The sequence below is a fragment of the Thiofaba sp. EF100 genome (assembly GCF_039822285.1).
GTDB lineage: Bacteria > Pseudomonadota > Gammaproteobacteria > Halothiobacillales > Halothiobacillaceae > Thiofaba.
The window spans coordinates 1-112,998 of the sequence record NZ_JBAJEY010000003.1 but is presented as its reverse complement, the minus strand read 5'-3'; the positions used below and the strand labels follow the sequence as shown (position 1 = coordinate 112,998).

The 112,998-nt window shown below is 65.6% G+C and carries 105 protein-coding genes and 4 tRNA genes (1 of these 109 only partly in view); 83 read left to right on the top strand and 26 right to left on the bottom strand.

Features of this window, described 5'->3' with window-relative positions; translation table 11 throughout:
- Window positions 1-176, top strand: the 3' end of a protein-coding gene (lolD, locus tag V6D91_RS07290; protein WP_347319115.1) for a lipoprotein-releasing ABC transporter ATP-binding protein LolD. It extends 511 nt beyond the left edge of the window; 176 of the gene's 687 nt are visible here — the last part of the coding sequence; its start codon lies beyond the left edge, outside the window; it ends in the stop codon at window positions 174-176.
- 224 nt (window positions 177-400) lie between these two features.
- On the opposite strand, the gene V6D91_RS07285 is transcribed toward lolD, so the two are convergent.
- The 3 genes from V6D91_RS07285 to uvrB all read right to left on the bottom strand — a co-directional run bounded on the left by V6D91_RS07285 (window position 401) and on the right by uvrB (window position 4,398).
- A complete protein-coding gene (locus V6D91_RS07285) occupies window positions 401-1,207 on the bottom strand; it encodes a rhodanese-like domain-containing protein (protein WP_347319113.1) in 807 nt (268 codons plus the stop codon).
- Between the two features lie 225 nt (window positions 1,208-1,432).
- Window positions 1,433-2,083 carry a DUF2062 domain-containing protein gene (locus tag V6D91_RS07280; protein ID WP_347319111.1) on the bottom strand — a complete coding sequence of 217 codons (651 nt, stop codon included), beginning with the start codon at window positions 2,081-2,083 and terminating at the stop codon, window positions 1,433-1,435.
- 269 nt (window positions 2,084-2,352) lie between these two features.
- Window positions 2,353-4,398: an excinuclease ABC subunit UvrB gene (uvrB, locus tag V6D91_RS07275; RefSeq protein ID WP_347319109.1), complete on the bottom strand. Its 2,046-nt coding sequence runs from the start codon at window positions 4,396-4,398 to the stop codon at window positions 2,353-2,355.
- A gap of 89 nt (window positions 4,399-4,487) precedes the next feature.
- Between uvrB and V6D91_RS07270 the strand changes: the two genes are divergently transcribed.
- The 3 genes from V6D91_RS07270 to V6D91_RS07260 all read left to right on the top strand — a co-directional run bounded on the left by V6D91_RS07270 (window position 4,488) and on the right by V6D91_RS07260 (window position 5,887).
- Window positions 4,488-5,669, top strand: coding sequence for a pyridoxal phosphate-dependent aminotransferase (locus V6D91_RS07270; protein ID WP_347319107.1), 1,182 nt, complete (start codon window positions 4,488-4,490; stop codon window positions 5,667-5,669).
- A gap of 56 nt (window positions 5,670-5,725) precedes the next feature.
- Window positions 5,726-5,800: transfer RNA gene (locus V6D91_RS07265), tRNA-Asn, on the top strand.
- Between the two features lie 10 nt (window positions 5,801-5,810).
- Window positions 5,811-5,887 (top strand) — tRNA-Arg (locus tag V6D91_RS07260).
- Between the two features lie 305 nt (window positions 5,888-6,192).
- Here V6D91_RS07260 and V6D91_RS07255 read toward each other — a convergent pair.
- Genes V6D91_RS07255 through V6D91_RS07245 form a run of 3 tightly spaced genes read right to left on the bottom strand, consistent with a single transcriptional unit; the run spans window position 6,193 to window position 10,526 of the window.
- A complete protein-coding gene (locus V6D91_RS07255; protein WP_347319105.1) occupies window positions 6,193-7,386 on the bottom strand; it encodes an HlyD family efflux transporter periplasmic adaptor subunit in 1,194 nt (397 codons plus the stop codon).
- A 45-nt stretch (window positions 7,387-7,431) separates the two neighbouring features.
- Entirely contained in the window at window positions 7,432-9,801 is a 2,370-nt protein-coding gene (locus V6D91_RS07250; protein WP_347319104.1) for an ABC transporter permease, read from the bottom strand.
- A gap of 2 nt (window positions 9,802-9,803) precedes the next feature.
- The gene (locus tag V6D91_RS07245; RefSeq protein WP_347319102.1) at window positions 9,804-10,526 is read right to left on the bottom strand and encodes an ABC transporter ATP-binding protein; all 723 of its coding nucleotides are present in this window, start codon (window positions 10,524-10,526) and stop codon (window positions 9,804-9,806) included.
- A gap of 147 nt (window positions 10,527-10,673) precedes the next feature.
- On the opposite strand from V6D91_RS07245, the gene V6D91_RS07240 reads away from it, so the two are divergent.
- On the top strand, window positions 10,674-12,494 hold the full coding sequence (locus tag V6D91_RS07240) for a putative nucleotidyltransferase substrate binding domain-containing protein (protein ID WP_347319100.1): 1,821 nt from the start codon (window positions 10,674-10,676) through the stop codon (window positions 12,492-12,494).
- 64 nt (window positions 12,495-12,558) lie between these two features.
- A complete protein-coding gene (locus V6D91_RS07235) occupies window positions 12,559-14,589 on the top strand; it encodes a heavy metal translocating P-type ATPase (RefSeq protein WP_347319098.1) in 2,031 nt (676 codons plus the stop codon).
- Between the two features lie 734 nt (window positions 14,590-15,323).
- On the opposite strand, the gene V6D91_RS07230 is transcribed toward V6D91_RS07235, so the two are convergent.
- Genes V6D91_RS07230 through V6D91_RS07215 form a run of 4 tightly spaced genes read right to left on the bottom strand, consistent with a single transcriptional unit; the run spans window position 15,324 to window position 20,004 of the window.
- Window positions 15,324-16,343, bottom strand: coding sequence for a ribonuclease Z (locus V6D91_RS07230; RefSeq protein WP_347319096.1), 1,020 nt, complete (start codon window positions 16,341-16,343; stop codon window positions 15,324-15,326).
- Window positions 16,340-18,124, bottom strand: a complete 1,785-nt coding sequence (locus V6D91_RS07225; protein ID WP_347319094.1) for an adenosylcobalamin-dependent ribonucleoside-diphosphate reductase — start codon at window positions 18,122-18,124, stop codon at window positions 16,340-16,342. Before V6D91_RS07225 ends, V6D91_RS07230 begins: the two co-directional genes overlap by 4 nt.
- A gap of 4 nt (window positions 18,125-18,128) precedes the next feature.
- Window positions 18,129-19,559 (bottom strand): RtcB family protein, encoded by a 1,431-nt coding sequence (locus tag V6D91_RS07220; RefSeq protein ID WP_347319092.1) that lies wholly within the window; start codon window positions 19,557-19,559, stop codon window positions 18,129-18,131.
- A 22-nt stretch (window positions 19,560-19,581) separates the two neighbouring features.
- Window positions 19,582-20,004 carry an archease gene (locus V6D91_RS07215; RefSeq protein WP_347319091.1) on the bottom strand — a complete coding sequence of 141 codons (423 nt, stop codon included), beginning with the start codon at window positions 20,002-20,004 and terminating at the stop codon, window positions 19,582-19,584.
- Between the two features lie 155 nt (window positions 20,005-20,159).
- On the opposite strand from V6D91_RS07215, the gene V6D91_RS07210 reads away from it, so the two are divergent.
- Complete coding sequence (locus V6D91_RS07210) at window positions 20,160-20,717, top strand: HPF/RaiA family ribosome-associated protein (RefSeq protein ID WP_347319090.1); 558 nt, start codon at window positions 20,160-20,162, stop codon at window positions 20,715-20,717.
- Here V6D91_RS07210 and V6D91_RS07205 read toward each other — a convergent pair.
- A complete protein-coding gene (locus V6D91_RS07205; RefSeq protein WP_347319088.1) occupies window positions 20,705-20,995 on the bottom strand; it encodes a DUF504 domain-containing protein in 291 nt (96 codons plus the stop codon). The genes V6D91_RS07210 and V6D91_RS07205 overlap by 13 nt on opposite strands.
- A 34-nt stretch (window positions 20,996-21,029) precedes the next feature.
- Here V6D91_RS07205 and V6D91_RS07200 point away from each other — a divergent pair, with 34 nt between their 5' ends.
- Window positions 21,030-21,647, top strand: a complete 618-nt coding sequence (locus V6D91_RS07200; RefSeq protein ID WP_347319085.1) for a phosphoribosyltransferase — start codon at window positions 21,030-21,032, stop codon at window positions 21,645-21,647.
- Window positions 21,648-21,686: 39 nt separating this feature from the next.
- On the opposite strand, the gene V6D91_RS07195 is transcribed toward V6D91_RS07200, so the two are convergent.
- The 3 genes from V6D91_RS07195 to V6D91_RS07185 form a co-directional block, all read right to left on the bottom strand.
- Window positions 21,687-21,959: a type II toxin-antitoxin system RelE/ParE family toxin gene (locus tag V6D91_RS07195; RefSeq protein ID WP_347319083.1), complete on the bottom strand. Its 273-nt coding sequence runs from the start codon at window positions 21,957-21,959 to the stop codon at window positions 21,687-21,689.
- Entirely contained in the window at window positions 21,943-22,167 is a 225-nt protein-coding gene (locus V6D91_RS07190) for a DUF6290 family protein (RefSeq protein ID WP_347319081.1), read from the bottom strand. The genes V6D91_RS07195 and V6D91_RS07190 overlap by 17 nt, the downstream gene beginning before the upstream one ends.
- A 105-nt stretch (window positions 22,168-22,272) precedes the next feature.
- On the bottom strand, window positions 22,273-23,838 hold the full coding sequence (locus V6D91_RS07185; protein WP_347319080.1) for an AAA family ATPase: 1,566 nt from the start codon (window positions 23,836-23,838) through the stop codon (window positions 22,273-22,275).
- Between the two features lie 63 nt (window positions 23,839-23,901).
- On the opposite strand from V6D91_RS07185, the gene mrcB reads away from it, so the two are divergent.
- From mrcB to V6D91_RS07165, 4 genes are all read left to right on the top strand, one after another.
- Complete coding sequence (mrcB, locus tag V6D91_RS07180; RefSeq protein ID WP_347319079.1) at window positions 23,902-26,232, top strand: penicillin-binding protein 1B; 2,331 nt, start codon at window positions 23,902-23,904, stop codon at window positions 26,230-26,232.
- Window positions 26,229-26,864 (top strand): tetratricopeptide repeat protein, encoded by a 636-nt coding sequence (locus V6D91_RS07175; protein WP_347319077.1) that lies wholly within the window; start codon window positions 26,229-26,231, stop codon window positions 26,862-26,864. The genes mrcB and V6D91_RS07175 overlap by 4 nt, the downstream gene beginning before the upstream one ends.
- A gap of 7 nt (window positions 26,865-26,871) precedes the next feature.
- Window positions 26,872-28,788 carry an ATP-dependent DNA helicase gene (locus tag V6D91_RS07170; RefSeq protein WP_347319075.1) on the top strand — a complete coding sequence of 639 codons (1,917 nt, stop codon included), beginning with the start codon at window positions 26,872-26,874 and terminating at the stop codon, window positions 28,786-28,788.
- 97 nt (window positions 28,789-28,885) lie between these two features.
- The gene (locus tag V6D91_RS07165) at window positions 28,886-29,383 is read left to right on the top strand and encodes a Dps family protein (RefSeq protein WP_347319073.1); all 498 of its coding nucleotides are present in this window, start codon (window positions 28,886-28,888) and stop codon (window positions 29,381-29,383) included.
- Between the two features lie 4 nt (window positions 29,384-29,387).
- On the opposite strand, the gene V6D91_RS07160 is transcribed toward V6D91_RS07165, so the two are convergent.
- The gene (locus V6D91_RS07160) at window positions 29,388-30,566 is read right to left on the bottom strand and encodes a glycosyltransferase (protein WP_347319071.1); all 1,179 of its coding nucleotides are present in this window, start codon (window positions 30,564-30,566) and stop codon (window positions 29,388-29,390) included.
- Window positions 30,567-30,664: 98 nt separating this feature from the next.
- Between V6D91_RS07160 and V6D91_RS07155 the strand changes: the two genes are divergently transcribed.
- The gene (locus tag V6D91_RS07155) at window positions 30,665-31,657 is read left to right on the top strand and encodes a zinc-binding dehydrogenase (RefSeq protein ID WP_347319069.1); all 993 of its coding nucleotides are present in this window, start codon (window positions 30,665-30,667) and stop codon (window positions 31,655-31,657) included.
- Window positions 31,658-31,694: 37 nt separating this feature from the next.
- On the opposite strand, the gene V6D91_RS07150 is transcribed toward V6D91_RS07155, so the two are convergent.
- From V6D91_RS07150 to V6D91_RS07140, 3 genes are all read right to left on the bottom strand, one after another.
- A complete protein-coding gene (locus tag V6D91_RS07150) occupies window positions 31,695-32,057 on the bottom strand; it encodes a PilZ domain-containing protein (protein WP_347319068.1) in 363 nt (120 codons plus the stop codon).
- Between the two features lie 2 nt (window positions 32,058-32,059).
- Complete coding sequence (locus V6D91_RS07145) at window positions 32,060-33,922, bottom strand: DUF1631 family protein (RefSeq protein WP_347319066.1); 1,863 nt, start codon at window positions 33,920-33,922, stop codon at window positions 32,060-32,062.
- A gap of 80 nt (window positions 33,923-34,002) precedes the next feature.
- Window positions 34,003-35,973 (bottom strand): monovalent cation:proton antiporter-2 (CPA2) family protein, encoded by a 1,971-nt coding sequence (locus V6D91_RS07140; protein WP_347319064.1) that lies wholly within the window; start codon window positions 35,971-35,973, stop codon window positions 34,003-34,005.
- A 110-nt stretch (window positions 35,974-36,083) separates the two neighbouring features.
- Between V6D91_RS07140 and trpS the strand changes: the two genes are divergently transcribed.
- From trpS to V6D91_RS06980, 32 genes are all read left to right on the top strand, one after another.
- On the top strand, window positions 36,084-37,097 hold the full coding sequence (trpS, locus tag V6D91_RS07135; protein ID WP_347319062.1) for a tryptophan--tRNA ligase: 1,014 nt from the start codon (window positions 36,084-36,086) through the stop codon (window positions 37,095-37,097).
- A complete protein-coding gene (locus V6D91_RS07130; protein WP_347319060.1) occupies window positions 37,094-37,927 on the top strand; it encodes an NAD(P)H-hydrate dehydratase in 834 nt (277 codons plus the stop codon). The genes trpS and V6D91_RS07130 overlap by 4 nt, the downstream gene beginning before the upstream one ends.
- Window positions 37,921-38,406, top strand: a complete 486-nt coding sequence (gene tsaE, locus V6D91_RS07125) for a tRNA (adenosine(37)-N6)-threonylcarbamoyltransferase complex ATPase subunit type 1 TsaE (protein ID WP_347319058.1) — start codon at window positions 37,921-37,923, stop codon at window positions 38,404-38,406. Before V6D91_RS07130 ends, tsaE begins: the two co-directional genes overlap by 7 nt.
- Before the next feature lie 67 nt (window positions 38,407-38,473).
- On the top strand, window positions 38,474-39,733 hold the full coding sequence (locus tag V6D91_RS07120) for an N-acetylmuramoyl-L-alanine amidase (RefSeq protein ID WP_347319056.1): 1,260 nt from the start codon (window positions 38,474-38,476) through the stop codon (window positions 39,731-39,733).
- Between the two features lie 262 nt (window positions 39,734-39,995).
- A complete protein-coding gene (gene mutL / locus V6D91_RS07115) occupies window positions 39,996-41,828 on the top strand; it encodes a DNA mismatch repair endonuclease MutL (protein ID WP_347319054.1) in 1,833 nt (610 codons plus the stop codon).
- Between the two features lie 37 nt (window positions 41,829-41,865).
- A complete protein-coding gene (locus tag V6D91_RS07110) occupies window positions 41,866-42,144 on the top strand; it encodes a type II toxin-antitoxin system RelE/ParE family toxin (protein ID WP_347319052.1) in 279 nt (92 codons plus the stop codon).
- An 11-nt stretch (window positions 42,145-42,155) separates the two neighbouring features.
- Entirely contained in the window at window positions 42,156-42,464 is a 309-nt protein-coding gene (locus V6D91_RS07105) for a HigA family addiction module antitoxin (protein WP_347319051.1), read from the top strand.
- 20 nt (window positions 42,465-42,484) lie between these two features.
- Window positions 42,485-43,426, top strand: a complete 942-nt coding sequence (gene miaA / locus V6D91_RS07100) for a tRNA (adenosine(37)-N6)-dimethylallyltransferase MiaA (protein ID WP_347319050.1) — start codon at window positions 42,485-42,487, stop codon at window positions 43,424-43,426.
- Between the two features lie 31 nt (window positions 43,427-43,457).
- Window positions 43,458-43,730: an RNA chaperone Hfq gene (gene hfq, locus V6D91_RS07095; protein ID WP_347319048.1), complete on the top strand. Its 273-nt coding sequence runs from the start codon at window positions 43,458-43,460 to the stop codon at window positions 43,728-43,730.
- A 7-nt stretch (window positions 43,731-43,737) separates the two neighbouring features.
- The gene (gene hflX, locus V6D91_RS07090) at window positions 43,738-45,039 is read left to right on the top strand and encodes a ribosome rescue GTPase HflX (protein ID WP_347319046.1); all 1,302 of its coding nucleotides are present in this window, start codon (window positions 43,738-43,740) and stop codon (window positions 45,037-45,039) included.
- Window positions 45,040-45,115: 76 nt separating this feature from the next.
- Window positions 45,116-46,237 carry an FtsH protease activity modulator HflK gene (gene hflK / locus V6D91_RS07085; protein WP_347319044.1) on the top strand — a complete coding sequence of 374 codons (1,122 nt, stop codon included), beginning with the start codon at window positions 45,116-45,118 and terminating at the stop codon, window positions 46,235-46,237.
- The gene (gene hflC, locus V6D91_RS07080; RefSeq protein WP_347319043.1) at window positions 46,237-47,112 is read left to right on the top strand and encodes a protease modulator HflC; all 876 of its coding nucleotides are present in this window, start codon (window positions 46,237-46,239) and stop codon (window positions 47,110-47,112) included. The genes hflK and hflC overlap by 1 nt, the downstream gene beginning before the upstream one ends.
- Before the next feature lie 8 nt (window positions 47,113-47,120).
- Complete coding sequence (locus V6D91_RS07075; protein WP_347319041.1) at window positions 47,121-47,309, top strand: DUF2065 family protein; 189 nt, start codon at window positions 47,121-47,123, stop codon at window positions 47,307-47,309.
- A 7-nt stretch (window positions 47,310-47,316) separates the two neighbouring features.
- The gene (locus V6D91_RS07070) at window positions 47,317-48,528 is read left to right on the top strand and encodes an ATP phosphoribosyltransferase regulatory subunit (protein ID WP_347319039.1); all 1,212 of its coding nucleotides are present in this window, start codon (window positions 47,317-47,319) and stop codon (window positions 48,526-48,528) included.
- A 12-nt stretch (window positions 48,529-48,540) separates the two neighbouring features.
- On the top strand, window positions 48,541-49,860 hold the full coding sequence (locus tag V6D91_RS07065; RefSeq protein WP_347319037.1) for an adenylosuccinate synthase: 1,320 nt from the start codon (window positions 48,541-48,543) through the stop codon (window positions 49,858-49,860).
- Between the two features lie 203 nt (window positions 49,861-50,063).
- Window positions 50,064-52,478, top strand: coding sequence for a ribonuclease R (gene rnr / locus V6D91_RS07060; RefSeq protein WP_347319035.1), 2,415 nt, complete (start codon window positions 50,064-50,066; stop codon window positions 52,476-52,478).
- Entirely contained in the window at window positions 52,475-53,314 is an 840-nt protein-coding gene (gene rlmB, locus V6D91_RS07055) for a 23S rRNA (guanosine(2251)-2'-O)-methyltransferase RlmB (RefSeq protein ID WP_347319033.1), read from the top strand. Before rnr ends, rlmB begins: the two co-directional genes overlap by 4 nt.
- A gap of 134 nt (window positions 53,315-53,448) precedes the next feature.
- The gene (gene rpsF / locus V6D91_RS07050) at window positions 53,449-53,814 is read left to right on the top strand and encodes a 30S ribosomal protein S6 (RefSeq protein WP_347319031.1); all 366 of its coding nucleotides are present in this window, start codon (window positions 53,449-53,451) and stop codon (window positions 53,812-53,814) included.
- Between the two features lie 21 nt (window positions 53,815-53,835).
- Window positions 53,836-54,060, top strand: a complete 225-nt coding sequence (rpsR, locus tag V6D91_RS07045) for a 30S ribosomal protein S18 (protein ID WP_347319030.1) — start codon at window positions 53,836-53,838, stop codon at window positions 54,058-54,060.
- Window positions 54,061-54,074: 14 nt separating this feature from the next.
- Window positions 54,075-54,524, top strand: coding sequence for a 50S ribosomal protein L9 (gene rplI / locus V6D91_RS07040; RefSeq protein ID WP_347319029.1), 450 nt, complete (start codon window positions 54,075-54,077; stop codon window positions 54,522-54,524).
- A 137-nt stretch (window positions 54,525-54,661) separates the two neighbouring features.
- Window positions 54,662-55,156: a CvpA family protein gene (locus V6D91_RS07035; protein WP_347319027.1), complete on the top strand. Its 495-nt coding sequence runs from the start codon at window positions 54,662-54,664 to the stop codon at window positions 55,154-55,156.
- Window positions 55,157-55,164: 8 nt separating this feature from the next.
- The gene (gene purF / locus V6D91_RS07030) at window positions 55,165-56,685 is read left to right on the top strand and encodes an amidophosphoribosyltransferase (RefSeq protein ID WP_347319026.1); all 1,521 of its coding nucleotides are present in this window, start codon (window positions 55,165-55,167) and stop codon (window positions 56,683-56,685) included.
- A 4-nt stretch (window positions 56,686-56,689) separates the two neighbouring features.
- Window positions 56,690-57,310, top strand: a complete 621-nt coding sequence (locus V6D91_RS07025; protein WP_347319025.1) for a L,D-transpeptidase — start codon at window positions 56,690-56,692, stop codon at window positions 57,308-57,310.
- A 218-nt stretch (window positions 57,311-57,528) separates the two neighbouring features.
- Window positions 57,529-58,722: an O-succinylhomoserine sulfhydrylase gene (locus V6D91_RS07020; RefSeq protein WP_347319024.1), complete on the top strand. Its 1,194-nt coding sequence runs from the start codon at window positions 57,529-57,531 to the stop codon at window positions 58,720-58,722.
- A complete protein-coding gene (locus tag V6D91_RS07015) occupies window positions 58,706-59,191 on the top strand; it encodes a cupin domain-containing protein (RefSeq protein WP_347319022.1) in 486 nt (161 codons plus the stop codon). Before V6D91_RS07020 ends, V6D91_RS07015 begins: the two co-directional genes overlap by 17 nt.
- Before the next feature lie 34 nt (window positions 59,192-59,225).
- The gene (locus V6D91_RS07010; RefSeq protein ID WP_347319021.1) at window positions 59,226-59,585 is read left to right on the top strand and encodes a YchJ family metal-binding protein; all 360 of its coding nucleotides are present in this window, start codon (window positions 59,226-59,228) and stop codon (window positions 59,583-59,585) included.
- On the top strand, window positions 59,582-60,844 hold the full coding sequence (locus tag V6D91_RS07005; RefSeq protein WP_347319020.1) for a DUF4147 domain-containing protein: 1,263 nt from the start codon (window positions 59,582-59,584) through the stop codon (window positions 60,842-60,844). The genes V6D91_RS07010 and V6D91_RS07005 overlap by 4 nt, the downstream gene beginning before the upstream one ends.
- A 10-nt stretch (window positions 60,845-60,854) precedes the next feature.
- Window positions 60,855-61,838, top strand: coding sequence for an arsenic resistance protein (locus V6D91_RS07000; RefSeq protein WP_347319018.1), 984 nt, complete (start codon window positions 60,855-60,857; stop codon window positions 61,836-61,838).
- 78 nt (window positions 61,839-61,916) lie between these two features.
- Window positions 61,917-63,344 (top strand): glutamate--tRNA ligase, encoded by a 1,428-nt coding sequence (gene gltX, locus V6D91_RS06995; RefSeq protein WP_347319016.1) that lies wholly within the window; start codon window positions 61,917-61,919, stop codon window positions 63,342-63,344.
- A 46-nt stretch (window positions 63,345-63,390) separates the two neighbouring features.
- Window positions 63,391-63,466, top strand: a tRNA-Ala gene (locus V6D91_RS06990).
- Between the two features lie 17 nt (window positions 63,467-63,483).
- Window positions 63,484-63,559: transfer RNA gene (locus V6D91_RS06985), tRNA-Ala, on the top strand.
- Window positions 63,560-63,663: 104 nt separating this feature from the next.
- Entirely contained in the window at window positions 63,664-63,855 is a 192-nt protein-coding gene (locus V6D91_RS06980) for a hypothetical protein (RefSeq protein ID WP_347319015.1), read from the top strand.
- A gap of 12 nt (window positions 63,856-63,867) precedes the next feature.
- Here V6D91_RS06980 and V6D91_RS06975 read toward each other — a convergent pair whose 3' ends face one another.
- The 3 genes from V6D91_RS06975 to flgA all read right to left on the bottom strand — a co-directional run bounded on the left by V6D91_RS06975 (window position 63,868) and on the right by flgA (window position 65,641).
- The gene (locus V6D91_RS06975; protein ID WP_347319014.1) at window positions 63,868-64,344 is read right to left on the bottom strand and encodes a hypothetical protein; all 477 of its coding nucleotides are present in this window, start codon (window positions 64,342-64,344) and stop codon (window positions 63,868-63,870) included.
- A complete protein-coding gene (gene flgM, locus V6D91_RS06970; protein WP_347319013.1) occupies window positions 64,344-64,652 on the bottom strand; it encodes a flagellar biosynthesis anti-sigma factor FlgM in 309 nt (102 codons plus the stop codon). Before flgM ends, V6D91_RS06975 begins: the two co-directional genes overlap by 1 nt.
- Window positions 64,653-64,915: 263 nt before the next feature.
- Window positions 64,916-65,641 (bottom strand): flagellar basal body P-ring formation chaperone FlgA, encoded by a 726-nt coding sequence (gene flgA, locus V6D91_RS06965; RefSeq protein ID WP_347319011.1) that lies wholly within the window; start codon window positions 65,639-65,641, stop codon window positions 64,916-64,918.
- A gap of 262 nt (window positions 65,642-65,903) precedes the next feature.
- Here flgA and V6D91_RS06960 point away from each other — a divergent pair, with 262 nt between their 5' ends.
- The 15 genes from V6D91_RS06960 (at window position 65,904) to V6D91_RS06890 (ending at window position 80,618) form a co-directional block, all read left to right on the top strand.
- The gene (locus V6D91_RS06960) at window positions 65,904-66,848 is read left to right on the top strand and encodes a chemotaxis protein CheV (protein ID WP_347319009.1); all 945 of its coding nucleotides are present in this window, start codon (window positions 65,904-65,906) and stop codon (window positions 66,846-66,848) included.
- A complete protein-coding gene (locus V6D91_RS06955; RefSeq protein WP_347319007.1) occupies window positions 66,848-67,699 on the top strand; it encodes a protein-glutamate O-methyltransferase CheR in 852 nt (283 codons plus the stop codon). The genes V6D91_RS06960 and V6D91_RS06955 overlap by 1 nt, the downstream gene beginning before the upstream one ends.
- A 74-nt stretch (window positions 67,700-67,773) precedes the next feature.
- Window positions 67,774-68,169: a flagellar basal body rod protein FlgB gene (gene flgB, locus V6D91_RS06950; protein WP_347319006.1), complete on the top strand. Its 396-nt coding sequence runs from the start codon at window positions 67,774-67,776 to the stop codon at window positions 68,167-68,169.
- Window positions 68,170-68,171: 2 nt separating this feature from the next.
- Entirely contained in the window at window positions 68,172-68,576 is a 405-nt protein-coding gene (flgC, locus tag V6D91_RS06945) for a flagellar basal body rod protein FlgC (protein WP_347319310.1), read from the top strand.
- A 12-nt stretch (window positions 68,577-68,588) separates the two neighbouring features.
- On the top strand, window positions 68,589-69,260 hold the full coding sequence (locus tag V6D91_RS06940) for a flagellar hook assembly protein FlgD (protein WP_347319004.1): 672 nt from the start codon (window positions 68,589-68,591) through the stop codon (window positions 69,258-69,260).
- A 13-nt stretch (window positions 69,261-69,273) separates the two neighbouring features.
- Window positions 69,274-70,554, top strand: coding sequence for a flagellar hook protein FlgE (gene flgE, locus V6D91_RS06935; RefSeq protein WP_347319002.1), 1,281 nt, complete (start codon window positions 69,274-69,276; stop codon window positions 70,552-70,554).
- 118 nt (window positions 70,555-70,672) lie between these two features.
- On the top strand, window positions 70,673-71,413 hold the full coding sequence (gene flgF / locus V6D91_RS06930; protein ID WP_347319001.1) for a flagellar basal-body rod protein FlgF: 741 nt from the start codon (window positions 70,673-70,675) through the stop codon (window positions 71,411-71,413).
- A 16-nt stretch (window positions 71,414-71,429) separates the two neighbouring features.
- A complete protein-coding gene (gene flgG, locus V6D91_RS06925; RefSeq protein ID WP_347319000.1) occupies window positions 71,430-72,224 on the top strand; it encodes a flagellar basal-body rod protein FlgG in 795 nt (264 codons plus the stop codon).
- 5 nt (window positions 72,225-72,229) lie between these two features.
- A complete protein-coding gene (gene flgH, locus V6D91_RS06920) occupies window positions 72,230-72,910 on the top strand; it encodes a flagellar basal body L-ring protein FlgH (RefSeq protein ID WP_347318999.1) in 681 nt (226 codons plus the stop codon).
- A gap of 17 nt (window positions 72,911-72,927) precedes the next feature.
- Window positions 72,928-74,046 carry a flagellar basal body P-ring protein FlgI gene (locus tag V6D91_RS06915; RefSeq protein WP_347318997.1) on the top strand — a complete coding sequence of 373 codons (1,119 nt, stop codon included), beginning with the start codon at window positions 72,928-72,930 and terminating at the stop codon, window positions 74,044-74,046.
- Between the two features lie 18 nt (window positions 74,047-74,064).
- Window positions 74,065-75,102, top strand: a complete 1,038-nt coding sequence (gene flgJ, locus V6D91_RS06910) for a flagellar assembly peptidoglycan hydrolase FlgJ (RefSeq protein WP_347318995.1) — start codon at window positions 74,065-74,067, stop codon at window positions 75,100-75,102.
- A gap of 66 nt (window positions 75,103-75,168) precedes the next feature.
- Window positions 75,169-76,851, top strand: a complete 1,683-nt coding sequence (gene flgK, locus V6D91_RS06905; protein ID WP_347318994.1) for a flagellar hook-associated protein FlgK — start codon at window positions 75,169-75,171, stop codon at window positions 76,849-76,851.
- A gap of 11 nt (window positions 76,852-76,862) precedes the next feature.
- The gene (gene flgL, locus V6D91_RS06900; protein ID WP_347318993.1) at window positions 76,863-77,747 is read left to right on the top strand and encodes a flagellar hook-associated protein FlgL; all 885 of its coding nucleotides are present in this window, start codon (window positions 76,863-76,865) and stop codon (window positions 77,745-77,747) included.
- Between the two features lie 76 nt (window positions 77,748-77,823).
- Complete coding sequence (rlmKL, locus tag V6D91_RS06895; protein WP_347318992.1) at window positions 77,824-80,040, top strand: bifunctional 23S rRNA (guanine(2069)-N(7))-methyltransferase RlmK/23S rRNA (guanine(2445)-N(2))-methyltransferase RlmL; 2,217 nt, start codon at window positions 77,824-77,826, stop codon at window positions 80,038-80,040.
- Between the two features lie 44 nt (window positions 80,041-80,084).
- Window positions 80,085-80,618: a C40 family peptidase gene (locus tag V6D91_RS06890; protein ID WP_347318990.1), complete on the top strand. Its 534-nt coding sequence runs from the start codon at window positions 80,085-80,087 to the stop codon at window positions 80,616-80,618.
- Here V6D91_RS06890 and xseA read toward each other — a convergent pair.
- Window positions 80,604-81,959, bottom strand: a complete 1,356-nt coding sequence (xseA, locus tag V6D91_RS06885) for an exodeoxyribonuclease VII large subunit (protein WP_347318989.1) — start codon at window positions 81,957-81,959, stop codon at window positions 80,604-80,606. The genes V6D91_RS06890 and xseA overlap by 15 nt on opposite strands.
- Window positions 81,960-82,181: 222 nt before the next feature.
- Window positions 82,182-82,508, bottom strand: a complete 327-nt coding sequence (locus tag V6D91_RS06880; RefSeq protein ID WP_347318987.1) for a hypothetical protein — start codon at window positions 82,506-82,508, stop codon at window positions 82,182-82,184.
- A 313-nt stretch (window positions 82,509-82,821) separates the two neighbouring features.
- Between V6D91_RS06880 and guaB the strand changes: the two genes are divergently transcribed.
- The 4 genes from guaB to tadA all read left to right on the top strand — a co-directional run bounded on the left by guaB (window position 82,822) and on the right by tadA (window position 90,018).
- The gene (gene guaB / locus V6D91_RS06875; RefSeq protein WP_347319309.1) at window positions 82,822-84,279 is read left to right on the top strand and encodes an IMP dehydrogenase; all 1,458 of its coding nucleotides are present in this window, start codon (window positions 82,822-82,824) and stop codon (window positions 84,277-84,279) included.
- A gap of 63 nt (window positions 84,280-84,342) precedes the next feature.
- The gene (guaA, locus tag V6D91_RS06870; protein ID WP_347318986.1) at window positions 84,343-85,920 is read left to right on the top strand and encodes a glutamine-hydrolyzing GMP synthase; all 1,578 of its coding nucleotides are present in this window, start codon (window positions 84,343-84,345) and stop codon (window positions 85,918-85,920) included.
- 362 nt (window positions 85,921-86,282) lie between these two features.
- On the top strand, window positions 86,283-89,549 hold the full coding sequence (locus V6D91_RS06865; protein ID WP_347318984.1) for an N-6 DNA methylase: 3,267 nt from the start codon (window positions 86,283-86,285) through the stop codon (window positions 89,547-89,549).
- A 1-nt stretch (window position 89,550) separates the two neighbouring features.
- The gene (gene tadA, locus V6D91_RS06860) at window positions 89,551-90,018 is read left to right on the top strand and encodes a tRNA adenosine(34) deaminase TadA (protein ID WP_347318983.1); all 468 of its coding nucleotides are present in this window, start codon (window positions 89,551-89,553) and stop codon (window positions 90,016-90,018) included.
- 78 nt (window positions 90,019-90,096) lie between these two features.
- Here the strand turns inward: tadA and pal are convergent, their stop codons facing one another.
- Window positions 90,097-90,609 carry a peptidoglycan-associated lipoprotein Pal gene (pal, locus tag V6D91_RS06855; RefSeq protein ID WP_347318981.1) on the bottom strand — a complete coding sequence of 171 codons (513 nt, stop codon included), beginning with the start codon at window positions 90,607-90,609 and terminating at the stop codon, window positions 90,097-90,099.
- A gap of 268 nt (window positions 90,610-90,877) precedes the next feature.
- Between pal and V6D91_RS06850 the strand changes: the two genes are divergently transcribed.
- From V6D91_RS06850 to queG, 6 genes are all read left to right on the top strand, one after another.
- Window positions 90,878-93,208 (top strand): DNA translocase FtsK 4TM domain-containing protein, encoded by a 2,331-nt coding sequence (locus tag V6D91_RS06850; protein ID WP_347319307.1) that lies wholly within the window; start codon window positions 90,878-90,880, stop codon window positions 93,206-93,208.
- A 64-nt stretch (window positions 93,209-93,272) separates the two neighbouring features.
- A complete protein-coding gene (lolA, locus tag V6D91_RS06845) occupies window positions 93,273-93,890 on the top strand; it encodes an outer membrane lipoprotein chaperone LolA (RefSeq protein WP_347318979.1) in 618 nt (205 codons plus the stop codon).
- Between the two features lie 3 nt (window positions 93,891-93,893).
- Window positions 93,894-95,228 (top strand): replication-associated recombination protein A, encoded by a 1,335-nt coding sequence (locus tag V6D91_RS06840; RefSeq protein WP_347318977.1) that lies wholly within the window; start codon window positions 93,894-93,896, stop codon window positions 95,226-95,228.
- On the top strand, window positions 95,225-95,647 hold the full coding sequence (locus V6D91_RS06835) for a hypothetical protein (protein WP_347318975.1): 423 nt from the start codon (window positions 95,225-95,227) through the stop codon (window positions 95,645-95,647). The genes V6D91_RS06840 and V6D91_RS06835 overlap by 4 nt, the downstream gene beginning before the upstream one ends.
- A 3-nt stretch (window positions 95,648-95,650) precedes the next feature.
- On the top strand, window positions 95,651-96,025 hold the full coding sequence (gene crcB, locus V6D91_RS06830) for a fluoride efflux transporter CrcB (RefSeq protein WP_347318973.1): 375 nt from the start codon (window positions 95,651-95,653) through the stop codon (window positions 96,023-96,025).
- Window positions 96,026-96,032: 7 nt separating this feature from the next.
- Window positions 96,033-97,091: a tRNA epoxyqueuosine(34) reductase QueG gene (gene queG / locus V6D91_RS06825; protein WP_347318971.1), complete on the top strand. Its 1,059-nt coding sequence runs from the start codon at window positions 96,033-96,035 to the stop codon at window positions 97,089-97,091.
- A 347-nt stretch (window positions 97,092-97,438) separates the two neighbouring features.
- Here the strand turns inward: queG and V6D91_RS06820 are convergent, their stop codons facing one another.
- Both V6D91_RS06820 and purB read right to left on the bottom strand, forming a co-directional pair.
- Entirely contained in the window at window positions 97,439-98,830 is a 1,392-nt protein-coding gene (locus V6D91_RS06820) for an HDOD domain-containing protein (protein WP_347318970.1), read from the bottom strand.
- Window positions 98,831-98,832: 2 nt separating this feature from the next.
- Window positions 98,833-100,206 carry an adenylosuccinate lyase gene (gene purB, locus V6D91_RS06815; RefSeq protein ID WP_347318969.1) on the bottom strand — a complete coding sequence of 458 codons (1,374 nt, stop codon included), beginning with the start codon at window positions 100,204-100,206 and terminating at the stop codon, window positions 98,833-98,835.
- 261 nt (window positions 100,207-100,467) lie between these two features.
- Here purB and rpsB point away from each other — a divergent pair, with 261 nt between their 5' ends.
- The 13 genes from rpsB (at window position 100,468) to lpxA (ending at window position 112,826) form a co-directional block, all read left to right on the top strand.
- Window positions 100,468-101,199, top strand: a complete 732-nt coding sequence (gene rpsB / locus V6D91_RS06810; RefSeq protein WP_347318968.1) for a 30S ribosomal protein S2 — start codon at window positions 100,468-100,470, stop codon at window positions 101,197-101,199.
- Window positions 101,200-101,283: 84 nt separating this feature from the next.
- Window positions 101,284-102,165: a translation elongation factor Ts gene (gene tsf, locus V6D91_RS06805; protein ID WP_347318966.1), complete on the top strand. Its 882-nt coding sequence runs from the start codon at window positions 101,284-101,286 to the stop codon at window positions 102,163-102,165.
- A gap of 61 nt (window positions 102,166-102,226) precedes the next feature.
- Window positions 102,227-102,961, top strand: a complete 735-nt coding sequence (gene pyrH, locus V6D91_RS06800) for a UMP kinase (RefSeq protein ID WP_347318963.1) — start codon at window positions 102,227-102,229, stop codon at window positions 102,959-102,961.
- Window positions 102,958-103,515: a ribosome recycling factor gene (frr, locus tag V6D91_RS06795; protein ID WP_347318961.1), complete on the top strand. Its 558-nt coding sequence runs from the start codon at window positions 102,958-102,960 to the stop codon at window positions 103,513-103,515. The genes pyrH and frr overlap by 4 nt, the downstream gene beginning before the upstream one ends.
- Before the next feature lie 22 nt (window positions 103,516-103,537).
- The gene (uppS, locus tag V6D91_RS06790; protein ID WP_347318959.1) at window positions 103,538-104,284 is read left to right on the top strand and encodes a polyprenyl diphosphate synthase; all 747 of its coding nucleotides are present in this window, start codon (window positions 103,538-103,540) and stop codon (window positions 104,282-104,284) included.
- Entirely contained in the window at window positions 104,277-105,089 is an 813-nt protein-coding gene (locus V6D91_RS06785) for a phosphatidate cytidylyltransferase (RefSeq protein WP_347318957.1), read from the top strand. The genes uppS and V6D91_RS06785 overlap by 8 nt, the downstream gene beginning before the upstream one ends.
- The gene (gene ispC / locus V6D91_RS06780; RefSeq protein WP_347318955.1) at window positions 105,082-106,281 is read left to right on the top strand and encodes a 1-deoxy-D-xylulose-5-phosphate reductoisomerase; all 1,200 of its coding nucleotides are present in this window, start codon (window positions 105,082-105,084) and stop codon (window positions 106,279-106,281) included. Before V6D91_RS06785 ends, ispC begins: the two co-directional genes overlap by 8 nt.
- Window positions 106,281-107,639, top strand: a complete 1,359-nt coding sequence (rseP, locus tag V6D91_RS06775) for an RIP metalloprotease RseP (RefSeq protein ID WP_347318953.1) — start codon at window positions 106,281-106,283, stop codon at window positions 107,637-107,639. Before ispC ends, rseP begins: the two co-directional genes overlap by 1 nt.
- A 45-nt stretch (window positions 107,640-107,684) precedes the next feature.
- Complete coding sequence (bamA, locus tag V6D91_RS06770; RefSeq protein ID WP_347318951.1) at window positions 107,685-110,000, top strand: outer membrane protein assembly factor BamA; 2,316 nt, start codon at window positions 107,685-107,687, stop codon at window positions 109,998-110,000.
- A gap of 37 nt (window positions 110,001-110,037) precedes the next feature.
- Window positions 110,038-110,544, top strand: a complete 507-nt coding sequence (locus V6D91_RS06765) for an OmpH family outer membrane protein (RefSeq protein WP_347318949.1) — start codon at window positions 110,038-110,040, stop codon at window positions 110,542-110,544.
- A gap of 36 nt (window positions 110,545-110,580) precedes the next feature.
- Window positions 110,581-111,606 carry a UDP-3-O-(3-hydroxymyristoyl)glucosamine N-acyltransferase gene (gene lpxD, locus V6D91_RS06760; RefSeq protein WP_347318948.1) on the top strand — a complete coding sequence of 342 codons (1,026 nt, stop codon included), beginning with the start codon at window positions 110,581-110,583 and terminating at the stop codon, window positions 111,604-111,606.
- Between the two features lie 3 nt (window positions 111,607-111,609).
- Window positions 111,610-112,062, top strand: coding sequence for a 3-hydroxyacyl-ACP dehydratase FabZ (fabZ, locus tag V6D91_RS06755; protein WP_347318946.1), 453 nt, complete (start codon window positions 111,610-111,612; stop codon window positions 112,060-112,062).
- Window positions 112,059-112,826, top strand: coding sequence for an acyl-ACP--UDP-N-acetylglucosamine O-acyltransferase (gene lpxA / locus V6D91_RS06750; RefSeq protein ID WP_347318944.1), 768 nt, complete (start codon window positions 112,059-112,061; stop codon window positions 112,824-112,826). Before fabZ ends, lpxA begins: the two co-directional genes overlap by 4 nt.
- Window positions 112,827-112,998 lie beyond the last annotated feature (172 nt).

Sequence of the window (112,998 nt, the reverse complement as noted above, 5' to 3'; positions counted from 1 at the left end):
ACGAGCCGACTGGCAACCTCGATTCCCGCAACGCGGGCGCCATGTTCGACCTGCTCATGGAGCTGAACGCCGAGCAGGGCACGGCCTTGGTGGTGGTGACTCACGATCTTGGCCTCGCCGGCCGTATGGACCGGGTGCTGCGCATGCGTGACGGGGCGCTGGAAGGCGAGGGCTGACGCCGCACGTCATCCATGCTGAGGTGCTGAGGAGGCCCGTCTTTCAGGCTGTTTCAAAACTCTTTGAAACAGCCTGGAAATGCGAGCCAGGGATGTCTCGCCCGAGACTCAATCACAGCAAGTGATTGAGTCTCGGAGCCCGTCGCGGGCGTGTGCCGCGACGAGGCGAGTTTCAAAAGGGCAGGACAGCCCTTTTGAAACAATCTGCTTCGGGCCGCGCCTGCTTATTTTTGCCGGATCATGGCGTAATACCCCACCATACCGTCCTTCATGAAGAAGTAGTCCTTCAGGCCCATGTCCTCGACGAGGTATTGCACGTTTTTGATCTGATGCCCGGCGGCATCGTAGATGAACGCCGTGTGACCTTTCTGCTTGGCCTCGTTGAGGATGGCCTTGAGCTTGGGAATGTCGAAGCCGGTGCGGATGTCGCGGGTGGCAAAGAGCGAGATGCCGTCGCTCTGGAAGGTATCGCGCAGGTCGATGATCGGGGCGGCGGGGTGAGCCCGGGCACGGTCGATGAATTCCTGCGGCTCGAGCAGATGGGCCTTGAATTTGTCCTCCGTGATCAGCGCCTTCGGGTCGAGTTCCGGCTTGTCCAGCAGCTGGGTCAGTTTCGGGTTGTTCTTGGCCCAGTCGAAGATGCCGCCGTCATAGGCTATGGCACGCTCCACCCCGGCCATCTGGCGGGCCTTGGTGGCCGCCTGGTAGGCCTTCTCGCAGGTATGGCCGTTGCAGTAGAAGACCATCGGTTTGCCGCTCTTCTGGTGCAGCGCCTTGACCTTCTCGGCGAAATCGGGCTGGGACACCGGGATGTTCTGGGCACCCTTGATGCGCATGATGTCGAATTCGAAGGGTGAGCGGACATCGATGATGGTGTACTGGTCGAATTTTGCCGTCAGCTCCCCCGTTTCGATCACCTGGACCTGGGGGTGGTTCTTGCGGAAGGGAAAGGGGTTGGCGTCATCGGCCAGGAGGGGCTGGGACGAACCGAGGACGAGGGCGAGCAGGATCAGGATAGTGCGCTTGAGCATGGGCGACTCCTTGGGGTTCCGGGCGGAGTTCTTTGGACGGGCCGAGCCTTCTCGTGGCATCGGCTGCAGTTCCATACGGCGTGGTGATGCCGGCCCCGGCGTGCACTTCATCCGAAAGCGCGGCGGGACAGTGTGATCTTACGCCTGCCGTGACCTCGCCCTGCCATGGAAATCCATGATGGAGGCATGGAATTCATTTCTTGGTGGGGGGGGCGGTGACCCGACTCAGCCTTGGGGGTCTTTCGGTCGGGGTGTCGCGGTGCGGCGGAATCCATTCCTGGATTCCACCCTTCGGGTGACGCTTCGCGTCCCAGCGCCGTTCCCAACAGCGCTGCTCAGGCCAGCCTGTGGCAGGCCGGGCTGGTAGACCCGCTGCCTGCGTTTCTTCAGGTGGAGGAGCAGGTGGATGCGCCAGAAACCCTGGATGCCGTAATAGCCCAAGATGGCGCTGATCATGGAAAGCATGAGGTGGCCGACCACGAGCGGCAGGCCAATGGAGGACAGGTTGTCCCACACCCAGCTCCATTCGAAGGGGGTGGGGAGGGCCTTGAATTCCCCCGGTACGACCAGGTGGCCCAGCCAATAGGCTGACAACTCGATCGGCACCATGGTCAGGGGATTGGTGAGGAAGACCATCAGCACCGCCAGCGGCAGGTTGCCTCGTAGCCAGATCGCCAGGGTCGCGGCGATCGGGCTCTGGAACGGGACGGGAAGAAAGGCGGCGAAGAGTCCCAGGCCGAAGGCGCGTGCCACCGAGGTGCGATTGAAGTGCCACAAATTCGGATCGTGCAGCAGATGGGCGAAACGATTGAGGAATTTGTGCTCCCGCAGGGTGTCCGGATGGGGCGCGATGCGGCGGAAAAGTTTCTTCGGCATGGGCAAGGGCGGCTCAGACGATCGGGTTCTTATACGCCTGCACGATGACGTGTGCAATCGCGGGGGCTGTAGGAGCGAAGCCCTCGTCGCGACGGGGCAGATGAAGATGGCCCCGGGGGCTGAATAACCGGGGGTTCATCGCCGCGGCACGCGGCTCCCACCGTCAAATTAAACGGGTGGAAGAGCGGCGCCTCCGCCGCCGATTGAGGCGTTGATCATCGGCCCGGGGGCGGGCCTCCTACAGACAACCATCCATGGCCCAAGCCCGCTTACGCGGGTATGGCGCTCGGCTCAGGGAAGCCGAAGGCGGCTTCGCGCAGGGCGGCGATTTCGTCCCGCAGGCGCGCGGCCTCCTCGAATTCCAGGTTGCGCGCGGCGGTGTACATGGCCTTTTCCAGCTGGGCGATCTTTTTCGTGGCCATCTCCGGGGAAAGATAGGCCACCTGGGGCTCGGCCACCTTGCGCTTGCCGGCCCCGGGGCGCGCGCCGGGGATGCGGTCGTAGCCCGCTTCGAGGATGTCCGCCACACTCTTGCGGATGCCTTGCGGGGTGATGCCGTGCACCTGGTTGAAGGTGATCTGCTTGGCGCGGCGGCGTTCGGTCTCCTCGATGGCCCGCTGCATCGAGCCGGTGATGGTGTCGGCGTAGAGGATGGCCTTGCCGTTCACGTTGCGTGCGGCGCGGCCGATGGTCTGGATCAGCGAGCGCTCGGAGCGCAAAAAGCCCTCCTTGTCGGCGTCGAGGATAGCCACCAGGGACACCTCGGGGATGTCCAGCCCCTCGCGCAAGAGGTTGATGCCGACCAGCACGTCGAAGGTGCCGAGGCGCAGGTCGCGGATGATCTCCACCCGCTCCACCGTGTCGATGTCCGAGTGCAGATAGCGCACCTTCACCCCGTGTTCGTGCAGGTACTCGGTCAGGTCTTCCGCCATCCTTTTCGTGAGGGTGGTGACCAGCACCCGCTCGCCCTTGGCGGCGCGCAGGTTGATCTCCGAGAGTACGTCGTCGACCTGGGTGGCGACCGGGCGCACCTCCAGCACCGGGTCGACCAGGCCGGTCGGGCGCACCACCTGCTCGACCACCTGGCCGCTGTGTTCAAGCTCGTAGTCGGCGGGGGTGGCGGAGATGTAGATGGTCTGCGGCATCATCCGCTCGAACTCGTCGAAGCGCAGCGGGCGGTTGTCCAGCGCGGAGGGCAGGCGGAAGCCGTAGTTGACCAGGTTTTCCTTGCGTGAGCGGTCCCCCTTGTACATGGCGCCGAGCTGCGGCACGGTCACGTGCGACTCGTCGATCACCAGCAGGGCATCCGGCGGCAGGTAGTCGTAGAGGCAGGGCGGCGGCTCGCCGGCGGCCCGTCCGGAGAGGTAGCGCGAGTAGTTCTCGATGCCATTGCAGTAGCCAAGCTCCGCCATCATCTCCAGGTCGTACTGGGTGCGCTGCTCCAGCCGTTGCGCCTCCACCAGCCGGTCGGAGGCGCGCAGCTCGGCCACACGTTCCTTCAGCTCCTCCTTGATCAGCTCCATCGCCTTGACGATCCGCTCCTTGGGGGTGACGAAGTGGGTGGAGGGATAGACCGTGTAGCGCGGCAGGCGGCGCAGCACCTCGCCGGTCAGCGGGTCGAACAGGGTGATCTGTTCAATCTCGTCATCGAACAGCTCCACCCTGACCGCTTCGCGGTCACTTTCCGCCGGGTGGATGTCGATGACGTCGCCGCGCACGCGGAAGGTTCCGCGGCGGAAGTCGATATCGTTGCGGGTGTACTGCATGTCGGAGAGGCGGCGCAGGATGGCGCGCTGGTCGATGCGGTCCCCCTTCGAGAGGTGCAGGATCATCTTCAGATAGGCCTCGGGATCGCCCAGGCCGTAGATGGAGGACACGGTGGCGACGATGATCACATCCCGCCGCTCGAACAGGGCCTTGGTGGCGGACAGGCGCATCTGTTCGATGTGCTCGTTCACCGATGAATCCTTCTCGATGTAGGTGTCCGAGGCGGGGACGTAGGCCTCCGGCTGGTAGTAGTCGAAGTAGGAGACGAAATACTCCACTGCATTGTGCGGGAAAAAGCCCTTCATCTCGCCGTAGAGCTGCGCGGCGAGGGTCTTGTTGTGCGCCAGGATCAGGGTGGGGCGCTGCACCCGCTGGATCACGTTGGCGATGGTGAAGGTCTTGCCCGAGCCGGTCACCCCGAGCAGGGTCTGGCCCGCGAGGCCTGCCTCGATGCCCTCCACCAGCTGGCGGATGGCCTCTGGTTGGTCGCCTGCCGGGGCGTAGTCGGATTCGAGTTGGAACACTTTTGATACATTGGCTTCGGACATGCGGGGCTGGCTTGCGGTAAAATGCGGGCAATTTTGTCGGGCATCATGCCCATCCTGTGAAGATTTTGCGAAAACTTGAGGCCTGCTCCTTGGACATCCAACTGTCGCATCGCGTTCAACGGGTCCGACCCTCGCCCACGCTCGCCGTCTCCGCCCTCGCGGCCAAGCTCAAGCTTGAGGGCCGCGACATCATCAGCCTGGGTACCGGCGAGCCGGATTTTGACACCCCCCGTCACATTCGTGACGCTGCCATCGAGGCGATCAACAAGGGCTTCACCCGCTACACCCAGGTGGACGGCATCCCCTCGCTGAAGAAGGCGATCATCGACAAGCTCGAACGCGACAACGGCCTGAGCTACGCGCCCAACCAGATCCTCGTCTCGGTGGGCGGCAAGCAGAGCTTCTACAACCTCGTCATGGCCCTCTTGGATGAGGGCGATGAGGTCATCATCCCCGCGCCGTATTGGGTGTCCTACCCGGACATGGTGCTTCTGGCCGACGGCCAGCCGGTCATCGTGGAGGCCGAGCAGGCGCAGGGCTTCAAGCTGACCCCCGAGCAGCTCGAGGCCGCCATCACCCCGCGTACCAAGCTGTTCGTGCTCAACAGCCCCTCCAACCCCACCGGCGTGGCCTACACCCGCAAGGATCTGGAGGCGCTGGGCGAGGTGCTGCGCCGTCATCCGCAGGTGCTGATCGCCACGGACGACATGTACGAGAAGATCCTCTGGGCCGAGGAGCCGTTCTGCAACATCGTCATGGCCTGCCCGGACCTGTATGAGCGCACCATCGTCCTCAATGGGGTATCGAAGGCCTACGCCATGACCGGCTGGCGCATTGGCTATGCCGCGGGCCCGGTCAAGCTCATCAACGCGATGGCCAACGTGCAGTCGCAGAGCACCTCCAACCCCACCTCCATCTCCCAGGTGGCGGCCGAGGCGGCCCTCAATGGCGGGGATGACTGCATCAAGCCCATGATCGAGGCGTTCAAGGCCCGCCACGACTTTGTCGTGGCCGCGCTCAATGCCATGCCGGGCGTGTCCTGTCTGCCGAGCCAGGGAGCCTTTTACGGCTTCCCGGACGTGAAGGCCGTCATCGCCCGCATGGGCCTGAAGGACGACGTCGAACTGTCCAACAAGCTCTTGTACGACGCAGGCGTGGCAGTCGTTCCGGGCTCTGCCTTTGGCGCGCCGGGGCACGTGCGCCTCTCTTACGCCACCTCCATGGAGCAGCTTCAGGAGGCCATGCGCCGCATAGCCAGGGCGCTGGCATAAAAAGCCGTTGACAGGGTGCGCAAACCCTCTATAATGCGCACCCACAACACAGCCACTCCCCTGTGGCGCAGCGGTAGCGCAGCGGACTGTTAATCCGTTGGTCGTTGGTTCGAATCCAACCGGGGGAGCCAGCAAAGTTTAGCGCCCGTAGCTCAGTTGGATAGAGTATCTGGCTACGAACCAGAGGGTCGGAGGTTCGAATCCTTCCGGGCGCGCCATACCCACAAAGGGCCCAGGTCGAAAGACCTGGGCCCTTTGTCTATTGGGGCTGTACGGTTGATCGCGGCGACACGCCGCTCCCACAACCTTACCTAGCCCGTAGGAGGCCCGCCCCCGGGCCGATGAATCAGCACCTCAATCGCGGCGGGGCGCCGCTCCCACAACCTTACCCAGCCCGTAGGAGGCCCGCCCCCGGGCCGATGATCAACACCTCAATCGGCGGCAAGGGCGTCGTTCCTGCGCAGGCGCTCAGAACGATGAAACAGGTTCATTCGATGGCCCTGTCCTTGTGCCCTGCGCGCCCCTAGCGTGGCCTGACCCGGACCCCGTCGCGGATCGTGTCGTCCGGATGGCTGATGACCTGCTCACCCGGTGCGAGACCCGAAACGACCTCGGCGGTGAGGCCAGCTCGCTGCCCGATTTCCACCGGGGTGAGCCGGGCGCGGCCATCCTGTACGACGAAGACCGCCCAGCCGCCGTTGCGGCGGAAGAGGGCGCTGGCGGGGATCTGGAGCACGTCGTCTCCCGCCCAGACCACAAAGCGGGCCTCGACCCGGTAGCCGTCGCCGAGCCTCTGCCACTGCTCGCGCGGCGAGACGAAGTCCGCGATGACGCGCACCCGCTGCTCCTCCACGCCGAGCGCCGAGACCTTGGTGTAGCCGAAGGGCTCGACCACGCGCACCACGCCTTCGAGCGTGCTCTCCCCGCCCCAGCGGTCGAACAGCACCCGGGTGCCGGGCGCGATCCTCACCGCCTGGGTGGAGAGGACCTCGACCTCGACCTCGAGCGCCTGCGGGTCGCCGATTTCGAGCAGCGTCTGACCGGCCTGCACCGGGCCCTCGCTCTCGCGCGCAACCTTCAGTACACGGGCCCCGACGGGGGCGCGCACGGAGAGTGTTTCTGCCGGTCCGCCGGCCTGCAGCCGCTCGGTCTGCTCCAGGGTGACGCGCGCCGTCTCCAGCTCGAAACGGGCCACGTTCACGGCATGCTCCGCCGCGAGTTTCGCCGCACGGGCTCGGTCCTGCTCCGTCCGGGCGCGGTCGAGGTCCTGCTGGGCGACGAATTGGTCCTTGCGCAGCCCGGCGACGCGGGCAAGCGTTTGTCCGGCCAGTTCGGCCTGGGCGGCGGCAGCGCGGGCGTTCTCGTGCGCGGCGGCAAGCCTCGCCTCGGCGGCCTGCACCTGGGCCAGGGCCTGGGCGCGGGAGCGCGGATCCAGCGCGGCGGAGCGTGCGGGCTCGATCACCACGAGTTCCTCGCCGGCACGCACCGCATCGCCCACCTTCCAGGTGATGCGCCGGGCATAGCCGCTCATGGGCGCTACGATGACGTAGCGCTCCATCACCCGGGTCTTGCCTTCCTCCTCCACCGTGACCTTGAGCGGTCCGCGAACGGCGCTCGCAAGTTCCACCGGGATAGGGCGGGGCATGAAGCCGAAGGCCAGCCCGCCGGCGACGGCGAGGGTGATGAGGATGATGCCGAGGCGTGAGCGAAGTTGCATGGATCGTTCGGACTCAGGAGCTTCGGAAAGAGTATGGGCTATGCATCATTCGCGTGTCTTCAACACCGCCACAAGGTCCAGCCTGCCGAGCTTGTGCCACAGGATCCAGCCCGACAGCAGCGCCGAGACGATCACGACGCTTGCCCCCAGGGCGTAGTTGCTCGGTGTCAGCAGCAGCGGCAGGCGGTAGAGATCGTTGGTGAAGGCCAGCACCAGGATACCGACCAGCCCCACCCCGAGCAGCATCCCGACCGGGATGGCCGCGAGCGTCAGCACGGCCAGCTCGCCGAGCAGGATGTAGGCGATCTCGCCACGGGTGAAGCCGAGCACGCGCAAGGAGGCCAGTTCGCGGCTGCGCTCGGAGAGGGCGATGGTCGCGCTGTTGTACACCACCCCGAAACCGATGGCGCCAGCAAGCAGGGTAGAGACCATGGTGTAGAACAGCACGAATTCGCCGATGGTGGCGTAGAAGCTCTTGACTGCCGAGGCATTGGCCACCATGCCCAGCACGCGGGGGCGCTCGTGCAGGCGGGCGTAGACCTCGTGCTCGAACCCCGGTTCGATGGCGAGATACGCGCCACTCACCACCGGCCCTTCCCGCAGCAGGGCGTTGAGGGAGTCCTGCTGCATGTAGGCCGACACGCCGAGGAACTGGCGGGTGATGCCGAGCACCGGCACCTCCAGCACCTTGCGGTCGCCCTCCAGCACCTCCACCGTGAGCATGTCGCCGGGCCTCACGTGCAGGATGCGGGAGGCCAGATGGTCGGTCAGCACGATGCCGCCGGGAGGAACCTCGACCGGCTCGAGCTTGCGATTGAGCGAGCGGTGCAGCACCCCCTCGGGCTGGATGCCGTACACCGCGGAACGATACTGGTGGTTCTGGAACCGCAGGATGGCCGGCACGTCCCGGAACCCCTCCACATGCGTCACCCCCGGCAGCGCTTCCAGCTCGTGCAGCGCGCGGCCGCTGGTGGGGTCGATGAAGGTCAGCGCCAGGTCCTCACGCGCGGCCTGGCGGAACTGGATGTCCACCATGAAGTCGATCGCATCCTTCTGGTAGTTGCCCACCATCATCAGTGCGCAGGCGAAGGCCAGACCGACCACGGTGAGGAGGGACTTCACCGGGCGGCGCTCGATATGCCGCAGGATCATGCGCGAGGGTGCGCCCATCCAGCGGGAGAACCCCAGCCTTTCCAAGGCCGTGGCGCGGTAGATCGCCGGGGTCTCCGGCAACATCCCCTGCGCCGGCGTCAGGCGCGTGGCCCGGAACACCGCGAACAGCGTGCCGCTGATGGCGGCGGCCGCACCGACGAACAGGGCAAAGAGCACGATCGCGGGGTTCAGGCGGTAATCCAGGTAGGGGAAGCGGAAGGTCGTTTCCTGATAGACCTGGGCGAGCCCCTGGCCGAACCAGGCGCCCAGGGCGGTCCCCGCCGTCACGCCGAGCAGGGTGATCAGCAGCACCAGCTTCACGTAGTGCCAGCCGATGGCAGGGTGGGTGTAGCCGAAGGCCTTGAGAATCGCGATCTGCTCGCGCTGCAGGCTGATGAGGCGCCCCAGCACCACGTTGAGCAGGAAGGCCGCCACGCCAAGGAAGATGGCCGGGAACACGGTGGCGGTGGTCCTCAGCTGGTTCAGCTCCTCGCCAAGGAATCGGTTCGAGAACTGGTCCTTGCGCGCATAAGCCCCGGTGCCGCCGTAGGCAGCGAGCACCGCATCAAGGCGGTCGATCACCTCCTGCGCCCGCGCCCCCGGGGAGAGCGTCAGCGCCAGGTTGTTGAAGGCGCCGTTCATGTCGTATGCGGCGGCCAGGGCGTGGCGTCCCATCCACAGCACGCCGTAGCGCTTGAAGTCCGGGAAGATGGCGCCCGGGGCGATCTGGTAGACGTACTCCGGTGACACCGCCACACCGACCACGGTCAGCACCTTGCGCTTGCCCTGAATGATGGCGGCCAGCCGGTCGCCGGGCTCGAAGCCGTGGGCGTCGGCGAAGGTGTCGGACAACACCACCTCGTCCTCGCTGCCGGGTTGCACCATGCGCCCGCGCTTGAGATGGAGGGCGTTGAGCGTCGGCTCGTCGCCATCAGGCACGGACAGCAGCAGGCCGGTGATGGGGTCGGAAAAACCTTCGACCTCCAGCTTCACCCCAGCCACCACCCGCGTCTCCAGCCGCTCCACCCCGGGCAGGGCGCGCAGCCGCTCCGCCAGCGACTCCGGCGCGCGCTTGAGCTGGGCGAATACCTCGGCGAAGCGGTATTCGCGATAAAACCGGTCCCGCGTGTCGACCAGCGAGTCGTAGGTCGAGAGCGACATCACCAACGTCGCCACCCCGCCCATGATCACCGCCGCAATCGCCAGCACCTGGCCGCGCATGTGCCACAGATCGCGCCAGAGCTTGATGTTGAGTGCGCGCATCCCTACCAGCTCAATTCACGGGCAGGCTTGCGCAGAGGATTGGCACGGACCTCCGCGATGCGGCCGTCGGAGAGGCGGATCACCCGGTCGGCCATGGCCGCAATCCCCGCGTTGTGGGTGATGAGCACGGTGAGTGTGCCAAGCTCGCGGTTCACCTTCTCCAGCGCCTCCAGCACCACCACCCCGGTGGCCGAGTCCAACGCCCCGGTCGGCTCGTCGCACAACAGCACGGAAGGGTTCTTGGCAATGGCGCGGGCAATGGCCACCCGCTGCTGCTCCCCGCCGGAGAGCTGGGCCGGGAAGTGGTCCAGCCGCTCACCCAGGCCCACCAGTTTCAGCGCCTCCTCGGGTGGCATGGGGGAGGGCGCAATCTCCGTCACCGCCGCCACGTTTTCGCGCACGGTGAGGCTGGGGATGAGGTTGTAGAACTGGAATACAAAGCCCACATGCTCGCGCCGAAAGCGCGTCAGCTCGGCTTCCGAAGCGCCGCTGAGCCGCTGGCCAAGGTAGAAGACCTCCCCGCTGCTGGGCGTATCCAGCCCACCGAGGATATTGAGCAGGGTCGATTTGCCGCTGCCCGAAGGCCCGAGCAGCACCACCAGCTCCCCGCGGAAAAGCTCCAGGTCAATCCCGCGCAAGGCCTGCACCTCCACCTCCCCCATGCGGTAGGTCTTGGTCAGGCCGCGGGCGATGAAGACAGGTTCGGTGGGGGGAGGGGCGTTCATGGGCGAAATCCTAGGCTTCTCCAAGCATAGGCCATCGTGCCATGACGGCACGCCCATGGGGGAAGGTTCGCCGATTGGGAGGGAATGAAGCGTGGCCATGCGCTTGAGGTTATGCTGTGGTTTGCATTCATTCGAGAGGCTGGAACCATGAACCTCCTCGATCCTTCGGTGCTTTCCACGATCCCGCCCTTCGACCGCTTGCCACAAGACTTGCGCGCGCGCGCGGCGGCGGCGCTGGATATTGTCTACGCCCCACGCGGCGAGCGGCTGGCCGAGGTGGGGGAGCAGGCCACGGGGCTGTGGATCATCGTCAAGGGCGTGGTACGGGAGCATCTGGATGGCGAGGGGGATGTCCTCCACGGTCCGGGCGAGGCCGTGGGGGCGTCCGGGCTGCTTGCGGGCACGCAGCCCGGCCTGCTTGTGGTGGAGGAGGAACTGATCGCCCACTGGTTGCCCGCGCACGTCTTCCATGCCCTGGGCGAGCAGTATCCGGCCTTCCTGAACTTCTACCGGGAGGATCTTGAGACCAAGCGCCGGGCCCGGGCCAAGGCCCATGCGCAGGGGGAGCTGACCCTGCTGCTGCACACCCGTCTGTCGGAGCTGGCGTTGCAGCCGCTGCCTCGCCTCCAAGCCCCCGTGACCCTGCGCGAGGCGGCCCGCGCCCTGCACACTGCGGGGGCGAAGGCGCTTCTGGTGGAGGATGAGGTCGCGGGCTTCGGTCTGCTGACCCAGAGCGATGTGGTCGCCGCGCTGGCGCAGGCCGACGATCCGGGGGCGCTGCTCGAGGCCCGGCGCCCCCTGGTGGCACTGGCGGCCTCGGACGACCTCTTTGCCGCCCTGCAGCGGATGCTGCGCCACCACATCAGCCAGCTGGTGGTCTGGCGGGCGGATGGCTCGGCGGGCCTTGTGCGGCAGAAGGACATCCTGAGCCTTGTGGCCAGCCATGCTCCGCTGCTGGACCGCGAGATCGAGCGCGCAAGCTGCATCGATGATCTTCAGGGGGTCGGTGAACATCTGGTCGAACTGGTGCGCGGCCTGCACGGGCGAGGGGTGCGGGCGCGGCATATCAGTGCCTGGGTGAGCGAGTTGAACGCCAAGCTGTACGCCAAGGTGTGGGGCTTGGTTGCCCCGCAGGGGCTACGGGATACGAGCTGCCTGTTCCTGATGGGCAGCGAGGGGCGGGGCGAGCAACTGTTGCGCACCGACCAGGACAACGGCCTGCTGCTGGCGGCGGGGGTCGATGAAGACATGGCCGGGGAGGCGGCCGAGCGGCTGGTGGAGGCCTTGGAGCGGCTCGGCCTGCCGCGTTGCCCGGGCGGGATCATGGCGAGCAACCCGCTCTGGCGGCGGCCGGTCGATGGCCTGACGGACATGATTCGCCAAGCCGTGGCGAAGCCCGAGGGTGAGGCCCTGCTGCGGCTGGCGATGCTGGCCGACGCGCGCGCCGTGGCGGGCCGGGGCGAGCTTGTGCAGGCGATGCGCGCCGAGTTGCATGCGCAGTTGGCCGCACATCCCACCGTGCTGGCGCGCATGGCGGCCCAGGTCTTGGCCTTCGAAACCCCGTTGGGTGTTTTCTCAGGCTTTGTGCTGGAGAAGGGGGAGCACCGCGGCGAGCTGGACCTGAAAAAGGGCGGCCTGTTCCCGATCATGCATGGCGTGCGGGTCTATGCCCTGGAGGTGGGCATCGATGAGACCAACACCTTCGAGCGGATCGAGCGCCTGCGCGAGCTGGGGCGTTTCGAGCCGGCCTTCGCCCGCGACCTTGCGGGGGCCTATGACTTCCTGCAGAGCCTGCGGCTTGCCGCCATGCTGGAGGACGTGAGCGCGGGACGGCCCGCCACCGACAGCCACATCGCCCCGCAGAGGCTCGACCACTTCGAGCGGGATCTTTTGCGCGATGCCCTGCGCACGGTGGAGCGCTTCAAGCGCCTGGTGCACCACCACTTCAAGCTGCATCTGCTGAGCTGAGGCGGACGGCGCGGGCCTTCCGCGTGGCCTATGCTCTGGGCATTCCCTCCTGGGAGGATCGTCCATGCACGCGCATGTCCATCCCCAGCATCATCACCATCATGCAGCCGCTCACGCTGGACATCATGCCCACGGGGTGGAGGACTTCCAGCGCAGGTTTTGGGTTTCCCTGGCGCTGACCCTGCCTATCCTCGCGCTTTCGGGCCCGTTCTGGCACCTGCTTGGACGCCCTCCCTTACTGGCCTTCGCGGGCGATCATCTGGCCCTGTTCGCTCTCGCCAGCATCGTCTATCTCTACGGCGGCTGGCCCTTTCTGAAGGGGCTGGTCGGGGAGATCGCCGGGCGCTTGCCGGGCATGATGACCCTGATCGGCGTCGCGATCACCACGGCCTGGCTCTACTCGACGGCGGTGGTGTTTGGCCTTCCGGGCATGGACTTCTACTGGGAACTCGCGACCCTGATCGACATCATGCTGCTCGGTCACTGGATCGAGATGCGCGCGGTGATGGGGGCCTCAAGCGCCTTGGAGGCGTTAGTACGGCTGCTGCCTGTCGAGGCCCATCGGCTGCGGGACGATGGTCAGATGGAGGAGGTGCCGCGGGGTGCATTGAGGCCAGGCGACCGCGTGCTGGTCCGCCCGGGGGAGCGGGTGCCCACGGACGGTGTGATCGTGAGCGGGCGCAGCAGTCTGGACGAGTCCATGCTCACCGGCGAGTCGCGGCCGGTGGAGCGGGGCGAGGGCGAGGCGGTCATCGGCGGCTCGGTCAACGGTGAGGGGGCGCTCACCCTGGAGATCCGCAAGACGGGGGGTGAGACCTACCTTGCCCAAGTGATGGACATGGTGCGCCGCGCCCAGGCGTCACGCTCGCGCAGCCAGGATCTGGCGAACCGGGCGGCCCTGTGGCTCACCATCATCGCGCTGGCGGGCGGCACTCTGACCCTGCTGGTCTGGGTCGTCCTCGGACGCGATCTGGCCTTCGCCATCGAGCGTGCGGTGACGGTCATGGTCATCACCTGCCCGCATGCCTTGGGCCTTGCGGTGCCTCTGGTGGTGGCGATGAGCACCAGCCTCGCCGCCAGTCAGGGGCTCTTGATCCGTGATCGGGCCGCCTTCGAGCGGGCGCGCAACCTCGGGGCCGTGGTGTTCGACAAGACCGGCACCCTGACCGAGGGCCGCTTCGGGGTCAGCGAGGTGGTTCCCCTGGGCGATCTGGACGAGGCGTCCTGCCTGCGTCTGGCGGCGGCGCTGGAGAGCCCCTCGGAGCATCCCATCGCCCGCGGCATCACTCGCGCCGCCAAGGACCGTGGCATGGAATGGCCGCAGGCGACCGGTTTCCGGAACCTCACCGGGCAGGGGGCCGAGGCCGTGGTGGAAGGTCACAAGGTGGCCGTGGTCGGCGCAGGTTACGTGCGCGAGGCTGGCATCGAGGTCCGTCATCCGCGTCTTGCGGAACTCGCTGGTCAGGGCCGGACGGTGGTGTTCCTGTTGATCGACGGACGCCTCCTTGCCGCCATCGCCCTCGCCGACGTGGTGCACCCCGAATCGCGTGAGGCGGTGGCCGCGCTCAAGCGCATGGGCATCCGCTGCATGATGCTGACCGGTGATTCCCGGACGGTGGCGGAGGAGGTGGCCGACGAACTGGGGTTGGACGAGTTCTTCGCCGAGGTGCTGCCCGGGCAGAAAGCGGCCAAGATCCGCGAGGTGCAGGCGCGCGGGCTGAGGGTGGCGATGGTGGGCGACGGGGTCAACGATGCGCCGGCGCTGGCCCAGGCTGATCTTGGCATCGCCGTGGGGGCGGGCGCCGACGTGGCCATCGAGTCGGCCGACATCGTGCTGGTGCGCAACGATCCTCGCGATGTGGTGGCCATCCTGGGGCTGGCCCGCGCCACCTACGCCAAAATGGCTCAGAACCTGTTGTGGGCCACGGGCTACAACGTGGTGGCCATGCCCCTCGCAGCAGGCGTAGCTGCGGCTTGGGGGCTGCTGCTGAGCCCGGCGGTGGGGGCGGTGCTGATGTCGCTGAGCACGGTGATTGTGGCGATCAATGCGCGGCTCCTTGGGCGTCGCGTGGCCGTGCTGCGCAGAGTGGCGTGAGTACGAGGGGGGGGGCCCTCACCCCCGGCCCTTGGTTTCCCCTCTCCGTCCTTTCCGGCCTCCATGCCGGAAGCCCCTTCGGGGTGCGGCCGTCGAGAGTTCCCGCAAGCGGGAGAGGGGGCGGCGGGGGTGAGGGAAAAATTCCCCCTCAAGGCCGCCGTGATGCCAGGTTGGGCAAGGGGGTGAACCGGCCAAGGAGGGCCGGTTCAGCTTTGCCGGGGCAGGATGCCCCGTCAAAGCGGCCCCCTTGAACGGCCTGGCAGCACGGGAACCCGAAGGGCGGCCTTGCGGGGGCGCGTTCTTTTCGCCCCGCATCGAACGCGAACAAGAAAAGGGGCTCGCCCGCCACAACGAGCGACTCGACGAAGTCCCAACCTTGGAGGCGGGCGAAACAGCCCTACAAGCCTATCCCCAAGCGGCTTTGAACAACCGTTGAAGTGGTTTTTCGCCCGCTTTGAAGCTTGTTTCTTCGAACATGCACCCGTGCAAGCGGGCGAGTTACTTTTCTTGCTCGTGCAAGAAAAGTAACCCAAAGAACACGCCCCCGCGGGGCCGGCCCTTCGGGCAAACCCTGGCCTGACCTGCTCCAGCCGGGCCGCCCTGACGTGACATCCTGTCACGACAGGGCTGAATGGGCCATCCTTGGCCCATTCACCCGGCTTCCGCAGGCCAGGCCAGGGCGGCCCCAAGGGGGAGCCCTCCCTTCGTTCCGCTCTGGAGTGTCCAGAAAACCTTCATTTCTCGAATCTCAAACGCCCCATCCCTACTTCCCCCGCGAATGCCCGCAGGGCCTCGCCCACCGGGTCTCCCCCCTGATCCTGGTAGCGCGGGGAGCAGTGAATGGGGTGCAGGCGCTTCACCCCGGCTGCGCGGCCAAGCTGTCCGGCCTGCATCCCGGTCAGGTGCTGCTTGTTCGCCGCGTGGCTGGCATCGGCGGCGGTGAAGGCCGCCTCGATGTACAGCTCGTCTGCGTCACGGGCCAGCTCGATGATGCGCGTGCGGTTTTCCGGTGTGTAGGCGCAGTCCACCACGTAGGCGGTCTTGGAGCCGGGGGTGACGTCGATGATGGCGTCGCGCAGGCGGCCAAGGGGGAGGGTGCGGCCGTCATCGAGCAGGATCGGGGTGTCATCCGGGGCGTCCTGAAGTACCGCTTGCTTGAGTCCCTTGAGCCACGGGCCGGTGGAGAGCCCAAGCTCGGCGAGGCGGTTCTTGCGCACGCTGATGTGGCGCTGCTCTTCGAGGGCGAAGGCAAGACAGGGGATGCCATGGTCGAGGAGGGTGGCGCGCACGCGGAACCCGGGGGCCTGCAGCAGCACGTTGCCGGGCAGCTCGACGGTCCCTTCGGCCTCGCGGGTGAAGTTGTGGCGGCATTCGAAGCGGGCTGCGCGTCCCCGCTCGCCTTCGTGCAGCTCGGTCACGACGAGGGTAAGACTCTCCACGTAGCCCGCTGCGAGGTTCCAGGTGTAGCCGCGCAGGCGGTGTTCCACCCGGTCGATGAAGCCTTCCGGCCCGTACAGGCGCAGGGTGACCGGCCGGCCGAGGCAGAGGCGCACCAGCCAGTCGAAGTCGTTGAAGTGGTCCATGTGGGTGTGGCTGACGAAGATGTCCGTCAGCCGCATGATCTTGCGCGGCGGCAGGTTGCGGATCGTGCCGAGGTCAAACAGTAGGGCGCGGCGGTCGAACAGGAAGTCGACGTACACCACCGGATCGCCGAAATGGCCGTTGACCAGATGCGTCTGGAACAGGGGCTTCACGCCGCAACGCACACGTCGCAGCGGTGGGGCAGGTCGTCTTCCGTGTGCACCGGGGTCAGGACGGCGCCGCGCAGCGGATTGGGGCGAAAGACGGTGCAGCCCTTGAGGCCCAGCGCATGGGCTTCTTCGTACAGGCGGGCGAAGGCCTCGAAGGGGAAGTCTTCCCTGACGTTGATGGTCTTGGAGATCGAGTGGTCGACGAAGGGCTGCAGCGCGGCCTGCATGCGCAGGTGATCCCGCGGGTCGACCGCCTCGGCCGTGACGAAGGTTGGCGGCAGGCCCTCATGGCCGAATTCGCGCCAGCGGATCAGCGCATCGTCCGTGACCGCGAAGCGGCGGGTCTCGTCGGGTCCCACGCGCACCTCGCGCTCGGCTTGCTCGGCAAAGATCGGCTCCAGCCCGCTGGAGATATTCCCAGCCAAGAGGCTGATGCTGCCGGCCGGGGCAATGGCCAGCAGGTGACTGTTGCGCAGGCCGTGGGCGGCGATCCCATCCCACACGTCCTCCGGCAGGCCGAGGATGAAGGGACGGGAGAGATAGGCCGCGCGTTCGAAGAAGGGGAAGGGCCCCTTTTCCCGGGCAAGCTCGATGGAGGCGCGGTAGGCAGCATCGCGTATCGTCTGCATGGCGACGGCTGCGTGCTGGCGGCCGGCCTCGCTGTCATAGCGTAGGCCGAGCATGACCAGGGCCGAACCGAGGCCGGTGATGCCAAGGCCGATGCGGCGGCTGCCTTGGGCCTGTTCGCGCTGCGCTTCGAGGGGATAACGGGAGAGGTCGATGACGTTGTCGAGCATGCGCACCGCCACCTGCGTCACCTGCGCCAGCTCGTCCAGGTCGAGATGGGCCCGTGCGGTGAAGGGCTGGCGCACGAATCGGGTGAGGTTGAGCGAACCGAGGTCGCAGGCGCCATAGGGGGGGAGCGGCACCTCGCCGCAGGGGTTGGTGGCACTGATCTGCTCGCGCCAGCCGAGGTTGTTGAGGGCGTTGATCCGGTCGATGAACAGTACGCCAGGTTCGGCGGTGTCATAGGCGGCGCGCATCAGACGCTGCCACAGGGCGCGGGCGGAAACCCGCTTGAGTACGCGGCAGGGCACGGGGCCTTGCGTGCCCGTCCAGCGGCGCAGGATCGTCTCGCCGGGGCCATCGGCGAGGGGGGCCGCCGGGAATACCAGCGCCCAGTCCGCGTCCGCCTCCACCGCGCGCAGGAAGTCGTCGCTCACCTGCACGGAGAGGTTGAAGTGGCGCAAGATGCCCGCGGCGCGCTTGGCGTCGATGAAGGCCTCGATGTCCGGGTGGTCACAACGCAGGGTGGCGATCATCGCCCCGCGCCGGGCGCCTTGAGAGAGCACGGTGGCGCACATGGAATCCCAGACGTGCATGAAGGAGAGCGGGCCCGTGGCGATGCCGGCCGCGCTGCGCGTCTGGCTGCCCATCGGGCGCAGGGTGGAGAAATCGTAGCCTACGCCGCCGCCCTGCTGCATGGTCAGCGCGCCTTCCTTGAGGGCCTGGAAGATGCTGTCCATGGAATCCTCGATCACGCCCATGACGAAGCAGTTGAACAGCGTGACCTTGCGCGCCGTGCCGGCCCCGGCCAGGATGCGGCCGCCGGGCAGGAAGCGGTAGTCCGCCAGGATGGCGCGGAAACGCGCCGCCCAGCCGTCACGGTCGTGCGCCTCGCAGCTTGCGAGGGCGGTCGCCACCCGGTTCCAGCTGTCTTCGATCGAGCGCTCGCCGGCCTGGCGGTATTTCACTTCCCATAGGGTACGGGCGAGGTCGTTCATGCCCTTAGCCCTTGATCACGATCATCGGCTCGACCTTGCAGACCAGGCGCGCAAGGCCGGCGTGATGGGCGGCCCAGACCACGTCCGTGACGTCCTTGTAGGCGCCCGGGGCCTCCTCGGCCACGCCGCGCAGGGAGGGGCTGCGCACCAGGATGCCGCGCGCGGCGAGTTCGTCCTCGACCTGGCGGCCGCGGAACGCGTGGGTGGCCTGATGGCGGCTCATGCTGCGCCCCGCACCGTGGCAGGCCGACCCCCAAGCCTTGCGCATGCCCTCCTCGGTGCCGGCGAGGATGTAGGAGGAGGTGCCCATGGTGCCACCGATCAGCACCGGCTGGCCATGCGGGCGCAGGGGGTCGGGCAGGGCCGGGTGGCCCGGGCCGAAGGCGCGCGTGGCACCCTTGCGGTGGACGTACAGCATGCGCTTCTGGCCGTTGACCATGTGCTCCTCCAGCTTGCAGGTGTTGTGCGAGACGTCGTAGAGCAGGTCGAGCCGGGCGCCGGGGAAAAATTGGGCGAATACCTCACGGGCGAGGTGGGTAAGGATCTGGCGGTTGGCCAGCGCGCAGTTGATCGCCGCGCGCATGGCGCCGAGGTAGCGCTGGCCGACATCCGACTTGATGGGTGCGCAGGCGAGTTCGCGGTCCGGCAGCACGATGCCGTAGCCCTGCGCGGCCAGGGCCATGCTCTTGAGGAATTCGCTGCCGATCTGGTGGCCCAGCCCGCGCGATCCACAGTGGATGCTGACCTTGATGTCGTCCACGCGGATGCCGAAGGCGGCGGCGAGGGTCTCGTCGTAGATCTCCGTGACGTGCTGCACCTCAAGGTAGTGGTTGCCTGAGCCGAGGGTGCCCATCTCGTCGCGCTGGCGCTTCTTTGCCTGCGCCGAGACTTGTTCGGGGTCGGCACCGGACATCTGGCCCATCTCCTCGATGTGGGCGAGGTCCTCCGGCACACCGTAGCCCCGCTCCAGCGCCCAGCGCGCGCCGCCGCGCAGCATGGCGTCCATCCCGGCATCGTTCAGGTGGATGGCGCCGGTACTGCCCACGCCAGCCGGGATGCGGTAGAACAGGGCGTCGGCCAGGTCCTTCTGGCGTGCGCGGATGTCTTGCGGATGGAGGCCGGTGTGCAGGGTGCGCACCCCGCAGGAGATGTCGAAGCCGACCCCGCCGGCGGAGATGATGCCGCCCTGCTCGGGGTCGAAGGCCGCCACTCCGCCGATCGGGAAGCCATAACCCCAGTGGGCGTCCGGCATGGCATAGGCCGCCTCGACGATGCCGGGCAGGGTGGCGACGTTGGAGAGCTGCTCGTACACCTTGTCGTCCATGGCACGGATCAGGGCCTCGCTGGCGTAGATGACGCCGGGTACGCGCATGGACCCCGTCCGCGGGATGCGCCAGGTGTAGTGGTCCACCTTCTCGAATTTGCCGATGTCCATGGTGCCCCTCACAAGCGAATGGTCAGACATCCACCACGCATTGAGCGAGCCATTGCCCGTTCTCCTCGCGTACCGCGAGTTCGGTCAGGGTGGCCCCCTTCACCTCCACCACCGGCTGGTGTCGCGCACGGTCCAACGGCTCGCCCCAGGCCGTGGCATGCAGCCGACCATCCTGGATCTCGACCTCGAAGCGGCCAAAGAGCATGTGGCGGGTGGCCATGGTGTAGACCAGGGCGTTGATCCAGTCGTAGAACAGGTAGTCGAGGTCGGCCCCCTCAAGATCGACCGTAACCCTCTCCCTGGACTCGACCGCCCGGGGGTCGACGATGAGCGCGGTCAGCGCGAGCGCCGCCTGGGCAAAAGCCTCGGCCGCCGTCGGCCCCAGTCCACGCACGCCGATGTCGGCGACATGCTCGAAATGTTCCCAGTGTCCGCGCGTGTCCATCGTGGCTCCAGCATGGTTCTTCTCGAGTATGGCTTACGGATGACAAGGCGCAAGGCGGCAACTGAACTTGGCTTCCGCCGTGCCCGGTGCTATTAATTCAACCAAGGATTCATCAAAGGCTTCGCCCGGACATCGGGCATGACGAGGAGACGACCATGCAGCTTCCCCTGCAAATTACCTTTCGCGACATCCCGCCTTCAGAAGCCATTGAAGCCGCCATCCGCGAAAAGGCGCAGAAGCTCGAGCGTTACTTCGATCGCATCACCAGTTGCCGCGTGATCGTCGAGGCTCCGCACAAGCACCATCACAAGGGCAAGCTCTACGAGGTGACCATCGACATCACCATCCCGGGTCACGAGATCGTGGTCAGCCGCGACAACCACGACAAGCACGCGCATGAGGATATCTATGTCTCCATCCGCGATGCCTTCGCGGCCGCCCAGCGGCAGCTGGAGGCCTACGTGGGAAAGATGAGGGGTGAGGTGAAGACCCATGAGATGCCCGCTCATGGCCGCGTGATCGAGATCACTCCCGATCACGGCACCATCCTCACCCCCGACGGGCGCGAAGTCTATTTCCACCCCAACAGCCTGCTGAACGAAGAGTTCGAGGACTTGGAGAAGGGCGCTGAGGTGCGCTTCGCCGAGGAGGAGGGCGACAAGGGGCCGAAGGCGACCACCGTGCACGTGATCGGCAAGCATCACATCGAGTGAGTGGTGTCAGGCCTGGGTGTGGGAGGTGATGGGCGCTGCCAGATCAGTTCCCCATCCCGCCAGACCTCCCGAATGCGATGCAGGGGAACCTCGTGGGGTTCCCCTTTTTCGTCCCACAGGATCACGGAAAAATGCTCGCCTTCGCGCAAAAAGGGCTCGCGCAGATCGCCGTGGACCAGGCCGCCCGCCAGCCGGTCGATGTAGCCCAGCCGGAAACGGGCCGCACCGAAGGCCGGATCCCAATGGATCCGATTCAGCAGCTCGTGGATCGGCATCATCGCTCACCTCCCGTCGTTGCGGAGAATGCATCCCATGAACGTTGAACTGGTCAGCTGGGCGTCCTTCCACCGGCTTGCCCGCGAACTTGCCCTGCGCATCCGCGCCTCCAACTTCCAACCCGACATGATCGTCGCCATCGCACGCGGGGGCGTGGTGCCCGCCCGGGTGTTGTGCGACTACCTCGACGTCATGGACCTGGCCTGCGTCCGCATCGAGCATTACCGTGCCCGCCACAAGGCGCCAGAGGCGCGGGTCAAGCACCCCTTGAGCATCCCCATCGACGGTCGACGCATCCTAGTGGTGGATGACGTCAGCGACACCGGCGATAGTTTCATCGCCGCGCTGAATCATCTGCGCGAAAAAGGCCAGCCCGCCGAGGTGCGTACCTGTGCCCTGCAGCACAAGATCGTCTCCAAGTTCGTGCCCGACTACTACGCGCGGGAGATTACCGAGTGGCGTTGGGTGACCTATCCCTGGGCCGCGATCGAGGACCTCGGGGAGCTGATCGAGGATGGCGGGCTGCTGGAGGCGAGTGTGGCACAGATCGGAGAGGCCTTGCGCGAGCGGCATGGTATCGAACCGTCGCAGGAGCAGATTGAGGATGCCCTGGCGGCCTTGAATCTGAAGCAGGGTGTGGATTCGTGGAGATAGGAGGGGAAGGCTAGCTGAGATCGTGGGTAGGCCGTGCCATCAACGCTGGTATACATTCCTGCGGTTGCCGATGCGCACGATGAGGATACGTAAAACGTCATCTTCGATGTTGGCGATGATGCGCCAGTCACCCACGCGGTACTTCCAGAAGGCTCCCAGCTTGGAGCCCTTGAGGGCCTCACCGATGCTGCGCGGGTCATCAAGCTTGGCAACTCGTTCACGCAAAAAAGTAGTGATGCGCTTGGCAACCGTCTTGTCCAGCGCGGCCAAGTCCTTCTTGGCCTTGTCGTCGACCTCAATCCGCCAAACCAAGATCGCGTTCCACTTCTTCCAGCGTGTAGGTGCGGCTATGGCCTGCACGAATGTCGCTCAGGCGTTGCTCGGCAAGATGCAAATCTTCAAGGTCATCCAAGTACTCAAGGATGGCCTCACGGGCATGGAAAGTCTTCGTGCGTCCCGTGGCCTTGGCCAGGGCCTCGAGGCGCGCCTCCACCTCGGGAGGAAGTCGGATGGCAAGCATGTTCAGGCTCCTGATCTTGCGATGCCAAACGAATATAGCATGGCCCCCAATCGCCAGGTTTGCCCTCAGGGGGGCATGCGAAGGCATGCCACCTCTGCCGTGGCGTTAGCCCATCCCAAGGACAGGCAGCATTTCCGCAATTTGCCCCTCCGCCGGCGCATCGCAACGCATCGGTAGGGCGAGGCGCTTTTCCCCGTCGTCCAGGGGCTCGGCACGTTGTTGCTGGGCGGTGAGGACCTCCAGCGTGGCCTCGGACGGGTCGCCGCCGGCACGGGTGCGGGCGAGCAGGCGTTGGCGCAGGGTGTCCTCGGGGCAGTGCATGGCGAGGATGTGGAAGGGCGCGCCTAGCCTTTCGGCCAGTGCGCGGGCGGCCTGGCGTGGAGCGGCCGCAAGGTAGGTGGCGTCGAGGATGACGCCAAAGCCGGCCTGGATGACCTCTTCGGCCAGAGCCAGCAGGCGGGTGTAGGTCTGTTCGGTCGCCTGCGGGCTGTAGCGCCCGGCGAAGAGCCCCTCCTCGCCGCGCTCCGGGAAGAGGCGCTGGCGTTCGATGTCGGAGCGGATGCGGATCAGGCCCCTGCTCTCAGCCAGGATCAGGGCGGCGTGACTTTTGCCGCTCCCGGAATAGCCGTGGGTGATGAGAAGCTGTGGTTGGCCGGGCTGGGTGTAGCGCTCGGCCAGGTCGACGTAGCGTGCATAGCGGGTTCGGGCCTCCATGATCTGCTCCGGCGTGCCGCCGAAGGCGACGCCGAGCAGGGCGACTTTGGCGCGGACCATGGCGCGGTAAGTCTGGTAGAAACGCAACAGGGCCAGCCCCGCATAGTCGCCGGTGTGTTCCAGATAGCGGTTGAGCAGGCGATGGGCATGGGCGGGCAGGCCGCGGTCCTCCAGGTCCATGAGCAGGAAGGCCAGCTCGCTCATCACGTCGATCCAGCGGAAGCTGTCGTTGAACTCGATGGCGTCGAAGATGACGATGGCATCGTCCACCAGGGCCATGTTGCCGAGGTGCATGTCGCCGTGCAGTTCGCGCACGAAGCCTTCCCGCTTGCGGGTGGCAAGGGTGGACGCAAGGCGCGCGTAGGCGGCCTCGGTCCACAGGCGCAGACGCTCGAGCTGTTCATGGCGTGGGGCATCGTCCGGATCGAGCAGTGGCTTGATCTGCTCGAAGTTCTGCGCCATCGGCGCATACACGGTCGCAGGCTCGCCCAGGGGGCTGTCCATGCCGACGCGGGGCGCGGCGGCATGGAAGGCGGCGATGCGGTCGGCCAGCTCGTCCATGCGCGCAAGCGGCAGGCCCTCGCGGGTCAGGACCTGATCGAGCTGGGCGCCGTCCGGGAAGCGGCGCATGACCACCGCCGCCTCGAGCACCTCGCCTTCGCCGTCGAGCCTCGGGGCCTCGGGTGTGCCGCGAATCAGCGCCACGTCAAGATAGAGTCCGCCGCCCAGGGTGCGATTCAGGCGCAGTTCCTCATGGCAAAAGTGGATGCGCTGGGCCAAGTCAGTGAAGTTCAAAAAACCGAAGTCGACGGGCTTCTTCAGCTTCCAGGCGCGGTCTCCCGCCAGGATGACCGAGGAGATATGCGTCTCGACCAGGCGCGCGGCCGGATCCTGGGTCTGGAGTTGCTGGAGGAGGGCGGCAACGAGGGTGCGGTGCGCATCGAGGGCGGCGGACATGGTGGGTTCACATAAGTTAATATGCCGGAAGCATAAATCAGCACGCCTATTGCATCCATTCCCATGACCTCCCGCCGTTCCCGGCCCGCCCATGCCCGCTCGGGCATCGTTGCCTTCTTGCTCAAGCTGGCCCTTGCCCTCCTGCTTGTCGGCGGGCTGCTGCTGGCACTGTACGCCACGCATCTCGATCGCCGCGTGCAGGAGCGCTTCTCCGGAAGCCTGTGGGCCCTGCCGGCTAAGGTCTATGCGCGGGCGATGGAGTTGTGGGTCGGTCTGCCGCTTTCGCCCATCCAGCTCGAGCGCGAGCTGGGCCGGCTGGGCTATCGCCAGACGGACGGCCATCCGCAGCCTGGTGAGTACCGCAAGGCAGGTGTGGACTTCGAGGTGTATGCCCGCCGCGCGCAGCATGTGGACGGTGAGGAGCCAGAACGGCTGCTGCGCATCCGCTTCGATGGCAACCGTGTCGCCGGTCTCTGGGATGAGGCGCGCAAGCCGGTGGACCTGGCCCGTCTCGACCCGCCGGTGATCGGCAGCTTCTATCCGGACAAGCAGGAGGATCGTGTCCTGCTCCGCCTGCAGGACACCCCGCCGCTGCTGGTTCAGACCCTGCTCGCGGTGGAGGACCAGTCTTTCTTTGAGCATCACGGCGTCAACCCGTGGGCCATCCTGCGCGCGATGGTGGTCAACATGGTCAGCGGCCAGCTGACCCAGGGCGGCAGCACCATCACCCAGCAGCTGGCGAAAAACTTCTTCCTCAGCAACGAGCGCACGATCTCGCGCAAGCTCACCGAGCTGATCATGGCCATCGAGCTGGAGTGGCACTACAGCAAGGAGCAGATCCTCGAGGCCTACCTGAACGAGGTCTGGCTGGGGCAGGACGGCAACCGCGCCATCCACGGCTTTGGCCTCGCGAGCGAGTTCTACTTCGGCCGTCCGCTGAGGGAACTGGACCCAGACCAGCTCGCCCTGCTGGTCGGCATGGTCAAGGGGGCGTCGTACTACAACCCGCGCCGCAACCCCGAGCGCGCGCTCGAGCGGCGCAACGTCGTGCTCGGCGTGATGGCCGAGCAGGGCCTGATCTCGCCGGACCAGCGCGACATACTCCGCCGGCAGGACCTGGGCGTGAGCAAGACCGCCGGCGGGGGGCAGGGGCTGCAGCCGGCCTTCATGCAGCTGGTGCGTCGGCAACTCAAGCAGGAATACGATGAGCAGGCGTTGCGCACGCTGGGCCTGCGCATCTACACCACGCTCGACCCGGAGGTGCAATGGCAGGCCGAGCAGGCGGTGGCGGCGCAGCTTCCGCAACTGGAGAAGGCGCGCAAGCTGCCGGCTGGGAGCTTGCAGGCCGCGGTGATCGTCACCGAGCCGACCTCGGGCGAGGTGCTGGCCGTGGTCGGCGACCGAGAACCCCGTTTCGAGGGCTTCAACCGCGCGCTCGACGCGCGCCGCCCAATCGGCTCGCTGGTCAAGCCCGCCATCTATCTGACGGCCCTTGAGCAGCCGCAGCGCTACGGTCTTGGCACTCTGCTCGAGGATGCGCCACTCACCCTCGAGCAGCCGGGCAGTCCGCCCTGGTCGCCGGAGAACTACGACCGCGAATACCGAGGCCGGGTACCGCTGTTCCGGGCCCTCGCGCACTCGCTCAACCTGCCGGCGGTGAGGGTGGGGCTGGACCTTGGGGTGGACAACGTCGCCTCCACCCTGCGCCGCCTGGGCGGCACGCCGCCCGACAAGCCGACCCCGGCGATGATGCTCGGTGCGGTCGAGATGGCCCCGCTCGAGGTGGCGCAGATGTACCAGACCCTGGCCGCAGGCGGCTTTCAAACCCCGCTGCGCGCCATCCGCGGGGTGCTCGATGCCGATGGTCGCCCGCTGGCCCGCTACGCCCTGACGGTCCGCCAGGCGGCCCAGCCCGCACCGGTGTTCCTCGTCACCACCGCGATGCAGGGCACCGTGCGCGAAGGCACGGCGGCCGCCCTCGGCAAGGCCCTGCCGGGGCTGCAGCTCGCGGGCAAGACCGGCACCACCAACGATATGCGCGACAGCTGGTTCGCCGGTTTCTCGGCCGACCGTTTGGCCGTAGTCTGGGTGGGGCGTGACGACAACCAGCCGACCAAGCTCACCGGTGCCAGCGGCGCCCTGCCGATCTTCACCCAGCTGATGCGCGCCCTGCCGCAGCAGCCGCGCTCCAACCAGGCCCCGCCGGGGGTGGAGTGGGTCTCCATCGACCCCAGCACCGGGCTGCTGGCCCCACCCGGTTGTCCGGGCGCGGTCACGTTGCCCTACATCGAGGGCACCGCGCCGCGCGAAATGAGCGGCTGTGGCGAGGCGCCCGTCGAGCAGGGCAGCCATGAAGAATCCCTGATCAACTGGTTCAACCAACTGCTGCAATGAACATCACCCGCCTGACAGCTCTCGCCACCGCTGCTCTCATGTTGGCCGCCTGTTCCTCCGCGCCTTCGGTGCGTAAGGAGATCGAACAGCCCGTGGCCAAGCCCAAGCCCCTGCCTGGGCCCACGGCCACGGCGCCCAAGGAGCCGGTCGTCCGTACCCTGCCGGGAGAGGGCATGAAGGAGACCCCGCTGACCGTCAAACCGTTGCCGCAGGCGGCCCCGCCCGCCGTACCGGCTGCGCCGCTCACGCCAGCCATCGAGCGGGCGCCGATGGCCGAGCTCCCGCCGCCGGCGCAGCCGGCCCCAGCCTCATCCCCCGCCCCGGCCGCAACCCAGCTCGCCCTCGCCACACCCGCCCCCAGCGGCGGCCCGGCGGTGATGGCGCTGACCAAACGGGCCGAGGAGGACATGCGCGCGGGGGATCTCTCGGGTGCAGCGGCCACGCTGGAGCGCGCCCTGCGCATCGAGCCGAACAATGCCGGCCTGTGGTCGCGCTTGGCCGAGGTGCGCCTGCGCCAGGGCGACAAGGCCCAGGCCGAGCAGCTGGCGCTGAAGTCCAGTGGCCTCGCGGCCGGCAACGCCGCGCTCAAGGCCCGCAACGACCAGATCATCGCGCAGGCGCGCGCGCGCTGAGTCTGGCATGCGCCCCTCCGAGCTCCTCGGCCCGCACGGCCCCTTCACCGAGCAGAACCCCAGTTTTGCGGTGCGCGAGTCGCAGGGCCGCATGGCGGATGCGGTGGAGGAGGCGCTCGAGCAGCAATCCACCCTGGTGGTGGAGGCGGGCACCGGGGTCGGCAAGACCTTCGCCTACCTCGTCCCTGCCATGCTCCATCCGGGCAAGGTGATCATCGCCACCGCCACCCGCCACCTGCAGGATCAGCTGTTTCTCAACGACCTGCCTCGGGTCAAGGCCATCCTGCGCGCCAGCCGCGACGTGGCCCTGCTCAAGGGGCGGTCGAACTACCTCTGCCGCTACCGGCTGGAGGGGGCGAAGACGCTGGAGTTCATCCGCTCTGGCGAGCTGCGCGAGCAGCTGCGCACCATCGACGCCTGGACGATGCGCACCCAGAGCGGCGATCTTGCCGAATGTGTGGGCGTGCCGGAGGGCTCGCCGATTCTCGGCATGGTCACCTCGACCACGGACAACTGCCTCGGAAGCGACTGCCCCAACTTCCAGGACTGCTTCGTGTTCGAGGCCAGGCGGCGGGCGCAGGAGGCAGACCTCGTGGTCATCAATCACCACCTCTTCTGCGCTGACGCCCAGCTGCGTGAGGAAGGCTTCGGCGAGTTCCTGCCGGAGGCCGACGCATTGATCTTCGATGAGGCGCACCAGTTGCCGGAGATCGCCAGCGCCTTTGCCGGGCAGACGCTCACCTCGCGCCAGCTGCTCGACCTTGCGCGCGACACGCTCAACGAACAGCTGCGCGACGCGCCGGAGATGGGCGCACTGCGTGATCTGGCCGGCGCGCTGGAGAAGGCCGTGGCCGATTTCCGCCTCGCGTTCGAGTTGCAGCCCCCCCGTGATGCCTGGAGCGCGGCGCGCGACAAGCCCGTCCTGATCGATGCCCTGCATGCGCTTGAGTGCGCCCTGACCGCGTTGCGCGAGGGGCTTGCCCTTGCCGCGCCGCGCGGCAAGGGGTTGGAAAACGCGCAAAAGCGCGCCGAGGCCGCGCTTGCCCTGTTTGCCCGCTTCAGTCAGGCCGAGAACGCCGAGGAAGTGCTCTGGTACGAGCTGAGCGCGCGCGGTTTCGCCCTGCACGTTACGCCGCTGGATGCCGCCGCCGGACTCGCCCGCGCGCTGCACGGACGACCGCGCGCGCTGGTGTTCGCCTCCGCCACCCTCACCGCGCAGGGGCGGTTCGAGTTCTTCACCCGCCGGGTGGGGCTCGGCAAGGAGACGGTCACGCTGCGCCTCGACAGCCCCTACGACTACCCGCGCAACGCCTTGCTCTACCACCCGCCCAATATGCCGGAGCCGAACAGCCCGGCCTACACCCGCGCCGTGGTCGAGGCGGCCTTGCCGGTGCTTGCGGCTAGTGGTGGCCGCGCCTTCCTGCTGTTCACCAGTCACCGTGCCCTCAAGGAGGCGGAGCAGCTGCTGCGCCACCACCTGACTCACCCCATGCTGGTGCAGGGCGAGATGCCGCGCCATCGGCTGATCGAGCGTTTCCGCGAACTCGGAAACGCCGTTTTGCTTGGTACGCAGAGCTTCTGGGAGGGCGTGGATGTGCAGGGCGAGGCGCTCAGTCTGGTCATCATCGACAAGCTCCCCTTCGCCATGCCGGATGACCCGGTGCTCAAGGCGCGCATGGACGCGATGCGCAAGCAGGGCCTGGAACCCTTCGTCCACCACCAGCTGCCGCAGGCCATCCTGACCCTCAAACAGGGGGCGGGACGGCTGATTCGCGGCGAGCAGGATCGTGGGGTGCTGATGTTGTGTGACCCGCGCATCCGCAGCAAGCCTTATGGCAAGCAGTTCCTCGACAGCCTGCCACCCATGCGGCGCACGCAGTCGCTGGAGGCGGTGCGCGCCTTCTTCGGCAAGCCTGCTGAATGATAGAAGCCGTCAATGCCCCGCATTGAAACAAACCACTGCAGGCGGGCAGGGCATGGTCTAAGGTTATTGGCACCACCTCACCAGAAGGAGATGCACCATGGCCAAGAAGAAAAGCATGACCCTCGGTCCCATCAACATCGGCCTGGATGACAAGCAGCGTCAGGCCATTGCCGGCGGACTCGCCCGCCTTTTGGCTGACTCCTACAGCCTGTTTCTGATGACCCACAACTTCCACTGGAACGTGGTTGGCCCGCAGTTCAACGCCCTGCACACCATGTTCGAGGCGCAGTACACCGAGCTGTTCACCGGCATCGACGAGATTGCGGAGCGGATCCGTTCCTTGGGTGAACCGGCCCCGGGCACCTTCAAACAGTTCGAGAAGCTGGCCTCGTTTGGCATCCCGGAAGGCACGCTGGATGCGCATGGCATGCTCATCGAGCTGGTCAAAGGCCAAGAGGCCGTGGTGCGCACCGCGCGTGACATCCTGCCGGTGGCCGAGAAGGCCAACGACCAGCCGACCATCGACCTTCTGACCCGGCGCATGGAGACCCACGAGAAGAACGCGTGGATGTTGCGCTCCATGGCGCAGGAGTGAGGGCCTACGCCGGCGGGCTCGACCTGTTTAGGTTGCGTCCGATCAGCTGCTCATAGAGCTCCACCAGCCGTCCGGCCACCCGCTCTTCTCGCCAGGCTTCGGCGGCCAGCACGGCCTTGGCTGCAAGCTGGGCGGCTTGGTGCGGGTGGTTCAGCAGTTCGAGCACGCGCGCGGCGAACCCCGCCGGCTCATGCGGTGCGACCAGTCCTCCCTCACCCTCCTGCACGATGTCGCGCGTGCCCATTTCTGCCAGGGCCACGACCGGCGTGCCTAGGGCCATGGCCTCGATGAGCACCAACCCCTGGGTCTCGGTGGTGGAGGCGAAGACGAAGGCGTCAGCGGCACGGTACAGGGCCTGCAGTGCGCCATCGCGCGGCAGGTAGCCGACGAATCGCACCTGCTCCTGCAAGCCAAGCAGACCGACCTGCCGGCGCAGGTGGGCCTCGGCTGGGCCCTCTCCGGCCAGCACAAGGCGGGCGTCCGGTCGTTGGACGAGGACGTGGGTGAACATCCCGAGCAGGAACTCGATGTTCTTCTCGAACGCCATCCGGCCGACATAGAGCAGCATCGGCTGATCCGCGGTCAGTCCCAGGGCGGGGCGGGGATCGGGGGCCTCCGGCCCGCGCCAGGCGGTAAGGTCGATGCCGGTCGGGATCACCTCCACGGGGGTGCGTACGCCATAGCGCAGCAGCTGGTCGCGCATGGCGAGGGAGGGGGCGATGAGCGTGTCGACCGCATTGCCCTGGCTCACCGTCAGGCGGCGCGCGGCCAGGCGCAGCAGCGCACCGGGCAGGAAGGGGATGTAGTGCTCCAGGTATTGCTCGAAAAAGGTGTGGTAGGTCTCGACCACCGGCAGCCCCAGCGAGCGGGCCAGGCGCAGGCCGGCGTAGTGCGCGGCGAAGGGGGTGTGGATGTGCAGCAGATCGAACTCTTGGGCGGCGAGGTTTCGGCCAAGCCGCATCAGTTCGCTCCAGCGCATGAGTCGGTCCTCGGGGTCGAACAGCACCCGGCGGCCGGGAATTCTCACCAGGCTTTCGTCGTCCGCGTGAGGCTGGGGATAGGCCGGCGCGATCAGCGTGACCTCGTGCCCGAGCCGACCGAGGGCGCGGCGCGTGGTCTGGATGGAGGTCGAGACGCCGTTCACGCGCGGGAAATACACGTCGGAAACCATCAAAAGGCGCATGGGGCCCCTCGCAGCGCGGGTGTAGCGGGTAAAATCCTGCCATCGTTCCCTTCCGACATGACAGGCGCGTGAACGGCGCCGCTGTAAAGGAGTGACTCATGCGTGCCATGCTGATGACCGCCGCCGGCGGGCCCGAGGTCCTGCAACGGGCGGATGTTCCCGAGCCCGCCCTATCCCGCCCGAGCCAGGTGAAGGTGCGCCTGCGCGCAGCCGGGGTCAACCCCATCGATACCAAGCTGCGTGCCCGGGGAGTGTTCTATCCCAACGCCCTGCCGGCCATCCTCGGCTGCGACGGGGCGGGCGAAGTGGTCGAGGCTGGCGCGGAGTCCGGTTTGGCTCCTGGCGATCGGGTAGCCTTTTGCCATGGCGGGCTGGGTGGGGCCCCGGGCAACTATGCCGAGTACACCGTGCTCGAGGCCGCCGAGACGGGCCTCATCCCGGATGGGGTGAGCTTCGAGCAGGCGGCAGCCTTGCCGCTGGTGCTCATCACCGCCTGGGAGTCCTTGTATGACCGCGCCCGCCTTCAGGCGGGTCAGACCGTGCTCGTCTTGGGTGGGGCGGGCGGGGTGGGACATGTCGCCATCCAACTGGCCAAGCTTGCGGGAGCGCGTGTTCTGGCCACCGCAGGCACGCCGGAGAAGGCTGCGTTCGTGCGCATGCTGGGGGCGGACGAGGCCATTCTTTACCCCGAAGAAGACTTGGTCGAGCGGGTGATGCGCCTGACCGGTGGGCGTGGTGCGGACGTGGTGTTCGATACGGTGGGCGGGACGTCGTTCAACCAGGGGATCGCCTGCACGGCCTACGCCGGCGATGTGGTGACCTTGCTCGAGCCGCCGGCGGACGCGCCATGGAAGGAGGCGCGCAGCCGCAACCTGAGGATCGGCTTCGACCTGATGTTGACGCCGATGCTGCAAGACCTGCCCGAGGCGCGCGCCCACCAGGTCGACATCCTGCGCCAGGGGTTGGGCATGCTGGCCGATGGCCGGCTCACGGTGCATGTCGGGGCGGTCCTGCCGCTCACGGAGGTGGCCGAGGCGCATCGGCGGATCGGCACGGGACATACCCAGGGTAAGATCGTCCTCGTGCCCTGAATGGGACATTTCTTGGCCCAATGGCCGGGGCGGTGCTTCAGTCCGCGTCGAGCGACAGTTTGATGCCGGCCAGGGGCATGAGCAGGGCTTTCCAGTCTCGACCGTCGCCGCTTCCCGCCTCAATGGCGACGCCCAGGCTGTAGCCCGCACCCACGGCCTCGCACCAGCGGATCTGGCCGCGCAGGAGAAAGGTGCCGGGTTGGCTCGCCAGGCGGAGCCAGAGCTGGACGGGGCGCCCCACGGCGAGGGAGCGGTCGGCGGAGAGGCGCAGTCCTTCCGCCGAAATGTCGAGTGTCTGGCAGGGGAAGGTCACCTTCGGCTCGTCCAGTGTGCTGACGAAAAGGGCGTCGGAATACGCCCGCCTTGGCTGCTGACGGCGTTCGATGTTCGAATGGCTCATGCTCAACGACGCTCCGTACCGGGTAAAGAGGTGGAGATATGCTGCCGTAATTGCCTGAGGGCATGGGCGTGACGTTCGTCCTCGAACACGGGGTGCGAGCGTCCGGCCAGCACGTCGTCGATGAACTGGCCGATGGGGCGCTCCAGCACCGGCTGCTCCAGCCGGTCGGCGAACACCAGCACGCCCAGGGTCGTGTCCACATGGTAGGCCTTGAGGCGGCGCGGAACCTGGCCCTCGGCGACATGGACGAGGAACCAGTCCCCGGGCTGAAAGGCCATGCGGATGAATTCGTCCACCACGCGCTGGGGCAGGGCGAGGGAGGGCTGCGGCAAGGCGGGGGGCTGCGCAGGCGGTGGGCTTGATTCGGAGGCGGGTGGGGCTTCAGCCTCCGGTTTTTGGGTTTCCGGCGCTGTGCTCTCCAGGGCCTGGCGCAGTTCCTCGAAGGTCTTGTGGAAGCCTCTCTGCTCCAGGCCGTGACGTCTGAGGGTCTCTTGCATCCTCTGCAGCAGGGGCTCCACGCCTTCCGGACGGCCCGCATCCCCAGCGGCCGATAGACTTACCAGCTCCCGCATCATGCCGTGGGCTTGCTCCCAGTCGTCGCCCTGCGGGCCCGTTCGCTGGGCAATCAGCAGCATCAGCGGCCCCCAGGTCTGCAGTAGGAAGGTGCGCAAGGGCTGCGGAACCGTGCCATGCGATGCCAGGGTGGTGTGGATGGCCTGGGTGGCCGCGGTGCGGGCCTCGTTGAAGCTCACCACGGGGGTACGGTGCGAGGCAGCCCGCTCCATGGCCGGGGCGATGTCGCGCGGTAGGTACTCCGCGGTGCGCAGTTTTTCCAGCGCTGTGGAGAAGATGCCGAGGTCGTGGGCGAAGTCGCTGCACAAGCTGCCGATGATGCGCTCCACGCGTGGCCGCCATGGGGCCTGTTCGGCATTCGGAGCCCGCGCCAGATCGACCAGCCGGCTCCATAGCTGGCGCACAGGATGCTTGACGTCGTGCAAGACCTCGCGGTCAAGCAGGGCGGCCTTCATCAGCGGCAGGTGCATGCGCAGCAACATGCTCTTGAAGCTGAGGGAGAGGCCGGGATCGGTCACGGCGTCGTAGACCATGAGGCCCATCAGGTCCATCAGGCGTTGGAGCTCGGGGGCGAGGGCGACGTCGTGCGGCAGCTCGGGTATGCCGCGGAGCTGGTGCAGTTCCGTGACTTGGTCGGGGATCCGGCTGCAGACGCGCGACTGAATGGCATCCAGATGGGCGAGCAGGGCGTTGCGCTCCATCACCCCGGTGGCCGTATGGTCGACCGTCTCGCCCGGGGCGTGTCCCTCGCCCGCGCGGCTGTGCGGTTCAAGAACCTGTTTGATGCGTTGGTACATCTCGTCCATGGCCGGGACGAGCAGCTGGTCCAGCAGGCGGACCAAAAGCAGCTGGACGGGGGGAGGGGCGGGCTGTTCGGCCAGATAGGCCGCGATGGCCGAGGTGAAGGCCTGAGGCCTGAGGTCGTCCATCGAAAAGGCCGCTTCGGCACCGGCGGCCTGGAGGCCCCGCTCGATGGCGGCGAGCGCCTCGAAATGCACAGCTTCTGCATGGACGGCGAGCCGGCCAAGGGCCTGGCTCACCAGCGGGTCCACTTCCGCGTCGGCTTTCCCGCCTTCCCACTGCTCCGCAAGATGCCGGGTGATGGCCTGGGCGCCGTCGCTCCGGAGGCTGCGCAGATAGCGCAGCGTATCCAGATGCAGGTCGACCGCACTCCCTTCGCTCGACTGTCCCGCAAGGGCGAACAGGAGTTCCTCGGCTTGCAGGAGGATCGCCCCGAGGGCGTCGCGGAAGGCTGTGAGACACGCTTGGCGCAGAGGGGTGATCGGGTTCATGCATGCGCTCCCGCCCGAGCAGGCTCGGCGTCAACGATGCGCACGGTGCTCCATGGGCTGGATGCGGTATGCATGATCAGTCATTGCCCTCCCAGCAGATGGGCCTCGGCCCGTTCAAGTTCCTTCTCGGTTCCGTAGAGGATCAGGGTGTCATCCGCCTGGAGCACCGTGGTCGATTCTGGCATGTCCCCCTTGATTCCGCCACGGCGGATGGCGTCGGGCAGGACATCCAGTCCGGCGAGGGCCTCGCCAAGGGTGCGCCCCACGGCCCAGGCCCCGGGGGGAAGGGTGATGCTGGCGAGCGAGCCGCGCAGGGCATTGGCGGCATCCACGGAATCGCCGCGGCCCTGGAAGATGTGGCGCAGCAGGCTGTAGTGGTCGTGGCGGATGCGCTGGGCCCGGTGCAGCGCGCGCCGCATCGGAACGCCCAGGCGGGTGGTCAGGTGGGCGCCCAGCATGAGACTGGCTTCGAAGGCATCCGCCACCACCTCGGTCGCCCCCGCCCGGAGGAGGTCGTCCATGCGGTTGATGGACAGCACGCGCACGAACACCGGCAATTCCTTATATTGGAGCCGGACCACGTTGAGGGTCTTGAGTGCCGCCTCGGCATCGTGATGGGTGATCACCAGCGCGCGTGCCTTGTCGATGCCGGCAGCGCGCAGCAGGTCGATGTGGGTGGCGTTGGCGAAATGGACGTTGTAGCCCGCGCGCTGGGCCTTCTGGATGATGTCGGGATCGACCTCGAGCGCAATGTAGGGGATGTCCTCCTGCTCGAGCAGGTAGGCAAGGTTCTGTCCCACGCGGCCGAAGCCTGAGAGGATGACGTGCCCCGTGAGTTCGGCGCTCTGCTGGGCGATCTCCTCGCGCCGTTCGACATAGGTCTGCCGGTAGCCGCGGATCAGGGCCTTGGTGATGCGGCCGTTGTAGCGCACCAGGAAGGGGGTGGCGACCATGCTCAGCAACACGGTGGTGAGTACGACCTGCACCGCCTCGTGCGACAGCAGGCTGCCGCGCGAGGCCAGCGCCAGCAGGGCAAAGCCGAATTCCCCGCCCTGTGCCAGCACAAGGCCGGTGCGCAGGGCCACGCCCGGCTCCTCGCGCAGGGCGACGCCCACGCCGAAGATGATCAGCGTCTTCATCAGCACCATCAGCACCAGCAGGCCGAGGGCGCTCGGCAGGATATGGGGCAGGGCCTGCATGTCGAGTAGCATGCCGATGGTGATGAAGAACAGGCCGAGGAGGACGTCCTGGAAAGGGCGGATGTCGCTCTCGATCTGGTGGCGGTAGGCGGTCTCGGACAGCATGATCCCGGCGAGGAAGGCGCCGAGTGCCATCGAGAGGCCGGCCGCATGGGTCAGCGCGGCGGAGGAGAGGGCCACCAGCAGCACCGCCAGGGTGAACAGCTCCGGCGAACGTGCCTTGGCGATCTCGTGAAACAGCGGGCGCAGCAGCCAGCGTCCGGCGGCGAGCAGGAGGCCGGTGACCAGCACACCCTTGCCCAGGGCGATGGCCATGTCCTGACCGATGTGATCCCCCCCTGCGGCCAAGGCCGGGATCAGAATCAGGAACGGGATGACCGCGAGGTCCTGGAACAGCAGGATGCCGATCGCGGCCCGTCCGTGGCGGGAGTTGATCTCCAGTTGTTCGGTCAATAATTTGATGACGATGGCGGTGGAGGACATGGCCAGCACGCCGCCGACCACCAACGCCCCGGGAATGGAAAGCCCCAAGGCCCAGGCCGCACTGCCCGCGACCAGTGCGGTGATTGCCACCTGCGCGCCGCCCATGCCCAGCACCGCGCGCCGCATGGCGACCAGCCGGGTCAGCGAGAACTCCAGGCCGAGGGTGAACAGCAGGAAGACCACGCCGAATTCGGCCAAAAATCGCGTATTTTCGGTATCCGGCACCCAGCCGAGGGCATGCGGTCCGACCAGCGCGCCGACGCCGAGATAGGCGAGGAGGGGCGGCAGGTTGAGGCGGCGAAAGAGGGTCACCGCGAGCACGGAGGCCGCGAGTAGGAGGAGGACGTCGGTGAGGGGGCTGTGATGCATCGCTTGAACTTATCGGTGCGCGCAGGTCTTGGCAAGCGGCGTTTGAACGCCCTCCGTACCCGGCCTATCATGGCCGGCATTTTCTGCTTCCGAACCGATCCTCCAGCCCCATGACCGCGCAAACGACGACCCGTCCGGTGGTTCTCTCCGGTATCCAGCCTTCCGGCAACCTGCTCATCGGCCACTACATCGGCGCCATCCGCAACTGGGTGAAGCTGCAGGACACCCACGACAGCCTGTTCATGCTGGTCGACCTGCACGCGATCACCGTGCGTCAGGACCCGAAGCTTTTGCGCGAGCGCAGCCTGGACTTCATCGCCCTCTACCTCGCCTGTGGCATCGACCCGGCCAAGTCCACCCTGTTCGTGCAGTCACATGTGCCGGCGCATGCCGAGCTTGGCTGGATCCTCAACTGCTATGCCTACATGGGCGAGCTGTCGCGGATGACCCAGTTCAAGGACAAGTCGCAGCAGCACGAGGCCAACATCAACGTCGGCCTGTTCGACTACCCGGTGCTGATGGCGGCTGACATCCTGCTCTATCAGTCCAACCTGGTGCCGGTGGGCCACGACCAGAAACAGCATCTGGAGCTTGCGCGTGATCTCGCCATCCGCTTCAACAATCTGTACGGCCCGGTGTTCACCGTGCCGGAGCCGATGATTCCCGAGGTGGGGGGGCGGATCATGAGCCTGCAGGACCCGAGCAAGAAGATGTCCAAATCCGACCCCAACGAACAGGCCTCCATCGCCCTCCTGGATGATCCGGCCAAGGTGCGTAAGAAGCTGATGCGGGCGGTGACCGATTCGGAGACCGAGATCCGCTTCGACCCGGAGCACAAGGCCGGGGTGTCCAACCTTTTGACCCTGCTCGCCACCGTCACCGGCCAGAGCATCCAGCACTGGGAGGCACAGCTCGCCGGGCAGGGCTACGGCACCCTGAAGAAGACCTGTGCCGATGCCGTCATCGCCTTCCTCGAGCCGGTGCAACAGCGTTATCGCGAGCTGCGCGGGGAGGGGGGTGAACTGATGCGCCTGCTCAACGACGGCGCGGACAAGGCCGCGGCGCGGGCCGAGGTGACCCTGCGCAGCGCCATGGATGTGCTCGGTTTTATCCCGCGCCGATGAGCCAGCCTTCGCCTCTCCTCCTCACCGACCTGCGCGGCATCCTGCCGCCGCGTCGGCGCGACAGCCACAAGGGCGACTACGGCCATGTGCTGGTGATCGGTGGCAACCATGGCATGGCGGGGGCTGCAAGGATGGCTGCCGAGGCCGCCGCCCGCCTCGGGGCCGGGCTGGTGAGCATCGCCACCCGCACCAGTCATGCCCCTTTTCTCGGTGCCACCCGGCCCGAGCTCATGGTGCACGGGGTGGAGCGCGCCGAGGCATTGCAGCCGCTGCTCTCCCGCGCCACCGTCCTCGTGCTTGGCCCCGGCCTTGGCCAGGACGCGTGGGCCGAGGCGTTGTTCGCGGCCGCATTCGCGGCTGGGCTGCCGATGGTGGTGGATGCCGATGCCCTGAACCTGCTCGCGCAGTCCAGGCAACGGCTCACTGCGCCTGCCATCCTCACGCCCCATCCCGGTGAGGCCGCGCGCCTGCTCGCTACAGGCATCGACGTCATCCAGGCCGATCGCATGGCGGCCGCCCACGCCTTGCAGGCCTCCTTCGGTGCGACCTGGGTACTCAAAGGCGCGGGCAGCCTCATCGCGGATGACGCCGGCCTCGTTCGCTGTGAGCACGGGCATCCGGCCATGGCCAGCGGCGGCATGGGCGATGTGCTCTCCGGCATGCTCGGCGCCCTGCTGGCCCAAGGGTTGGCGCCGGGGGATGCGGCCCGTCTTGGCGTCTGCCTGCATGCCGCAGCGGGTGAGGCTGCGGCTGCGGAAGGGCGGGGCGTGCTCGCCCTCGACCTGCTGCCCCATGCCCGCCGCCTGCTCGAGGAAATCGCCCCATGCTGAGGCTCACGCTTGCCGACGAGGCCGCCACCGAGGCCCTGGGCGGCGTGCTGGCGCACACGGCGCCGCGCTCCGGCTGGGTGGCCCTGCATGGTCAGCTTGGGGCAGGCAAGACGACGCTGGTGCGGTCCTTCCTGCGCGCCCTGGGGTATGCGGGGCGGGTGGTCAGTCCCACCTACACCCTGGTCGAGCCCTACGAGATCGAGGGGCACCGCATCGCCCACTATGACCTCTACCGCCTGGCGGACGCGGAGGAACTGGAGTGGATGGGCGCGCGCGAGGACTTCGGCGCGGACACGCTCTGCCTCGTCGAATGGCCGGAGCGCGGTGAGGGGGTATTGCCGCCGCCCGACCTGGCGATCCGCCTGGAGCACCAGCCCGCGGGGCGGGCGTGTTTTCTGGAGGCGTTGAGCCCCACCGGGGCCTCTTGGTTGGTCCGAGTTAAGGATCGGCTCAAGGAATGGGGCTTATCTCCTTCATAGCATTGAACTTTCGCCGCCTCTCGACTATAAAAACACGCATGAGTCCGTTGAGTGCGCGAGGTGGGTCATGACTTCAGCCCATGAAAGCAATGCCCGTCGTCGTTTCTTGCTTGGTCTGTTGGGCGGCGGGGCGTCGCTGCTCTGGCTGCCCGAGTCCGCCTATGCTGGGGTTCGTGCCTCCGTACGCGAGGCCAGCACCAGCCTGAGCGAGCGCGGCACGCGTCTGGTCATCGACCTCACCGCGCCGGCGGATTACAAGGTCTTCACCCTCGGCAATCCGAACCGCGTGGTGCTGGACCTGAGCGAGACCAGCCTGCCGCGTGATTTCGACCTCAGGTTGCCGGATGGCTGCATCGTCTCCCGCCTGCGCAGCGGTATCCAGAACGGCAGTGACCTGCGCCTGGTGCTGGATGTGCACCAGCCCACCAAGCCCAGTGCCCTGCTTTTGCCCAATCCCGACGGCAAGGGCTTCAAGTTGGTGCTGGACATGCCGCACCCGCCGCTCGGCATGGCCGCTCCGGCCAGTGTGGCGAAGGCTGAGCCACCGGCCGCCCGCCCCGCGCCGGTCGCGGTCGAGCGTCCGGTGCCGGTGCGCGAGGCCCCGCGCGGCGGCCTGCGTGACCTTGTGATCGCCATTGACGCCGGGCATGGCGGCAAGGATCCCGGTGCCGTGGGGCGCGACGGCACCCGCGAGAAGGACGTGACCCTCGCCATCGCCCGCAAGCTGGAGGCCATGCTGCGCGCGGAGCGCGGCTTCAAGCCGGTGCTGACCCGCAGCAGCGATGTCTTCATCCCGTTGCGCGAGCGCACCCGCATTGCGCGCAAGCACAAGGCGGACATGTTCATCTCCCTGCACGCGGACGCCTTCAGCGACCCGGACGCGCGCGGTGCCTCCGTGTTCTGTCTCTCGCTCAACGGCGCAAGCTCGGAGGCTGCGCGCTGGATGGCCGATAAGGAAAACGCCGCCGATCTGGTGGGTGGGGTGAGCCTCAGTGACCGCAACGATACCCTTGCATCCGTCCTGCTCGACCTCTCCCAGACCGCCAGTATGCAGGCCAGCCTGGATGCCGGCCAGCGTGTGCTGACCGAACTGGGGGAGATCGGTGCGGTGCACAAGCGCGAGGTGCAGCAGGCGGGCTTCGTAGTGCTCAAGTCGCCGGACATCCCTTCGCTTTTGGTCGAGAGTGCCTTCCTCTCCAACCCGGAAGAGGAGCGCAAGCTGCGTACGCCAATCCACCAGGAGAAGGTGGCGCGCTCGGTGTTCCGCGGCCTGCACAGCTATTACGCGAGCAAGGCGCTGGAGGGCACCCATTTTGCCATGCTCTGAGCGTGTGTTTACGCACCGAAGGTTTTCTTGCCCCCTCTCCCGCATGCGGGAGAGGGGTTGGGGTGAGGGTGCTTTTCTCTCACCACCGGAGGTCTCGTTTCGCCCGCCTCTAAGGTTCGCGCTTCGTGGTAATGCTCGTTGAGGCGGGCCCCGGGCCCTGTTGCTGGAGGCCTTACAACGTTTGGCCATCAGGCGTGCCACTTGATCCCGACCGTCAACACCCCCATGCTGATCGGCTGATTGCACCCGTCAACCGTTCGGCATGTCCAGAATCCAGGTCCTCCCACCCCAGCTGATCAACCAGATTGCCGCCGGCGAGGTGGTCGAGCGCCCGGCGAGCGTGCTCAAGGAGTTGGTGGAGAACAGCCTCGACGCAGGGGCCTCGCGGATCGAGGTGGACATCGAGGGCGCCGGAGTACGCCTTTTGCGGGTGCGGGACGACGGACGGGGCATCGAGCGCGAGGACCTGCCGCTCGCCATCGCCAGCCACGCCACCAGCAAGATCCGCAATCTCGACGACCTACTGCGCGTCGGCAGCTTCGGTTTCCGTGGCGAGGCCCTGGCCAGCATTGCCTCGGTCTCGGATTTCAGCCTGACCTCCCGCGCGGTGGGGGCCGAACATGCCTGGCGCATCCACAGCCCGGGCGACCCGGGACGGGCGGAGGTGGTCCCGGCCGCCCACCCGCAGGGCACCACGGTGGAGATGCGCGATCTGTTCTTCAACGTCCCCGCCCGGCGCAAGTTCCTGCGCGCCGAGCGCACCGAACAGCACCACCTGGACGAGACCCTCCGCCGCATGGCGCTCGCCCGGCGCGATGTGGGTTTCACCCTGCGCTCGGGGGGGCGGGTGCTCTGGCGCACGGAGGCCGACGAGCCCGCCGAGGCGCGCCTGGCCGCCATCGGCGGCTCATCCTTCGCATCCAGCGCCATCTTTTTCGAGCAGGAGATCGATGGTCTCAGGCTGTGGGGCTGGCTGGAGCCCCCCACCCACGCGCGAGAACGTGCCGAGGTGCAACACTTCTTCGTCAACGGCCGTGCCGTGCGCGACAAGGTCGTCCTGCACGCCGTGCGTCAGGCCTATGCCGATGTGCTGCACGGCGCACGCCAGCCCTCCTACGCGCTGTTCCTTGCACTCGACCCGGAGGGCGTGGATGTCAACGTCCACCCGGCCAAGCTGGAGGTACGCTTCCGCGAGGCGCGCCGGGTGCATGACTTCCTGTTCTCCACCCTGCACCGTGTGATCGGAGAACTGCGCCCCACGGCAGGGCCAGTGCGTGTTGCCTCGGCGCTCGGCCTCGCCTCGGGCCAGGTGGGGACACCCTCCCTTCAGCTTCAGGAATCCCAGACAAGCTATGCCCCCCCTCGGCAGAGCGGTCTGCCGTTGCAGCCCAGCCGCTTCGAGGTACGCGAAACCCTCGCCGCCTACCAGGCCCTCGCTGAGCCTTCCTACCCCTCGCCCTCTGGGAGAGGGGAAGGGGTGAGGGACGACGCTTCCCCCAGCGATGCCACCATCCCCCCGCTCGGCTACGCCATCGCCCAGCTCCATGGCGTCTACATCCTGGCCGAGAACGCCGAGGGTCTGATCGTGGTCGACATGCACGCGGCCGCCGAGCGCATCGCCTACGAGCGGCTCAAGCGCGCCCTGGAGGAGGATGGCATCCGCCGCCAGCCGCTGCTCGTCCCGCTGCCGCTGGAGGTGGATGCCCGCCTGATGGATGCGGTGGAGGAGGGCCGGGAGGCCCTGACCCGGCTGGGGCTCGTGCTCGATGCCATCGGCCCGACCACCCTCGTCGTGCGCGAGGTACCCACCCTGCTGGCCCATGCCGACATCGCAAGTCTTGCCCTTGATACCCTGGAGGAAATCGCCCGCCACGGCGATTCCCGCAGGATCGAACAGGCCCTCCACGCCGTGCTCTCGCGCATGGCCTGCCATGGCTCCGTGCGTGCCGGTCGCAGGCTCACCCTGGCGGAGATGAACGCCTTGCTGCGCGACATGGAGGCCACCCCGCGCGCCGACCAGTGCAACCACGGCCGCCCCACCTGGACCCGGCTGACCATGGCGGATCTCGATCGCCTCTTTCTGCGCGGGCAGTGAGTGTTGCGCTATTAACGTTGGGCGTTAATATCGGGACATGATCAAGACGTTCAAATGCAAGGACACGGAATCCTTGTTTCAAGGAAAACGGGTGGCACGATTCGCGCAAATCGAACGTGCGGCACTGCGCAAGTTGGAGCAGCTCGAGCTCGCCGAGACCATCGAGGACATGCGTGCGCCCCCCGGCAACCGACTCGAGCCTCTGAAGGGCGACCGCTTGGGGCAATGGAGTGTGCGCATCAATGCGCAATGGCGGGTCTGTTTTCGCTTCGAGAACGGGGCGGCCTGGGATGTCGAGATCGTGGACTATCACTGAGGCTTATGACCATGAAACGCGAACTTCCGCCGGTATCGCCCGGTGAAATGCTGCTCGAAGAATTCCTCAAACCCGCGGAGCTGTCCCAATACGCCTTGGCCAAGGCGATCGGGGTCCCGCCGCGCAGGATCAATGAGATCGTGCACGGCAAGCGTGCCATCACGGCGGATACCGACCTACGCCTGTGCCGCTTCTTTGGCCTAAGCGACGGTTGGTGGCTCAGGCTGCAGGCCAAATATGACACCGTGCTGGCGAAGGAGCGCCTGGCGGATGAGTTGGCGAAGATCCAGCCCATGCGTTCTGAGCGGCAGGCCGCCTGATCCACGCGCCCATCGGTACGATGCAATCCATCTGGCTCATGGGCCCCACGGCCTCCGGCAAGACGGGGCTTGCGCTGGAGCTCGCGCGGCGCCTGCCGGTCGAACTCGTCAGCGTGGACTCGGCCTTGGTCTATCGCGGCATGAACATCGGCACCGCCAAGCCGGATGCCGAGACCCTGCGTGAATTCCCCCATCGGCTGATCGATATCCTTGACCCGGCCGAGGCCTATTCCGCCGCCCGTTTCCGTCAGGATGCGCTGGCGGCGATGCGCGAGATCCACGCGGAGGGGCGCATCCCGCTTCTGGTCGGCGGCACCATGCTCTACTACCGCGCCCTGGAGCATGGCCTGGCCGAACTGCCCGCCGCCGATCCCGAGCTGCGTGAGGCGATCCAGGCTGAGGCAGAGGCGCGCGGCTGGGCCGCCCTGCATGCGGAGCTGGCCCGGGTCGATCCCGAGGCCGCGGCGCGCATCCATCCCAACGACCCTCAGCGGCTGGGGCGGGCGCTGGAGGTGTGGCGCCTGACCGGGGTGCCGCTCTCCGTGTGGCAGGCCCGTGGGCGGGCGCAAGCGGCTCCGGAGGTCGGCCGGGTGTTGAAGCTCGCCCTCATCCCCCCGCGTGAACTCTTGCGTGAGCGGATTGCCGAACGTTTTACCCAGATGCTCGAGGCCGGGTTCATCCAGGAGGTCGAGGCCCTGCGCGCCCGTGATGACCTGCATCTTGGCCTGCCGTCCATGCGTTCGGTGGGCTATCGCCAGGTCTGGGAATATCTCGATGGTGCCCATACGTATGAACGGATGGTGGAACTGGGCGTGACCGCGACCCGGGGCCTGGCCAAGCGGCAGATGACCTGGCTGCGCAGCGAGCAGAAACTGCATGAGCTGGACATGGAGGTGGCCCCCGACCGGCTGGCCGCGGGGCTGGAGTCCTGGCTCGCCGGGGGCGGTTTTGTCGCGTGCTAACATGTACTAAGAACGATTTGAGGACGATTTCATGGCCAAAGGCCAAACCCTGCAAGAACCCTTTCTGAACGCCCTGCGCCGCGAGCGCGTGCCGGTGTCCATCTACCTGGTCAACGGCATCAAGCTGCAGGGCCAGGTCGAATCCTTCGACGCCTACGTGGTGCTGCTGCGCAATACCGTCAGCCAGATGGTGTACAAACACGCCATCTCCACCATCGTGCCGGCCCGTCCGGTGGCGATGGACATCCCGTCCGACGGGCAGGAGGTCGAGACCGGCCATCCTGACCTCAACGAAGGCATCTGAAGCGCGGATGGAATTGTTCGAACGCCCCGGGGTGAAGACCACCGGGGAGGGTGAGAAGGCCGTCCTGCTGCACGTGCGCTCGCGCACGGATGAATCCCCCGAGGCGCTCGATGAGTTCGTCGAGCTCGCCCGCTCCGCCGGGGCCGCCATCGAGAGCGTGCTGGTCGTCACCCGCACCCAGTTCGATGCGCGCACCCTGATCGGCAGCGGCAAGGCGGAGGAGCTCCGGCAGGAGGTCGAGGCGCGCGGGGCGAGCCTGGTCATCGTCAATCATGACCTCTCCCCGAGTCAGGAGCGCAACCTCGAAAAGCTGCTCGGTTGCCGGGTGCTCGACCGTGCCGGGCTGATCCTCGACATCTTTGCCCAGCGTGCCCGTTCGCATGAGGGCAAGCTGCAGGTCGAGCTGGCCCAGTTGCAGCACCTCTCCACTCGTCTGGTGCGCGGCTGGACCCACCTTGAGCGCCAAAAGGGCGGCATCGGCTTGCGCGGCCCGGGCGAGACCCAGCTGGAGACCGACCGGCGTCTGGTCGCGGTGCGGATCAACCAGCTGAAGAAGCGGCTGGAGAAGGTCCGCGCGCAGCGGCAGGAAGGCCGCAAGGGGCGTCAGCGTGCCGAGGTGCCCACCGTGGCCCTGGTCGGCTACACCAACGCCGGCAAGTCCACCTTGTTCAACCGCCTGACCGAGGCGGGTGTGTACGCTGCCGACCAGCTGTTCGCCACCCTCGATGCCACCCTGCGCCGCGTCGAGCTGCCGCAGGGCGGGGCGATGGTGCTGGCGGACACGGTCGGTTTCATTGCCGACCTGCCGCACGAGTTGGTGGCGGCCTTCCGCTCCACCCTGGAGGAGACCCGTGAGGCGGACCTGCTGCTGCATGTGATCGACGCCCAGAGCGAGGGGCGGGAGGAGCGCATCACCGAGGTCGAGTCCGTGCTTGCGCAGATCGGTGCCGACGAGGTCCCCGTGCTTGAGGTCTACAACAAGATCGACCTGATGGGGCGCGAGCCGCGCATCGAGGTCGACGAGGAGGGGCGTCCGCGCAGGGTGTGGATCTCGGCGGCCAAGGGGCTGGGTCTTGATCTGCTCATCGAGGCCATCGAAGCCTGCCTGGCCGAAGAGATCGTGCGCCTCGACGTGTCTCTTACGCCCGCGGAGGCCCGTTTGCGGGCCCGCCTGTATGCCGAGGGGGCAATCACCTCGGAGCGCATGGACGAAGAGGGCGGCTGGCATCTCGGTCTGCGCCTGCCCGCCGTGCGCTGGAACCAGTTGCTGGCCCACGAACCGGGTCTCCGGCTTGCGCTGGATCGGTGACTTTCCTTGCCTGGGCCTGCAACCTCCCCATAAAATCCCCGATCTTGAAATCAAATGCCCTTTAAGAGGACAGCTTATGGCGTGGAATGAGCCTGGCGGTGGCCCCCAGGATCCGTGGAAATCGCCCCGTCGTGGCGGCGAAGGCCCGAATCTCGACCAGTGGCTGAAGGACCTCGGCGGCAAGCTGGGCGGCAAGGGCGGCGCCAGGGCTCCCGGTGCCGGCGGGATCGGTCTGCTGGCTGGCATCGGTCTGGCCGTGTGGCTGGCCTCCGGTATCTACATCGTTAATGACGGCCAGCGTGGTGTGGTGATGCAGTTCGGCAAGTATGTCGGCACCAGCCTGCCTGGGCCGCACTGGCATCTGCCGTACCCGATCCAGACCGTGGAAGCGGTGGATGTAGACCAGTTCCGCAGCAAGCAGATGAAGATGCAGATCCTTACCTCGGACGAGAACATCGTCGATGTCGAGGTGGCCGTGCAGTACAACGTCAAGGATCCGGCCCAGTATCTGTTCAATGCCCGCGATCCGGATGGCACCTTGCAGGAGGCCAGTCAGAGTGCGGTGCGTGAGGTGATCGGCAAGAACACCATGGATTACGTTCTCACTGAAGGACGGGCGGAGATCCCCGGCCAGGTGAAGTCCGTGGTCCAGGAGATCCTCGACCGTTACGCGACCGGGCTGGACGTCAAGTCGGTCACGCTCCAGGACGCCCAGCCGCCCGAGCAGGTGCAACCGGCCTTCGCGGATGCCATCAAGGCGCGCGAGGACGAACAGCGCTTCATCAACGAGGCCGAGGCCTACGCCAACGGCATCATCCCGCAGGCCCGTGGTCAGGCCCGGCAGATGGTCGAGGAGGCGCGTGCCTATCGCACCCGCGTGAGCAAGGCTGCCGAGGGTGAGGCCAAACGCTTCAACGACCTTTTGGCCGAATACCGCAAGGCGCCGGAGGTGACCCGCAAGCGCCTGTATCTGGAAACCGTCGAGAACGTGCTGGGCAAGAGCAGCAAGGTGGTCATGGATGTGCAGGGTGGCAACAACGTTCTCTATCTGCCGCTCGACCGCATGATGCAGGGGGGCAAGCCTGCCGAGGCCCCTGCCGCGGCCCAGCCGTCCGCACCGGCCCAGGCGCCCACCCAGGCCCTGCCGCGCATGGATTCGCGCGCCCGCACTGACCTGCGCTCGAGGGAGACCCCGTAATGTCCGCGCGTAACCTCATCCTGCCTGCCCTGGCGCTCGGCGCTGGCCTGCTGGCCATGTCGGCCTTCACCGTGCGCGAATATGACCGCGTAGTCATGTTCCGCCTGGGTGAGATCGTCAGGACCGATTTTGCTCCGGGGCTGCATTTCAAGCTGCCGCTCATCCACAGCATCCGCCGTTACGACGGCCGTCTGTTGAGTCTGGATGCGCCGCCCGAGCGTTATCTGACCAGCGAGAAGAAGAACGTCATTGTCGATGCCTTCATCAAGTGGCGGATTGCTGATGTGAGCCTCTATCACCGCTCCACCCGGGGCGATGAGCGGGCCGCAGCCGCGCGCCTGTCGCAGATCATCAAGGATGGCATGAAGAACCAGCTTTCCTCGCGCACCATCCAGGATGCGGTGACCGGGGCGCGAGGCGAGATGATGGACGCCGTGCGTGCGGCGGCCAATACCGAGGCCGCCAAGCTCGGCATCGAGGTGGTGGATGTGCGCATCAAGCGCATCGACCTGCCCTCGGAGGTCAGTGATTCGGTCTACCGGCGCATGGAGAAGGAGCGTGCCACGGTGGCCAAAGCCTTCCGCTCGCGCGGCGAGGAGCAGGCGAAGAAGATCACCGCCGATGCGGAGCGCCAGCGTGAGGAGATCCTCGCCAACGCCTACGCCGAGGCTCAGGCCATCCGTGGTGAAGGTGATGCCGAGGCCGCCCGTCTGTATGCCGAGGCCTATGGCAAGGACCGTGATTTCTTCGAGTTTTATCGCAGCCTCGAGGCCTACGGAAAGTCCTTCACCAGCAAGGATGATGTCCTGGTGCTGCAACCGGACAGCGAGTTCTTCCGCTACTTCGGCAGCCCGGCGGGTTCGGGCAAGCGGTAATCCCGTCCATGTCCGACGATTTGTGGGCCGCCCTGGCCCTGGTGCTGGTGTTCGAGGGGCTGCTGCCCCTCATCAGCCCGAGGGTCTACCGCCAGTCGGTTGAACAGCTCGCGGCCTTGCCGGATCGCACCCTGCGACTGGTGGCCCTGGGGATCATCATGCTCGGCCTCGTGCTGCTCGGCCTCGTGCGTGGGTGAATAGGCAATGACACAAGAAAACCGCTGGCTTCTTCCGGCTGGCATCGATGAACTTCTGCCGCAGGCGGCGTGGGCCACCGAGGCCCTGCGTCGCAGCCTGCTCGACCATTTCCGCAGTTGGGGCTACGAGCTCGTCATCCCGCCGATGATCGAGTACGTCGAATCGCTGCTGATCCATCCCGGGGATGACCTGGACCTGTCGACCTTCAAGCTGATCGACCAGCTCACCGGTCGCCTGATGGGCGTGCGTGCCGACATGACGCCGCAGATGGCGCGCATCGACGCGCACAGCCTGCGCCAGGAGGGGCCGACCCGGCTCTGTTACCTCGGTACCGTGCTGCACGCCCTGCCCGGCGGTTTCGCCGGCACCCGTGCCCCGATGCAGGTGGGCGCCGAGCTGTTCGGCCATGCCGGCACCGCGAGCGACATCGAAATCCTGCGTCTGATGCTGGAAACCCTGGAGGTGGCTGGGGTGCGCGAGGTCTGGCTGGACCTTGGGCATGTCGGCATTTACCGCGCCCTTGCGCGCCAGGCCGGTTTCGATGCGGAGGATGAGGCAGGCTTCTTCGATCTGTTGCAGCGCAAGGCCGTGCCGGAGATCGAGGGCTTCATCGCCGCCCGCCTGCTTCCGGAGGGGATCGCGGCCATGCTGCGCGCCCTGCCGGATCTGCATGGCGAGGGCTTGACCGTCCTGGATGAGGCCAGCCGCCTTCTGGCGGTGGCCGGGGATGAGGTGCAGCAGGCCCTGGCCGACCTCGGCGCGGTGGCCCGTGCCCTGCAGGGGCGGGGCGGGGCGGTCCGGCTGCATTTTGACCTGGCGGAACTGCGCGGCTACCACTACCACACCGGCATCGTGTTCGCGGCCTATGTGCCGGGACAGGGGCAGGCGATCGCGCGTGGTGGGCGTTACGACGGCATTGGCGAGGCCTTCGGCCGCGCTCGCCCGGCAACCGGTTTTTCCGCGGATGTGCGTGCACTGGCAGCCTTTGCCGCCCCGACCGAGGAGGGCAGGGGCGCCATCCTGGCCCCCTCCGGGGATGACCCTGAGTTGACCGCCCTGGTGCGTGAACTGCGCGCGCGGGGCGAGCGGGTCGTGTACGCACTCTCCGAGCAGGGGCCGACCCCTGAACGCTGGGCGGAGCTTCGCGCGCACGGTTTTGACCGTGTGATTGCATGCGAACACTCCGCCTGGATCGTCAAAGCATTACCCAAAGATTGAGATTTGACCTTCATGGCCAAAAGTATTGTGGTTCTGGGCTCCCAGTGGGGCGACGAGGGCAAGGGCAAGGTCGTTGACCTTCTGACCGATCAGGTCGCCGCCGTGGTGCGTTTCCAGGGCGGTCACAACGCCGGTCACACCCTGTGGGTGAATGGCGAGAAGACCGTCCTGCACCTGATCCCCTCCGGCATCCTGCGCGAGGGGGTGGAGTGCGTGATCGGCAACGGCGTGGTGCTTGCCCCCGATGCCCTGCTCAAGGAGATGACCCAGCTCGAGGCACGGGGCGTGCCGGTGCGCGAGCGCCTGAAGCTGTCCGCCGCCTGCCCGTTGATCCTGCCCTACCATGTCGCGTTGGATCAGGCCCGCGAGCGTGCCGCCGGTCGTGGCGCCATCGGCACCACCGGGCGCGGCATCGGTCCGGCCTACGAGGACAAGGTGGCGCGCCGCGCCCTGCGCCTGATCGACCTGCTCCACCGCGAGCGCTTTGCCGAGAAGCTCGGCTCGGTGCTGGACTACCACAACTTCGTGCTGAAGCACTACTTCCACGCCGACACCATCGACTTCCAGCGCGTGCTGGATGACTGCATGGGCTATGCCGAGATCCTCGCGCCGATGATCATCGACGTGACGGAATACCTGCACGAGCTGCGCCGGGCGGGCAGGAACATCCTGTTCGAGGGCGCGCAGGGCACCCTGCTGGACATCGACCACGGCACCTATCCGTTCGTGACCTCCTCCAACACCACCGCCGGCGGCGCCTCCACCGGCACCGGTGTCGGCCCGTTGGAGCTCGATTACGTGCTTGGCATCACCAAGGCCTACACCACCCGGGTCGGCGCTGGCCCCTTCCCGACCGAGCTGGAGTACGATGCCGCCCAGGACGTCGGCGATCCGATCGGCAAGCATCTCGGTACCCGTGGCCACGAGTTCGGCGCCACCACCGGCCGTCAGCGCCGCTGCGGCTGGTTCGATGCCGTCGCCCTGCGCCGCGCGGTGCAGATCAACAGCATCAGCGGCCTGTGCCTGACCAAGCTGGACGTGCTGGATGGTCTCGATAACCTGCGCCTGTGCGTCGGCTACAAGGTGGACGGTCAGATCATGAAGGCCCCGCCGGTCGGCGCGGACGGCTTCGCCAGCATTGAGCCGATCTACGAGGACATGCCGGGCTGGAGCCAATCCACGGTCGGCATCAAGCGCGTCGAGGACCTTCCGGCCACGGCGCGCGCCTACATCCGCCGCATCGAGGAGGTGTGCGGCGTGCCGGTGGACATCATTTCCACCGGTCCGGATCGCGAAGAAACGATCATCCTCCGTCATCCCTTCGCAGCCTGAGTGGGATATGGGGAACGGTGCGTCATCGTCGTTCCCCCATCATCCGTCTGCGCCGCCGATCATGATGGCGCTTCCTTGCAAGATTTTCCGCCCATTCCGCAGCCGCTGCGGGACGACACCGCCACGATTCCCACACGATCGCGACGCTTGCGGTATGCTAAGCGTTTGTGATCTATCAGCCATTCCATCGAGCCCACGCCCGCATGACCTCCAAGCTTGATCCGCACGCCGAGCGCGAAGCGGAAAAGTACGAAAACCCGATCGCCAGCCGCGAGCTCCTGCTCGAAATGATCAAGGCGCATGGCAGCCCCACGACCTTCGAGCGCCTGCTCCTCAATCTCGGCTATGACGATGACGAGCGCATCGAGGCCCTGCGCCGACGCCTGCGGGCCATGGAACGCGACGGACAGCTGATCCGCAACCGCAAGGGTGGCTACGTGCCGTTGGACAAGTCCGAACTGGTGCGCGGCCGCGTGATTGGTCACAAGGACGGCTTCGGCTTCCTGGTGCCGGACGAGGGTGGGGATGACGTCTTCCTTTCCGCGCGCCAGATGCGCGCCCTGCTGCATGGCGACCGCGCGGTGGTGCAGATCACCGGCATCGATCATCGTGGCCGCCGCGAGGGGGCGCTGGTCGAGGTCCTGGAGCGCGCCAATGCCGAGGTGGTCGGCCGCCTGGTACTGGAATCCGGCGTAGCCTTCGTCATTCCGGACAACAAGCGCATCACCCAGGATGTGCTGATCCAGCCTGACGGACTCGGCGAGGCCAGGGACGGCCAGATCGTGCGTGTGCAGTTGGTCGAACAGCCCACCTTCCGTAACAAGCCGGTCGGGCGGGTGATCGAGGTGCTGGGCGATCACATGGCGCCGGGCATGGAGATCGACGTCGCCATCCACACCCATGGCCTGCGTCATGAGTGGCCGGAGGATGTGCTGGCGCAGATCGCGGGCCTCTCCGAGGAGGTGGCCGAGGCTGACAAGTTCGGGCGCGTCGACCTGCGTGATGTGCCGCTGGTCACCATCGACGGCGAGGACGCGCGCGACTTCGACGATGCCGTGTACTGCGAGCCGACCGCCAAGGGCTGGCGCCTGATCGTCGCCATCGCCGATGTCTCCCACTACGTCACCGTGGGCAGCCCGCTGGACCGCGAGGCCTTCTTCCGCAGCACCTCGGTGTATTTCCCGGGGCGGGTCATCCCCATGCTGCCGGAGATCCTCTCCAACGGCCTGTGCTCGATCAATCCGCACGTCGACCGCCTGTGCATGGTGTGCGAGATGCTGATCAACCGCGAGGGTGACATCATCCGCTCGCGCTTCTACGAGGGGGTGATGCGCTCGCACGCGCGCATGACCTACACCAAGGTGGCGAAGATCCTGCTCGACAAGGATGAAGCCTTGCGCAAGGAATACGCGCCGATCGTGCCCCACCTCGAGTCCCTGCATGGTCTGTATGGCGTGCTGCTGGAGGCGCGCACCCGCCGCGGCGCGATGGACTTCGATACCACCGAAACCAAAATCGTGTTCGGCGAGGGCCGCAAGATCGAGGCGATTGTGCCCTACGAGCGCAATGACGCTCACCGCCTGATCGAGGAATGCATGATCGCCGCCAACGTCGCGGCCGCGCGTTTCCTCGAGCGACGCAAGATCGAGGGCCTGTACCGCGTCCACGACCGTCCGGCGGCGGAGAAGATCGCTGACCTGCGCACCTTCCTCGGCGAGCTTGGCCTCACTCTGGGGGGGGGCGACAAGCCGGAGGCCAAGGACTTCAATGCCGTGCTCGAGGCCGCCAAGGGGCGGGAGGACCAGCACCTGATCCAGACCGTGGTGCTGCGCACCATGAAGCAGGCAGTGTATTCGCCGGACAATATCGGCCACTTTGGCCTTGCGCACGCCAATTACGCGCACTTCACCTCGCCCATCCGCCGCTATCCGGACCTTTTGGTGCACCGCGCCATCCGTCACGTCCTGCGTACCGGCGGGCCCGAGCATTTCCCCTATGCGCATGACGAGCTGGGCCTGATCGGCGAACACTGCTCCAACAACGAGCGCCGCGCCGACGAGGCCACCCGCGATGCCACCGACTGGCTCAAGTGCGAGTTCATGCAGGACCGCGTGGGCGAGGTGTTCGAAGGCGTGATCAGCGCCGTGACCTCGTTCGGCCTGTTCGTCGAGCTCAAGGGCGTATTCGTCGAGGGCCTGCTGCACATCACCGCGCTGGACAAGGACTACTACCACTTCGACCCGGTGGGGCACCGCCTGGTCGGGGAGCGCAGCGGCCAGGTCTACCGACTGGGCGATGCCGTCACCGTGCAGGTGGCGCGGGTCGATCTGGACGAGCGCAAGATCGACTTCGTCCTGCCCCGTGGTGAGGCCAAGCCGGCCGCGGCCGAGACCGCGGAGCAGGCCCCGGGCAAGAAGAAGCGCCGCCGGCGTAAGAAGACGGGCAAGGGCGGGGGCGAGGCGGCGGCCGAAAGCCATGGGCCCGTCTCGCCCGATGAGGATTTCGATGAGCACGAACCGGGCGATGTGAACGGCAATGTGCTGATCGAAGAGACGGAAAGCCAACCCAAACCGAAGAAGCGCCGCCGTCGCCCGCCGCGCCGGGCGAAGCCGGAATGAGCCGCAAGCCTTATCCGGAGGGGGGCGAGGAGCGGAAAGGACGCCGTGTCAGACCGCGCCAGGAGCGTGATGCATCCTTCGGAAGCAGCGACGAAAGCTGGTTGTTTGGCATCCACGCGGTCGAGGCCGCGCTGCGCCATGATCCGGCCAACATCGTCCGCCTGCTGTTTGCGCAGGGCCGGCGCGATGCGCGGCTGCAGGAGGTGGAGCGCTTGGCGACTGAGCTGGGACTCTCCATCACCCGGGTCGAGCCGCGCGAGCTCGACCGGCTGACACGCGTCGACCGCCACCAGGGGGTTGCGGCCCAGTACCGGGCGGCGCCGACCTATGACGAGAACGACCTCTACGCCATGCTGGACGGCCTGGATGAGCCCGCCCTGCTGCTGGTGCTCGATGGCGTGACCGACCCGCACAACCTCGGCGCCTGCCTGCGGGTGGCCGACGGGGCGGGGGCGCAGGCCGTCATCGCCCCCAAGGACCGCGCGGTCGGGTTGACCCCGACGGTGCGCAAGGTCGCCTCCGGTGCGGCCGAGAGCGTGCCCTTCGTGCAGGTGACCAACCTTGCGCGCACCCTTGAGGGGCTCAAACAACGCAACCTCTGGGTGATTGGCCTTGCTGGCGAGGCCGATCACAGCCTGTACCAGACCCATCTGGCCACCCAGCCTCTGGCCGTGGTGATGGGGGCGGAAGGCTCGGGTCTGCGCCGCCTCACGCGTGAAGCCTGCGATGAGCTGGTCAATCTGCCCATGCTGGGGGCGGTCGAAAGCCTGAATGTTTCGGTGGCCGCCGGCGTCAGCCTGTACGAAATCCGCCGACAGCGCCTCGCCGCCGGCTGACGGCTGACGGGTTTTGCCAGGGCGGAGTTTTCTCCTATAATCCCGCTTTTCCCGCGCCGGCCCTCCGGGTTGGGCGCGGTTCACCCTGCCTGACCGTGATGCGCGGCAGGCTGTTCAATCCGTAGGGAGTATCCATGCGACACTATGAAGTCGTTTTCCTGGTTCATCCGGACCAGAGCGAGCAGGTGCCGGCCATGATCGAGCGTTACCGCTCCATCATCGAAGCCGACGGCGGCAAGATCCATCGTCTCGAGGACTGGGGCCGTCGCCAGCTGGCCTACCCGATCCAGAAGATCCACAAGGCCCACTACGTGCTCATGAACATCGAGTGCGGCCAGCAGGCCATGAATGAGCTGACCGATGCCTTCCGCTTCAACGACGCGGTTCTTCGCAACCTCGTGGTCAAGATGAGCGGTCCGGTGACCGAGCCGTCGCCGATGGTCAAGGAAGAAGAGCCCCGCCGTGGCTCTGCAGTGGCTGATGCCGCTGAGTCCGCCTGATTCTGCTTGCGAGGTAAAGTCATGTCCCGTTATTTCCGTCGTCGCAAGTTTTGTAAGTTCACCGCCGAGGGCGTTGAGCACATCGACTACAAGGATCTCGCCACCCTCAAGGGTTTCCTGACCGAGACTGGCAAGATCGTTCCGAGCCGTGTGACCGGCACCAAGGTGCGCTATCAGCGCCAGCTGGCCGAGGCCATCAAGCGCGCGCGCTTCCTGGCGCTGCTGCCCTACACTGACCGTCACTGAGGGGAGCACGAGCAATGGAAGTCATTCTGCTGAGCAAAGTCGAAAACCTGGGCAACCTGGGTGACGTGGTGAAGGTGCGCAACGGTTACGCGCGCAACTTCCTGATCCCCTACGGCAAGGCCAAGGTCGCCACCAAGTCCAACGTGGCCGAGTTCGAAGCCCGCCGCGCGGAGCTGGAGAAGGCCGCCGCCGAGGCGCTGGCCGCAGCCCAGGCCCGTGCAGCCCAGCTCGAGGGTGTGGCCGTGACCATCGCCGGCAAGGCCGGTACCGAAGGCAAGCTGTTCGGCTCCATCGGCACCGCCGAGATTGCCGACGCCCTGACCGCCGCCGGCCATGCCGTCGAGAAGCGTGAGGTCCGTCTGCCGACCGGCCCGTTGCGTGCCGTGGGCGAGTATGAGATCGATCTGCATCTGCATACCGACGTCAACACCACCGTCAAGGTGAACGTGATCGCCGAGGCCTGATGGCCGTACGCGGTTGCGATGCGAGGGGCGCCACATGGCGCCCCTTCCTTTTTCTCGGCGTTGCTCCATCCGCGCTCTGTGCGTTGGTGAACGCGATCTCTGCGGTTAGAATGCCGCTTTAACCCTTGCGTGTGTCCATGCACCTGACGACCGTCGACCTCGTCCTGCTCGGTGTCATCGCCTTTTCCGCGCTGATCAGCGTGCTGCGCGGCTTCATGAAGGAGATGGTCTCTCTGCTGACCTGGGTTGCGGCCTTCGTCATCGGCATCCTCTACGCCGCTCACTTGGCGCCTTTTTTGCCGGCGAGCATCGACATCCCTTCGATGCGCCTCGCCATTGCCTTCGTCATCCTCTTCATCCTGACCCTGATCGTCGGTGGCATCATCAACGCCGTGATCGGCCTGCTGGTGAGGAAGACCGGCCTCTCGGGTTCGGACCGTAGCATCGGGGTCGTCTTCGGCCTGGTGCGCGGGGTGTTCTTGGTGTGTGTCCTGATCCTGCTCGGCAGCCTGACGCCGATGCCGCAGGATCCCTGGTGGAAGCAATCTCAGGTCATCCAGAACCTGAGTCCGGTCGCAAAATGGATGCGCGATCTGCTTCCGAACGATCTGGCGCAAAACTTCAAGCTTTGAGATAGCCCATGTGTGGAATCATCGGCATTGTCGGGCGCAGCCCGGTCAACCAGACCATCTATGATGGTCTGACCATCCTCCAGCATCGTGGTCAGGACGCCGCGGGCATCATCACCTGCGAGCAGGGGCGCCTGCACCAGCGCAAGGACAATGGCCTGGTCAAGGATGTGTTCCATACCCGCCACATGCGCCAGCTGGCCGGGAACTACGGCATTGGCCATGTCCGCTACCCGACGGCCGGCAACTCGTCCGCCGCCGAGGCGCAGCCGTTCTACGTCAATGCCCCCTACGGCATCGCCCTGGGGCACAACGGCAACCTGACCAATGCCGAAGAGCTGCGCAAGGTGGTCTACGCGCAGGATCTGCGCCACCTCAATACCACCTCCGACTCGGAGGTCCTGCTCAACGTGTTTGCGCATGAGATGCAGCGTTGTGGCAAGCTTGTGCCGACCTTCGACGACGTATTCGATGCCATCAGCCGCGTCCATCGTCGCATCAAGGGCGGCTATGCGGTCATCGGACTGGTGGCGGGCATGGGGATCTTTGCCTTCCGCGATCCGTTCGGCATCCGTCCGGTGTGCTATGGCGTGCGGGCGACCGAGGAGGGGCAGGAGGTGATCATCGCCTCCGAGAGCGTGGCGGTGGAGGCACTCGGCTTCAAGCTGGTGCGCGATCTCGAACCCGGCGAGGCCATCTTCGTCGGTGAGGACGGTAGCATCCATACCCGCCAGTGCGCCGACCACCCGACCTATGCCCCCTGCATCTTCGAGCACGTCTATCTGGCCCGGCCGGATTCCATCATTGACGGGGTGTCGGTCTACAAGGCCCGCATGCGCATGGGCGAAAAGCTGGCCGAGAAGGTCAAGCGCGAGTGGCCGGACCACGACATCGACGTGATCATCCCAATTCCGGACACCAGTCGCACCGCCGCGCTCGAGATGGCGGTCGCCCTCGGCGTGCCCTACCGCGAGGGCTTCATCAAGAACCGCTACATTGGCCGTACCTTCATCATGCCGGGCCAGGCGCAGCGCAAGAAGTCCGTGCGCCAGAAGCTCAATGCCATCGACCTCGAGTTTGAGGGCAAGAACGTGCTGCTGGTGGACGATTCCATCGTGCGCGGCACGACCTCGGCCGAGATCATCCGCATGGCGCGCGAGGCTGGCGCGCGCAAGGTCTACATGGCCTCCGCCGCGCCGCCGGTGCGCTATGCTTATGTCTACGGCATCGATATGCCGGCCCCGGAGGAACTGATCGCCCACGGTCGCAGTGAGGAGGAGGTCGGGCAGGCCATCGGCGCCGATCGCCTGATCTATCAGGACCTCGACGATCTGATCGACGCCGTGCGTCAGGGCAACCCCTCGCTTACCCGCTTCGACTGCTCCTGCTTCACCGGCGAGTACGTCACCGGCGATGTCAGCGAGGAATACCTCGCCTCGATCGCGAAGGCGCGTGCCGATGGAGCCAAGGAGCCTCGGCAGGAAGGCCGTTCGCGCGACATCGTGGCGGTCGGGCTGCACAACGCGGATTGAGGGAATGCGTACTTGGTTTTTGCCGCTGTTGATCGGGGTTTTGAGCATGGCCGGTCTCGCCACGGCCAATGACGCCCTACCGCCGCAGGGGCTCAAGGCATCGAATGCGGTGCGCGCCGTCGAGACGCAGTGGCAGCGTGCCGGACAGCCCTATGTGGTGGTCAGCATTGCCGCCCAGCGCCTGTACCTGATGCAGGAGGGCCGCCTGTTCAAAACCTATCCGGTCTCCACCTCCGCCTTCGGCCCCGGCGCCCAGGAGGGGAGTAACCAGACCCCCCTCGGGCTGCATCGTATCCGTGCCATGATCGGTGCAGGCGAGCCGCTGGGCATGGTGTTCAAATCGCGCAAACCGACCGGGCGCATCGCCGAGATCATCAAGGACCCGATCGACGTGCCCGAGGACGACGTCACCACCCGCATCATGTGGCTGGAGGGACTGGAGCCCGGCGTCAACCAGGGCGGCAGGGTGGACTCCTACAAACGCTTCATCTACATCCACGGCACCCCGGAGGAGGGCCTGATCGGCCGTCCCGCCTCGCATGGTTGCGTGCGTATGTACAACGCGGATGTGATCGACCTGTTCGACCGCTTGGGCGAAGGCACGCTGGTCTACATCACGAATTGACCGGGTTACTCCTTCGCTGAAAGGCACGACCACTTACCCCTCCCCCTTGATGGGGGGAGAGGGTGATCGCCGCTTGGCCCCCCTCTCCCTAACCCTCCCCCGCAAGGGGGGAGGGGACTTGCCCTATCCCAACGTATTCAGGGTTTCTTGGCCCTTCTCGTCTCCTTACCGAAGGGGCATGATTGCGGCCATGCAGTGTTTTCCCATGAGGCCGCCCCATGCATCCCGAGCAAAACGACGAACTCGGCTTTTCCACCCTCGCCATCCGCACCGGCCACCATCGCACCCCGGAAGGTGAGCACGGCGAGCCGATCTTCCCCACCTCCAGCTTCGTGTTCGCCAATGCCGCCGAGGCGGCGGCGCGCTTTTCCGGGGCCAAGCCTGGCAATATCTACGCCCGCTTCACCAACCCCACCACCCGCATCTTCGAGGAGCGCCTGTCCGCGCTGGAGGGTGCGGAGGATTGCGCCGCCACCGCCTCCGGCATGGCCGCCATCCTGAGCCTGGGTCTCGCCCTGCTCAAGGCCGGGGATCATGTCATCGTCTCCAAGCAGGTGTTCGGCACCACCACCGTGCTGTGGAACAAGTACTTCGCCAAGTTCGGCATTGAGGTCAGTCATGTCGATCTGACCGACCTTGCCGCCTGGCGCGCCGCGATCAGGCCCAACACCCGCCTGTTGTTCCTGGAAACCCCTTCCAACCCGCTGACCGAGATTGTCGACATCCGCGCGGTGGCCGAGATCGCCCACGGCGCGGGCGCCTTGCTTGCGGTGGACAACTGCTTCTGCACCCCGGCCCTGCAACGTCCGCTCACGCTTGGTGCGGACGTGGTCATCCACTCCGCCACCAAGTTCCTTGATGGCCAGGGCAGGGCCATCGGCGGCGCGGTGTGCGGGCCGAAGAGCATCACCGATGAGATCGTCGGCGTGCTGCGCACCGCCGGTCCCACCATGGCCCCGTTCAACGCCTGGATCTTCCTCAAGGGACTGGAAACCCTCAACCTGCGCATGAAGGCGCACAGTGCCAACGCGCAAAAGCTGGCCGAATGGCTGGCCGCCCATCCGCGCGTCTCCAGGGTCTACTACCCAGGCCTTCCCAGCCATCCGCAACACGAACTGGCCAAGCGCCAGATGAAAGGTTTCGGCGGCATTGTCGGCTTCGAGGTCGAGGGTGGGCGCGAGGCAGCATGGAAGGTCATCGACCACACCCGCCTGTTCTCCATCACCGCCAACCTCGGCGATGTGAAGAGCACCATCACCCATCCCGCCAGCACCACCCATGGCCGCCTGACCGACGAACAGCGCGCCGCGGCGGGGATCAAGGAAGGGCTGATCCGGTTGGCGGTGGGGCTGGAGGATGCAGAGGATTTGATCCGGGATCTGGCACGGGGATTGGATGCACCTCATGGATAAACCCAAACACGCCGTCCATGCAGAGGATGTGCCGCCACGAACCACGCCATCCAATTATCCGGAACCTTTCGCCTCACGCATGGCGGGGCGGATCAAGCGGCCGCTTGGCGACTTCTTCGGCCTGCGAAATTTCGGGGTGAACCTCACGCGCTTGGCGTCGGGTAGTGTATCGGCGCTTCGTCATGCCCACTCAAGGCAGGATGAGTTCATTTACGTCTTGCAGGGTTGCCCGACTTTGCTGACCGATGATGGTGCCGTGGAGCTTCAGCCTGGCATGTGCGCTGGCATGCCGGCGGGAACTGGGCGCGCCTACAGCCTGGTCAATCGAACGGATCAGGATGTCCTCTATCTCGAAATCGGGGATCGCACGCCAGGGGACGAGGTCACCTACCCGGACGACGATATTCAAGCCCGCCTGGAGGATGGGCGTTGGCATTTCGCGCATAAGGATGGCACGCCGTATGCCTGACGCCGGACCGGCTTGCCCCTGCGGGTCGGGGAGCATGTACGCCGCATGCTGCGGTCGCTTTATCGACCAGGGCATGCTGCCCGCAACCGCCGAACAGTTGATGCGTTCGCGTTACACCGCCTTCACCCAAGCCCATGAGTCCTATCTTCTCGCCACCTGGCACGCATCCACGCGGCCAAAGTCGCTGGACTTCGACCCCGCCGCGCCCGTGACGTGGCTTGGGCTGCGGATCGACAAGGTGGAGGAGGGGAGAACCGATGATGATCGTGGGCAGGTGTGCTTTGTTGCGCGCTGGCGTCTCGGCGGTGGCCGGGTACAACGGCAGCAGGAATGCAGCCGTTTCGTGCGCGAGCAAGGGCGGTGGTTTTACCTCGATGGTGATGTGCGCACGTGATCGCTCGCGCGGAAGCCAAGGCCATCCTCCGGTCCCTGCTTGAGGTGGCCTTGCATGCCGTGGACGGGCGTGTCCTCGTCGCCCGTGCTTTGCGTGCGCGGGCCGAGCCGGTCGCTGGGGTGATTGCCCTCGGCAAGGCGGCATCGAGCATGCTGGAGGGAGCGTTGCAGGCTCAGCCTGATGTTTCCGCCCTGCTCATCACCAAGGACGGTCATGTTTCGCCCAAGCTGAGGAGCCATCCTGGCGTGGAGGTAAGGGAGGCCGGACACCCCTTGCCCGATGGGCGCAGCTTGCAGGCCGGAAGGCGCCTGCTGGAGTTCATTGCAGTCTCCCCCAAGGATGCCCCCTTGCTGTTCCTGCTCTCCGGCGGGGCATCAAGCCTGGTCGAGGTGTTGCCAACGGGGGTCACGCTGGAGGACTGGCGCCGGGTGAACGCCTGGCTGCTGGCCAGCGGCTTGGACATCCATGCCATGAACGCGGTGCGCAAACGCCTCTCCTGCATCAAGGGCGGGCGCCTGCTGGAGCATCTGGACGGCCGGCAGGCGGTGGTGCTGATGATCTCGGATGTGCCGGGGGACGATCCCGCCAGTATCGGCTCGGGGCCCTTGGTGCCGAGCCCTGAGGTGCCGCTGCCGGATGGCTTACCGGACTGGATCGAACGGCTGCTTGCAACCGCACCACCGAGCCCTGCGCCGGAGGATGGGCGGTGGAGGCAGGTTGAGTCGCGCATCGTCGCCACGAATGGCATGGCCTTGGATGGGGCCGTGCAGGCGGCCATGGACCTGGGGATGCCCATCCACCGTCACGACGAGTTTTTGCAGGGCGATGCGGCCGAGGTGGGCGAGCGGCTGGCGCGCTGGCTCAGGGGCGCGGCCCCTCCGGGTTTGCACCTCTGGGGTGGAGAGACCACGGTGCGCCTGCCACCTGAGCCTGGCCGGGGCGGGCGCAACCAGCACCTTGCCCTGGGCGCGGCGCTCGCCCTCGATGGAACCACGGGCATCACCCTGCTTGCAGCAGGCAGCGACGGCACGGACGGCCCGACAGCGGATGCGGGGGGCTGTGTGGATGGGGCCACGGCAGCGCTCATCCGTGCAGCGGGCGTCGACCCCGTGCGGGCGCTCGGTGCCGCGGACAGCGGCACGGCCCTGGCCGCCGCCCAAACCCTGGTTCGCCTGGGGCCGACCGGGACCAATGTCATGGATTTTGTGCTGGCCCTCAAAGAGGCAGGGGCGCCCGCGCCGAAGGTTGAGGGGCACTGAGGATTGACCTATGCAACGTCTGACCCTCGAACGCCATCAGGTCTGGATTTACCTCGCTGCCATCGTGCTTGGCCTGGTCATCGGCAGTGGTTTCCAGGCGGCGGGGCCGGTGTTCGAGGCCCTGCTTTGGCCGGCCCTCATCCTGCTGCTGTTCGTGACCTTCGTGCAGGTGCCATTGCTGCACCTGCGCGAGGCGTTTCTCGACTACCGTTTCGCCGCTGCGGTATGGATCGGCAATTTCATCGTCGTGCCGCTGCTGGCATGGGCACTCGTGCAGTTCGTCCCTGATGACCCGGTGTTGCGGCTGGGGGTGCTCATCGTCCTGCTCGTTCCCTGCACCGACTGGTTCATCACCTTTACTGCGCTGGGCGGGGGATGCGTCAGTCGGGCGATCGCCGTGACCCCCATCAACCTCGCGCTGCAGTTGCTGCTGTTGCCGGTCTATCTCTGGCTGATGCTGGGGGAGGGGCTGGTGGAATCGCTGAGCCTTACCGAAGTCTGGCCGGCCCTTTCGATCGTGCTGTTGCCGCTGATGGCAGCGGCGCTGCTGGAGCGATGGATCGAGGCCCGGCCGGGGCGGGCGGCGATCCGTGAGCGCCTGGCGTGGTGGCCGGTGCCGATCCTGGCCGTGGTCGTGTTCCTCATCGCCGCCGCGCAGGTCGGTGCCGTGCGCGATGCGCTGGGCCTTCTGCCGGAGGTCATGGCCCTGTTCGCCGCGTTCCTGGTGCTTGCGGCACTCGTCGCCAAGGGGCTGGCGGGCCTGCTGAGGTTGCCGGCCGACCAGGGGCGCACGCTCGCCTTCAGCTTGGGCACGCGCAACTCCTTTGTCGTCCTGCCACTCGTTCTTGCCCTGCCCGCCGGCTGGGAGGTCGCCGCCGTGGTGATCGTAGCGCAGTCCCTGGTCGAGCTGTTCGGCATGCTGCTCTATCTCTGGTGGGTGCCACGGCGGCTGTTCCGTTCGAGCGAGGGGGGCGGTAGGGGGGAGACGCCCTGACCCCCTTCCGGCTTTGCTAAACTGCGCATCCTCGTCGCTCGCGCTGCGAGCCTGGCATCCCTATCCTTCGAGCCCGTCATGAAGAAGATTCGCACCCGCTTCGCCCCCAGTCCCACCGGTTACCTGCACATCGGCGGCGCACGTACCGCGCTGTTCTCCTACCTGTATGCACGGCGTCACGGCGGCGACTTTATTCTGCGCATCGAGGATACCGACCTCGAGCGCTCCACGCCCGAGTCGGTCAACGCGATCCTCGAGGGCATGACGTGGCTCAACCTCGAATACGACGAGGGGCCGTTCTACCAGACCCAGCGTTTCGATCGCTACAAGGAAGTCATCCAGCAGCTGCTCGCCAGCGGCCATGCCTACTACTGCTACATGCCGCGCGAGGAGCTGGATGCCCTTCGCGAGGCGCAGATGGCGCGTGGCGAGAAGCCGCGTTACGACGGCCGCTGGCGCCCGGAGCCCGGCAAGGTACTGCCCGAGCCGCCGGCAGGGGTGCAGCCCGTGGTGCGCTTCAAAAACCCGCTCGACGGCGAGGTGGTAATCGAGGACATGGTGCGCGGGCGGGTGGTTATCCGTAACGAGGAGCTGGATGATCTGATCATCGCCCGTTCGGATGGCACCCCCACCTACAACCTGACCGTGGTGGTGGACGACTACGACATGGGCATCACCCACGTCATCCGCGGCGACGACCACCTCAACAACACCCCACGCCAGATCAATATCTTCCGTGCCATGGGGGCCGAACCGCCGGTGTATGCCCACCTGCCGATGATCCTCGGTCCGGATGGCGCCAAGCTCTCCAAGCGCCACGGTGCGGTGAGCGTGATGCAGTATCACGAGGAGGGCTATCTGCCCGAGGCCCTGCTCAACTACCTGGTGCGTCTTGGCTGGTCCCACGGCGATCAGGAGGTGTTCAGCCGCGAGGAGATGATCCGCCTGTTCGACGTGGCCGATGTCAACCAGTCCGCCTCGGCGATCAACCCGGACAAGCTCTTGTGGCTCAACCAGCACTACCTCAAGACCAGCGATCCATCGCACGTGGCCCGCTACCTGAGCTGGCATTTGGGCAACCTTGGGGTTGACCCCGCGGAGGGGCCGGCACTGGAGGACGTGGTCGTTGCCCTGCGCGAGCGCGCCCGCACCCTGGTCGAGATGGCTCAGCAGGCGGCCTGCTACTTCCGCGATGAACTCGGTTACGACGAGGAGGCTGCGGCCAAGCACCTGAACGCCGCGGCTGAGCCCATCCTGCGTGCTGTGGTCGAGGCCCTGGAGCAGGTGCAGGACTGGCGCGTGCCGGTGCTTGAGACCCTGATCAAGGACCTGGTCAAGGCGCTCGGCATCAAGTTCCCCCAGCTCGCCCAGCCGCTGCGGGTCGCCCTGACCGGCTCCACCGCCTCGCCGTCGATCGACACCACGCTCGCCCTGGTTGGACGCGAGCGCAGCCTTGTACGGCTGCAGAAGGCCATTTCCTTCATCGAGGCGTCAAAATCGGCTTGACGATGCCGGGATGGGTGCGTAAGATGCGCACCCATCCCAACGCTGTGGGGCTATAGCTCAGCTGGGAGAGCGCTTGCATGGCATGCAAGAGGTCGACGGTTCGATCCCGTCTAGCTCCACCATCCAATTTCCCGTTTTCGGGGCTATAGCTCAGCTGGGAGAGCGCTTGCATGGCATGCAAGAGGTCGACGGTTCGATCCCGTCTAGCTCCACCAAACACCCAAAGGCCCGAATGCAAGCATTCGGGCCTTTTTGTTTCCGGGCTTTCCCATTTCGGCCTTCGATGGCAGGCTGGCGGAATCTTACACAGGAACGAACCATGAACCGCGCCTTCAAGATCATGCTCGTGCTCGGCATCATCCTTACCCTCGTCGGGGTGGGGGTCGGCTTCACGGCCATGTTCATCGATGCCGAGAGCGAGCTTGCGGTCTACTTCATCGGCATCGTGCCGGTCGGCTTCCTGCTGACCTTTGCCTCCCTGACCGGCTGGATCCTGGCCGGGGGGAAGTAGCCCGAGGGGGAATCAGGCGGAGCCGAGGGTCCGGCCGCTGGGCGGGGTTTCCCGCTGGCCACTCGGGCCGTAGAGGGGAGGTTGCGCCGGCAGGACGCCAAGCAGGCCAAGGCCCGCATAGATGCTGGCTGAAGCCTTGTGAAGGACCTGGGCGTGCTTGCGGTTGTTGAGGGCGACCAGGGGGAGTCTTTCCCGGATGGATTCCCACAGCGGTGCGAGATCAGCGGATGGGCAAGAGCCCAGCGCATCGTTCATTTGGTTGGTGCCGAACCCGAGCATCTCCAGGGCCTGGGTCCTGAGCGTCTCGGCCTCAAGCAGGCGGTCAAGCTGCTGGCTGTAATGCTGCAGCAGCTCCGGGGGCAGGGTGTTGCGGGGGAGCGCGTCATCGAGCCTTCCCTGAAGCTCGGCCAGTTGTTCTAGTCCGGCATGCAACCCCTCCAGCGCCGAGCGCAGGAAGGTGCATGGCGAAGGCGGTGTGGATTCCGTCATCACGCCTTGCCGAGGGATGACTCGAGCTCGATGAAGCGGTTCGCGATGCGCTGGGGATCGATGGCGTAGCGCCCTTCGGCGATCAGCGCCTTGATGCGCTCCACCTTGGCGCTGTCGAAGGCGGGGGTAGCAGCCATCTCGCGGCTCGCCGCCGTGATCTGACTGCCCGTTTCGGTCAGAGTGATGCTGTCTGCGGCCGCTTCGCCAGTCGGCTTGCTGTTGCCGGCGGCCGAACCTGCGCGGCTCCGCTCGCTGATGGATGTCTCCAGCGGACGGGGGCGGCCTGTCAGGTTGTCGATACTGGTCATGTGGGTTCTCCCCGGGCGTCATGCCCCTTTTAGTAAGCAGTATATCGGAAGCAGCCGCGGAAACTTTAGCAGGCCGTTGAAAGCGTTTTTCAGCGGCCTGCTAAAGCAAGCCCAAGGATGGCTTTCACGAAGGTCAATCACGATAAGTGGTTGATCTTCGGGGGCCATCGCGGACATGTGCCGCGACGAGATGAGTTGAAAAAGGGCGTCATGCCCTTTTTCAACATCCTGTTATGGGCAGAGGCGACATTGTCGGCGGCGCCTCAAAACACGATCTCCACTTCGCCGGCACCGCTGATGATGGCTTCGACGACGCGTCCGGAACTAAGGTTCCGCACCGGGATGCGATCCCTCAGCCCTCCGTCGCGCATGGCCTCGCCCATCATGATCACCTCGAAGGCCCCCGGGCGGGCGACGATGCGCACCTTGTCGCCCTTGTTGACCAGGGTTGGAGCCTGTAGATTGGACGTGCTCAGGATCTCTCCGCTGGCCAGCGGCCGCTTGGCGAGCATGCCGGCCAAGGCGTGAGGATCGGTGAAGAATCCGTCCGTCAGGCGTGTGATGTCCCTCTCCTGGAGTTCAACATCAGCGAGGTTGACTGGGCTTCCCTTGGGCAGGGGGCGGTTCGCGATGACTACCGGGCGGAAGACTTTGATCCGGGCCGAGACATAGATCTTCCACGGGCTGCTGCCTTCGCAGCGCACGCCCACGGTGAGCGATCCGCCGCCGAGCTGGCTGCCGGGGGTAAAGGCCTGCAGTGGCTTGTCGCATTCGGCAAGGCGCAGCCTTGGGTCCAGCGGGTTGATCTGGACCTCCCTGCGCATGTCCGGGCGGGGCGGCAGGGATTCGTCGATAAATTGGCGGACGGTGGCGTTGATGTCGTCGAGCGAATGGGCAGCATGGGCGATCGAGGGGACGAACAACCCCTGCCAGGCCAGCAGTGCTGCCAGCATGCCGAGATTTGATGGGACAAGGCTGCGGATATTCATGCCAAAGACCTTGCACATTGCGGGCCAAGATCGGATGTGCTCAAGTTGCAGGCATGTGTGCCGACATGATCCATGACCTCACAGGCCGTTGAAAACCGCTTTCAACGGCCTGTGAGGGCAGGCCAAGGATGGCTTGCACGAAGATCAATCACGATAAGTGATTGATCTTCGCGGTCTGTCGCGGACATGTGCCGCGACAAGACGAGTTGAAAAACGGCACGATGCCCTTTTTCAATATTCTGCTCATTCATGGAACCTGTGCATGAAAGATGTTTTGGCAACGGTTGACTCCCGGACCAAGCTTGCGGGGCATAACCGTCTTGAACTGCTGATCTTCGGCCTGGATGGCAAGCAACGCTTTGGCATCAACGTCTTCAAGGTGCGGGAAGTGCTGCGCTGTCCGCCTCTGACCCCGGTCCCCAAGGCCAATCCGGCCATCAAGGGCATTGCCGACGTTCGTGGTCACACGCTCACCATCATCGATCTTGCAGAGGCCATCGGCATGCCCGGGGTGGCGCCGGAGGAGATCGAGAATGCCTTCGTCATCATCACCGAATACAACCGCGCCGTGCAGGGCTTCCTGGTGCGCTCGGTCGACCGGATCGTCAACCTGAGCTGGCAGGAGATCATGCCGCCTCCCGTTGGCACCAGCGCCACGAACTACGTGACGGCGGTGACGCGTGTGGACGGGCAACTGGTGGAGATCATCGATGTCGAGCAGATCTTCAGCACCGTGGTCGGCATTTCGACGCATATCTCCGAGGACCTGATGCACGAGGTCGTGCAGACCGGGCCGCATGGCAACATGAAGGTGTTGGTCGCGGATGATTCCTTCGTGGCGCGTAACCAGGTCAAACATACCCTGGATGAGATGGGGCTGCCGTCGGTCCTGGTCAAGAATGGCGCCGAGGCGCTCAATCTGCTCAAGAAGTGGGCCTCCACGGGGAGCGACCAGCTGGACCAGCTGCTCATGGTGATTTCCGATATCGAAATGCCGATGATGGATGGTTACACCCTGACGTCCGAAATCCGCCGCGACGAGCGCCTGCAGAATCTCTACGTCGTACTGCACACCTCGCTCAGCGGAAACTTCAACCAATCCATGGTGAAGCAGGTTGGGGCCAACCGCTTTATCCCCAAGTTCCACCCCGATGACCTCGCGCAGGCGGTACTTGACCGCTTGCGCGATGTTCAGGCCCACGCCTGATGCAGTCCTCCGCCGACGAGCAGGCCTTCGCCTTTCTGCAGCGCTTCATTGAGCGCGAAAGCGGGATCGTCATCGCGGACAACAAGCGCTATCTGCTGGAGGTTCGCTTGGCGCCCCTCATGCGCAGCGAAGGGCTGGCCAGCTTCGGGGAGCTCGTCGCGGCACTGCAGGGGCCGCGTGGCGCCAGCCTGCGGCCGCGCATCATTGAGTCGATGACCACCCACGAAACGCTCTGGTTTCGTGATCGCTTCCCCTTCGAATTCTTCCGCGACCATCTCCTCAAGGAGCACGCCCAGTCGAATGACGGCCCCTTGACGGTGTGGTCCGCCGCCTGCGCCACAGGGCAGGAACCCTATTCGCTGAGTATCCTGGCCGAGGAGTTTGCGGCGATGTATCCTCGCTCGCATCTCGATGTCAAAATATTGGCCACTGACATCTCCACGGCTGCGCTGGAGACTGCCCGGCAGGGGGTGTACGACGCTCTGGCCCTGCGGCGAGGCATGGATGAGGTGCGTCTACGCCGGTTCTTTACCGAGTCGGCGGGCGGATGGAGGGTTAGGCCGGAGGTCGCGGCGCGCATCACGTTCCGCCCCTTGAACCTTCTTGCGAGTTTCCCTCACGTTGGCAAATTCCACGTCATTTTCTGTCGCAACGTATTGATTTATTTTACGGGCGATCGCAAGGCGGATATCCTCGATCGCCTTCTGCAGACCCTTCATCCGGGGGGGCATCTTGTGCTGGGTGCCTCCGAGACGATCCCCGAGCCCCTCATGCTCAAGCACCAGCTTGCCCGCCTGGCCCGTGGTGGTGGCATCTACCGCAAGCAGCCCGCCTCGGCCGGAAGACCCTGACGGCTCCGTAGGCCCTCCTGGCTGGCATGATAGATGCTTGGGATTCGGGCGTGATCCCATGTCAGGAGGCTGCGATGAGCACCATCCACGACCGTATCTTTTCCAGCCATGACGAGGCCCTGGTGCTGCGAGCGCAGCGGGCAAACGTCCTGGCATCCAACCTTGCCAATGCTGACACGCCGAATTACAAGGCGCGCGATATCGATTTCCGGGCAGCCCTGAGTGATGTCCAGGGGGCCGAGATGGGCCTGCAAAGAACCCGTGCGGGACATCTTCCCGCCGCAGAAGACCCCCTGCCGGGCGTGCGTCATGCCTACCGCGTCCCCACGCACCCCGCGCTGGACGGCAATACGGTCGATGCCCAGCAGGAGCAGGCGCGCTTTGCCGAGAACGCGGTGCAGTACCAGGCAACTTTGACCTTTCTCAATGGTCGAATTTCCGGTCTCATGGGCGCGTTGAAGGGTGAATGACCATGTCCCTGTTCAAGATCTTTGATATTTCGGGATCGGCCATGAGCGCGCAGACGACGCGCCTTAACACCACCGCCAGCAACCTGGCCAACGCCGATACCGTCGCGGGCAGCGCGGCCGAGGCTTACAAGGCGCGACATCCGGTCTTTCGCACGCATTTCCAGGACGCCCTCAGTGCGGGCGTCAACACGGCGGGCATCGTGGAGAGCCGGGCGCCGGTCCAGATGCGTTATGACCCAGGTCATCCCCTGGCCGATGCCCAAGGCTATGTCTACGGCTCCAACGTCGATGTGGTGGAGGAAACCGTCAACATGATGTCGGCCTCGCGCTCTTACCAAACGAACGTTCAGGTGTTAAATACATCTAAGGAATTGATGTTGCGCACCTTGAACCTGGGCAAATCCTAAAGGAGGGCATCGATGAGTGCGATTTCCACCGATCCGTACAGCAGCATCGGCCTCTCGCCGCCGCCCAAGGAGGAGTCCTCACGCAAGGGAAGCCTGGGGCAAAGCGATTTCCTCAAGCTGATGACCACCCAGCTGATGAACCAGGACCCCATGGCGCCGATGGAAAACGGTGAGTTTCTTGGACAGATGGCCCAGTTTTCCACCGTCTCAGGCATCCAGTCCTTGCAGGCCTCGTTTGAAAAGCTCGCCACCGCATTGCAAACCAACCGTGTGCTCGAGGCGTCCACCATGGTGGGCAAGAAGGTGCTGGTGGAGGCGGATCGTGCCGAACTGGGCTCCGATGGAGCAGGCCTGAAGGGCGTGGTGGAGGTCCCTGAGGGTGTCAGCACGGTGCAACTGACCCTGCGCGATGCACAGGGCGCGGTGGCACGGCAGCTCACCCTGGACGTGGGCGGCGCCGGTCCCATGGATTTCAGCTGGGATGGCCTGCTGCAGGATGGCACGGCCGCCCCCGCGGGCAGCTACACGGTCTCGGCCATGGCCCTGGTCAACGGTCAGAACACTCAACTGACCACCCGCTTGGCCTTGCCGGTCGTCAGCGCCTCCATCGCCGATGATGGGGTGGTCCTCAATACGTCCAAAGGCTCGGTGCGCCTGGCCGATGTGACCCGCATCTTTACCTGATCAGGAGGCTCTCATGTCCTTCAATACCTCGCTCACCGGCCTGAATTCGGCCTCCAAGGACCTCTCGGTCACCAGCAACAACATTGCCAACGCCAACTCCACCGGCTTCAAGAAGTCGCGCAGTGAGTTCGGCGATATTTACGCGGTCAGCGCCTTTGGGGCCTCCAAGACCGCGACCGGGCAGGGTACGGCCACCCAGATCGTGCGCCAGGTCTTCGGCCAGGGGACGCTGAACTTCACCGACAACACCCTGGATCTCGCCATCTCCGGCCAGGGCTTTTTTGCCTTCCAGCCCAATCTGACCTCGACCGAGATCGTCTACACCCGTGCCGGTGCCCTCGGGGTCAACAAGGACGGCTTCGTGGTCAACAGCAGTGGCCAATATCTGAAAGTCCTGCCCGTGGACCCGCAGACTGGCGCGGTGCAGTCCACCAGTCTGGCCACCTCCATCCCGCTGCAGCTTCCGGCGGGGGCAGGCCAGCCGGTGCCCACCTCGAACGTGAATGCATCGTTCAACCTCCCTGCGACGGCGACAACCCCAGCAACCACGCCGTTCGGCTATGCCGAAACCCCCGTGGGCAGCGGTACATGGAAGGCCGATCCGACCAGCTACAATCAGGCTACCAGTGTTCAGATTTTCGACTCGCTGGGTAATGCCCACCTCCTGACCATGTATTTCGTCAAGACGAACAACAACGAGTGGGAGGTCCATACCCAACTCGACGCGCAGGAGCCGGATAAGCACGGCGGTCCGCAAACTATCACCTTCGGGACGGACGGCAAGATCACGGCCGCATCAAGCTTTCAGCTGACCGTGCCTGATACGGATCTGAACAACGGCGCGGCAACCCTGAATTTCAACGTCAATATTCCAGCGACCGCGACCCAGTACAATTCACCCTTCCAGATCTACGACCTCAACCAAGACGGCCAGGCCCCCGGGCGCCTGAGCGGCCTGTCGATCGGTGAGGATGGCCTGGTGCGTGCCACCTACACCAACGGCAGCACCATGAACCTCGGCAAGATCGCCCTGGTGGACTTCAAAAACCCGAACGGCCTCAAGCAGATCGGCAACAATTCCTGGATCGAGACCGTCGATTCCGGGACGCCTCTGGTGGGCGAGGCCGGTACGGGCAGCTTTGGTAAGATCCAGTCCGGTGCCCTGGAGGCCTCGACCGTGGACCTGACCGCGGAGCTTGTGAATCTGATCGTCGCCCAGCGCAACTTCCAGGCCAATGCCAAGGCCATCGAGGCCAACAAGGCCCTGAGCGATACCATCATCAATATCCGCTAAAACCGCCTTTTCAGGCGTTTTATCCAAGGGGCTTCGGCCCCTTTCTTTATGCCTGCTGGTTTGATTGGCACGAACCCTGCTTGATGCTTTGATGTGTAACACATCGAGGAGGTGCGTCGTGGACCGCATGCTCTACATCGCCATGAACGGGGCCAAGAATGCCCTGCTCGCCCAGGCGACCACCAGTCATAACCTGGCCAATGCCAACACCGTCGGTTTCAAGGCCGATCTGGACGAGTTCAAGGCCCTGCCGGTCTATGGCCCGGTACTCGCCTCGCGGGTCTACAGCGAGGATACAAGGGTTGGGACCAACCTGAATGCGGGGTCGCTGATGACCACCGGGCGCGATCTCGACATCGCCATCCAGGGGGATGGATGGATCGCCGTCCAGACGCCCGAGGGGCAGGAGGCCTACACCCGTGCGGGTGAGCTGAAAATCGACAGCGCCGGATTATTGACGACGGCCACCGGGCATCCGGTGCTGGGCAACGATGGCCCCATCGCCATTCCTCCGGCGGCCAAGGTCCAGATCGGCGCGGATGGCGGGATCACCATCCTTGCCCCGGGCGATCCGCCCAATGCGCCGCTCCTGGTGGATCGCATCAAACTGGTCAATCCGCCGCGTGAGGCCATGGAAAAGCGTCTCGATGGGCTGATGGGGGTCAAAGCGGGGGTAACGGTCGATCCCGATGCCAATGTGCGCGTGGTGGCGGGGGCCCTGGAGGGCAGCAATGTCAATGCCGTGGATGCGATGGTGCGCATGATCCAGTACGCGCGCATGTTCGAAACCCAATCCAAGCTCATGCAACAGGCCGACACGAACGGTGAGGCCACCAATCGCCTGCTGACGCTGGCCTAATCGAGGAGATTGCATCATGACCGCTCCCGCCTTGTGGATCGCCAAAACCGGCCTGGATGCGCAGAACACGCGCATGTCGGTCATTTCCAACAACCTGGCCAACGTCAATACCACCGGCTTCAAGCGCGACCGGGCGGTGTTCGAGGATCTGATCTACCAAAACTACCGTCAGGTCGGGGCCAACAATACCCAGGACAACCAGCTGCCCTCCGGCCTGAACATCGGTACCGGCGTGCGGGTGGCGGCCACCGAGAAGCTGCACCTGCAGGGCAATCTGCAGCAGACCGAGAACGCCCTGGACGTGGCCGTTCAGGGCCGTGGTTTTCTCCAGGTGTTGATGCCGGATGGCACGATCAAATACACCCGCGACGGCAGCCTGATGCTCAACGCCCAGGGCCAGATGGTGACCGCGGATGGCTTTTTGCTCGAACCCGCCATCACCATCCCCGAGAATGCGCAGAGCATCACGATTGGCAATGACGGCACGGTGTCCGTCATGCTCCAGGGTCAGCCCGTGCCCACCCAGGTGGGGCAGATCACCCTGGCGGACTTCGTCAACCCGGCAGGCCTCCAGCCGGTGGGCAACAACCTGTTCCAGGAGACGGCGGCCAGTGGGGCCCCGCAGGTGGGGACGCCGGGACTCAATGGCATCGGCATGCTGCAGCAGGGGTTTCTCGAGAGCTCGAACGTCAATGTGGTGGAGGAGCTGGTGAGCATGATCGAAACCCAGCGGGCCTATGAGATGAACTCCAAGGCCATCTCCACCACCGACGGCATGCTGAGCTTCCTCAACTCGCGCGTGGGGGCCTGATGGTCATGGCTAGGGTGCTTCGTTTCATGCTGCTTGCGGCAGGCGGTGCGGTCCTGGCGGGGTGTGCCAGCCAGCCGCCTATGGTCAGCGATCCCACCTTCGCCGCGGTTCTCGAACCCGAGCCGCGCATGCTCGAGCCCAAGCGCAACGGCGCGATCTTCAATCCCGAGCTGCATGGCGGCCTGTTTGGTGACCAGAAGGCCTTCCAGGTCGGCGATGTGTTGACCGTCATGCTGCAGGAGAACACCGATGCCTCGAAATCGGCCAAGGCCACCACCAACAAGGGTGACAATGCCGAGTTCAAGGTTTCGCGCCTGTTTGGCGCGCCGGACAACACCCTGGGCAATATGAACGCCAACATCCAGGGCACCCGCAGCTTTTCGGGCAGCGGCGAGGCGGCGCAGAAGAACAAGCTCAATGGTTCGATCACCGTCACCGTGGCCCGGGTGCTGCCCAATGGCAACTTGGTGATCCAGGGCGAGAAGTTCATCGGCATCAACCAGGGGCTGGAGTTCGTCCGCCTCTCGGGCGTGGTCCGCCCGGCGGATGTGGCGCGGGACAATACCGTGCCCTCCACCCGCGTGGCGAATGCGCGCATCCAGTACGGCGGGGAGGGCGCGCTCAACGACGCCAATACCCAGGGCTGGCTGGGACGGTTCTTCAACAGCCCGTTCTTCCCCATGTGAGACGGAGGATGAAGGTCATGCTCGAACGCCTCAGCAAGACGATCCGGCCCTGGGCCTTAGGGCTTCTCGCCCTGAGCCTAGCCCTGCCGGTCCAGGCCGAACGGATCAAGGATCTGGCCTCCATCGAAGGGATGCGCGGCAACCAGCTCATGGGCTACGGCATCGTCGTCGGCCTGGACGGTACCGGCGATTCCAGTTCCCAGGCCCCGTTCACCCTGCAGAGCATCCGCAACATGCTCGAGCGTTACGGCGTCACCCTGCCGCCCGGCAATATGCAGCTCAAGAACGTGGCCGCGGTGAGCGTCACCGCCGAACTGCCGCCCTTTGCCCGTCCGGGGCAGAAGATCGACGTGACCGTGGCCTCCATGGGCAACGCCAAGAGCCTGCGTGGGGGTTCCCTGATCATGACCCCGCTGCGCGGGGCGGACGGCAAGATCTACGCCATGGCCCAGGGCAACCTCGTGGTGGGGGGCTTTGGCGCGCAGGCCAAGGACGGCTCGCGCATCAGCGTGAATGTGCCGAGCGCCGGGCGCATCCCCCTCGGGGCGACGGTGGAGCGGGAGGTGCCCACCGACATCGCCGCCAATGGCACCATCCATCTGACCTTGAACACCCCGGACTTCACCACGGCCAAGCGTATCTCGGATGCCATCAACAAGGCCCTGGGCGGGGGTGTGGCCGAGGCCCTGGATGCCGTGAGCGTGCGGGTGGCGGCCCCCGCGACGCCCGATCAGCAGGTGGGTTTCCTGTCCTACCTGGAAAACCTCGACGTGACCCCGGCGGAGCCCCCCGCGCGGGTGATCGTCAACTCGCGTACCGGCACGGTGGTGATTGGCAGCAATGTGCGCGTGAGTCCGGCGGCGGTCACCCATGGCAGCCTGACGGTGGCGATCAAGGAAGGCGCGCAGGTCAGCCAGCCTGCGCCCCTGTCCGGTGGGCAGACGACGGTGACGCCGACCTCCGAGATCAACGTGCAGCAGGAGAAAAAACCCATGTTCCTGTTCGCCCCTGGGGTGACCCTGCAGGAGATCGTGCAGGCGGTGAACCAGGTCGGGGCGGCCCCGGGGGATCTCGTGGCCATCCTGGAGGCCCTCAAGGCGGCTGGGGCGTTGAAAGCCGAGCTGATCATCATCTGATCGAGGGAGGACACGCGCATGAGCACGATCCACGATCCGACGCTGGCCAGTGACTTCGGCAGTCTCACCTGCCTCAAGGCCGAGGCCGCGCGGGACCCCAAGGCGCAGGCCAGAACCGTGGCCGGCCAGTTCGAAGGCCTGTTCATCCAGCAGATGCTCAAGGCCATGCGTGCCGCAAGCCCCGGGGACCCGCTGATGGATGGGGCGGGGGTGCAGATGTTCCGTGACATGCAGGATCAGCAATTGGCCAATGGCCTGGCCAAGCAAGGGGGCATCGGGCTGAGTGACTTCATCCTGCGCCAGCTCACCCCGCAGGGCGGGGCATCCGGCAAGATCCTCCCTCCCAAGCCGGATGGCTTTCCCTCACTTGCGCTCAAGAAGCAGCGGGAGGCCGACACTCAAGAGGAGGATCCGGCCACACCCAAGCAGGTCCAGGAGAAGAGGGAGCCTGGCCACCTCAAGCAGGAGGCGCCGGTGCGCAGGGTTGCGGGGGAGGGGGTGAGCCTGCCGGCCGCGCTCGCCTTCCGGGCCTTGCCGCGCGCGACGACGGTGGAGTCCGTCCCGGAGGCCGGTGCACGGGTACGCTGGGAGGAACCGGCGCAGTTCATCAATGACCTCATGCCCCATGCCCGTGCCGCCGCGGCCCGGCTTGGGGTGGACCCGCAGGTACTGATCGCCCAGTCTGCGCTGGAAACCGGTTGGGGCAAGCGTCTGCCGAGCGATGCCAGCGGGCGGCCGAACATGAACCTGTTTGGCATCAAGGCCCAGGGCGGATGGAGCGGGGAGAAAACCGTGGCCTCCACGCTCGAGTACGAGGGGGGGGCGATGGTGCGCAAGAACGAGTCCTTCCGCGCCTACGGCTCCATCCGTGCCGCCTTCGACGATTATGTGAATTTCCTTACGACCAATCCGCGCTATACCGAGGCCCTCAAACATGCGGGTGATCGCGAGCGTTTCGTGCAGGAGTTGCAGAAGGCTGGTTATGCCACGGACCCGCGCTATGCTGAAAAAATCCTCGCCATCCTCCGTGACAGCCCCTTGAGCCAGCAAGGTTGATATTCGGCCTTAAAGTTTTGAGGCCTCTGGCCGATACTTGAGAAAAACCCGTGTGAGGAGCCATCCATGGCGGACTTCATCAGCACTTCGGTGAGCGGTCTGAGCTCGGTTCAGCGCGCGCTGGATGTGCTCAGCCACAACATCACCAATGCCTACACGGAAGGTTTTTCGCGTCAGACCGTGAGCCTGGTCACCCGCCCCGCCCAGGAAACCGGGCAGGGGGCGATTGGCAGCGGCGCCCAGATCGCCGGCATTGCCCGCACCTTCGATCAATTCCTCGGGCAGACCCTGCAAACAGCGATGACCGAGCAGGGCAGGCTGGCGGCACGGCAGGATGTGCTCGGGATGATGGATGATCTCATCGGCGGGCAGGCCGGCAATCTCAACGCCTGGATGACCGATTTCTTCAATGCCGCGCAGGACGTTGCCAACAACCCCTCGGATGTGGCCGTGCGCACCACCTTCCTTGGGCAGGCGACGCTCATGACCCAGCGGGTGCAAAGCTTGGACCGCCAGCTTGGTGCCTTGGATCAGCTCGTGGGGCGCCGGACCACTCAGGCGGTGCAGGACATCAACGGCATGACCCGCGAGCTTGCGGATCTCAATGCCCGCATCCTGGATATGCGCAACCGCTTCCCGGGTCAGGAGCCGAATGATCTGTTGGACCGGCGGGATCTTGTGCTGCGCAACCTCTCAAGCAAGCTGGATGTCCAGACCTACGAAGACGGTCGAGGCAATGTCCAAGTCAATCTGTCCAATGGCATGCCGCTGGTCCTGGCCGACCGCAACACGCCGCTGGGGGTGATGGCCTCGGGCACGCAGCTCGCCATCACCTTCGATGGCCAGGATGTGAGCCGATACATTGGCGGGGGCGAGCTTGGCGGCCTGCTGCAGGTCAAGCGCGAAGCGCTCGATCCCCAGCGCGCCGAGCTTGGGCGCGTGGCCTTTAGCCTGGCCCAGCGGGTCAATGAGGTCCATCGCCAGGGCGAGGGGCTGGATAGTCTCGATGGGGTAGCGGATGGGCGTGACCTGTTCAAGGCCCCAGTGCCGGGCGGTGGCTCTGCCAATTATCTGGCGCTCAATACCTTCATCGGCGCCGACCGCGTCGAGCCCTCGGCCTCCGGCGTGACCGTCGCCATTGCCGACGTCGCCAATCTCAAGGCCAACGACTTCGCCCTGCGCTACGAGGGTGGGGGCTGGCAACTCTACCGCCTGGGTGAGTCCCAACCCATGCAGACCATCACCCCCGGGGTGATCGACCTGAGCGGAAGCGAGGGCATCAAGATCGATGCCTCAACTCTGCCCGCGACCCCAGGGGCGGGGCAGCCGCGGGAGGTCATCCTGCGCCCGATGGGCGGCGTGATGGCCAGCCTCAGCCTGGCCATCCAGGACCCGCGCCAGCTTGCCGCCGCCGTGCCGGGCGGTGGGGCCGGGGACAACCGCAATATGCTGGCTCTGGGCGCCATTGCTAGCGCTCAGGATGTCGTGGGCGGGACGCAATCCCTGAGCTCCGCCTTCACTCAGTCCCAGGCCGCCTTCGGGGGCCTGGCGCGCGCCAACAAGGTGTCGCTGGATGCGCAGGACATCGTGGTCAAGCAGATCCGTGATCGGCGCGAGTCCGTCGTCGGCGTCAACCTCGACGAGGAGGCGGCCCACCTCATGCGGCTGCAGAACCACTACATGGCCCTGTCGAAGTCGCTCTCGGTGGCCGACAACCTGTTCCAGTCCCTGCTGCAAGCAGCATCATGAGGGTTTGAACCATGGATGCACGCATCTCCTCCGCCCTCTTCTTCCAGCAAGGCTTGAGCGGCATCCAGACCGCGCAGACCGGCATGGCCCGCGCCATGCAGGAGATTTCGAGCGGCAAGCGTGAGCTGAGCCCGGCCTTGGATCCCGTGGTGAGCACCACCGTCACCTCGCTGGAGCAGAGCGTCAGCCGTCTTACCCAGTATCAGCGCAATGCCGATGCGGCGAATGCGCGCCTGGGGCAGACGGAAAACGCCTTGCAGGGCATGACCGAGGTGATCAGCCGGGCGCGGGAGCTGGCCATCGAGTTCAACAAGAGCACGCATGATGCGGTGTCTCGCGGTGTCCTGCGGAACGAATTCGGCCAGCTGCGCGACCAGATGCGCGCGTTGTTGAACACCCAGGATGAGCGGGGGGAGTACATCTTCGCGGGGAGCAAGGTCACCACCCAGCCCTATCCACCGGGCAACCCCCAGACCTATGCCGGGGATGGCCTCGCACTCAACGTGCAGGTGGCCGAGGGGCGCACCCTCCAGGTGGGGCAGGTGTTCTCCGATCCCGTCAATCCGGACGAAATCAAAACCTTCCTCAACACCCTCGATGCCCTGGCCACCGGGACCGAGCCGGTAGCGAACGAGGCGGACCTGACCCCCATGCTCGCGGCGCTGGACAAGGCCGTCACCCTGCGCGCGCAGGTGGGCAATGCGATGAATGCGGTATCCCTCGCCCGTACCGACAATGAGGGCGAGTTGTATGGCTACACCACGACCCTTTCGGCCCTGCGCGATACCGACTACGCCTCCGCCATCACCCAGCTCAACCAGCAGACCCTCCTGCTCCAGGCGACCCAGAGCACCCTAGCCAAGGTGCAGGGGCTGTCGTTGTTCAATGTGATCTGATGCGTCCCGGCGGGGCCCCGCCAAGCCGCGCGCAAAGCGCGGTATCATGCCCGCTTTGCCGTAGCCGGGGCCGCTTGTGAACCCATCCTCAAACTCCCTGACCTTTTTCGCCAGCGCCGCCAAGGGGCTGGTCTCCGTCGTGGCCGAGGAGCTGCGCCAGCTTGGCGCGCAGAGCTTGCGCGAGCACCCGGCGGGGGTGCACTTTTCCGGCGATATGGCCCTTGGCTACCGGGCCTGCCTGTGGCTGCGTTCGGCCAGCCGGGTGCTGGTGGAGATCGCTGAGCTTGCGGCTGAGGATGTCGACCACCTCTACGTCGGCGTGCGCGAGCTCGACTGGCCGGCGTGGCTCGACCCTGCGCGCAGCTTCGCGGTCAGCTTCCACGGCATGAGTCCCGCCATCCGGCACACGGGCTTTGGCGCGCAGAAGGTTAAAGACGCCATCGTGGATGCCTTCCAGACCCGCCATGGCCGCCGTCCGCGGGTCGACCCCCGCTCGCCTGAGCAGACCATCCATGTCCATCTCTCGGGGAGGCGGGCGCGCATCGTCCTCGACCTGGTCGGGGTGCAGGCCCTGCACCACCGCGGCTACCGCCATCAGGCCGGTGAGGCCCCCCTGCGCGAGACCCTGGCCGCCGGCCTGCTGTGGCGCGCCGGCTGGCCGGCCATCGCGGCGGAGGGTGGGGCCTTTCTCGACCCCATGTGTGGCTCGGGCACCCTGCTGATCGAGGCCGCCTGGATGGCCGGTGACGTGGCTCCGGGCCTCTTGCGTCCTGCCTGGGCGCTGACGCACTGGCCGCAGCATGATGCGGCCCTCTGGAGTCGCCTGCTGCAGGAAGCGCAGGTCCGCCGTACCCAAGGCCTTGGCCGCATCCCTCCCATCCTGGGCTTCGACCGCGATGCGCGCATGCTGCCGGTGGCGCGTGCCAACCTCGAGCGGGCCGGGCTCGTGGAGCATGTCCGCGTAGCGCACGGTGCGGTCGAGACCCTGCGCCTGCCCGAGGATCGGCCCGCCCGCGGCCTGATGCTGACCAATCCGCCCTACGGCGAGCGCCTGGACAGCGTGGGCAATATGCCCGCCCTGTATGCCGCGCTCGGCGCGTTCATGGGCCGGGAGCTCGTGGGCTGGGAGGCGGCCGTGATCCTGCCGAAGGAGGCCGAGGCCTGGCATCTGGGCTGGCGTGCCTTTCGCTCGCACGAGGTGTTCAACGGCGCGCTCGAGTGCCGCCTGTTGCGCATCCATGTGCAGGAGGAGCAAAAGCTTGCCCCGCGCGTTGAGGACGACGGTTCGGCCGCGCGCCTGATCCGTGCCTGCGCCGCCATGGCGGAGTCTGAAGGTGCACGCATGGTGGCGAACCGGCTGCGCAAGAACCTCAAGGAACTGGGCCGCTGGGCGGCGCGCGAGGGGGTGACGTGCTACCGCGTCTATGATGCCGACATGCCCGAATATTCGCTGGCGATCGATCTCTACCATGATGTTACGGGCAAGCTCTGGGTGAACGTGCAGGAATACGCGGCCCCGCCCAAGGTCGATCCCGAGGCAGCCCGCCGGCGTCTGCGCGAGGCCATGGCCGTGCTGCCCGAGGTGTTCGAGGTCGCGCCCGAGCAGGTCTTCCTGCGTGTGCGCGAGCGCAAGAAAGGGGAGAGCCAATACGAGAAGCAGGCCGAATTCGGCATCTTCCACGAGGTCATGGAGGGCAAGGCCCGCCTCTTGGTGAACTTCACCGATTACCTCGACACGGGGCTTTTTCTCGATCACCGCATCACCCGCGGCTGGCTGGGCGAGTGGGCTAGCGGCAAGGACTGTCTGAACCTGTTCTGCTACACCGGGGTGGCGAGCCTGCACATGGGGCTTGGCGGCGCGCGCTCGACCACCTCGGTGGATATGTCCCGCACCTACCTGGACTGGGCACGCCGCAACCTCGAACTGAACGGCCTGGCGGGCGGCGCGCACCGGCTGATCCAGGCCGATTGCCTGACCTGGCTGGAGGAGGCCGCCAAGGCGGGTGAGCGCTTTGACCTGATCTTCCTCGATCCACCGACCTTTTCCACCTCCAAGCGCATGCAGGGCACCCTGGACGTGCAGCGCGACCATGTGGCGCTCATCCGCAAGGCGATGGCCCTGCTACGACATGGCGGGGTGCTGGTGTTTTCCAACAACCTGCAACGCTTCAAGCTTGACCATGCGGCCTTGGCCGATCTGCGCATCGAGGATCTGAGCCACGCCTCGATTCCGCGTGATTTCGCCCGCAACCCGCGCATCCACCAGTGCTGGAAGCTTGCCTTTGCCAGCTGAATGGGGATAATCCGACAAGTTTCATGGAAATGGACGGGAAGCGAGTGACCAAGACCGTCGCCCCCCGCTGGCTCCTTGCGCTGGCGATGATCACGGCCCTGGCCGGCTGCTCGGTGGTGACCGAGCGTGACGTATCTGCGCTGCGTGATCTGCCGGCCCCTGCCGCTGAATCCGCCAGTGCGGATGCCGGGGAGGCCCTCAAGGTGGCCCTGGCGCAGCGTGGGACCCGCTATCGACCCGGTGGCAATGCACCCAGTGAAGGTTTTGATTGCAGCGGCCTGGTGTACTTCTCCTTCAACAGCGTGGGCATCCGCCTGCCGCGATCCTCTCAGGACATGTTCCAGGCCACTCGGCGCATCGATAAGCCCCAGCTCCGTCCCGGCGATCTCGTTTTCTTCCGTCAGCGTTCCTCCCGCATCACCCACGTGGGCATCTATGCCGGCAACGGCCAATTCGTCCATGCGCCGACCAAGGGCAAGGATGTCGAATTGACCTCGTTGAGCGACCCTTACTGGAGCAAGCGCTTTGCCGGAGCAGGAAGGGTCGAGACCGGCAGTCCGACCCTAGCCTCCAACTGAGCTCTCCAGCTCCACGGACCTGACTTCGCAGCCCAAGCGGCCGTCCTGCATCCTGACCCGGATGGCCTCGCCCACGGCCAGTTCGGCCGCGCGCGTCACGGCCCTTCCTTCCTCATCCTCGATGATCGCATAGCCCCGATGAAGGGTGGCAAGCGGGCTGAGCACATGCAGGTGACCGGCCAGTTGGCGCAGGTGCGCTTCGTGGTTGGAGAGGGTCTGCGTCATGCAGTGGAGCATCGCCGTGCGCAGGGCCTCCAAGCGGGCCTCTGTCCGCTGGAGCCGCTGGGCGGGGTGTTGGCGCATCAGGCGCAATTCCAGCGTGGCGAGCTTGCCTTGGCGTGCGTGCAGGGTCTGGCGCCCACTGTGGTGCAGCCGTTCCGTCAGATGCTTCAAGCGTTCGCCCATCCGTTCAAGTCGCTGGCGCGGGTGCAGGGCGAACAGGTGGCGGCTGGCCGAGTCGAGCCGCTGGGCGCGGCGATCCAGGCCATCCTGCATGCGCCGCAGCAGACGCGCCTCGAGTGTGCGCAGCTGATCGGCCACGGCCAGGGCATCCGGTACGGCCAGGCTCGCCGCGGCACTGGGGGTCGGGGCGCGGGCGTCGGCGACGAAATCGGCGATGGTGAAGTCGGTTTCATGGCCCACGCCGCTGATGACGGGCAAGCGGCTCGCGGCGATCGCCCGTGCCACCCGCTCCTCATTGAATGGCCACAAGTCTTCCAGCGACCCGCCGCCGCGCACCAGCAGCAGCACATCGCAAGCCCCATCCTCATTGGCCCGGCGCAGGGCGGCCACGATCTCATCGGCCGCCCCGGCCCCCTGCACGCTGGTCGGATAGATGCGTAGCGGGATCAGTGGAAAGCGGCGCTCGAGCACATGCAGCACGTCACGCACGGCTGCGCCGGAGGGCGAGGTGATGATGCCGATGCGATGGGGCAGGGCAGGCAGCGGGCGCTTGCGCGCGGCCTCGAACAGCCCTTCGGTGGCGAGGCGCTGCTTGAGTTGCTCGAAGGCACGCTGCAAGGCGCCGAGGCCGGCCTCCTCCATATGCTCGACCACCAGTTGCAGGTCGCCGCGCGGTTCGTACACCGTGATGCGTGCGCGCACGAGCACGTGGGCCCCATCTTGCGGGCGGAAGCGCAAAAGGCTCGCACGGTTGCGAAACATGGCGCAGCGCAGTTGGGCGCCGGCATCCTTGAGGGTGAAATAGAGGTGCCCGGAGCCTGGGCGGGCGAGATTGGAAATCTCTCCCTCCACGAGGACGACCGGGAAGTTGCCCTCGAGCAGGGCCTTGATCTCGCGGACGAGGGAGGAGACGGTCAGGGGGGGAGGTGGCGTGAACATGCCGCCAGTCTAGCAGGGAGTTGAAAAAGGGCATCCTGCCCTTTTTCAACTCGTCTCGTCGCGGCACATGTCCGCGACGGACTCCGAAGATCAACCACTTATCGTGATTGATCTTCGTGCAAGCCATCCTTGGCCTGCTAGCAGCCCGAGGGCATTTTCACGCGCCCTGAAACGCCAAGCGCCGGGACAGGCCCGGCGCTGAAGTGGGGAGTCTGGCCTCGATCAGTTCTTGTAGGGGCCTGCGTTCTTTTGCTCGTTGGCCTGCTTGACCGCCATGTCGGCTTCGAACTTCACGCGCTTGGCCAGCTTGGTGGCTTCATCGTACTTGCCTTCGGAGGCGGCCTTCTCGGCGGCCTTCATGTGATCCTCGGTCTTCACCCATACGTTGTTGGCCTTCTTGGCCTCGGCCAGGGCTGCCTTGGCCTCTTTGATCGCGGTCTCGTAGGCAGCACTGTCACCACCCTCCGGGCCCGTGGCACAGGCGGTCAGGAGGGCGAAGGAGCCGGCGATAGCGAGGGTCTTGAGCAGGGCGTTGAACTTCATGGTCATCTTTTCCTCGTGGTGGCCGTGGGGCCTTGGTCTTGTAGTTTGTCTAAGGCCGTGTTCTGGATGAGCCGCTCATGACGCGCTGTCATCGTGGTCATGACCGATTCGTCCGGAACACATCGGAGCTTGTCCGAAGGGGGCCGGCCAAGGAAGGTCGGCATCCGCCCAGGTGCGGTGGTGGCACCGCCGAGGAATTCACGCCTGCCCGGAGGGCTTCGGCCGGGAAACCTCCTGGTCCTTGACGCGGTCGAGTTTACCGGGAATGGTGCAAACCCTATAATTGCAAAAATTTTTATTGCGGAAAGTCCCTCTTATGGTGCGCATTCTCGAAGAAGGCCTGACCTTCGACGACGTTCTTCTCGTCCCGGCACACTCCACCGTCCTGCCGCGGGATGTCTCCCTCACCACGCGCATCACGCGCAACATCACCCTGAACATCCCGCTGGTGTCCGCCGCCATGGACACCGTCACCGAGGCCCGTCTGGCCATCGCCCTGGCTCAGGAAGGCGGCATCGGCATCATCCACAAGAACATGACGCCCGAGCAGCAGGCCCGTCATGTGCGCCAGGTGAAGAAATACGAGAGTGGCGTGATCAAGGACCCGATCACCGTCACCCCGACCACCACGATCCGCGAAGTCAACGCCATGGCGCGCCTGCACAACATCTCCGGCTTCCCGGTGGTGGATGGTGCGAACCTGGTCGGCATCGTGACCCATCGGGACGTGCGTTTCGAGACCAATCTCGATGCCCCCGTGCACACGGTCATGACCGGGCGGGACAAGCTGGTGACCGTGCAGGAAGGTGCCAGCCGTGACGAGGTCCTTGCGCTGCTGCACAAACACCGCATCGAGAAAATCCTGGTCGTCAATGATGCCTTCCACCTGCGCGGCATGATTACCGTCAAGGACATCCAGAAGTCCACCGACTTCCCCAACGCCTGCAAGGACGCGCAGGGCAGCCTGCGTGTCGGTGCGGCGGTGGGCACCGGTGGCGACACCGAGGCGCGTGTGGCCGCGCTGGTTGAGGCCGGCGTGGACCTGATCGTGGTCGACACCGCGCACGGTCATTCGCAGGGCGTGCTTGATCGCGTGCGCTGGATCAAGCAGGCCTATCCCGAGGTCCAGGTGATCGGTGGGAATATCGCCACCGGCGAGGCCGCTCTGGATCTGGTCAAGGCTGGCGCGGATGCGGTCAAGGTCGGCATCGGCCCGGGCTCCATCTGCACCACCCGCATCGTCGCCGGCGTGGGCGTGCCGCAGATCACTGCCATCTCCAACGTCGCCAAGGCCCTGGAAGGCACGGGCGTGCCAATGATCGCCGACGGTGGCATCCGCTTCTCCGGCGACCTGGTCAAGGCCATCGTGGCCGGCGCCAACTGCGTGATGGTCGGTGGCATGTTCGCGGGCACGGAGGAGGCGCCGGGCGAGGTCGAGCTTTACCAGGGGCGCTCTTACAAGGCCTACCGCGGTATGGGGTCGATCGGCGCGATGCAGCAGGGCTCCTCCGATCGCTACTTCCAGGGTGACAAGGCGGCCGACAAGCTGGTGCCGGAGGGTATCGAGGGCCGCGTGCCATACAAGGGCCCCATGTCCGCCATCGTCCACCAGCTGATGGGTGGCCTGCGTTCCGGCATGGGCTACGTCGGCTGTGCCGACATCGAGGAGCTGCGTCGCAAGCCCTCGTTCGTGCGCGTGACGTCGGCTGGTATGCGCGAGAGCCACGTGCACGACGTGCAGATCACCAAGGAAGCGCCAAACTACCGGATCGATTGATCGGCAAGTCCGCGACCTCGCCCGGCCTTGGCCGGGCGTTTTGCTTTCATCGAATTGACGACCATGCAGCACGACATCCACTCCGACCGCATCCTGATCCTCGACTTTGGTTCGCAGTACACCCAGCTCATCGCCCGCCGGGTGCGCGAGGCGGGCGTATACTGCGAGCTCCATCCGTGGGACATGGATGAGGCCGCCATTCGAGCCTTTGCCCCCAAGGGCATCATCCTCTCCGGCGGGCCCGAGTCGGTGACGGCGGACAATCCGCCGCGCGCCCCCGAGGTTGTGTTCCAGCTTGGCGTGCCGGTGCTGGGTATCTGCTATGGCATGCAGACCATGGCGGCCCAGCTCGGTGGCCGGGTGGAGACCCACCACCACCAGGAGTTCGGCTATGCCCAGGTGCGCGCGCGTGGTCACACCGCGCTCCTGAAGGACATCGAGGACCATACCACCGAGGAGGGTTGGGGCCTGCTCGATGTGTGGATGAGTCACGGCGACCGGGTGGTCGAGATGCCGGAGGGTTTCAAACTCATGGCGAGCTCCGAGGGCGCGCCGATCGCCGGCATGGCGGATGAGACCCGTCATTTCTACGGCGTGCAGTTCCACCCGGAGGTCACCCACACCCGTCAGGGGGACCGCATCCTGCGCCGCTTCGTGCTGGAGATCTGCGGCTGCGAGGCCCTGTGGACCTCGGCCAACATCATCGAGGACAGCATCCGTCATATCCGCGAGCAGGTCGGCCAGGATGAGGTGATCCTCGGCCTCTCCGGCGGGGTGGACTCCTCCGTGGTGGCGGCCCTGCTGCACAAGGCGATTGGCGACCAGCTCACCTGCGTGTTCGTCGACAACGGCCTGCTGCGCCTGCACGAGGGCGATCAGGTCATGGCCACCTTCGCCAAGCACATGGGCATCCGCGTCATTCGCGTGGATGCCGAGCAGCGCTTCCTCCAAGAGCTTGCCGGGATTACCGACCCGGAGGAGAAGCGCAAGATCATCGGCCGGGTGTTCGTCGAGATCTTCGAGGAGGAGTCCAGCAAGCTCAGCAACGCCAAGTGGCTGGCGCAGGGCACCATCTACCCGGACGTGATCGAGTCCGCCGGCAGCAAGACCGGCAAGGCGCACGTCATCAAGTCGCACCACAACGTCGGCGGCCTGCCGGCACACATGCGCCTCAAGCTTTTGGAGCCCCTGCGCGAGCTGTTCAAGGACGAGGTGCGCAAGCTCGGGCTGGAGCTCGGTCTGCCCTACGAGATGGTCTACCGGCACCCGTTCCCGGGGCCGGGTCTTGGGGTACGCATCCTCGGCGAGGTGAAGAAGGAATATGCCGATCTTCTGCGCCAGGCGGATGCCATCTTCATCGAGGAACTGCGCAAGCATGACCTGTACGACAAGACCTCGCAGGCCTTCGCCGTCTTCCTGCCGGTTCGCTCGGTGGGGGTGATGGGCGATGGCCGGCGCTATGACTATGTCGTTGCCCTGCGCGCGGTGGAGACCATCGACTTCATGACCGCCCGCTGGGCCCACCTGCCCTACGACTTCCTTGACCATGTCTGCCGGCGCATCGTGAATGAGACGCGCGGCATCTCGCGCGTGGTCTACGACATCACCGGCAAGCCGCCCGGCACCATCGAGTGGGAGTGATTCTGCGCCTGGCACTAGTTGGCAACTAATAGCACAAGAACACACTTAAGCCTGCGCCGCTGCGGCCACGGAGATTAAACATTTAAAGGCTGATTCGGGCACATCGAAAAACCGTCACGAGCGGGCGGAGTGCAAGGAGCCCCACAGTGAACCCCCGAGACATATCAAATAGATAGGCAAGGGAGTGAGCGAGGGGGCGACGAAGCAATCCGCTCGCGCAGTGGGTTTTTCGAAGTGCCCATTCAACGATTCCGTTCAGCGTCATCGCGAAACAATACGAGGTGAATTGCTGACCATGATTTACAAAGTCACTTTCGTCAGGCAGCCTCAGCCGACGCGACAGGCCTGATAACCGAAGAAAAATGGACGCCAATATCAAGAATGGCTATGACCTCATCAACCGACGCCGAAATAACTGGTGCAACGAGGAGGAGGTGCGCCACGCCTGGATGAAGGGGCTCGAAGAGGCTTTGCAGATCGACCTGGATGCCGAGCGAGCCAAGCGTGACTCCAGCTACAACAATGTTGTCATCGAGTTCAAAGGCCCTGGCCTTTTCAAAGGCAGCGCGACGAGCCCCAAGTTTGTAGAAGCGACCGATGGCCGTCTCTTGAAGTACATCCGCAAGTTAGCATCCGAGCAAGGTCTGGACGAGAAGGACTACATCGGTATCGCCATCGATGGTGAGCATGTGAGCTTCGCACAAGTGCAGGATGGAAAGATCGTCCACCAGCCGCTGATGCCGTTTTCGATTATTACCTTCAGGATGGTGGTGGAAGCGCTGCGGGCCAATTTCCGGCGAGCGATCACATCCGAGAATCTAATCGAGGACTTCGGGCACCAGTCCAATACAGGTCGCGAGTTAATGCAGGAACTGTCCAATGCACTGGCAGATGCACTGAAAAAGCCGGGTAATCGTAAAATCAAGATGCTTTTCGAGGAGTGGTCAGCACTGTACGGGCAGGCCGCCGACCTGAGCATCCAACAGCGCAAAAAGATTAACGGATCGTTGGGCTTTGATTTCGCAGGCCCGGATGAAATTGACCTGCCTGCCAAGCTCTTTGTCACCCACACTTTTCATTCGTTGCTGATAAAGCTGATTGCAGCTGAGCTCGTGGCCGCGCACGGCATGGCGTCCAGCGCGTCACTGATTCACGGGCTGTTGGCTGTTGAGTCGGATATGGATCTGATCCGTGCCCTGAGGTCGGATGTTGAGAACGGTGGATTTTTCAACGCGGTGGGGTTACGTGGCTTCGTTGAAGAAGCCATCTTTAGCTGGTATCTGGACGCTGCAACCAAGAAGTGCATCCGCACGTCGCTGTGTCTGGCGATTCGCTCGCTGCTGGCCCAGCTTTCCGTTTATCGCTTCGACGCGATTAAGAAAACTGATCGATCACGCGATGTCCTACGTGATTTCTACCAAGACTTGGTGCCGGAGGAGTTACGCAAGAGCCTGGGAGAGTTCTACACGCCCGATTGGCTGGTCGAGCACTCCGTAGCCATGCTCGAATACAAGATGGAGAAGTGGCTTTCTGCTCGCCTACTTGATCCAACATGCGGTTCGGGATCGTTCCTTCTGGAGGTCATCGAACAGAAGCGTGGCGCAGCTCTTGAGGCGGGCTGGACTGCCGAGCAGACCGTGGACATGCTGACGACCACAGTCTGGGGCTTTGATCTTAATCCCCTCGCTGTGCAGTCGTCTCGCGTGAACTTCCTGATTGCGATTGCTGACCTATTACAGCAGTGCAAGGGCAAGGACGTAGAGATTCCTGTGCTACTGGCTGATGCGGTGTATTCACCAGCCCCCCATCCGGACGGTCACCAGAAGGTTATTGAGTACAGTATCGGGAGCCAGCACGCTAACCTTCAAGTCGTTCTCCCCAGCGACCTGGTCCGTGATCGCATATTACTGGACAAAGTGTTCCAGCTTATGGGCGAAGAGGTCGAGAAAGATTCGGAGTATACGACTGTCGCCGATGCGTTGGTAAAGGCTCGCATCCTCACCATGGAACAGGTCGACGAGTGGCATGACCATCTCAAGCTGACCTATGACCAAGTGCTCGCCTTGCACCGACAAAATTGGAATGGCATCTGGTTTAGGATCGTGCGCAACTTCTTTTGGTCAGCCACTGCTGGGCAGTTCGATGCAATCATCGGAAACCCGCCTTGGGTACGCTGGTCAAACCTGCCCGAGACGTACCGAAACCGAGCCAAGCCGACTTGCGAGAAGTACGCAATCTTTTCGGACACCAAGTTCCACGGCGGCAACGAGTTGGATATCTCTGCCATCATCACCTACACAACAGCCGACAAGTGGCTGGTCGATGATGGTCGGTTGGTGTTCGTCATCACGCAGACGGTTTTCCAATCCCCTTCATCGCAGGGCTTCCGACGTTTCCGCATTAACGCGAGCGACCGTTTGGTGCCGATATCGGTTCACGATCTGAAGGATCTAAAACCCTTCCCAGAAGCAGCCAACAAGACAGCTGTGGCGCTTTTTGCGAAGAAGAAGGAGGTACAGATCGATTATCCGTTGGATTATCGGGTTTGGCTCGGTAAGCCAAAAACGGATGTTGCTGGCAACCTGAAGATGGGGCGCAGTGGTCAAGTTGCTCGCTCGAAGGCTATCAATCCTCGCTTGCGCCTTGATCAGGTGATGAAGCTTGTCGACGTGGTCCAGATGGAGGCCAACCCTGTTTCGCAGACAATCGAGGGTGCGCCTTGGGCCATCATGAAGCCCGGTCACTTTGCCGCTTACCAGCCGTTATTTGGAGCTTCGACTTGGGTCAATGGAAGGAAGGGCATTACGACTGACCTCAATGGGGTTTACTTCGTCGAGGTGATCGACTCGAATCCAAGCACTCAGATGGTCAAGGTTCGTACACGCCCACACGAAGGCAAGACCAACTTGGGCCAGCCCCGCGACTTTTGGGTCGAGGCCGAGAGCTTGTTCCCACTCGCGAAGGGGGCAGGGGACTTGCACCACTGCTACTTCCAGCCCGAGAACAACCTGTACGCTTTCGTTCCCAACAAGGGCATAGACCGCAATTCGCTCAAAGATGCTGCGGAACGCTATAATGCTAACAATAACGCCAAGACTTTTAACTTCTTCAGTGCGTACAAGGCTTTTCTGGAATCCCGATCCACATTTAGGACTCGCATGAAAGGAGCCCCATTCTTCGCGATCTATAATGTAGGTGACTACACTTTCGCCCCCTATAAGGTAATTTGGGCCGAGATGACAGGAGACTTCTCGGCGGCTGTTGTTGAGTCAGGTATCGTACCTGGCTACGGGGATCGAGTATATGTGCCCGACCACAAGCTTTACTTCGCTGACTTCTATACGCCGGAACCTGCCTACTACTTGTGCGGCTTGTTGCACTCAGAGATCGTTAAAGAGATGATCGAGGCACACATCGTGTCGACTAACATTGGCGACATCTTCAAGCATGTAAATTTGCCAGCTTATGATGCGAACTCTAAAGATCATAATCTGCTTTATGAACTTGTGAAACAAGCTCACCAAGAAAACGATTTCAAGGTTCGGGCTCAGATTGTTGCAAAGGTTCGTAACGCTGCCTCAAACATCATCGAAGAGGAAATCGCGCGGCGTAGACTAACTGGTATCTGAGATGTCTGATACCTACTGGATGGATCAGGCCTTGGAGCTTGCCCGCCGGGCGGAGGCCGAGGGCGAGGTGCCGGTGGGGGCGGTGCTGGTCAGGGAGGGCTTGCTGGTCGGGGAGGGTTGGAACCGCCCCATCGGTGCCAACGACCCGACGGCGCATGCCGAGATCCAAGCCCTGCGCGACGCCTCTGAGCGGTTGGGCAACTACCGCCTGCCCGGCACCACCTTGTATGTGACTCTCGAACCCTGCCCGATGTGTGTTGGGGCGATGATCCACGCGCGGGTGGAGCGGGTGGTGTTTGGCGCGTCAGACCCCAAGACCGGGGCCTGTGGCGGGGCCTTGGATCTTGCCCATCACCCCAGCCATAACCATCGGCTGATCGTGGATGGCGGGGTCATGGCCGAACCCGCTGCCGAGCTGTTGCGCACCTTCTTCCGCCGCCGACGTGCGGAGTCCCGCCGTTCGCCGTGAACCCATGAAAAAAGGCCCATGCAAGCATGGGCCTTTTTCGTAGCGCAGCGGGGCGCTCGGCCCCGCCTGTCATGAAGATCAGCGGCTGCCGTAGACCAGCTCGGCGCGGCGGTTCTGGGCGTAGCAGGACTCGTTGTGCTGATCGCACACCGGCTTCTCTTCGCCATAGGCGACCACGGAGATCTGCTCGGCGGCGGCGCCCTGCAGGACCAGCATGTCGCGCACGGCGTTGCCGCGCTTCTCGCTCAGGGCCACGTTGTATTCGTTGCTGCCGCGCTCGTCGGCGTGGGCCTCGACGGTGACCTGGCGCTTCGGGTTGCCGGCCAGGAAGGCGGCGTGTTCGCGCAGCATCACGCGATATTTCTCGCCGACGGCGAAGCTGTCGTAGTCAAAGTAGACCACAGAGTTGGCCTGGGCCGGCTTGCCAGCGTACAGGGCGCTCTCGTCATAGCCGCCTGCGCCGATGCCGGCGGTGGACGCGCCTGCGCCATTCATGGCGCCTGCGGCGCCAGCTTCTTTCTCCGGGGTCGAGCTACAGGCGGCTACGGTCAGGGCAGCCAGCAGGGCGACGGAAAGTTTCACCTTGTTCATGTTTGAAATACCAGGTCTCGATGGGAGGGGTTAGGAAAAAGCCGTTGACGTTGGCCGGTGGTCCGGCCGAATAGGCGCCAAATTATATAGGTATTTGACGCGCTTTGAATGCCCCGCCGACGCGTCAGGGAGGGGGATGTGCTGCTTTCGGCGGGGCGGGCGCTCGTGGGGGATGTATAATGCGGACAATCTTCCGCAGTCATTCGCCCACAAGGCGCGTAGCCGTTTGAAACAGGCCCATCCATCTTCATCGCGCTCATCCACCACGCTGACTGTGCATATCGGGCGCAGTCTGCGGGAGGGGCTGTTCTACCTGATGCTCGCAGCAGCCATCTTCCTGCTGCTCGCGCTGGCCTCCTATGACGTGCGCGATCCTGGCTGGTCGCAGGCCTCGAGTAGCAACGAGCCACGCAACCTCGGCGGCTGGCTGGGCGCCTGGCTTGCCGACCTTTTGATCTATCTTGGGGGATACGGCGCCTATGCGGTCCCCGTCGGCTTGCTGGTGGCCGGCTGGCTGGTCTATCGCGGCCGCCGCGAGGATGGACTGTTTTCGCGCAAGTGGCTGGCGGTCCGCGCGGTCGGTTTCGTGCTGGCCTGGCTCGCGGCCGCCGCGCTGTGTTCCCTGCACTTGCTTGGTCCCCAAGCCGAGGTCTCGATGGGGGGCGGCGGGGTGCTCGGCCGGATGGTGGGCATGAGCGTGGCTAGTCTGCTCGGCCTTGCGGGTGGGACGGTGGTCCTGCTCGCCCTGCTGTTCTCCGGCTTCACCCTGTTCAGCGGCTTTTCCTGGTTGGCTTTGTTCGAGTTGATCGGCGGCTGGCTGCTGGCGATCCCGGAGCGCTGGTCGGCACGGTCAGAAGCGAGGACGGCTCCCGCCGGCTTCGAGTCCCAGGCGCCAAGCCGGGGCGTGCCTGCCATGGTCGAATCTCGGCAAGTCTCTGCCCCCTCCGCGGATCCCTTGTCGTGGGAGGCGTCGCCTGCTGCGGCCGAGATGGATCCCAGCCCGGAGGTCCGGACCGCCAGGACCCCGCCGGTGGAGTCCTCCCCCGAACCGCGTCCCCAGCCACGCCGCGCTCGTCCGACACCCGCCCGTGGCACCACGGGCGGGACCCTGCCGGACGTCAGTCTGCTCGACCCGCCGCGCCCGCGCATCGGTGGATACAGTGTCGAGACCCTGCAGGCCATGTCGCGCCTGATCGAGGAACGCTTGCAGGAATTCGGGGTGCAGGCGCGCGTGGTGGCCGCTCAGCCCGGCCCCGTGATCACCCGTTTCGAGTTGGAGCCCGCCGCTGGGGTGAAGGTCAGCCAGATCAGCAACCTGGCCAAGGATCTCGCCCGAAGCCTGGCGATGATCAGCGTGCGGGTGGTGGAGGTCATTCCGGGCAAGTCGACCGTAGGTCTCGAGGTGCCGAACGCCCAGCGCGAGGTGATCGCGTTCTCGGAGATCATCAATTCCAAGCCCTACCGCGATGCGGTATCGCCGCTCACCCTGGCGCTCGGCAAAGACATCGCCGGTGAGCCGATCTGTGCCGACCTTGCCCGCATGCCGCACCTGCTGGTGGCGGGGACCACCGGCTCGGGCAAATCGGTCGGCGTGAACGCCATGCTGTTGTCGATGTTGTTCAAGGCCACCGCGGATGAGGTGCGCCTGATTCTGATCGACCCGAAGATGCTCGAACTTTCCATCTACGAGGGCATCCCCCACCTGTTGGCGCCGGTGGTGACCGACATGAAGGAGGCGGCCAACGCCCTGCGCTGGGCGGTGGGCGAGATGGAGCGCCGTTACCGCCTGATGGCGGCGCTCGGGGTGCGCAACCTCGCCGGGTTCAACAAGAAGGTGCGCGAGGCGCGCGAGTCCGGCCAGCCGATCACGGATCCGCTCTACAACCATGCCGAGGCGCTTGACCCGGATCTTCCTCCGCCCGAACTCGAGCCCCTGCCGTACATCGTGATCGTGGTCGACGAGTTCGCCGACATGATCATGGTGGTCGGCAAGAAGGTGGAGGAGCTGATCGCGCGCATCGCGCAGAAGGCGCGCGCGGCCGGCATCCACCTGATCGTCGCCACCCAGCGCCCGTCGGTGGACGTGATCACCGGCCTGATCAAGGCCAATATCCCGACCCGCATCGCCTTCCAGGTCTCGAGCAAGATCGACTCGCGCACCATCCTCGACCAGATGGGCGCCGAGGCCCTTCTGGGCCATGGCGACATGCTCTTTCTTCCTCCAGGCACCGGCCTGCCCATGCGCGTGCACGGGGCCTTCGTCTCCGACCAGGAGGTGCACGCCGTGGTCGAGGCGCTCAAGGCGACGGGCGAGCCGCGCTACATCGAGGGCGTGCTGGAGGAGCAGTCCGTCACCCTGCCGGGCGAAAAGCCCGCACCTGGCGGGGAGGGTGAGGGGGGCGAGAGCGATCCGCTCTACGATCAGGCGGTCGCCATCGTGCTCGAATCGCGCAAGGCCTCCATCTCCTACGTGCAGCGCCGGCTCAAGATCGGCTACAACCGCTCGGCACGGCTGATGGAGGACATGGAGCGTGCCGGCGTCGTCGGTCCCCTCCAGGCCAATGGCCAGCGCGAGGTGCTGGTGCCGGCGCGTGAGTGATGCGATTGAACCGTACCTCCTGACCCGGCGTCCAAGCCACCGTATTTTCTACCGGAAATCCCCCATGCTTCGTTGGATCGTTCTGCTCATCGCCTCGCTTCCCCTTCTGGCCCAGGCGGGCGCCGGACTCGACAGCCTCGACGGCTTCCTCAAGGAGATGAAGACCCTGCAGGGCCAGTTCGTCCAGATCCAGTACAACGCCGATCGCCGGGAGACCCAGCGCGCCAGCGGCACCCTGGAGCTTGCACGCCCGGGCCGCTTCCGTTGGGTGTACAGCGAGCCCTATCACCAGGAGCTGGTGGCCGATGGCACCTCGTTGTGGATCTTTGATCAGGACCTCGATCAGGCGACCGAAAAGCCCCTGCGTCAGGCCCTCGGCCAGGCCCCCATCATGCTGCTGATGGAAAACCGGCCGCTGGATCAGGACTTCATCCTCACCGAGCTGGCCCCGGACAAGGGCATGGACTGGGTGGAGCTCAAGCCGCGCGGGGAGGGGGCGGACTTCCGCGAGGTCAAGTTCGCGTTCAAGGACCGGATGCTCGCCCGCATGCAACTGACCGACGCCTTCGGGCAGATCACCCTGATCGAGTTCTCCGCCATGCGCCTGAACCCCAAGCTTGCGGAGGAGCGCTTCCGCTTCACCCCGCCCCCTGGCGTGGACGTGGTGCGGGCCTTGAAGTAACGCATGGCGGATCTGTTCAGTCAGGACGCCCCGCCTTGGCGTCCGCTCGCCGACCGCATGCGGCCGCGCACCTTGGACGAGGTGGTCGGCCAGCGCCATCTGCTCGATCCGGGGCGCCCCTTGCGCCGTGCCCTGGAAGCCGGCCATCTGCATTCCATGCTGTTCTGGGGGCCGCCTGGCACCGGCAAGACCACCCTGGCCCGCCTGATCGCCGACAGCGTCAACGCGCGTTTTCTCACCCTCTCCGCCGTACTGGCCGGGGTCAAGGAGGTGCGCGAGGCCGTGGAAGAGGCCAAGCGGATCGCGGCCGAGGAGGGGCGCCCGACCCTGCTGTTCGTCGACGAGGTGCACCGTTTCAACAAGGCCCAGCAGGACGCCTTCCTGCCGCACGTCGAGGCGGGCGTGATCGCGCTGGTGGGGGCGACCACGGAGAATCCCTCCTTCGCCCTCAACAACGCCTTGCTCTCCCGCCTGCGCACCTACGTGCTCAAGCCGCTGGATGCCCAGGCACTGGCCAGCCTGCTGCGCCGGGCGCTGGATGACCGCGAGCGCGGTCTTGGCGAACGCGGTCTTTCGGCCTCCGATGCGGCCCTGCTCAGGCTGGCCCACGCCGCCGACGGCGATGCGCGGCGCGCCCTCAACATGCTGGAGATGGCGGCCGACCTTGCCGAGCATGGCGTGATCGACGACGCGGTGCTGGAGCAGGTGGCCGAGCAGGCCCCGCGCCGTTTCGATCACGGCGGGGACTACTTCTATGACCAGATCTCGGTGCTGCACAAGTCGTTGCGAGGTTCCGATCCGGATGCCGCGCTCTACTGGCTTGCGCGCATGCTGGACGGCGGGGCCGATCCCGAGTACATCGCCCGCCGCCTGGTACGGGTGGCCTCCGAGGACATCGGCAATGCCGACCCCCGTGCCCTCGGCCTGACCCTGGAGGCCTGGGAGGCCTACCAGCGCCTGGGCAGTCCCGAGGGGGAGCTGGCCCTGGCCCAGGCCACCCTCTACCTGGCCCTCGCCCCCAAGAGCAACGCCGTTTACATGGCCTTCAAGGCGGCGATGAAGGATGCGCGCGAGCAAGGCAGCCTGGAGGTGCCCATGCACCTGCGCAATGCCCCCACCAGGCTGATGAAACAGTTCGACTACGGCAAGGGCTACCGCTACGCGCACGACGAGCCGGAGGCCTTTGCCGCCGGTGAGGTCTACCTGCCTGACGCGTTGGTGGGAAGGCAGTACTATCAGCCGGTGGAGCGCGGCCTGGAGATCAAGCTGCGCGAAAAGCTCCTTCACCTGCGGCAGCTCAACGCGCAGGCCCGTCCCCAACAGAGAGATCCTTCATGAAGAAAAGCCTCTTTCTTGTCGCACTCCTGCCCATGGCCGTGTTGGCTGATGCCGACAAGGCCCCCGAGCGCGAGGCGCTCAAGCTCGCTCCGGAGTACGAGGCGCATGTGCGTTACGAGATGCGTGGTTTCCTCGTCTCCCTGCAGGGGATTAACGAGGCCCTGGCCAAGCAGGATTTCGAGGCCGTGGCGCGCTATGCCCGGCAGTCGGGGCGTTCGGCGCCTGCCCAAGGGCCGCGCGGACTGGGCAAGGCCCTGCCCGAGCGTTTCCGCGAGCTGGGCGGGGCCACCCATGCCGCCTTCGACCAGCTGGCCGTGGATGCCGAGACCATGGGCGATGCGCGGGTCATCGCGGAGCACGTCTCCAGCATCATGAAAAACTGCATCCAGTGCCACGCCACCTATCGCTTCGGTAAGTAAGACATGCAATTTTGGTTCGCCCTTGGCGCCGCCGGTGCCCTCGGCGCGATGGCGCGCTATGGACTTACGGTGTGGATCGCCCAGCAGTTCGGGCGGGGGTTCCCCTGGGGGACGCTGACGGTCAACGTGCTGGGCTCCGCACTGATGGGCTTTCTGGCCGTCTTTCTGCTCGATCGCCTGCACTGGCCGGTGGAATGGCGCACCGTCGTCCTCACCGGCTTTCTTGGTGCCTTCACCACCTTCTCCGCCTTCAGCGTGGATGCCATCTACCTGATGGAAAAGGGCGAGTGGCTCAAGTCGGGCGCGTACATCCTCGCTTCCGTGGCCCTCTGCCTGCTCGCCGCGCGTTTGGGCATGCTCGGCGCTGAGCGCCTCTGAGCTTCGTGTGAGCCTCGATCCCGGCGGACTGGTCGCACAGATCAAGGCCTGGGGCCAGGAGCTCGGCTTCCAGCAGGTCGGCATCGCCTCCACCGATCTGTCCGCGCATGAGGCGGGTTTCGTGCGTTGGCTGGACGCCGGAATGCACGGTGAGATGGACTACATGGCGCGCCATGGCCTCAAGCGCCTGCGCCCGGCCATGCTGGTGCCGGGGACCCGCAGCGTCATCAGCGTACGCATGGACTACATGCCGGAGGCGCTGGCCGAAGCCCCGCATGTGCTCAACGATGGGCGGCTTGGGTATGTCAGCCGCTATGCGCTGGGGCGCGACTACCACAAGGTGCTGCGCGCGCGGCTTCAGCGTCTCGCGGAGCGCATCGAGGCGGCCATCGGCCCCTTTGGCCACCGGGTGTTCGTCGATAGCGCCCCGGTGTACGAGACCGGCCTGGCCGAGCAGGCGGGGCTTGGTTGGAAGGGCAAGCACTCGCTGGTGCTCAGTCGGGGCGCCGGGTCGTGGTTTTTCCTTGGCGAGCTGTTCACCGACCTCGATCTCCCGCCCGACTCACCGCCCCCCCAGGGCCACTGCGGGCGCTGCACCGCCTGCATTGATGTCTGCCCAACCCGCGCCATCGTCGCCGAGGGGGTGGTGGATGCCCGTCTTTGCATCTCCTACCTGACGATCGAGCACCCGGGCGCGATCCCCATCGAACTGCGCCCCAAGCTTGGCAACCGCATCTACGGCTGCGACGACTGCCAGCTGACCTGCCCCTGGAACCGCTTTGCCCAGCCGACCAGGGAGGCGGACTTTGCCCCGCGGCATGGGCTGGAGGCGCCCGACCTTTTGGCCCTGTGGGCCTGGACGGAAGAAGCATTTCTGAGTCGCACCGAAGGCTCCCCCATTCGCCGCATTGGGTTTGAGCGCTGGCGGCGCAATCTCGCCGTGGCCCTGGGCAATGCCCCTGCCGATCCCGCCATCCTCGCAGCCCTGAAGCAGGCCCTGCCGGCGGCCTCAGCGCTGGTGGCCGAGCACATCGTCTGGGCCATCGGGCGACAGAAGTGTGGCTGAGTCAAGCAGGGCATGCGGACCCTCGATCGCGGCGATACGCCGCTCACACGGGAGCCGCGGGTAGAAGAGTAGGAGGCCCGCCCTCCAGGCTGTGTCAAAGGCTTTTGACACAGCCTGGAAATGCGAGCCATGGATGGCTCGCGCGAGAATCAATCACAATAAGTGATTGATTCTCGGAGCCCGTCGCGGGCGTGTACCGCGACGAGGCGAGTTTCAAAAGGGTAGGACAGCCCTTTTGAAACAGTCTGCCTCGGGCCGATGAATCAACACCTCAATCGCGGCGGGACGCCGCCCACCGGGGAGGGATCAGCCGGTGGGAGCCGCGTGCCGCGGCGAAGGGAAGGAGGTTAACGCCGTGGATCGAGGGTCTCGTGGGCCATGGCGAGCATGGCGTTGAACAGACGGAAGTCCTCGGCCGTCAAGGCCGGGGCGTCGAGGGGGCGCTGGGCGAGCAGCAGGCCGACGGGCTTGCCATCCATGCGCAGGGGGCTGATGAAGGTGTCGGCCTGGGCGAGTGGCCCACGCGCCTCCGCCGGTAGGCGGGGCAGGAAGGCCGCGCGATTGGCGGCATGCAGCCAGAGCGGTTGGTGCTTGTTGAGTAGCGCGCTGAACAGGTCGCCGCTGCTCAGTGGGACACTCAGGCCGCGTAAGGGATCCTGGGCGGGCAGGCCGACCGCGAAGCGCGCCTCGAGCTGGGCATGCGATGCATCGAGCATCAAAAGCACCAGCCGCTGGAGGCCGAGTTCGGCACGCAGGTGTTTGAGCAGCTGTTGCAGGATGGCGTTGCTGCCGCTTAGGCCGGACAGGGGCTCGCGCAGTGCGTCGAGCGGGGAGGGGCGTGCCGGGGCCTGCGGAGCAAGCGGAGCATCGAATGGCCAGGGGCTGTCATCCGCAGCGGCAAGGGTGTGGGCGCTGGGTCGCATCCCGGCGGCGAGCAGTCCGGTGGCGCCATGGACGGCGGTGCGCTGGCAGCGGGTCCATGCCACGGCCTCGTCCAGCGCCAGATGGTCGGCAATCGCGGGACGCAAGGCCTGGCTTGCCTTGGTGTGCCAGCCGTGGGCGATGCGCTCTGCCAGCGCACGGGCCAGGCGGATGCCGTGGGCCTGAGCCGACACGCTCTCCGCCGGGCTCCATACTTCGGTCAGCCAGGCTGGTAGGCCCCAGGGTTCGACCAGGCGGGCACAAACGGACGGCCAATCCTCGTCGAGCACGCGGCTTAGGGCCTGGTCGATGAGCAGACCGTCCGACTGGCTAAGGAGGTAGGCCTGCGCGGCCAGCTCGGGAGCCTCAAGCCAGAGGGCGAGCTCGGGAGCGCCGGCCAACAGGGCGGCATGGAAGTGCTGCTCGGCCACCGGCTCGCGACGCGCCAGGGCCCAGTCTTCCGCCTGTTGGGCGGCCTCGAGGGTGCGGGCCAGAACGGCGAGGTACCCGGCCTTGGGCAGGGGGTCGAGCAGGGAGGTGCAGAGCTCGGGCAGGCCGCGGACGATCTGTTTGAGCCGTTCACGGCCGAGCAGGCCAATGGCGGAGTCGAAGGTGGTGACATCCTCGCGCCGGAAACGGCGTGCCTGGCGGTTGGACTCGCCGAGCACGGCGAGGGCCAGGGCCGGGTCGCGGCGCAGGATGTCCTCGATCTGCCAGTTGGTGGTGTCCTCGCGCCCGACCAGGCGCGAGAGGCGCGCGTGGGTGTCCCGCAGCGCCGGGAGGGGCTTGGCGGCAAGACGCTTCGCCCAGTCGCCCATGGTCAGATGGCGCGTGCCTGCTGCTCGGCGTTGCCGAGGTAGCTCGCCGGGGTGAGGCCTAGCAGGCGGTCCTTGGCCTCGCGGGGGATCTCAAGCCGCTCGATGAAGGCGCGCATGACGGCCGCGTCCACCCGCTTGCCGCGGGTCAGCTCCTTGAGCTTCTCGTACGGCTGCTCGATGCCGTGGCGGCGCATGACGGTCTGCACCGCCTCGCCCAGCACCTCCCAGTTGGCATCCAGCTCGGCCAGCATGCCCTCGCGGTTGGCCTCGAGCTTGCCCAGCCCCTTGGCCAGCGACTGGTAGGCGATGGTGCAGTGCGCCAACGCAAGTCCCAGGGCGCGCAGCACGGTGGAATCGGTCAGATCGCGCTGCCAGCGCGAGATCGGCAGCTTCTGGGCGAAGTGGGTGAGCAGGGCATTGGCGATGCCGAGGTTGCCCTCGGCGTTCTCGAAGTCGATGGGGTTGACCTTGTGCGGCATGGTGGAGGAACCCACCTCGCCGGCCACGGTGCGCTGCTTGAAGTGGCCGAGGGCGATGTAACCCCACACGTCGCGGGCAAAGTCGATCAGCACAGTGTTGAGGCGTACCAGCGCATCGCAATACTCGGCGATGTAGTCGTGCGGCTCGATCTGGATGGTGTAGGGGTTCCAGCTCAGGCCCAGCCCCTCGACGAAGTCGCGGGCAAGCGCCGGCCAGTCCACCTCCGGGTAGGCGGCGAGGTGGGCGTTGTAGTTGCCGACCGCACCGTTGATCTTGCCGAGGATCTCGACGGCCGCCAGCTGTTCGCGCTGGCGCTTGAGGCGGTAGGCGACGTTGGCGAACTCCTTGCCCATGGTGGTGGGGGAGGCCGGCTGGCCATGGGTGCGGGAGAGCAGCGGGGCATCGGCCAGCGCGTGCGCCATCTCGCGCAGGGTCTTGAGGACGCCGTCGATGCGTGGCAGCAGCACCTGGCCACGGCCCTCGCGCAGCATCAGGGCATAGGCGAGGTTGTTGATGTCCTCGGAGGTGCAGGCAAAGTGGAAAAATTCCGAGATGGCCGCCAGTTCCGCGTTGTTCTGAACCTTTTCCTTGAGGAAGTATTCGACCGCCTTCACGTCGTGGTTGGTGGTGCGCTCGATGTTCTTGACCCGCTGCGCATCCTCCAGGGAAAAGTGATCGACGATACCATCCAGCACATGGCTGGCGTGCTCGGAGAGGGCGGGAACCTCGGCGATGCTGGGGTGGCGGGCCAGGGCCTGCAGCCAGCGCACCTCGACCAGCACGCGGTGACGGATCAGCCCGTATTCGCTGAAGATGGGGCGCAGCTCCTCACACTTGTCGGCATAACGTCCATCGGCGGGGGCAAGGGCGGTCAGGGTGGAGAGGGCGTGACTCATCGGCGTGGCTCGTTCGATCTGTGCATTGAAGTACTGGCCGGCGAGTTTAGCACGCTGCCTTCGTGATGGAGGCGGCCGTGGCGCCGCATCCGGATTTGTGGTTAAATGCTCGCGCCGCGCGGATGGTCGCGCCGGCAACCCCCAACCCACACGCGCATCGTCACCTGATCGGCGGGGTGCCTTGCAAGCCCGATGTCCATTCCGGGCTCGCAGGTCGCCGACGGGGTGCGCGGAGGCCCAACCCCAAGAGGAGTTAAAGCAATGGCTCAAGTCAGCATGCGTCAGATGCTGGAGGCCGGTGTCCACTTCGGTCACCAGACCCGCTACTGGAACCCGCAGATGGCGCCGTACATCTTCGGCGACCGCAACAAGATTCACATCATCAACCTGGAAAAGACCGTGCCCATGTTCAATGAGGCACTGAATTTCCTGGGTAAGGTGGCTGCCAACGGCGGCAGCATCCTGTTCGTGGGCACCAAGCGTTCCGCCCGCGAGACCATCGGTGAGCAGGCTGCACGCTGCGGCATGCCGTTCGTCAACTACCGCTGGCTCGGTGGCATGATGACCAACTTCCGCACCGTCAAGCAGTCCGTTCGCCGCCTGAAGACCCTGCAGACCATGGCGCAGGATGGCAGCTTCGAGCGCCTCACCAAGCGCGAGGCCCTGGACCTTGCGCGCGAGATGGAAAAGCTCGAGCGCAGCCTGGGTGGTATCCAGAACATGGAGCGCCTGCCGGACGTGCTGTTCGTGATCGACGTCGATCACGAGAAGATCGCCGTCAGCGAGGCTCGCAAGCTGGGCATTCCGGTGGTGGCCGTGGTGGATACCAACAGCTCCCCCGAGGGTGTGGACTACGTGATCCCGGGCAACGATGACGCCATCCGCGCCATCCAGCTCTACGTCACCGCCGCCGCTGATGCGATCGTCGAGGCCAAGAATGCTGTCACGGTCGCGGGCGATGATTTCGTCGAGGTGAGCGAGCCCGCTGCCTGAGTGCGCGCGCCGATCCGGCGCGGCCATCCATCCTGCAACGGGTCCTAGTGGCCCGTTGTTTTTATCAGAATCGAGGAAAAGTTCATGAGCACGATTACTGCGGCCATGGTGAAAGAACTGCGCGACCGTACCGGCGCGGGGATGATGGAGTGCAAGAAAGCGCTGACCGAGGTCGGCGGCGACATCGAGGCGGCCATCGAGTGGATGCGCAAGCAGGGCATGGCCAAGGCCGACAAGAAGGCCGGCCGTACCGCCGCCGAGGGCATGGTGGTGATCAGCGTGGCGGATGACGGCAAGAGCGCCGCCATGGTCGAGATCAACAGCGAGACCGACTTCGTCGCCAAGAGTGAAGACTTCGTTCAGTTCGCCAACGAAGTGGCGCGCATCGCCCTCAAGAACGCACCGGCCGATGTCGATGCCCTGCTGGCCTGCAAGATGGCGAGTGGCGAGGACATGAACACCGTGCGCTCCGCCCTGGTCGCCAAGATCGGTGAGAACATCCAGGTGCGTCGCTTTGCCCGCATCGAGACCACCGGTGTGATCGGTGCCTATCGCCACGGCGAGCGCATCGGCGTACTGGTCGACATGGCTGGCGGCAATGCCGAGCTGGCCAAGGACATTGCCATGCACGTGGCCGCCAGCCGTCCGGTGTGCGTGTCCGAGGCCGATGTTCCGGCCGAACTGGTCGAGAAAGAGCGCGAGATCTTCTCCGAGCAGGCGGCCCAGAGCGGCAAGCCGGCCGACATCATCGCCAAGATGGTCGAGGGCCGCATCAAGAAATACCTCGCCGAAGTGGCCATGACCGGCCAGCCCTTCGTCAAGGATCCCGACATGACCGTCGGCGCCCTGCTGAAGAAGGCCGGTGCCGAGGTGAAGAGCTTCGTCCGCTTCGAGGTGGGCGAGGGCATCGAAAAGCAGCAGACCGACTTTGCTGCCGAAGTCATGGCCCAGGTCAAGGGCGGCTGATCCGCCCCCGGCCCCGGTACGTCCGGGGCCCCTTATTCCCCAACTCCGTCAGGTGTGGATGATGCAAGCGAAACCCCTTCATTACCGTCGTGTTCTTCTCAAGCTGAGTGGTGAGGCGCTGATGGGGGATTTCGACTACGGGATCGACCCGGCCGTCATCAAGCGCCTGGCGGAGGACGTGATTGCCCTGCGTGCGCTGGGCGTCGAGGTCGCGCTCGTCATCGGCGGCGGCAACATCTTCCGCGGCGCGGGCCTGGCCGAGGGCGGCATGGACCGGGTGACCGGTGATCACATGGGCATGCTGGCTACGGTGATGAACGCCCTGGCGATGCAGGATGCCATCGAGCGCCTGGGAGGGCAGTGCCGGGTCATGTCCGGGCTGTCCATGCACCAGGTGTGCGAGGACTACATCCGCCGCCGCGCGGTGCGCCACCTGGAGAAAGGGCGCATCGTCATCTTCGCTGCCGGCACCGGTAACCCCTTCTTCACCACCGATACGGCAGGCAGCCTGCGTGCGGTCGAGATCGGCGCGGACCTGCTGGTCAAGGCGACCAAGGTCGACGGCGTGTATGACAGCGACCCGCGCAAGAACCCAGAGGCGCGCCGCTACGATCACCTGACCTTTGATGAGGCGATCAACAGCCAGCTGGGCGTGATGGACGCCACGGCTCTGGTGCTTTGCCGCGACAACAACCTGCCGCTGATGGTGGCGGACATCAATGTTCCCGGCCTGCTCACGCGCCTGGTGGCGGGCGAGCGGGTCGGCACCCTGGTCACTCGGGAGAACCAAGCATGATCGACGACATTCGCAAAGATGCCGAGCAGCGCATGGGCAAAAGCCTTGATGCGCTGAAGACTGAGTTAAGCAAGCTGCGCACGGGGCGTGCCCATCCTTCCATCCTCGACCATGTGAAGGTCGAGTATTACGGACAGGAGGTTCCGCTGTCCCAGGTGGCCAAGATTGTGGCTGAGGATGCGCGCAGCCTGACTGTCTCCCCCTGGGAGAAGGACATGGTGAGCAAGATCGAGAAGGCCATCATGACCTCCGACCTTGGCCTCAACCCGATGAGCGCAGGCATGGTCATCCGCGTGCCGATGCCGCCGCTGACCGAGGAGCGCCGCCGCGATCTGGTGAAAGTCGTCCGTCACGAGGGCGAGAACGCCAAGGTTGCCATCCGCAACATCCGCCGGGATGCCAACGGCGCGCTCAAGACCCTGCTGAAGGACAAGGCGATCAGCGAGGATGAGGAGCGTCGTGCCCAGGACGCGATCCAGAAGCTCACGGACAAATATGTCGCCGATGTCGACGCCGTACTTGCTGCGAAGGAGAAGGAACTGATGGAGGTCTGATCCCCTCCTGATGGTCCTTCCCATGTCCCTCCAAGAGAAGATCGACGTACCAGCCCACGTTGCCATCATCATGGATGGCAACGGGCGCTGGGCCGAACAGCGCGGCTATCCGCGCGTGCTCGGCCATCGCCGGGGCGCCACCGCCCTGCGCGCCACCGTGCGCGCCTGTGCCGAGCGCGGGGTGCGGGTGCTCACCGTGTTCGCCTTCTCGAGCGAAAACTGGCGCCGGCCCTCGTCGGAGGTCGGCGCCCTCATGCAGTTGTTCCTTCAGTCCCTGCGCCGCGAGGTCCGCCGTCTGCACGAGGCCGGCGTCCGCCTGCGCTTCGTCGGTGAGCGCGGCCGTTTCGATCCTGCCCTGCAGGCACGCATGGCCGAGGCCGAGGAACTCACCGCCGGCAATGAGCGCATGACCCTGGTGGTGGCCGTCAACTACGGCGGACGCTGGGACATTGCCCAGGCCGCGCGCGCGCTGGCGGGGGAGGTGGCGGCCGGCCGCCTTGCGCCGGAGGCGGTGGATGAGGTCGCCCTTGCCCGCCATCTCGCCTTGGGCGATCTGCCTGAGCCGGATCTCTTGATCCGCACCGGCGGCGAGCAGCGCATCAGCAACTTCCTCCTCTGGCAGCTCGCCTATGCCGAGCTGTATTTCACCCCGGTGCTGTGGCCGGACTTCGACGCCGAGGCATTGGACCGCGCCCTTGCTTGGTATGCTGGGCGCGAGCGCCGTTTTGGTCAGACCTCGGCGCAACTCCAGGAGTCCGCCCGTGCTTAAGCAACGCATCCTCACCGCGCTGGTGCTCGCGGGCCTTCTCATCCCCGCGCTGTTCTTCCTGCCTCGTGCGGGGTTTGCGGCGCTGGTGGGGCTGGTGGTGTTCGCCACCGCCTTCGAGTGGGCAGCCCTGGCCCGGCTTGCGGGGGGAGCCCGTCTCGCGTTTGCCTTGTTGCTCACTCTCGCGGGTATCCCCCTGCTCATGCTCGATGGTGCGCTCGGCTGGGTGCTTGGCGCCGCTGTGCTGCTCTGGCTGACGCTCAGTGTCCGCCTGGTATTCGGCGCGCGTGCCCCCGCCTTCGTGCACGGCCGTGCCTACAAACTCATCCTCGCGCCCTTGGTCCTGTGGCCCGCCTGGTTGGCGCTGGATGCGCTGCGCAACCTGCCGGACGGCCCCTTGTGGGTGTTGGCGACCTTCATGGTGGTGTGGGTGGCGGATTCGGCCGCCTACTTCAGTGGCCGCCGCTTCGGCCGCCACAAGCTGGCCCCTGCGATCAGCCCCGGCAAGACCGTCGAAGGGTTGGGAGGGGCGCTGGTGGCGGTCTTGCTGGTGGGCTGGGCGGCGCATACCGTCACCCCCTATGCCGCCTTGCCGCTGTTGCCCTGGCTGCTGCTCCTGTTCGTGGTCACCCTGATCTCGGTCATGGGTGATCTGCACGAGAGCCAACTCAAGCGCGAGGCCGGGGTGAAGGACAGCGGGTCCCTGCTGCCGGGGCATGGTGGCATGTTCGATCGGGTCGACAGCCTGCTCGCTGCCGCGCCGCTGATGGCCTTCGGTCTGTTGAAGCTCGGGGTGCTGCATGGCTGATTCACGTCAGGGGGTGTGCATCCTCGGGGCGACGGGCTCCATCGGCCAGAGCACCCTGGATGTGCTGCGCCGCCACCCTGCGCGCTGGCGGGTCGAGTCGCTCGGCGCGTGCCGCGACGTCGAGGGTATGCTGGCCGCCTGCCGTGAGTTTCGTCCCCGCTGTGTGGCCATGGGCGAGCGTGCCGCTGCAGCGCAGCTGCGTGAGGCTTTGCGCCTGGAGGGGCTCCCGATCGAGGTGCTCGAAGGGGCCACGGGCATGGAAGCCATTGCGGCGGATGCCGCCAGCCCCATCGTGGTGGCGGCCATCGTCGGTGCCGCCGGGCTGCGTCCGGCCCTGGCGGCGGTGCGCCAGGGCAAGCGGGTGCTGCTGGCCAACAAGGAGGCGTTGGTCATGTCCGGCGCCCTGTTCATGGATGAGGTGGAGCGCCATGGCGCCACCCTGCTGCCGCTGGATTCCGAACACAACGCCCTGTTCCAGTGCCTGCCGCGCCCGGATGCGGTGCGCCACCTTGAGCTCGGCGTGAGCGAGCTGATCCTGACCGCCTCGGGCGGCCCCTTCCGTCAGCGTCCGGCCGATCAGCTCGCTTGGGTGACGCCCGAGGAGGCCTGCGCCCATCCCAACTGGTCGATGGGGCGCAAGATCTCGGTGGATTCCGCCACCCTGATGAACAAGGGGCTGGAGGTCATCGAGGCGCGCTGGCTGTTCGATGTCCCGCCCGAGCGCATCCGCGTGCTGGTCCATCCGCAGAGCATCGTCCACTCGATGGTCGCCTACAGTGACGGCTCGGTCCTGGCCCAGATGGGCAATCCGGACATGCGCACGCCCATCGCCCATGCCTTGAGCTGGCCGGAGCGGGTAGAGTCAGGCGTCGCTCCGCTCGACCTGACCCGGGTGGCGGCATTGCAGTTCGAACAGCCGGACCTTGCGCGATTTCCCTGCCTGCGCCTGGCCTTCGATGCCCTGCAGCAGGGCGGGGTCGCGCCGGCCGTGCTCAACGCCGCCAACGAGGTGGCGGTGGAGGGTTTTCTCGCCCGCCGCCTGCGCTTCACCCAGATCCCGGCCCTGATTGAGGCGGTCCTCGAGCAGGCCCCCTCCGTCGCAGCCGACTCTTTGGAGGCTGTGTTCCGGTCGGACCATGAGGCGCGCGAACTTGCCGCGCGCTGGATGGCTGCGTACGGGGAGCGTCTCTGATGCACCTGCTCACCAGCATCCTCGGCTTCATCCTCGCGGTCGGTCTGCTGGTTGCGGTGCATGAGTGGGGGCACTTCTGGGTGGCACGCCGGCTTGGCGTCAAGGTGCTGCGTTTCTCCATCGGCTTCGGTCGCCCGCTGCGCACTTGGCGCAGGGGGGAGACCGAATACCTTATTGGCAGCCTGCCCTTCGGGGGCTACGTCAAGATGCTCGATGGCCGGGAGGGGCCGGTGGACCCGGCCGAGGCGCACCGGGCCTTCGACCGGCAGGGGGTCGGCAAGCGTGCCGCGATCGTCGCCGCGGGGCCGGCCGCAAACCTTGTCTTCGCCGTCGTCGCCTATGCCCTGATGTATATGGTCGGGGTCACCGGGCTTGCGCCCATCCTCGATGCCCCTGCTGCCGCGACCCCGGCGGCCCAGGCGGGCTTGCAGGGCGAGGCGGAGGTGCTGGCCGTCAATGATCGCCCGGTGCGCACCTTCGATGCCCTGCGTATCGCGGCGCTTGACGCCGCGACGGGGGATGCGCCCCTCCGGTTGCATGTGCGCGAGCAGGGGGTCGAGCGCACGGTCGAATTGCCCGGCGCGCCCTATGGCCTGCTCAAGGGCACCGATGACCCGCTCGCGCGCCTTGGCCTGCGCCCGTGGGAGCCGAACGGCGCGGTCGTCGTGCGCCGGGTGGAGGAGGGCGCTGCGGCGGATCAGGCGGGCCTGAGGGTCGGTGATGTGGTCACCGGGGTGGGGGGGGAGCCTGTTGATCGCGCGAGTGTACTGATCAAGGCCATCCGCCAGCATCCCGGCGAGCGCGTGGAGCTCGACATCCTGCGCGATGGGCAGTCACTTCACATCAGCGTGATACCCGGCACGCGCCGGTCCAACGGCGAAGTGGTCGGTTATGCTGGGGCCGCCTTCTCGGTCGATATTTCCGATGAGACACGGGCGCGGCTGCGGGTGGTGGAGCGCCTCGGCGTGCTGGAGGCGGTCCAGGCGGGCCTCTCGCGTACGTGGGACATGAGTGTGCTCAGCCTCCGGGTCATGGGCAAGATGCTTACCGGGGAGGCCTCGCTCGAGACCATCAGCGGGCCGCTCGGCATCGCTGATGTGGCAGGCAAAAGCCTGGTGCTCGGTCTGTCCAGCTTTCTCGCCTTCCTCGCCCTGGTCAGCCTGAGCCTTGCGATTCTCAACCTGTTGCCCGTTCCCGTACTGGATGGCGGGCACCTGTTGTTTTATCTTATCGAGGTTTTGCTCGGCCGGCCGTTGTCGGACCAGGCGCAGATGCTCGCTCAGCGCATTGGTATGAGTCTGTTGCTTGCGCTGATGGCACTAGCCCTTTTCAACGACCTGACACGGCTCTTCTTCTAGTAGTAGGCCCGCAACGACACCGCCCTTTTTGGACCCTAAGAATTCATGAAGATGTTCGCCCGCTCGATCCTACCGCTGGCCCTTGGCGTCGCACTCTCCGCCCAGGCAGCGGACCCCGCCTCAACGTTCACCCTGCGGGACATCGAGGTACAGGGGTTGCAGAACATCGCTTCGGGCACCGTATTCACCTATCTGCCCTACCGGGTTGGTGACACCTTCACCGAGGCGGACAGCACCCGGGTGATTCAGGAGCTGTACAAGACCGGCTTCTTCCGCCGTGTCGATGTCGCCCGGCGCGGCGAGGTGCTGGTGGTCAAGGTGGAAGAGCTGCCGACCATTGGCGAGCTGACCATCACCGGTAATGACAAGGTTGAAAAGGCCGACCTCGAAAAGGCGCTCAAGTCCGCCGGACTTGCCAAGGGGCGGGTCCTCAACCGCCAGGCCCTCGAGCAAATGGAGCAGGAGCTGCAGCGTCTCTATTTCAGTATGGGCCTGTACGGTGTGCGCGTGGACACCAAGCAGACCGAGCTCGAAGGCAACCGCGTCGCGCTGGAGGTGAATATCCTCGAGGGCACCCCGGCCAGCATCCGCACCATCAACATCGTCGGCAACAAAGACTTCAGCGAGAAGGAACTGCTCAAGCAGTTCGACCTCGGGCCGACGGCCTGGTATCAGTTTTTCTCCGACCGCGACCAGTATTCGCGCCAGAAACTGGCGGCAGACCTGGAGAAGCTGCGCTCGTTCTACCTCGACCGCGGGTACCTCAAGTTCAACGTCGATTCCACCCAGGTCTCCATCTCGCCGGATCGCAAGGACATCCACATCAGTATCGGCATCACCGAGGGCGAGCAATACACCGTCAGCGAGGTCGGCTTTGCCGGCAACATGATCCTGCCCGAGGAGGAGCTGCGCCGCCTCGTCACCATCAAGCCGGGCGAACGATTCTCACGCAAGGCCCTGACCGAGAGCACCAGCGCGCTGGTCAAGCGCCTGGGCAACGAAGGCTATGCCTTCGCCAACGTCAATCCGGTGCCCGAGCTGGATGAGGCCAACAAGAAGGTCAAGCTGACCCTGTACGTCGATCCGGGCAAGCGCGTCTACGTGCGCCGCATCAATATCGCCGGCAACTACAATACCGACGAGGAGGTGTTCCGCCGCGAGATGCGCCAGATGGAGGGCGCCTGGTTCTCCGGCGAGAAGGTCGAGCGCTCCAAGGAGCGCCTGCAGCGTTTGAGCTATGTCGAATCGGCCTCCATCGAGACCAAGCCGGTTCCCGGAGCGGCCGATCAGGTCGACCTGAACGTTGGCGTGACCGAGCGCCTGTCCGGCAGCTTCAGCATCGGCGCGGGCTACTCCCAGTCCGAGGGTATCCTGCTGAACCTGGGATTGTCGCAGGCCAACTTCCTCGGCACCGGCAACAATGTCGCGCTCAATGTCGAGCGCAGCGGCCTGCGCAACATCTACAGCCTCTCCTACCTCAACCCCTACTGGACGGTGGATGGCATCAGCCGCGGTTTCTCGGTCTACTTCAAACAAATGGATGCCACCAAGGTGACCCTGAGCCGCTACTTGATGGACTCCTATGGGGGGGATATCAAGTTCGGCATCCCGCTGTCCGAGTACACCGGCGTGCGCCTGGCGGTGGGCCTGGATCACAGCCAGCTGAAGCGGACCACCAACTCGCCGGACTGGGTCAAGGAAGAGAGTTACAACTTCTACACCCTCACCCCGAGCTGGTATTGGGATACCCGTGATCGGGCCATCTTCCCCAATCGTGGCGGTTACAGCCTGGCGAGTCTGGAAGTCGCGGGGCCGGGCAGTGGGCTCGAGTACTACAAGGCCAACCTCAGCCATGACCATTACTTCAGCCTGACCACCAACTACGTGTTCAAGGTGGGCGCCGTGGCGGGGTATGGTGACAGCTACGGCAAGGCCTACACCTATATCGACCAGGATGGCGTCGAACGTACCACCACCCTGCCGCCGTTCAAGAACTACTACGCGGGCGGTATTCGCTCCGTGCGCGGCTTCCAGGACTACAGCCTCGGACCACGCGACAACCTCGGCAACGCCATGGGCGGCGCGTTCAAGCTGTCGGGGACGGCCGAGCTGATCTTCCCGTTGCCCTTCCTCGGTGAGGAGAGTGCCAAGAACGTACGCATGGGCCTGTTCTATGACATCGGCAACGTGTTCTCGTCTTATGATGCCTTCAAGGCCGACGAGCTGCGCATGTCTGCCGGCGTGTCGCTGATCTGGCTCTCGCCGATCGGCCCGCTGACCTTGAGCCTGGCCCAGCCGTTGAATGACAAGCCGGGTGATCGTACCCAGATGTTCCAGTTCGCCATTGGCGCCGGTTTCTAACCATCCAACCCAACCAACCCAAGATCGGAGTTCAACCGTGTTCAAGCAGACCGCCCTCATTGCCGCAGCCCTGGCCCTGGCCCTCTCTGGCAGTGCCTGGGCCAAGGAGCTCAAAGTCGGCTTTGTCAATTCGGCCATGCTGCTCGATAAGGCACCGCAGGCTGAGGCTGCGCGCAAGCAGCTGGAGAAGGAGTTCTCCGCCCGCGAGCGCGAGTTGGTGGAAAACCAGAAGGCTGCCCAGGCGCTGGAGCAGAAGCTCTCCCGCGAAGGCGCGGCCATGAGCGAGGCCGAGCGTTCCCGTCAGGAGCGCGAGCTGAACCGCCGCATGCGCGAGCTGCAGCGCCAGCAGGCGGAATTCCGTGACGACCTGAACCTGCGCAAGAACGAGGAGCTCGCCAAACTTCAGCGCACCGTGTTCCAGGTGATCAACGAGATGGCCAAGGCCGAGGACTATGACCTGATCCTCAGCGACGGCGTGGTCTATGCCGGCCCGAATGTGGACATCACCAACAAGGTGCTCGACCGTCTGCAGACGGCTAAATAAGCCGGCCCCAGGCGAGCTCGGAAGAGGGGTTCCACGGTGAGGCTAGGGGAGCTGGCGGAACGGCTCGGGGCCCGGCTTTTGGGCGATCCGGCCCAGGATGTTCTGCGCGTTGCCGCGCTTGAGCAGGACGACCCAAGCGCCCTCGGTTTCGTCCAGGACGAGGCCTATCTAGTCCCGCTCGAGACCAAGAAGGCCGGTGTGGTGATCCTGCCGCCGGCCTTCGAGCAGGCCTATGCCGGCCCACGCCTGGTCAGCGACACCCCGCAGCTGAGCTTTGCCCGCGCTGCGCGACTGCTCCATCCCCGCCCTGTCCGGCAGGGCATTCACCCCTCCGCTTGGGTTGAAACCGGGGCGGAGGTCGATGCCACGGCCTGGATCGGCCCTCTGACGGTCGTCGGCCGTGGGGCGAGAGTTGGGGCGGGGGCCCAGATCGGACCGCAATGCTTTGTGGGGGAGGGCAGCAGCATCGGTGCCGGGACCGAGCTGGTCGCACGTGTCACGGTGCTGGACGGGGTGACGATCGGGGCGCGCTGCATCATCCATCCTGGGGCGGTGATCGGCTCCGATGGCTTCGGTCTTGCGCATGCGCGCAGCCATTGGGAGCGGGTGCCGCAGCTTGGCGGTATGCGTATCGGCGATGACGTCGATATCGGCGCCAACACCACGGTGGATCGAGGCGCCCTCGGCGACACCGTCATCGCGGACGGGGTCAAAATCGACAACCTGGTGCAGATCGCCCACAATGTGACAATTGGCGAGCATACCGCCATCGCGGGCTGCGCGGGGCTTGCCGGCAGCTCCCGTGTTGGCCGCCATTGCATGCTCGCGGGCGGGGTGGGCCTTGCCGGCCATCTCGAGCTTGCGGACGGGGTTCAGGTCACGGGCATGTCCATGGTCACCCGCTCCATTCACCAGCCCGGCGTCTATTCCGCAGGCACGCCCTTGGATACCAACCGGAACTGGCGCCGCAATGCCGCCCGTTTCAAACACCTTGACGACATGGCGCGCCGCATCGAGGTCCTCGAGCGAAAGTTGCGCAGCAAGGATTCATCAGAGGAGTGACGCGTGAGTCGCGTATTGAACATCCAGGAGGTCATGCAGCACCTCCCGCACCGCTACCCCTTTCTGCTCGTCGACCGCGTGCTCGACTGGGCGCCGAACGACTACCTGACGGCGATCAAGAACGTCACCTTCAACGAACCCTACTTCCAGGGCCACTTCCCGGTACGGCCGATCATGCCCGGCGTGTTGATCACCGAGGCCATGGCCCAGGCCACCGGCATCCTCGCCTTCGCAAGTCAGGGTGACAAGCCGAACGACGACAGCCTTTACATGCTGGTGGGCTTGGACGATGTCAGCTTCCGCCGCATCGTCGAGCCGGGTGACCAGCTCACCCTGCACGTGCGCCAGAAGCGTCTGATCCGTAACCTTGGCATCTTCGAGTGCGAGGCGAGGGTAGGCGATGAGGTGGCTGCCAGCGCCACCATCAAGTGCATTGCCAAGGATGTCACCGCATGATTGACCCGCGCGCAGTCATCCATCCTAAGGCGCGCATTGGCGAGCAGGTCAGCATCGGTCCGTTCTCGGTCATCGGTGCGGAGGTCGAGATCGGCGAGGGCACCTGGATCGGCCCGCACGTGGTCATCAACGGCCCGACCCGCATCGGGCGTGACAACCGAATCTTTCAGTTCGCTTCGATTGGCGAGGCACCGCAGGATCTCAAGTATGCTGGCGAGCCGACCCGGCTCGAGATCGGCGACCGCAACACCATCCGCGAGGGAAGCACCATCCACCGCGGCACCACCCAGGGTGAGGGCGTGACGGTCATCGGCAGCGACAACCTGTTCATGGCCACCACCCACGTGGCGCATGACTGCCGCATCGGCAGCCACGTCATCATGGCCAACTGCGCCTCGCTGGCCGGGCATGTGGTGGTGGAAGACTGGGCCATCCTCAGCGGCTTTTCGGTGGTGCACCAGTTCTGCCGTATCGGCGCGCACAGCTTTGCGGGGGGCGCGACCAAGATCACCCAGGACATCCCGCCGTTCGTCATGGTCGACGGCGCCCGTGCCCGCGCGATTGGGATCAACAAAAATGGCCTCAAGCGACGCAACTTCTCCGAGGAGACCATCCGCGAGCTGCACCGCGCCTTCAAACTGGTGATCCGCAACCGCCCGACCAAGGAAAACTGGGACGAGGCCGAAGAGATGGCCGCCACCTGCCCGGAGGTGCGTCAGTTCCTTGACTTCATCCGCGCCAGTCAGCGCGGGATTGTGCGCTGATTGAGCATGTAGAAAAGGAAGGTTTGCTGAATAGCGCGCTCCCCTCTCCCGCTTGCGGGAGAGGGGCCGGGGGTGAGGGAGAATCCCCCCTCAAGGCTGCCGGGGCGCCAGGCCGTTCAAGGGGGTGAACCGGCCAAGGAAGGCCGGTTCAGCTTTGCCGGGGCAGGATGCC

Coding starts and splice junctions, on each gene's coding strand:
- V6D91_RS07285 (WP_347319113.1), bottom strand. CDS start 1,207: ATGCTCAAGCGCACTATCCTGATCCTGCTCGCCCTCGTCCTCGGTTCG.
- V6D91_RS07280 (WP_347319111.1), bottom strand. CDS start 2,083: ATGCCGAAGAAACTTTTCCGCCGCATCGCGCCCCATCCGGACACCCTG.
- uvrB (WP_347319109.1), bottom strand. CDS start 4,398: ATGTCCGAAGCCAATGTATCAAAAGTGTTCCAACTCGAATCCGACTAC.
- V6D91_RS07255 (WP_347319105.1), bottom strand. CDS start 7,386: ATGCAACTTCGCTCACGCCTCGGCATCATCCTCATCACCCTCGCCGTC.
- V6D91_RS07250 (WP_347319104.1), bottom strand. CDS start 9,801: ATGCGCGCACTCAACATCAAGCTCTGGCGCGATCTGTGGCACATGCGC.
- V6D91_RS07245 (WP_347319102.1), bottom strand. CDS start 10,526: ATGAACGCCCCTCCCCCCACCGAACCTGTCTTCATCGCCCGCGGCCTG.
- V6D91_RS07240 (WP_347319100.1), top strand. CDS start 10,674: ATGAACCTCCTCGATCCTTCGGTGCTTTCCACGATCCCGCCCTTCGAC.
- V6D91_RS07235 (WP_347319098.1), top strand. CDS start 12,559: ATGCACGCGCATGTCCATCCCCAGCATCATCACCATCATGCAGCCGCT.
- V6D91_RS07225 (WP_347319094.1), bottom strand. CDS start 18,124: ATGAACGACCTCGCCCGTACCCTATGGGAAGTGAAATACCGCCAGGCC.
- V6D91_RS07220 (WP_347319092.1), bottom strand. CDS start 19,559: ATGGACATCGGCAAATTCGAGAAGGTGGACCACTACACCTGGCGCATC.
- V6D91_RS07215 (WP_347319091.1), bottom strand. CDS start 20,004: ATGGACACGCGCGGACACTGGGAACATTTCGAGCATGTCGCCGACATC.
- V6D91_RS07210 (WP_347319090.1), top strand. CDS start 20,160: ATGCAGCTTCCCCTGCAAATTACCTTTCGCGACATCCCGCCTTCAGAA.
- V6D91_RS07205 (WP_347319088.1), bottom strand. CDS start 20,995: ATGATGCCGATCCACGAGCTGCTGAATCGGATCCATTGGGATCCGGCC.
- V6D91_RS07200 (WP_347319085.1), top strand. CDS start 21,030: ATGAACGTTGAACTGGTCAGCTGGGCGTCCTTCCACCGGCTTGCCCGC.
- V6D91_RS07190 (WP_347319081.1), bottom strand. CDS start 22,167: ATGCTTGCCATCCGACTTCCTCCCGAGGTGGAGGCGCGCCTCGAGGCC.
- V6D91_RS07185 (WP_347319080.1), bottom strand. CDS start 23,838: ATGTCCGCCGCCCTCGATGCGCACCGCACCCTCGTTGCCGCCCTCCTC.
- mrcB (WP_347319079.1), top strand. CDS start 23,902: ATGACCTCCCGCCGTTCCCGGCCCGCCCATGCCCGCTCGGGCATCGTT.
- V6D91_RS07175 (WP_347319077.1), top strand. CDS start 26,229: ATGAACATCACCCGCCTGACAGCTCTCGCCACCGCTGCTCTCATGTTG.
- V6D91_RS07170 (WP_347319075.1), top strand. CDS start 26,872: ATGCGCCCCTCCGAGCTCCTCGGCCCGCACGGCCCCTTCACCGAGCAG.
- V6D91_RS07165 (WP_347319073.1), top strand. CDS start 28,886: ATGGCCAAGAAGAAAAGCATGACCCTCGGTCCCATCAACATCGGCCTG.
- V6D91_RS07160 (WP_347319071.1), bottom strand. CDS start 30,566: ATGCGCCTTTTGATGGTTTCCGACGTGTATTTCCCGCGCGTGAACGGC.
- V6D91_RS07155 (WP_347319069.1), top strand. CDS start 30,665: ATGCGTGCCATGCTGATGACCGCCGCCGGCGGGCCCGAGGTCCTGCAA.
- V6D91_RS07150 (WP_347319068.1), bottom strand. CDS start 32,057: ATGAGCCATTCGAACATCGAACGCCGTCAGCAGCCAAGGCGGGCGTAT.
- V6D91_RS07145 (WP_347319066.1), bottom strand. CDS start 33,922: ATGAACCCGATCACCCCTCTGCGCCAAGCGTGTCTCACAGCCTTCCGC.
- V6D91_RS07140 (WP_347319064.1), bottom strand. CDS start 35,973: ATGCATCACAGCCCCCTCACCGACGTCCTCCTCCTACTCGCGGCCTCC.
- trpS (WP_347319062.1), top strand. CDS start 36,084: ATGACCGCGCAAACGACGACCCGTCCGGTGGTTCTCTCCGGTATCCAG.
- V6D91_RS07130 (WP_347319060.1), top strand. CDS start 37,094: ATGAGCCAGCCTTCGCCTCTCCTCCTCACCGACCTGCGCGGCATCCTG.
- tsaE (WP_347319058.1), top strand. CDS start 37,921: ATGCTGAGGCTCACGCTTGCCGACGAGGCCGCCACCGAGGCCCTGGGC.
- V6D91_RS07120 (WP_347319056.1), top strand. CDS start 38,474: ATGACTTCAGCCCATGAAAGCAATGCCCGTCGTCGTTTCTTGCTTGGT.
- mutL (WP_347319054.1), top strand. CDS start 39,996: ATGTCCAGAATCCAGGTCCTCCCACCCCAGCTGATCAACCAGATTGCC.
- V6D91_RS07110 (WP_347319052.1), top strand. CDS start 41,866: ATGATCAAGACGTTCAAATGCAAGGACACGGAATCCTTGTTTCAAGGA.
- V6D91_RS07105 (WP_347319051.1), top strand. CDS start 42,156: ATGAAACGCGAACTTCCGCCGGTATCGCCCGGTGAAATGCTGCTCGAA.
- miaA (WP_347319050.1), top strand. CDS start 42,485: ATGCAATCCATCTGGCTCATGGGCCCCACGGCCTCCGGCAAGACGGGG.
- hfq (WP_347319048.1), top strand. CDS start 43,458: ATGGCCAAAGGCCAAACCCTGCAAGAACCCTTTCTGAACGCCCTGCGC.
- hflX (WP_347319046.1), top strand. CDS start 43,738: ATGGAATTGTTCGAACGCCCCGGGGTGAAGACCACCGGGGAGGGTGAG.
- hflK (WP_347319044.1), top strand. CDS start 45,116: ATGGCGTGGAATGAGCCTGGCGGTGGCCCCCAGGATCCGTGGAAATCG.
- hflC (WP_347319043.1), top strand. CDS start 46,237: ATGTCCGCGCGTAACCTCATCCTGCCTGCCCTGGCGCTCGGCGCTGGC.
- V6D91_RS07075 (WP_347319041.1), top strand. CDS start 47,121: ATGTCCGACGATTTGTGGGCCGCCCTGGCCCTGGTGCTGGTGTTCGAG.
- V6D91_RS07070 (WP_347319039.1), top strand. CDS start 47,317: ATGACACAAGAAAACCGCTGGCTTCTTCCGGCTGGCATCGATGAACTT.
- V6D91_RS07065 (WP_347319037.1), top strand. CDS start 48,541: ATGGCCAAAAGTATTGTGGTTCTGGGCTCCCAGTGGGGCGACGAGGGC.
- rnr (WP_347319035.1), top strand. CDS start 50,064: ATGACCTCCAAGCTTGATCCGCACGCCGAGCGCGAAGCGGAAAAGTAC.
- rlmB (WP_347319033.1), top strand. CDS start 52,475: ATGAGCCGCAAGCCTTATCCGGAGGGGGGCGAGGAGCGGAAAGGACGC.
- rpsF (WP_347319031.1), top strand. CDS start 53,449: ATGCGACACTATGAAGTCGTTTTCCTGGTTCATCCGGACCAGAGCGAG.
- rpsR (WP_347319030.1), top strand. CDS start 53,836: ATGTCCCGTTATTTCCGTCGTCGCAAGTTTTGTAAGTTCACCGCCGAG.
- rplI (WP_347319029.1), top strand. CDS start 54,075: ATGGAAGTCATTCTGCTGAGCAAAGTCGAAAACCTGGGCAACCTGGGT.
- V6D91_RS07035 (WP_347319027.1), top strand. CDS start 54,662: ATGCACCTGACGACCGTCGACCTCGTCCTGCTCGGTGTCATCGCCTTT.
- purF (WP_347319026.1), top strand. CDS start 55,165: ATGTGTGGAATCATCGGCATTGTCGGGCGCAGCCCGGTCAACCAGACC.
- V6D91_RS07025 (WP_347319025.1), top strand. CDS start 56,690: ATGCGTACTTGGTTTTTGCCGCTGTTGATCGGGGTTTTGAGCATGGCC.
- V6D91_RS07020 (WP_347319024.1), top strand. CDS start 57,529: ATGCATCCCGAGCAAAACGACGAACTCGGCTTTTCCACCCTCGCCATC.
- V6D91_RS07015 (WP_347319022.1), top strand. CDS start 58,706: ATGCACCTCATGGATAAACCCAAACACGCCGTCCATGCAGAGGATGTG.
- V6D91_RS07010 (WP_347319021.1), top strand. CDS start 59,226: ATGTACGCCGCATGCTGCGGTCGCTTTATCGACCAGGGCATGCTGCCC.
- V6D91_RS07000 (WP_347319018.1), top strand. CDS start 60,855: ATGCAACGTCTGACCCTCGAACGCCATCAGGTCTGGATTTACCTCGCT.
- gltX (WP_347319016.1), top strand. CDS start 61,917: ATGAAGAAGATTCGCACCCGCTTCGCCCCCAGTCCCACCGGTTACCTG.
- V6D91_RS06980 (WP_347319015.1), top strand. CDS start 63,664: ATGAACCGCGCCTTCAAGATCATGCTCGTGCTCGGCATCATCCTTACC.
- V6D91_RS06975 (WP_347319014.1), bottom strand. CDS start 64,344: ATGACGGAATCCACACCGCCTTCGCCATGCACCTTCCTGCGCTCGGCG.
- flgM (WP_347319013.1), bottom strand. CDS start 64,652: ATGACCAGTATCGACAACCTGACAGGCCGCCCCCGTCCGCTGGAGACA.
- flgA (WP_347319011.1), bottom strand. CDS start 65,641: ATGAATATCCGCAGCCTTGTCCCATCAAATCTCGGCATGCTGGCAGCA.
- V6D91_RS06960 (WP_347319009.1), top strand. CDS start 65,904: ATGAAAGATGTTTTGGCAACGGTTGACTCCCGGACCAAGCTTGCGGGG.
- V6D91_RS06955 (WP_347319007.1), top strand. CDS start 66,848: ATGCAGTCCTCCGCCGACGAGCAGGCCTTCGCCTTTCTGCAGCGCTTC.
- flgB (WP_347319006.1), top strand. CDS start 67,774: ATGAGCACCATCCACGACCGTATCTTTTCCAGCCATGACGAGGCCCTG.
- flgC (WP_347319310.1), top strand. CDS start 68,172: ATGTCCCTGTTCAAGATCTTTGATATTTCGGGATCGGCCATGAGCGCG.
- V6D91_RS06940 (WP_347319004.1), top strand. CDS start 68,589: ATGAGTGCGATTTCCACCGATCCGTACAGCAGCATCGGCCTCTCGCCG.
- flgE (WP_347319002.1), top strand. CDS start 69,274: ATGTCCTTCAATACCTCGCTCACCGGCCTGAATTCGGCCTCCAAGGAC.
- flgG (WP_347319000.1), top strand. CDS start 71,430: ATGACCGCTCCCGCCTTGTGGATCGCCAAAACCGGCCTGGATGCGCAG.
- flgH (WP_347318999.1), top strand. CDS start 72,230: ATGGCTAGGGTGCTTCGTTTCATGCTGCTTGCGGCAGGCGGTGCGGTC.
- V6D91_RS06915 (WP_347318997.1), top strand. CDS start 72,928: ATGCTCGAACGCCTCAGCAAGACGATCCGGCCCTGGGCCTTAGGGCTT.
- flgJ (WP_347318995.1), top strand. CDS start 74,065: ATGAGCACGATCCACGATCCGACGCTGGCCAGTGACTTCGGCAGTCTC.
- flgK (WP_347318994.1), top strand. CDS start 75,169: ATGGCGGACTTCATCAGCACTTCGGTGAGCGGTCTGAGCTCGGTTCAG.
- flgL (WP_347318993.1), top strand. CDS start 76,863: ATGGATGCACGCATCTCCTCCGCCCTCTTCTTCCAGCAAGGCTTGAGC.
- xseA (WP_347318989.1), bottom strand. CDS start 81,959: ATGTTCACGCCACCTCCCCCCCTGACCGTCTCCTCCCTCGTCCGCGAG.
- V6D91_RS06880 (WP_347318987.1), bottom strand. CDS start 82,508: ATGACCATGAAGTTCAACGCCCTGCTCAAGACCCTCGCTATCGCCGGC.
- guaA (WP_347318986.1), top strand. CDS start 84,343: ATGCAGCACGACATCCACTCCGACCGCATCCTGATCCTCGACTTTGGT.
- V6D91_RS06865 (WP_347318984.1), top strand. CDS start 86,283: ATGGACGCCAATATCAAGAATGGCTATGACCTCATCAACCGACGCCGA.
- tadA (WP_347318983.1), top strand. CDS start 89,551: ATGTCTGATACCTACTGGATGGATCAGGCCTTGGAGCTTGCCCGCCGG.
- pal (WP_347318981.1), bottom strand. CDS start 90,609: ATGAACAAGGTGAAACTTTCCGTCGCCCTGCTGGCTGCCCTGACCGTA.
- lolA (WP_347318979.1), top strand. CDS start 93,273: ATGCTTCGTTGGATCGTTCTGCTCATCGCCTCGCTTCCCCTTCTGGCC.
- V6D91_RS06840 (WP_347318977.1), top strand. CDS start 93,894: ATGGCGGATCTGTTCAGTCAGGACGCCCCGCCTTGGCGTCCGCTCGCC.
- V6D91_RS06835 (WP_347318975.1), top strand. CDS start 95,225: ATGAAGAAAAGCCTCTTTCTTGTCGCACTCCTGCCCATGGCCGTGTTG.
- crcB (WP_347318973.1), top strand. CDS start 95,651: ATGCAATTTTGGTTCGCCCTTGGCGCCGCCGGTGCCCTCGGCGCGATG.
- V6D91_RS06820 (WP_347318970.1), bottom strand. CDS start 98,830: ATGGGCGACTGGGCGAAGCGTCTTGCCGCCAAGCCCCTCCCGGCGCTG.
- purB (WP_347318969.1), bottom strand. CDS start 100,206: ATGAGTCACGCCCTCTCCACCCTGACCGCCCTTGCCCCCGCCGATGGA.
- rpsB (WP_347318968.1), top strand. CDS start 100,468: ATGGCTCAAGTCAGCATGCGTCAGATGCTGGAGGCCGGTGTCCACTTC.
- tsf (WP_347318966.1), top strand. CDS start 101,284: ATGAGCACGATTACTGCGGCCATGGTGAAAGAACTGCGCGACCGTACC.
- pyrH (WP_347318963.1), top strand. CDS start 102,227: ATGCAAGCGAAACCCCTTCATTACCGTCGTGTTCTTCTCAAGCTGAGT.
- frr (WP_347318961.1), top strand. CDS start 102,958: ATGATCGACGACATTCGCAAAGATGCCGAGCAGCGCATGGGCAAAAGC.
- uppS (WP_347318959.1), top strand. CDS start 103,538: ATGTCCCTCCAAGAGAAGATCGACGTACCAGCCCACGTTGCCATCATC.
- ispC (WP_347318955.1), top strand. CDS start 105,082: ATGGCTGATTCACGTCAGGGGGTGTGCATCCTCGGGGCGACGGGCTCC.
- rseP (WP_347318953.1), top strand. CDS start 106,281: ATGCACCTGCTCACCAGCATCCTCGGCTTCATCCTCGCGGTCGGTCTG.
- bamA (WP_347318951.1), top strand. CDS start 107,685: ATGAAGATGTTCGCCCGCTCGATCCTACCGCTGGCCCTTGGCGTCGCA.
- lpxA (WP_347318944.1), top strand. CDS start 112,059: ATGATTGACCCGCGCGCAGTCATCCATCCTAAGGCGCGCATTGGCGAG.